At 54.5% G+C, this 115,343-nt stretch carries 94 protein-coding genes, 1 tRNA gene and 7 pseudogenes; 57 read left to right on the forward strand and 45 right to left on the reverse strand.

The genetic code is table 11. The features are described from left to right. The first annotated feature begins 10 nt into the window (after nt 1–10). The 5 genes and pseudogenes from dnaA (at nt 11) to yidA (ending at nt 7,748) form a co-directional block, all read left to right on the forward strand. Complete coding sequence (dnaA, locus tag GTU79_RS00005; protein ID WP_132924063.1) at nt 11–1,402, forward strand: chromosomal replication initiator protein DnaA; 1,392 nt, start codon at nt 11–13, stop codon at nt 1,400–1,402. A 2-nt stretch (nt 1,403–1,404) separates the two neighbouring features. Then, nucleotides 1,405–2,505, forward strand: coding sequence for a DNA polymerase III subunit beta (dnaN, locus tag GTU79_RS00010; RefSeq protein ID WP_203524270.1), 1,101 nt, complete (start codon nt 1,405–1,407; stop codon nt 2,503–2,505). A gap of 25 nt (nt 2,506–2,530) precedes the next feature. Next, nucleotides 2,531–3,625 carry a DNA replication/repair protein RecF gene (gene recF / locus GTU79_RS00015; protein WP_132924061.1) on the forward strand — a complete coding sequence of 365 codons (1,095 nt, stop codon included), beginning with the start codon at nt 2,531–2,533 and terminating at the stop codon, nt 3,623–3,625. A gap of 18 nt (nt 3,626–3,643) precedes the next feature. Then, complete coding sequence (gene gyrB / locus GTU79_RS00020) at nt 3,644–6,058, forward strand: DNA topoisomerase (ATP-hydrolyzing) subunit B (protein WP_203524271.1); 2,415 nt, start codon at nt 3,644–3,646, stop codon at nt 6,056–6,058. A gap of 872 nt (nt 6,059–6,930) precedes the next feature. Next, a pseudogene (yidA, locus tag GTU79_RS00025) lies at nt 6,931–7,748 on the forward strand (sugar-phosphatase). Between the two features lie 1,553 nt (nt 7,749–9,301). Here yidA and GTU79_RS00030 read toward each other — a convergent pair. Beyond that, complete coding sequence (locus GTU79_RS00030) at nt 9,302–9,688, reverse strand: hypothetical protein (protein ID WP_214513615.1); 387 nt, start codon at nt 9,686–9,688, stop codon at nt 9,302–9,304. 277 nt (nt 9,689–9,965) lie between these two features. Here GTU79_RS00030 and GTU79_RS00035 point away from each other — a divergent pair, with 277 nt between their 5' ends. Then, nucleotides 9,966–11,555 (forward strand): FGGY-family carbohydrate kinase, encoded by a 1,590-nt coding sequence (locus tag GTU79_RS00035; protein ID WP_203524274.1) that lies wholly within the window; start codon nt 9,966–9,968, stop codon nt 11,553–11,555. Between the two features lie 56 nt (nt 11,556–11,611). Here GTU79_RS00035 and GTU79_RS00040 read toward each other — a convergent pair whose 3' ends face one another. Next, on the reverse strand, nt 11,612–11,941 hold the full coding sequence (locus GTU79_RS00040) for a YceK/YidQ family lipoprotein (RefSeq protein ID WP_132924056.1): 330 nt from the start codon (nt 11,939–11,941) through the stop codon (nt 11,612–11,614). A gap of 286 nt (nt 11,942–12,227) precedes the next feature. Between GTU79_RS00040 and ibpA the strand changes: the two are divergent. Both ibpA and ibpB read left to right on the forward strand, forming a co-directional pair. Next, a pseudogene (gene ibpA / locus GTU79_RS00045) lies at nt 12,228–12,640 on the forward strand (small heat shock chaperone IbpA). Nucleotides 12,641–12,774: 134 nt separating this feature from the next. Next, a complete protein-coding gene (gene ibpB / locus GTU79_RS00050; protein WP_203524311.1) occupies nt 12,775–13,227 on the forward strand; it encodes a small heat shock chaperone IbpB in 453 nt (150 codons plus the stop codon). Nucleotides 13,228–13,384: 157 nt separating this feature from the next. Here ibpB and GTU79_RS00055 read toward each other — a convergent pair whose 3' ends face one another. From GTU79_RS00055 to GTU79_RS00085, 7 genes are all read right to left on the reverse strand, one after another. Next, nucleotides 13,385–14,644 carry a valine--pyruvate transaminase gene (locus GTU79_RS00055; protein WP_132924054.1) on the reverse strand — a complete coding sequence of 420 codons (1,260 nt, stop codon included), beginning with the start codon at nt 14,642–14,644 and terminating at the stop codon, nt 13,385–13,387. A 92-nt stretch (nt 14,645–14,736) separates the two neighbouring features. Then, the gene (locus tag GTU79_RS00060) at nt 14,737–15,738 is read right to left on the reverse strand and encodes an AI-2E family transporter (RefSeq protein ID WP_132927929.1); all 1,002 of its coding nucleotides are present in this window, start codon (nt 15,736–15,738) and stop codon (nt 14,737–14,739) included. A 367-nt stretch (nt 15,739–16,105) separates the two neighbouring features. Next, a complete protein-coding gene (gene ghrB, locus GTU79_RS00065; protein ID WP_203524275.1) occupies nt 16,106–17,080 on the reverse strand; it encodes a glyoxylate/hydroxypyruvate reductase GhrB in 975 nt (324 codons plus the stop codon). Nucleotides 17,081–17,174: 94 nt separating this feature from the next. Then, nucleotides 17,175–18,440 (reverse strand): MFS transporter, encoded by a 1,266-nt coding sequence (locus GTU79_RS00070; RefSeq protein ID WP_203524276.1) that lies wholly within the window; start codon nt 18,438–18,440, stop codon nt 17,175–17,177. A gap of 150 nt (nt 18,441–18,590) precedes the next feature. Next, nucleotides 18,591–19,334 (reverse strand): sugar phosphate isomerase/epimerase family protein, encoded by a 744-nt coding sequence (locus tag GTU79_RS00075; RefSeq protein WP_203524277.1) that lies wholly within the window; start codon nt 19,332–19,334, stop codon nt 18,591–18,593. 123 nt (nt 19,335–19,457) lie between these two features. After that, entirely contained in the window at nt 19,458–20,492 is a 1,035-nt protein-coding gene (locus GTU79_RS00080) for a LacI family DNA-binding transcriptional regulator (protein WP_203524278.1), read from the reverse strand. Between the two features lie 150 nt (nt 20,493–20,642). Then, entirely contained in the window at nt 20,643–21,074 is a 432-nt protein-coding gene (locus GTU79_RS00085) for an N-acetyltransferase (RefSeq protein WP_203524279.1), read from the reverse strand. A 258-nt stretch (nt 21,075–21,332) separates the two neighbouring features. Here GTU79_RS00085 and glyQ point away from each other — a divergent pair, with 258 nt between their 5' ends. The 6 genes from glyQ to GTU79_RS00115 all read left to right on the forward strand — a co-directional run bounded on the left by glyQ (nt 21,333) and on the right by GTU79_RS00115 (nt 29,913). After that, the gene (gene glyQ, locus GTU79_RS00090) at nt 21,333–22,247 is read left to right on the forward strand and encodes a glycine--tRNA ligase subunit alpha (RefSeq protein WP_132924048.1); all 915 of its coding nucleotides are present in this window, start codon (nt 21,333–21,335) and stop codon (nt 22,245–22,247) included. A gap of 9 nt (nt 22,248–22,256) precedes the next feature. Next, a complete protein-coding gene (glyS, locus tag GTU79_RS00095) occupies nt 22,257–24,326 on the forward strand; it encodes a glycine--tRNA ligase subunit beta (RefSeq protein ID WP_203524280.1) in 2,070 nt (689 codons plus the stop codon). A gap of 568 nt (nt 24,327–24,894) precedes the next feature. After that, the gene (locus tag GTU79_RS00100; RefSeq protein WP_203524312.1) at nt 24,895–25,611 is read left to right on the forward strand and encodes a DUF3053 domain-containing protein; all 717 of its coding nucleotides are present in this window, start codon (nt 24,895–24,897) and stop codon (nt 25,609–25,611) included. 537 nt (nt 25,612–26,148) lie between these two features. Continuing rightward, a complete protein-coding gene (locus tag GTU79_RS00105; RefSeq protein ID WP_203524281.1) occupies nt 26,149–28,083 on the forward strand; it encodes a PTS mannitol transporter subunit IICBA in 1,935 nt (644 codons plus the stop codon). A gap of 74 nt (nt 28,084–28,157) precedes the next feature. After that, the gene (locus GTU79_RS00110) at nt 28,158–29,306 is read left to right on the forward strand and encodes a mannitol-1-phosphate 5-dehydrogenase (RefSeq protein WP_203524282.1); all 1,149 of its coding nucleotides are present in this window, start codon (nt 28,158–28,160) and stop codon (nt 29,304–29,306) included. Nucleotides 29,307–29,364: 58 nt separating this feature from the next. Continuing rightward, the gene (locus GTU79_RS00115) at nt 29,365–29,913 is read left to right on the forward strand and encodes an MltR family transcriptional regulator (RefSeq protein WP_132924044.1); all 549 of its coding nucleotides are present in this window, start codon (nt 29,365–29,367) and stop codon (nt 29,911–29,913) included. A 47-nt stretch (nt 29,914–29,960) separates the two neighbouring features. Here GTU79_RS00115 and sodA read toward each other — a convergent pair whose 3' ends face one another. The 3 genes from sodA to GTU79_RS00130 form a co-directional block, all read right to left on the reverse strand. Further along, nucleotides 29,961–30,581, reverse strand: a complete 621-nt coding sequence (gene sodA, locus GTU79_RS00120; RefSeq protein ID WP_203524283.1) for a superoxide dismutase [Mn] — start codon at nt 30,579–30,581, stop codon at nt 29,961–29,963. A gap of 126 nt (nt 30,582–30,707) precedes the next feature. Further along, on the reverse strand, nt 30,708–31,502 hold the full coding sequence (gene fdhD / locus GTU79_RS00125; RefSeq protein WP_214514116.1) for a formate dehydrogenase accessory sulfurtransferase FdhD: 795 nt from the start codon (nt 31,500–31,502) through the stop codon (nt 30,708–30,710). 125 nt (nt 31,503–31,627) lie between these two features. Beyond that, on the reverse strand, nt 31,628–32,557 hold the full coding sequence (locus GTU79_RS00130; protein ID WP_203524285.1) for a LysR family transcriptional regulator: 930 nt from the start codon (nt 32,555–32,557) through the stop codon (nt 31,628–31,630). Nucleotides 32,558–32,746: 189 nt separating this feature from the next. On the opposite strand from GTU79_RS00130, the gene GTU79_RS00135 reads away from it, so the two are divergent. The 4 genes from GTU79_RS00135 (at nt 32,747) to exaC (ending at nt 36,948) form a co-directional block, all read left to right on the forward strand. Beyond that, the gene (locus GTU79_RS00135; protein WP_203524286.1) at nt 32,747–33,598 is read left to right on the forward strand and encodes an SDR family oxidoreductase; all 852 of its coding nucleotides are present in this window, start codon (nt 32,747–32,749) and stop codon (nt 33,596–33,598) included. A gap of 279 nt (nt 33,599–33,877) precedes the next feature. Then, nucleotides 33,878–34,486 carry a DcrB/PsbP domain-containing protein gene (locus GTU79_RS00140; protein ID WP_132924039.1) on the forward strand — a complete coding sequence of 203 codons (609 nt, stop codon included), beginning with the start codon at nt 33,878–33,880 and terminating at the stop codon, nt 34,484–34,486. A 94-nt stretch (nt 34,487–34,580) separates the two neighbouring features. After that, nucleotides 34,581–35,219 (forward strand): glutathione S-transferase, encoded by a 639-nt coding sequence (locus tag GTU79_RS00145; protein ID WP_203524287.1) that lies wholly within the window; start codon nt 34,581–34,583, stop codon nt 35,217–35,219. A gap of 190 nt (nt 35,220–35,409) precedes the next feature. Continuing rightward, nucleotides 35,410–36,948 carry an acetaldehyde dehydrogenase ExaC gene (gene exaC / locus GTU79_RS00150; protein ID WP_132924037.1) on the forward strand — a complete coding sequence of 513 codons (1,539 nt, stop codon included), beginning with the start codon at nt 35,410–35,412 and terminating at the stop codon, nt 36,946–36,948. 38 nt (nt 36,949–36,986) lie between these two features. Here exaC and GTU79_RS00155 read toward each other — a convergent pair. Beyond that, nucleotides 36,987–38,232 (reverse strand): annotated as a pseudogene (locus GTU79_RS00155) (MdfA family multidrug efflux MFS transporter). Nucleotides 38,233–38,489: 257 nt separating this feature from the next. Between GTU79_RS00155 and GTU79_RS00160 the strand changes: the two are divergent. Beyond that, nucleotides 38,490–39,500 carry an acyltransferase gene (locus tag GTU79_RS00160; RefSeq protein WP_203524288.1) on the forward strand — a complete coding sequence of 337 codons (1,011 nt, stop codon included), beginning with the start codon at nt 38,490–38,492 and terminating at the stop codon, nt 39,498–39,500. 10 nt (nt 39,501–39,510) lie between these two features. Here the strand turns inward: GTU79_RS00160 and GTU79_RS00165 are convergent, their stop codons facing one another. The 3 genes from GTU79_RS00165 to GTU79_RS00175 form a co-directional block, all read right to left on the reverse strand. Continuing rightward, nucleotides 39,511–40,425: a GlxA family transcriptional regulator gene (locus GTU79_RS00165; protein WP_203524289.1), complete on the reverse strand. Its 915-nt coding sequence runs from the start codon at nt 40,423–40,425 to the stop codon at nt 39,511–39,513. 23 nt (nt 40,426–40,448) lie between these two features. Next, the gene (locus GTU79_RS00170; RefSeq protein WP_203524290.1) at nt 40,449–41,000 is read right to left on the reverse strand and encodes an isochorismatase family protein; all 552 of its coding nucleotides are present in this window, start codon (nt 40,998–41,000) and stop codon (nt 40,449–40,451) included. A gap of 270 nt (nt 41,001–41,270) precedes the next feature. Next, complete coding sequence (locus GTU79_RS00175) at nt 41,271–41,627, reverse strand: VOC family protein (protein ID WP_203524291.1); 357 nt, start codon at nt 41,625–41,627, stop codon at nt 41,271–41,273. A 1,197-nt stretch (nt 41,628–42,824) separates the two neighbouring features. Here GTU79_RS00175 and GTU79_RS00180 point away from each other — a divergent pair. Next, nucleotides 42,825–43,199 (forward strand): hypothetical protein, encoded by a 375-nt coding sequence (locus tag GTU79_RS00180; RefSeq protein WP_214513616.1) that lies wholly within the window; start codon nt 42,825–42,827, stop codon nt 43,197–43,199. Between the two features lie 404 nt (nt 43,200–43,603). On the opposite strand, the gene GTU79_RS00185 is transcribed toward GTU79_RS00180, so the two are convergent. The 3 genes from GTU79_RS00185 to GTU79_RS00195 all read right to left on the reverse strand — a co-directional run bounded on the left by GTU79_RS00185 (nt 43,604) and on the right by GTU79_RS00195 (nt 45,285). Further along, on the reverse strand, nt 43,604–43,804 hold the full coding sequence (locus tag GTU79_RS00185) for a hypothetical protein (RefSeq protein ID WP_214513617.1): 201 nt from the start codon (nt 43,802–43,804) through the stop codon (nt 43,604–43,606). 403 nt (nt 43,805–44,207) lie between these two features. Beyond that, nucleotides 44,208–44,603, reverse strand: a complete 396-nt coding sequence (locus tag GTU79_RS00190) for a VOC family protein (RefSeq protein WP_203524293.1) — start codon at nt 44,601–44,603, stop codon at nt 44,208–44,210. A 163-nt stretch (nt 44,604–44,766) separates the two neighbouring features. Next, nucleotides 44,767–45,285: a cupin gene (locus tag GTU79_RS00195; RefSeq protein WP_203524294.1), complete on the reverse strand. Its 519-nt coding sequence runs from the start codon at nt 45,283–45,285 to the stop codon at nt 44,767–44,769. 154 nt (nt 45,286–45,439) lie between these two features. On the opposite strand from GTU79_RS00195, the gene GTU79_RS00200 reads away from it, so the two are divergent. Continuing rightward, entirely contained in the window at nt 45,440–46,039 is a 600-nt protein-coding gene (locus GTU79_RS00200; protein WP_203524295.1) for a nitroreductase family protein, read from the forward strand. A gap of 435 nt (nt 46,040–46,474) precedes the next feature. On the opposite strand, the gene GTU79_RS00205 is transcribed toward GTU79_RS00200, so the two are convergent. Continuing rightward, the gene (locus GTU79_RS00205) at nt 46,475–47,674 is read right to left on the reverse strand and encodes a multidrug efflux MFS transporter (protein ID WP_132924027.1); all 1,200 of its coding nucleotides are present in this window, start codon (nt 47,672–47,674) and stop codon (nt 46,475–46,477) included. A 247-nt stretch (nt 47,675–47,921) separates the two neighbouring features. Here GTU79_RS00205 and GTU79_RS00210 point away from each other — a divergent pair, with 247 nt between their 5' ends. From GTU79_RS00210 to ltrA, 5 genes and pseudogenes are all read left to right on the forward strand, one after another. Next, nucleotides 47,922–48,347, forward strand: coding sequence for a MarR family winged helix-turn-helix transcriptional regulator (locus GTU79_RS00210; RefSeq protein ID WP_243701599.1), 426 nt, complete (start codon nt 47,922–47,924; stop codon nt 48,345–48,347). Between the two features lie 157 nt (nt 48,348–48,504). After that, nucleotides 48,505–48,933, forward strand: coding sequence for an organic hydroperoxide resistance protein (locus GTU79_RS00215; protein WP_132924025.1), 429 nt, complete (start codon nt 48,505–48,507; stop codon nt 48,931–48,933). A 288-nt stretch (nt 48,934–49,221) separates the two neighbouring features. Continuing rightward, nucleotides 49,222–50,906 (forward strand): annotated as a pseudogene (gene eptB / locus GTU79_RS00220) (kdo(2)-lipid A phosphoethanolamine 7''-transferase). A 136-nt stretch (nt 50,907–51,042) separates the two neighbouring features. Continuing rightward, nucleotides 51,043–51,119, forward strand: a tRNA-Pro gene (locus tag GTU79_RS00225). Nucleotides 51,120–51,667: 548 nt separating this feature from the next. After that, a complete protein-coding gene (gene ltrA, locus GTU79_RS00230; protein WP_214513618.1) occupies nt 51,668–53,062 on the forward strand; it encodes a group II intron reverse transcriptase/maturase in 1,395 nt (464 codons plus the stop codon). Nucleotides 53,063–53,174: 112 nt separating this feature from the next. Here ltrA and GTU79_RS00235 read toward each other — a convergent pair whose 3' ends face one another. Continuing rightward, nucleotides 53,175–54,359, reverse strand: coding sequence for a benzoate/H(+) symporter BenE family transporter (locus GTU79_RS00235; protein ID WP_203524843.1), 1,185 nt, complete (start codon nt 54,357–54,359; stop codon nt 53,175–53,177). 125 nt (nt 54,360–54,484) lie between these two features. On the opposite strand from GTU79_RS00235, the gene GTU79_RS00240 reads away from it, so the two are divergent. Next, entirely contained in the window at nt 54,485–55,051 is a 567-nt protein-coding gene (locus GTU79_RS00240; protein WP_203524844.1) for a helix-turn-helix domain-containing protein, read from the forward strand. A 243-nt stretch (nt 55,052–55,294) separates the two neighbouring features. Next, nucleotides 55,295–55,441, forward strand: coding sequence for a hypothetical protein (locus GTU79_RS00245; protein WP_165934190.1), 147 nt, complete (start codon nt 55,295–55,297; stop codon nt 55,439–55,441). A 109-nt stretch (nt 55,442–55,550) separates the two neighbouring features. On the opposite strand, the gene GTU79_RS00250 is transcribed toward GTU79_RS00245, so the two are convergent. The 3 genes from GTU79_RS00250 to GTU79_RS00260 form a co-directional block, all read right to left on the reverse strand. Further along, nucleotides 55,551–56,333: an SDR family NAD(P)-dependent oxidoreductase gene (locus GTU79_RS00250; protein WP_203524845.1), complete on the reverse strand. Its 783-nt coding sequence runs from the start codon at nt 56,331–56,333 to the stop codon at nt 55,551–55,553. After that, on the reverse strand, nt 56,330–57,910 hold the full coding sequence (treF, locus tag GTU79_RS00255; protein ID WP_253073712.1) for an alpha,alpha-trehalase TreF: 1,581 nt from the start codon (nt 57,908–57,910) through the stop codon (nt 56,330–56,332). Before treF ends, GTU79_RS00250 begins: the two co-directional genes overlap by 4 nt. 758 nt (nt 57,911–58,668) lie before the next feature. Beyond that, nucleotides 58,669–59,448, reverse strand: coding sequence for an AraC family transcriptional regulator (locus tag GTU79_RS00260; RefSeq protein WP_203524846.1), 780 nt, complete (start codon nt 59,446–59,448; stop codon nt 58,669–58,671). Nucleotides 59,449–59,706: 258 nt separating this feature from the next. On the opposite strand from GTU79_RS00260, the gene GTU79_RS00265 reads away from it, so the two are divergent. Genes GTU79_RS00265 through GTU79_RS00280 form a run of 4 tightly spaced genes read left to right on the forward strand, consistent with a single transcriptional unit; the run spans nt 59,707 to nt 65,513 of the window. Continuing rightward, a complete protein-coding gene (locus GTU79_RS00265; protein WP_203524847.1) occupies nt 59,707–61,809 on the forward strand; it encodes a TonB-dependent siderophore receptor in 2,103 nt (700 codons plus the stop codon). A gap of 8 nt (nt 61,810–61,817) precedes the next feature. Then, nucleotides 61,818–62,747 (forward strand): ABC transporter substrate-binding protein, encoded by a 930-nt coding sequence (locus GTU79_RS00270; protein WP_203524848.1) that lies wholly within the window; start codon nt 61,818–61,820, stop codon nt 62,745–62,747. Then, entirely contained in the window at nt 62,740–64,716 is a 1,977-nt protein-coding gene (gene fhuB, locus GTU79_RS00275; RefSeq protein ID WP_203524849.1) for a Fe(3+)-hydroxamate ABC transporter permease FhuB, read from the forward strand. The genes GTU79_RS00270 and fhuB overlap by 8 nt, the downstream gene beginning before the upstream one ends. Before the next feature lie 11 nt (nt 64,717–64,727). Then, nucleotides 64,728–65,513 (forward strand): energy transducer TonB, encoded by a 786-nt coding sequence (locus GTU79_RS00280; RefSeq protein ID WP_203524850.1) that lies wholly within the window; start codon nt 64,728–64,730, stop codon nt 65,511–65,513. Between the two features lie 39 nt (nt 65,514–65,552). Here the strand turns inward: GTU79_RS00280 and GTU79_RS00285 are convergent, their stop codons facing one another. Further along, nucleotides 65,553–66,296 (reverse strand): AraC family transcriptional regulator, encoded by a 744-nt coding sequence (locus tag GTU79_RS00285; RefSeq protein ID WP_203524851.1) that lies wholly within the window; start codon nt 66,294–66,296, stop codon nt 65,553–65,555. Between the two features lie 198 nt (nt 66,297–66,494). Here GTU79_RS00285 and GTU79_RS00290 point away from each other — a divergent pair, with 198 nt between their 5' ends. The 4 genes from GTU79_RS00290 to GTU79_RS30000 all read left to right on the forward strand — a co-directional run bounded on the left by GTU79_RS00290 (nt 66,495) and on the right by GTU79_RS30000 (nt 70,838). Next, nucleotides 66,495–68,678 (forward strand): TonB-dependent siderophore receptor, encoded by a 2,184-nt coding sequence (locus GTU79_RS00290; RefSeq protein WP_203524852.1) that lies wholly within the window; start codon nt 66,495–66,497, stop codon nt 68,676–68,678. Between the two features lie 478 nt (nt 68,679–69,156). Then, nucleotides 69,157–70,194, forward strand: coding sequence for an IS630 family transposase (locus tag GTU79_RS00295; protein ID WP_214513619.1), 1,038 nt, complete (start codon nt 69,157–69,159; stop codon nt 70,192–70,194). 1 nt (nt 70,195) lies between these two features. After that, nucleotides 70,196–70,600: a DUF2778 domain-containing protein gene (locus tag GTU79_RS00300; RefSeq protein WP_253073462.1), complete on the forward strand. Its 405-nt coding sequence runs from the start codon at nt 70,196–70,198 to the stop codon at nt 70,598–70,600. Between the two features lie 94 nt (nt 70,601–70,694). Next, a complete protein-coding gene (locus tag GTU79_RS30000) occupies nt 70,695–70,838 on the forward strand; it encodes a hypothetical protein (RefSeq protein WP_243701489.1) in 144 nt (47 codons plus the stop codon). Nucleotides 70,839–70,969: 131 nt separating this feature from the next. Here GTU79_RS30000 and GTU79_RS00310 read toward each other — a convergent pair. Further along, nucleotides 70,970–71,450: pseudogene (locus GTU79_RS00310) on the reverse strand (Hcp family type VI secretion system effector). 552 nt (nt 71,451–72,002) lie between these two features. Between GTU79_RS00310 and GTU79_RS00315 the strand changes: the two are divergent. After that, entirely contained in the window at nt 72,003–73,661 is a 1,659-nt protein-coding gene (locus GTU79_RS00315) for a cyclic peptide export ABC transporter (protein ID WP_203524529.1), read from the forward strand. A gap of 57 nt (nt 73,662–73,718) precedes the next feature. Here the strand turns inward: GTU79_RS00315 and GTU79_RS31245 are convergent, their stop codons facing one another. Then, the gene (locus GTU79_RS31245) at nt 73,719–73,991 is read right to left on the reverse strand and encodes a hypothetical protein (RefSeq protein WP_420854147.1); all 273 of its coding nucleotides are present in this window, start codon (nt 73,989–73,991) and stop codon (nt 73,719–73,721) included. A 355-nt stretch (nt 73,992–74,346) separates the two neighbouring features. Here GTU79_RS31245 and GTU79_RS00325 point away from each other — a divergent pair, with 355 nt between their 5' ends. The 5 genes and pseudogenes from GTU79_RS00325 (at nt 74,347) to kdpD (ending at nt 81,573) form a co-directional block, all read left to right on the forward strand. Further along, complete coding sequence (locus tag GTU79_RS00325; RefSeq protein ID WP_132924009.1) at nt 74,347–74,436, forward strand: potassium-transporting ATPase subunit F; 90 nt, start codon at nt 74,347–74,349, stop codon at nt 74,434–74,436. Then, nucleotides 74,436–76,121, forward strand: a complete 1,686-nt coding sequence (gene kdpA / locus GTU79_RS00330) for a potassium-transporting ATPase subunit KdpA (RefSeq protein ID WP_203524528.1) — start codon at nt 74,436–74,438, stop codon at nt 76,119–76,121. Before GTU79_RS00325 ends, kdpA begins: the two co-directional genes overlap by 1 nt. A gap of 18 nt (nt 76,122–76,139) precedes the next feature. Continuing rightward, a pseudogene (gene kdpB, locus GTU79_RS00335) lies at nt 76,140–78,187 on the forward strand (potassium-transporting ATPase subunit KdpB). Nucleotides 78,188–78,203: 16 nt separating this feature from the next. Further along, on the forward strand, nt 78,204–78,779 hold the full coding sequence (gene kdpC, locus GTU79_RS00340) for a potassium-transporting ATPase subunit KdpC (protein WP_203524552.1): 576 nt from the start codon (nt 78,204–78,206) through the stop codon (nt 78,777–78,779). Nucleotides 78,780–78,882: 103 nt separating this feature from the next. After that, on the forward strand, nt 78,883–81,573 hold the full coding sequence (kdpD, locus tag GTU79_RS00345; protein ID WP_203524526.1) for a two-component system sensor histidine kinase KdpD: 2,691 nt from the start codon (nt 78,883–78,885) through the stop codon (nt 81,571–81,573). A gap of 101 nt (nt 81,574–81,674) precedes the next feature. Here kdpD and malZ read toward each other — a convergent pair whose 3' ends face one another. The 15 genes and pseudogenes from malZ to GTU79_RS00425 all read right to left on the reverse strand — a co-directional run bounded on the left by malZ (nt 81,675) and on the right by GTU79_RS00425 (nt 95,747). After that, nucleotides 81,675–83,711, reverse strand: coding sequence for a maltodextrin glucosidase (gene malZ, locus GTU79_RS00350; protein WP_253073463.1), 2,037 nt, complete (start codon nt 83,709–83,711; stop codon nt 81,675–81,677). A gap of 310 nt (nt 83,712–84,021) precedes the next feature. After that, complete coding sequence (locus tag GTU79_RS00355) at nt 84,022–85,005, reverse strand: Csu type fimbrial protein (protein ID WP_203524550.1); 984 nt, start codon at nt 85,003–85,005, stop codon at nt 84,022–84,024. A gap of 12 nt (nt 85,006–85,017) precedes the next feature. Next, nucleotides 85,018–87,414 carry a fimbria/pilus outer membrane usher protein gene (locus GTU79_RS00360; RefSeq protein WP_214513621.1) on the reverse strand — a complete coding sequence of 799 codons (2,397 nt, stop codon included), beginning with the start codon at nt 87,412–87,414 and terminating at the stop codon, nt 85,018–85,020. Between the two features lie 4 nt (nt 87,415–87,418). Continuing rightward, the gene (locus tag GTU79_RS00365) at nt 87,419–88,147 is read right to left on the reverse strand and encodes a fimbrial biogenesis chaperone (RefSeq protein ID WP_253073464.1); all 729 of its coding nucleotides are present in this window, start codon (nt 88,145–88,147) and stop codon (nt 87,419–87,421) included. Between the two features lie 20 nt (nt 88,148–88,167). Next, entirely contained in the window at nt 88,168–88,692 is a 525-nt protein-coding gene (locus tag GTU79_RS00370; protein WP_203524524.1) for a Csu type fimbrial protein, read from the reverse strand. A 27-nt stretch (nt 88,693–88,719) separates the two neighbouring features. Beyond that, complete coding sequence (locus tag GTU79_RS00375) at nt 88,720–89,286, reverse strand: Csu type fimbrial protein (RefSeq protein WP_203524523.1); 567 nt, start codon at nt 89,284–89,286, stop codon at nt 88,720–88,722. Between the two features lie 377 nt (nt 89,287–89,663). Beyond that, nucleotides 89,664–90,131 (reverse strand): acyl-CoA synthetase family protein, encoded by a 468-nt coding sequence (locus GTU79_RS00380; RefSeq protein WP_214513622.1) that lies wholly within the window; start codon nt 90,129–90,131, stop codon nt 89,664–89,666. Then, nucleotides 90,110–90,349 carry an AMP-binding protein gene (locus GTU79_RS00385; protein WP_253073465.1) on the reverse strand — a complete coding sequence of 80 codons (240 nt, stop codon included), beginning with the start codon at nt 90,347–90,349 and terminating at the stop codon, nt 90,110–90,112. The genes GTU79_RS00380 and GTU79_RS00385 overlap by 22 nt, the downstream gene beginning before the upstream one ends. After that, nucleotides 90,328–90,878, reverse strand: a pseudogene (locus GTU79_RS31250) (AMP-binding protein). Before GTU79_RS31250 ends, GTU79_RS00385 begins: the two are co-directional and overlap by 22 nt. Nucleotides 90,879–91,119: 241 nt before the next feature. Beyond that, a complete protein-coding gene (locus GTU79_RS00400) occupies nt 91,120–91,389 on the reverse strand; it encodes a hypothetical protein (RefSeq protein WP_214513626.1) in 270 nt (89 codons plus the stop codon). Between the two features lie 130 nt (nt 91,390–91,519). After that, nucleotides 91,520–91,945: a hypothetical protein gene (locus tag GTU79_RS00405; RefSeq protein WP_214513627.1), complete on the reverse strand. Its 426-nt coding sequence runs from the start codon at nt 91,943–91,945 to the stop codon at nt 91,520–91,522. A gap of 202 nt (nt 91,946–92,147) precedes the next feature. Continuing rightward, nucleotides 92,148–92,516: a GNAT family N-acetyltransferase gene (locus tag GTU79_RS00410; RefSeq protein ID WP_214513628.1), complete on the reverse strand. Its 369-nt coding sequence runs from the start codon at nt 92,514–92,516 to the stop codon at nt 92,148–92,150. Between the two features lie 24 nt (nt 92,517–92,540). Continuing rightward, on the reverse strand, nt 92,541–93,728 hold the full coding sequence (locus GTU79_RS00415) for an aminotransferase class I/II-fold pyridoxal phosphate-dependent enzyme (protein WP_214513629.1): 1,188 nt from the start codon (nt 93,726–93,728) through the stop codon (nt 92,541–92,543). Between the two features lie 310 nt (nt 93,729–94,038). After that, on the reverse strand, nt 94,039–94,791 hold the full coding sequence (locus GTU79_RS00420) for a molybdate ABC transporter permease subunit (protein ID WP_214513630.1): 753 nt from the start codon (nt 94,789–94,791) through the stop codon (nt 94,039–94,041). A 20-nt stretch (nt 94,792–94,811) separates the two neighbouring features. Continuing rightward, a complete protein-coding gene (locus GTU79_RS00425; protein WP_203524518.1) occupies nt 94,812–95,747 on the reverse strand; it encodes an extracellular solute-binding protein in 936 nt (311 codons plus the stop codon). A gap of 305 nt (nt 95,748–96,052) precedes the next feature. On the opposite strand from GTU79_RS00425, the gene GTU79_RS00430 reads away from it, so the two are divergent. The 10 genes from GTU79_RS00430 to GTU79_RS00475 all read left to right on the forward strand — a co-directional run bounded on the left by GTU79_RS00430 (nt 96,053) and on the right by GTU79_RS00475 (nt 105,959). Continuing rightward, nucleotides 96,053–96,481, forward strand: a complete 429-nt coding sequence (locus GTU79_RS00430; RefSeq protein WP_132923995.1) for a TOBE domain-containing protein — start codon at nt 96,053–96,055, stop codon at nt 96,479–96,481. A 404-nt stretch (nt 96,482–96,885) separates the two neighbouring features. Then, nucleotides 96,886–97,713: a nitrogenase iron protein gene (gene nifH, locus GTU79_RS00435; protein ID WP_132927923.1), complete on the forward strand. Its 828-nt coding sequence runs from the start codon at nt 96,886–96,888 to the stop codon at nt 97,711–97,713. An 81-nt stretch (nt 97,714–97,794) separates the two neighbouring features. Further along, nucleotides 97,795–99,360 (forward strand): nitrogenase iron-iron protein, alpha chain, encoded by a 1,566-nt coding sequence (gene anfD / locus GTU79_RS00440; protein WP_132923994.1) that lies wholly within the window; start codon nt 97,795–97,797, stop codon nt 99,358–99,360. A gap of 10 nt (nt 99,361–99,370) precedes the next feature. After that, nucleotides 99,371–99,721, forward strand: a complete 351-nt coding sequence (gene anfG / locus GTU79_RS00445) for a Fe-only nitrogenase subunit delta (RefSeq protein ID WP_132923993.1) — start codon at nt 99,371–99,373, stop codon at nt 99,719–99,721. Between the two features lie 15 nt (nt 99,722–99,736). Further along, the gene (gene anfK, locus GTU79_RS00450; RefSeq protein WP_203524517.1) at nt 99,737–101,125 is read left to right on the forward strand and encodes a Fe-only nitrogenase subunit beta; all 1,389 of its coding nucleotides are present in this window, start codon (nt 99,737–99,739) and stop codon (nt 101,123–101,125) included. Nucleotides 101,126–101,233: 108 nt separating this feature from the next. Then, nucleotides 101,234–101,650, forward strand: coding sequence for a hypothetical protein (locus tag GTU79_RS00455; protein WP_203524516.1), 417 nt, complete (start codon nt 101,234–101,236; stop codon nt 101,648–101,650). A gap of 15 nt (nt 101,651–101,665) precedes the next feature. Beyond that, the gene (locus tag GTU79_RS00460) at nt 101,666–102,172 is read left to right on the forward strand and encodes a pyridoxamine 5'-phosphate oxidase family protein (protein WP_253073466.1); all 507 of its coding nucleotides are present in this window, start codon (nt 101,666–101,668) and stop codon (nt 102,170–102,172) included. Nucleotides 102,173–102,184: 12 nt separating this feature from the next. Continuing rightward, nucleotides 102,185–102,802: a Fe-only nitrogenase accessory protein AnfO gene (anfO, locus tag GTU79_RS00465; protein WP_203524515.1), complete on the forward strand. Its 618-nt coding sequence runs from the start codon at nt 102,185–102,187 to the stop codon at nt 102,800–102,802. Between the two features lie 363 nt (nt 102,803–103,165). Next, complete coding sequence (locus GTU79_RS00470; RefSeq protein ID WP_203524514.1) at nt 103,166–104,785, forward strand: sigma 54-interacting transcriptional regulator; 1,620 nt, start codon at nt 103,166–103,168, stop codon at nt 104,783–104,785. A 1-nt stretch (nt 104,786) separates the two neighbouring features. Then, nucleotides 104,787–105,959: a sigma 54-interacting transcriptional regulator gene (locus GTU79_RS00475; RefSeq protein ID WP_203524513.1), complete on the forward strand. Its 1,173-nt coding sequence runs from the start codon at nt 104,787–104,789 to the stop codon at nt 105,957–105,959. A 451-nt stretch (nt 105,960–106,410) separates the two neighbouring features. Here the strand turns inward: GTU79_RS00475 and GTU79_RS00480 are convergent, their stop codons facing one another. Continuing rightward, on the reverse strand, nt 106,411–107,175 hold the full coding sequence (locus GTU79_RS00480) for a glutamine amidotransferase (protein WP_214513631.1): 765 nt from the start codon (nt 107,173–107,175) through the stop codon (nt 106,411–106,413). A gap of 838 nt (nt 107,176–108,013) precedes the next feature. Here GTU79_RS00480 and dppA point away from each other — a divergent pair. From dppA to dppF, 5 genes are all read left to right on the forward strand, one after another. Further along, the gene (gene dppA, locus GTU79_RS00485; RefSeq protein ID WP_132927921.1) at nt 108,014–109,621 is read left to right on the forward strand and encodes a dipeptide ABC transporter periplasmic-binding protein DppA; all 1,608 of its coding nucleotides are present in this window, start codon (nt 108,014–108,016) and stop codon (nt 109,619–109,621) included. A gap of 196 nt (nt 109,622–109,817) precedes the next feature. Continuing rightward, on the forward strand, nt 109,818–110,837 hold the full coding sequence (dppB, locus tag GTU79_RS00490; protein WP_132923986.1) for a dipeptide ABC transporter permease DppB: 1,020 nt from the start codon (nt 109,818–109,820) through the stop codon (nt 110,835–110,837). Nucleotides 110,838–110,848: 11 nt separating this feature from the next. Then, entirely contained in the window at nt 110,849–111,751 is a 903-nt protein-coding gene (dppC, locus tag GTU79_RS00495; RefSeq protein ID WP_132923985.1) for a dipeptide ABC transporter permease DppC, read from the forward strand. Between the two features lie 10 nt (nt 111,752–111,761). Further along, a complete protein-coding gene (dppD, locus tag GTU79_RS00500; protein ID WP_132923984.1) occupies nt 111,762–112,742 on the forward strand; it encodes a dipeptide ABC transporter ATP-binding protein in 981 nt (326 codons plus the stop codon). Next, complete coding sequence (gene dppF, locus GTU79_RS00505) at nt 112,739–113,749, forward strand: dipeptide ABC transporter ATP-binding subunit DppF (RefSeq protein WP_203524511.1); 1,011 nt, start codon at nt 112,739–112,741, stop codon at nt 113,747–113,749. The genes dppD and dppF overlap by 4 nt, the downstream gene beginning before the upstream one ends. Here the strand turns inward: dppF and GTU79_RS00510 are convergent. Both GTU79_RS00510 and GTU79_RS00515 read right to left on the reverse strand, forming a co-directional pair. Continuing rightward, entirely contained in the window at nt 113,722–114,252 is a 531-nt protein-coding gene (locus GTU79_RS00510) for a hypothetical protein (RefSeq protein ID WP_214513632.1), read from the reverse strand. The two genes, dppF and GTU79_RS00510, sit on opposite strands and share 28 nt — an antisense overlap. Before the next feature lie 206 nt (nt 114,253–114,458). Further along, nucleotides 114,459–115,154, reverse strand: a complete 696-nt coding sequence (locus tag GTU79_RS00515; RefSeq protein WP_214513633.1) for a hypothetical protein — start codon at nt 115,152–115,154, stop codon at nt 114,459–114,461. Nucleotides 115,155–115,343: the final 189 nt, after the last annotated feature.

Raw genomic sequence — 115,343 nt, forward strand, 5'->3', positions numbered from 1 at the left:
GGAGTCCGCCGTGTCACTTTCGCTTTGGCAGCAATGTCTTGCCCGACTACAGGATGAGTTACCTGCCACAGAATTCAGTATGTGGATACGCCCTCTTCAGGCGGAACTGAGTGACAACACTCTGGCATTGTACGCCCCCAACCGATTTGTCCTGGACTGGGTGCGCGATAAGTATTTGAATAACATCAATGGGTTGTTAAATGATTTTTGCGGTACCGATGCGCCTTTGCTGCGATTTGAAGTAGGAAGCAAGCCGCCGTTATCGGTGGTGGTCAATCCGCAGCCGGTGAACCATGTCAATGAGGCGCCGGTGCAGGCGGCCCGTCCCAGGCCCATGCGGCCAAGCTGGGACAGTTCGCCGGTGCAGCCGGAGCTGTCATATCGTTCGAATGTCAATCCCAAGCACAATTTCGATAACTTTGTCGAAGGGAAATCCAACCAGCTGGCGCGCGCGGCGGCGCGGCAGGTGGCGGACAATCCCGGCGGTGCTTACAACCCGCTGTTTCTGTACGGCGGGACGGGCCTGGGTAAAACGCATCTGCTGCATGCGGTGGGCAACGGCATAATGGCCCGTAAAGCCAATGCCAAGGTGGTCTATATGCATTCCGAGCGCTTTGTGCAGGATATGGTGAAAGCGCTGCAGAATAACGCTATCGAGGAGTTTAAACGCTATTATCGCTCCGTGGACGCCCTTCTTATTGATGATATTCAGTTTTTTGCCAATAAAGAGCGTTCGCAGGAAGAGTTTTTCCACACCTTCAATGCCTTGCTGGAAGGCAACCAGCAGATCATTCTGACGTCCGATCGCTATCCCAAAGAGATTAACGGCGTGGAAGATCGTTTGAAGTCGCGTTTCGGCTGGGGCCTGACGGTGGCCATCGAGCCGCCTGAGCTGGAAACCCGCGTGGCCATTCTGATGAAAAAAGCCGATGAAAACGACATCCGGCTGCCGGGAGAAGTGGCGTTTTTTATCGCCAAGCGCTTACGTTCCAATGTTCGCGAACTGGAAGGAGCGTTGAATCGGGTCATTGCCAACGCCAATTTCACCGGCCGGGCCATTACCATTGATTTTGTGCGCGAAGCGCTGCGGGATTTGCTGGCCCTGCAGGAAAAACTCGTCACCATCGATAATATCCAGAAAACCGTGGCGGAATATTATAAAATCAAAGTGGCCGATCTGCTGTCGAAACGGCGATCCCGTTCGGTGGCGCGGCCCAGGCAAATGGCTATGGCGCTGTCGAAAGAATTGACCAATCATAGCCTGCCGGAGATCGGCGACGCTTTCGGCGGGCGCGATCATACTACCGTGTTGCACGCCTGCCGCAAGATCGAGCAGTTGCGTGAAGAAAGTCACGATATAAAAGAAGATTTCTCCAACTTAATCAGAACATTATCTTCCTAACTATGAAATTTATCGTTGAACGCGAGCATCTGCTTAAACCTCTGCAACAGGTTAGCAGCCCGTTAGGCGGGCGACCCACCCTACCGATCCTGGGCAACTTATTGTTGCAGGTGGCGGAAGATCGGCTATCGCTGACCGGTACCGATCTGGAGATGGAAATGGTGGCGCAAGTCGCCCTGTCCCAATCCCATGAGCCCGGCGCCACCACCGTGCCCGCGCGCAAATTCTTCGATATTTGCCGTGGTCTGCCCGATGGGGCGGAAATTACCGTGACGCAGGAAAACGAACGCATGCTGATCCGGTCAGGACGCAGCCGTTTTTCCCTGTCCACCCTGCCCGCCACCGATTTCCCCAATCTTGATGACTGGCAAAGCGAGGTTGAATTCACCTTGCCCCAGGCCACGCTGAAACGGTTGATTGAATCCACCCAGTTCTCCATGGCGCATCAGGACGTGCGATACTATCTGAACGGCATGCTGTTCGAGACCGAGGGCGAAGAGCTGCGTACCGTCGCCACCGACGGGCATCGCCTGGCGGTATGTTCCATGCCGGTGGGACAGGCGCTGCCGACCCATTCGGTGATCGTGCCTCGTAAAGGGGTGATGGAGCTGGTGAGGATGCTGGATGGCGGCGAAACGCCGTTAACGCTGCAAATCGGCAGCAATAATATCCGCGCCAGCCTCGGTGATTATATCTTTACCTCAAAACTGGTTGACGGCCGTTTTCCCGATTATCGCCGGGTGCTGCCGAAAAACCCGGACAAGACCCTGGAAGCCGGTTGTGATGTGCTTAAGCAGGCTTTTGCCCGCGCGGCCATTCTGTCCAACGAAAAATTCCGCGGCGTGCGCCTGTATCTGAGCAACGATCAGCTGAAAATCACCGCCAATAATCCTGAACAGGAAGAGGCTGAGGAAATTCTGGACGTCTCCTATCAGGGCACTGAAATGGAAATTGGTTTTAACGTCAGTTATGTGCTGGATGTGCTTAACGCGTTGAAAAGTGAACAGGTCCGGTTATTGCTGACCGATGGGGTGTCGAGCGTGCAAATCGAAGACTGCGCCAGCCAGGCGGCGGCCTATGTTGTTATGCCGATGCGTCTCTAGAGATGTGGTAAGGTAGTGTGACTGAATGGCCCTATCGCGTCTTCTCATCCGTGATTTTCGTAATATCGAGTCCGCCGATTTGGCCCCGGCCGCTGATTTCAATTTTTTGGTCGGTGCCAACGGAAGCGGAAAAACCAGCGTCCTGGAAGCCATTTATACCCTCGGACATGGCCGGGCATTCCGCAGCTTGCAGGTGGGGCGCGTTATTCGTCACGAGCAGCCGGAGTTTATGCTGCATGGCCGGATAGACGGGATGGGGTCGGACTCGCGGCAAACGTCGGTGGGTCTGAGTAAAAACCGGCTGGGGGATAACCGGGTACGCATTGATGGCAGCGACGGGCATAAAGTCGCTGAGCTCGCCCAGCTGTTGCCTATGCAGCTCATTACGCCGGAGGGATTCACCCTGCTGAACGGCGGTCCGAAATACCGTCGTGCCTTTATGGACTGGGGGTGTTTTCATAACGAGCCGGGTTTTTTCACCGCCTGGAGTAACCTGAAGCGTTTGCTCAAACAGCGAAATGCGGCTTTACGCCAGGTAAGTCGTTATGCGCAGCTGCGCGCCTGGGATCAGGAATTGATCCCCCTGGCGGCGCTGATAAGCCGCTGGCGGGCCCTGTACAGCGAAGCGATAGCAGTGGATATCACTGCGACCTGCGCCTTGTTTTTACCGGAGTTCCAACTGGACTTCAGTTTTCAGCGCGGCTGGGATCGCGAAAGTGACTACGGCGATCTGCTGGAACGGCAGTTTGAGCGCGATCGGGCATTGACATATACTGCGTCCGGCCCGCACAAGGCGGATTTTCGCATCCGCGCCGAGGGAGTCCCGGTTGAGGATTTGCTGTCCCGCGGCCAATTGAAATTATTGATGTGCGCCTTGCGCTTGGCGCAAGGCGAGTTTCTGACCCGCCAGAGCGGTAGACAGTGCCTCTATTTGATAGATGACTTTGCCTCAGAGCTGGACGCCGGCCGCCGCAGGCTGCTGGCGGAGCGCTTGAAAGCCACCCGGGCCCAGGTTTTCGTCAGCGCGCTGAGCGCTGAACAAATCCGTGATATTACGGATGAAAAGGGCAGGATGTTCCTGGTGGAACAAGGTAAAATACGTATTCAATCCGAAGTTTAAAATGAGCGAGAAACGTTGATGTCGAATTCTTATGACTCCTCAAGTATCAAAGTACTCAAGGGACTGGACGCAGTGCGTAAACGTCCGGGAATGTATATCGGTGATACGGATGACGGCACCGGTCTGCACCATATGGTATTCGAGGTTGTGGACAACGCTATCGACGAAGCCCTCGCCGGCTATTGTAAAGAAATTGTCGTTATCATTCATGAAGATAACTCTGTATCGGTTCAGGATGACGGGCGCGGTATTCCCACCGGCATCCATGAGGAAGAAGGTATCTCCGCCGTTGAAGTCATCATGACCGTGCTTCACGCCGGCGGTAAGTTCGATGACAATTCCTATAAGGTGTCCGGCGGTTTGCACGGCGTGGGCGTATCGGTCGTCAATGCCTTGTCGGAAAAGCTGGAACTGGTGGTTCGCCGCGAAGGCAAAGTCCATGAGCAGACCTATAAAGGCGGCATACCGCAGGCCCCGCTGGCCATCGTCGGCGAAACCGATCAAACCGGGACCACCGTGCGTTTCTGGCCGAGCCTGGAGACGTTCACCAACAATACCGAATTCCAGTATGAAATACTGGCCAAGCGCCTGCGGGAATTGTCTTTCCTCAATTCCGGCGTGGCCATCCGTTTGGTGGATAAACGGACCGATAAAGAAGATCTTTTTCATTATCAAGGCGGTATCAAAGCCTTTGTTGAATACCTGAATAAAAACAAGACGCCGATTCATCCTACGGTATTCTATTTTTCCACGGAAAAAGACGGTATCGGCGTGGAAGTCGCCCTGCAGTGGAATGACGGCTTCCAGGAAAATATTTATTGCTTCACTAACAATATTCCCCAGCGCGATGGCGGTACCCATTTGGTGGGATTCCGTGCCGCAATGACCCGTACCCTGAACTCCTATATGGACAAAGAGGGTTACAGCAAAAAAGCGAAGGTCAGCGCCACCGGCGATGACGCCCGTGAAGGATTGATAGCCGTGGTGTCGGTAAAAGTGCCGGACCCGAAATTCTCCTCCCAGACCAAGGACAAGCTGGTTTCCTCCGAGGTGAAAACCGCGGTGGAGACGCAGATGAATGAGCGGCTGGTGGCCTATCTGCTGGAAAACCCCACCGATGCCAAGATCGTGGTGGGCAAGATTATAGATGCCGCCCGCGCCCGTGAAGCGGCGCGCAAAGCGCGGGAAATGACCCGGCGTAAAGGGGCATTGGATTTGGCGGGGTTGCCGGGCAAGCTGGCGGACTGTCAGGAGCGGGATCCGGCGCTGTCAGAACTTTATCTGGTGGAAGGGGACTCGGCGGGCGGTTCGGCCAAACAGGGCCGGAACCGTAAAAATCAGGCGATTTTGCCGCTGAAAGGGAAAATCCTTAATGTGGAGAAAGCGCGTTTTGACAAGATGCTCTCTTCTCAGGAAGTGGCGACGCTGATTACCGCGCTGGGCTGCGGTATCGGCCGGGATGAATACAATCCCGATAAACTGCGTTATCACAATATCATCATTATGACCGATGCCGATGTGGATGGCTCCCATATCCGCACCCTGCTGCTGACCTTCTTTTATCGTCAAATGCCCGAAATCGTTGAGCGCGGACATGTCTATATCGCCCAGCCTCCGTTATACAAGGTCAAGAAAGGCAAGCAAGAACAGTACATCAAGGATGATGATGCCATGGATCAATATCAGATATCGCTGGCGATGGACGGTGCCGCGGTTCATCCCAACGAGCATGCCCCGGCATTGGCCGGCGAGCCGCTGGAAAAACTGGTTGCCGAGCATTATGCGGTGCAAAAGATGATTGGCCGTATGGAGCGTCGTTATCCGCGCGCCTTGTTGAATCATTTGATCTATCAGCCGACGCTCCATGAGCCGGATCTGGCGAACCAAGAGCATGTGGCAAGTTGGATCGGCGCCTTGGTGAACGATCTCAATCAGAACGAAAAACATGGCAGCAGCTATAGCTATACCGTGCGCGAAAACCGTGAACGCCAGCTGTACGAGGCGGTGCTGAAGATTCGTACCCATGGCGTGGATACCGATTATGTGATGGATTTCGAGTTTGTTCACGGCGGAGAATATCGCAAGCTTTGCTCGTTGGGTGAAAAACTGCGCGGCCTGATAGAATCAGACGCTTTTGTGGAGCGGGGTGAACGGCGCCTGCCGGTTACCACCTTTGAGCAGGCGTTGGACTGGCTGGTAAAAGAGTCACGGCGCGGTCTGGCCATACAACGTTATAAAGGGCTGGGTGAAATGAATCCGGAGCAGCTGTGGGAAACCACCATGGATCCGGAAAGCCGCCGCATGCTGCGGGTGACCGTCAAAGACGCTATTGCCGCCGATCAGCTATTTACCACCCTGATGGGTGATGCGGTGGAACCGCGGCGCGCCTTCATTGAAGAGAATGCGTTGAAAGCGGCTAATATCGATATTTAACGTTTATCGATAGCGGCGGTCAGCTTTTGATTGGCGCTGAAAACAAAAAAGGCGGCCGTTGGCTGCCTTTCTTTTAAATTTATGGTTATGAATCATTTGAATTTATATAATATAAGTATATATAATCTCTATTATGTGTTTACTATTTTATAGTTGTGTTTTGCTAGTTCGGATATTTACACGTCTACTCAACTTCTTATATAATGTCAACGTTGTCGAGTTAGGGCAAGTCACTTTAAATGGAACGACAACGGTAACTGCCGCGCCATTATTTGGCGCGGCGTTTCCTTAGATAATAATATGATTTAATTATAACTAATAAAATATCAAATGAATTAGTATCAATGAACAACTCGCGATCTCGTCATCGTTCGAAAAAGAGTGCCCTCGATGATATAACACGTGATAGCCCTTGGCTCGAATAGCCATACTTCGACGCGCAGCTTTCCATTTTCCGGTTTAATCTTCACCAGTGATTTTGTTTTCATATATTCCCTTCCTTTGGGTTTGCTACTTTTTATGTCACTCAATGACGGCAATCAATAATAAATTATCCGCATAAGAAGTCTAATGAAAGAAGGTTAGAAATATTTCATAATAATGGGTTAAATCAATATTAATTTAATAGTCTGATGTATCTTTAATATTCAAGGATAAAATCATGAGCCCATTGAAATATCTTTCAGTCTAATTACCGGCAACGCAATCTGTGAGCATATTTACCTTCAGGGATGCCTGCAAACCGGAATCAACACGAAACATTCACCGTAAGCGGTGGATTTGCGCTATTATCGGTTGGTTTAGTATGATGATTGAGTGATGACGGAATGGCGACTTATTCTGGCTTTCCGCCACCGCCTAAAGAGGGTGCAATGACGATAAAACTTATAGCAATAGATATGGACGGGACCCTGTTAAATCATAAACATGAGATAACCCCGCGGTTAAACGCGCCATAAGCGCAGCGCGGGATAAGGGTGTCTATGTTGTCTTGGCCACCGGCCGGCCCTTTATCGGCATACAGCGCTACCTGCTTGAGCTGGATTTACAACAGGAAGGGCATTACTGCATTACCAATAACGGCGCGCTGGTCCAGCGGACGGTTAACGGTGATCGCGTATCGGAAATTACCCTCGATTTTGACGATTATCTTTATTTCGAGGCGTTATCACGACAGCTTGGTGTGCATTTTCACGCGCTGACTTTCTCCACACTCTATACGGCAAATCGGGATATCGGCCGCTATACCGTTTTTGAAGCTTTTCTGACCGGTATGCCGTTAAAATTCCGCCGGGTAGATGAAATGGACCGGGGTCTCCGGTTTCCTAAAGTGATGATGGTTGATGAGCCGGCTATCTTGGACCACGCCATCAGCCAGATCCCGCAGGAAGCCTTTGACAGATATACCATTATGAAAAGCGCCGAATATTACCTGGAGTTGTTGCGCAAAGAGGCGAATAAAGGCGAGGGCGTCAAGGCATTGGCGGAGCATCTGCATATCAAGGCTGATGAGGTAATGACGATCGGAGATCAGGCGAATGATTTAGCAATGATTAAGTATGCCGGCATTGGCGTGGCGATGGGGAATGGCATTGATGAAGTTAAAGCCGCCAGCCAGTTCGTGACCAAAAGCAATCTGGAAGACGGCGTTGCGGTGGCAATCGAGAAATTTGTACTGAATTCCCGTTAGCATTGGGGCATGACGCGAAAACGACAATCAGAGCGGCGTCCCCTAGAGAAAGGGGATGAAACATGGCGAAGAGGTGCCTGAATGCTATGCCACAAATCTCAGGATGTGCCGGTTAACGCGTTAATCTCAAATAACCAAGGCTTCCACCGTTATGACATAAAGGTTATGGTCATTTTGGGAAGTCAGACTCAGTCTTATTCTCTGTTCACTTAGCGTTACCTTATATATTATTTGACACCATTTATAGATGATGTAAATAGGTATTTTATACTTCTCTGCGATATTTTTAACATAACCATTGCTTGTACAGACCTCATTGATAACTGGTTTTTAAATTCTATATCGAATTTTTGTTTCGCATTGGTATGACTTGGTTTTCTTTCTAACCTTACCTGTGACGCGACTTCTTATAAGGTTGATTTATTGTGTTTGTCATTATTGATATTTAACTTCAAAAGTTCCTTTATTTTTATAGATATACCATACATTTCCTGGCTCTAATTCGAAAGATATTGACGCCGTATATTATGCTGTTTTGCACCCAATTGCAACTGGTGTCGGGAAAACGTGCCCTTATTATCATTACACATTTGTTGTTAATATCGGCTTTATCAATATTTTATATATTCCCTCACTGGAATCATGGTTATTTTGATGGTTTGGGGCGATAGGAGCAGCGCTATTTAATCTATCTGCAGCGGCGTGCAAGCTTTCTGGTAAATTTTTGGTAAGGTTAAGCTAAGAGAAAAATTATCCACAATTTTATCATTCATATCCTTTTGCCTTGATGGATGAAAGGGAATGCAGGTTTCTATGACTATTCAAGCACGCTGCACTTTTTACTTATTGCCGGGCAACTCACTTTATACGGCGCGGAATTATTATTGGTTGCCCTAATTGAAATGAATTTTCTCCGCACAGTTTTAAGTTAGTTTAAAATTCGAACCTACTTTTGATAGCATTCAGCCGAGGACGATATATCAATATTGTTCATATTGGTTGATCTCCTTCATTATATGCAACTAATTATTAATATGTGTTTGGCCTTGTCCATAAAGGTTCCTAACCACAATTATTCGGTATTTTTTGCTTTGTCAGTCTCGGATTTATAACCTATTTTTCTATAATTTTCTAAAGTCATGTTGTGTATTTCTCTACACCAGCGGTGAATGATAGAACCACCAATATTGTAATGTTTGGCGACCTCATATACAGGATTTTTAATGCCGCAAGCTTCCTGAATAATCTTTTCTTTTCTAATGTAGTAAAATTTTTCTTTTTTCTAACTCAGAAGAATGAATTATGGTATCCAGTGCCAAAAGGGAATTTGATTAGGTGAAGGATTTTGATAAATATATTCCAGAATTTTTTAACTCTGTGATGGACATGGAAAAATGCTTTTACACCATGCAAATATATATTGATGCGGAATGTCGTGTATTTTAGCCACCTTGCTACAGTTAGAATATGGGTGGCAAGCCTCAAGCACGATAGAACACTGTTCATCACGGCTTCTTGCTTTATGGCTGGCATTACGGCGGTGATGCGGCTTATTATTTTTTAAGTTTAAAGCCATGTTGCGTTTGAAGTAATAAATCTTTTGCTTTTTTAATCTGAAATGATGAGGAAGGTTTGTTATCTTCACCATAACAAAGGTCGTTTTTTCTTGCTATGGATAAATCAAGAGGAAGGTTATCCTCTTTTTTTGATAACTCTTGTTCAGAACGGTTTGACTGAACCAAGCTATTAAAAATATATATGTTTTTTGTATGTTTTTCGCTGCTCCCACCTTGATGCTGGTGCGTTTCATGGGATTTCATATCTACATTGTAAGCTTCTTTGAGTCCCATCTTCAGCTCAACATAATTGCCATTAAAACTGACATCGTAACCTTCCCCATGAGTTTTTTCCCAACCGACAAGGGAACCTATAGTGTTCATTTTTATTTATCTCCATAATGTTATTATACTGTTTAATTGTTATAATAAGTCTTAACTTAAATAAGGTAAAATAACTGTTTTTAATGAATTAATTGCCAACAAATTTCTTCCTTTTTATGGTTAAAAAATATAACACAGAATATATAAATTTTTTTTCAATAAAGATTCCATCAATAGCGGGTATGCTAGATCCATCTCACAGTTTTTTGTTAAATATTTTGTTGTTCATCATACTCTTTGGTTAGAATGCTAACTCGTGGTAGTTATGGAGAAATCTATGAAAAACCCATGTTTTATCGGCGTGGATGTGGGATCCGCCAGCGTCCGCGCGGGCATTTTTGACGGGCAGGGTCAGCGGCTGGCTTTTGCTGTCCGCCCGATTCAACAATATCACCCGCGCCCGGGCGTGGTGGAGCAATCATCACGGCAAATCTGGTCTCAGGCCTGTGAGGCCATCAAAGAGGCGGTAAAAGAGGCCGGGGTAGCGTCGGACTCGGTGGTTTCGCTGGGCTTTGACGCCACCTGCTCGCTGGTGATGGTGGATGACAGCGGGCAAGGTATTTCCGTATCTGAAGGCGGGGAAGCCGAGCGCGATATCGTCATGTGGATGGATCATCGGGCGGTAGAGGAAGCTCAGGCAATTAATGCCACCGGCGATGAAGCGCTTGCCTACGTGGGCGGAGCGGTGAGCGTTGAAATGGAGCTGCCGAAAGTATTATGGCTTAAGCGGCATTTCCCCGATCGATACCAGCGCGCCCGGCGCCTGTTTGATTTGGCTGATTTTCTGGTATGGCGCGCCACCGGCGCCGATGTTGCCAGTGTGTGCACCCTGACCTGCAAATGGAACTATCTGGCCCATGAGCACCGCTTTAGCACATCGCTTTTACAGGCCGTCGGATTAACGGATTTATTGGAAAAAGTGCCGTCAACCATCCTTGAACTGGGCCAACCGGCAGGCACCCTGAGCGAAACGGCGGCAAGCCAATGCGGCCTGACAACCGCTGTTATCGTGGCCGGCGGCATTATAGATGCCCATGCCGGCGGCCTGGCGCTGGTGAGCTCACGTCCCGAAGGGACGCTGGCGATTATCAGCGGTACGTCTAACTGCCATATGCTGGTAAATCAAAAAGAGATACATGTTCCCGGTGTCTGGGGACCGTATTGGGGCGCGATGTTGCCGGATTGGTGGCTTAGCGAGGGGGGGCAAAGCGCCGCCGGGGCCCTGGTGGACTGGACGCTGCGGCAACATGCCGCCTGGCCGCTCCTGCAGCAGCAAGCGGCGCTGGAACACTGCAATGAATATACCCTGCTTAATCGATGGGTGGCCGCTCTGGAACAGCGGGAACCCCTGCCCACCCGGCAGCTGCATGTGTTGGCGGATCACTACGGCAACCGTTCCCCCCGCTCCAACCCCCGGGCCCGCGGCGCGGTTATCGGCCTTACCCTTGAAGAGGGACCGGATGCCCTGGCCCGGCTCTATCTCGCCACGCTTCAGTCCATTGCCTATGGTACCCGCCATATTATCGATGCCATGAATCAGGCCGGTCATCACATTACCCGGTTGATGATATGCGGCGGTGCGACAAAGAATCCCCTGTGGCTGCGTGAGTATGCCAATGTCACCGGTTGCGATATAGAGTTGTCGGCGGAAGACGATGTGGTGACGCTGGGGGCCGCGTTATTGGGGGCGGTTGCCGCTCAAGCTTATCCCACCTTGACCGAGGCCGCCAAGGCGCTGGTGCGGCCCGGATCAATATGTGCAGCGGATGCCGGCCAAGCCGCTTTCCACCAGGCGAAATATCAGGTTTATCTGCGCATGTATGAGGATTTGCAGCAGGCGGTGAAGATAATGCGTCCCTGGTGCTGACAGCGAAAGCGATGGCGGCGGATAAAAAAAATTCGCCGTTACCCTGGCTAATCAGGCTAATTGGCGGCGGGGGGATTATCAGCGTTGGCTGAGGAGGCGCCATGCAGCATGCGTTCTCGGGGTGAGTCAAGGCGTTTATCGCTGTTTCGGCGCAGGTAATCATAGGGCAGCAGCATGGTGTCGAGCACCGCGGAAAACGGTAAATCAATTGCCGCAAAGGGGATCATGCTCCAATTAGTATCGTCATCTTCCAATACTGCCATGCTGGCTCGGGTTCCGGGATAATAACCCTGGTTGGGGCCGGTATGGGTCATCACACTTGAACACCCTGTGCTGCCCATTAATGCGCAGCTTGCCGTGAGAAAGAGCAATGTCTGTTTTAACATAGTTTCTCTGCATCCATTTTTGTCATAATAATTTGATGGCTACGCATTAGTCGGAATGAGTAAATATGCTGCTGCTACGGCCTATTCAGTGTAAGTTATAATAAACTCTTCTCAATCTGATTTCCCTCAATCTGCGATATTTTTTTCGTATTCCCCCTTGAAAAAATTACGGCCGGCGCCACTTTATAGTTGTGGCCGGGAAAAATATGCCGTAAGGGTATTTGGTCACCGACCTGTCCATCCGGAAGGTTGTTTACCACCTCGCTGATTGTTGGAGGCTTTAACCATGCGTAATTTTGATTTATCACCTCTCTACCGTTCGGCCATTGGTTTTGATCGGCTGGTCAACCTGCTTGAATCCGGGCAGACCCAAAGTAACGGCGGTTATCCTCCTATAATGTGGAATTGGTAAATGAAAACCAATATCGCATTGCCATTGCTGTAGCAGGTTTTGCCGAACATGAGCTCGATATTACCGCCCATGACAACCTGTTGACGGTAAAAGGAGCCCATGGGGACGAGCCCACGGAACGCAACTATTTGTATCAAGGCATCGCCGAGCGCAATTTCGAACGTAAATTCCAATTAGCTGAACATATCCAAATTAAAGGCGCAAATTTGGAAAATGGATTGCTCTATATCGATTTAGAGCGTGTGGTTCCGGAAACTTTGAAACCGCGCCGTATTGAAATCAAGTAAACCGGCCGCGGTCCGCAGCCACAGTATGTAATAACATCCGCCTGCCGAAAACGGGGGCAAGCTTAACCCTATCTATATACCCTAAAGATAAAGGGTATTACAGATTATCTCGCTTCAAAGAAGGAGTAAATATGATGCGTAACTATGATCTCTCTCCACTATTACGCCAGTGGATCGGTTTTGATAAATTAGCCAGCAGCATGCAGGGCAATCAGGATGACTTTAGCTTCCCGCCCTATAACATCGAAAAAAGCGACGATAACCATTATCGCATTTCGCTGGCATTGGCCGGGTTCCGGCAGGAAGATCTGACTATCGAGGTTGAAGGCCCGCGTTTAAGCATCGCCGGCAAACCCTTGGTGCCGGAGAAGAAGGTGGAATATCTCCATCATGGCCTGGTCAGCAAGCCTTTCTCCCTGAGCTTTACCCTGGCCGAACATATGTCGATAACCCACGCCGAATTTACCAACGGCTTATTGCATATCGATTTGGAACGCCATGTTCCCGAATCCTTGCAGCCCCGCCGTATCGCCATCAGCAGCGGCGAACGGTCCCCGGTGCTGGAACACCAGGCGGACGGGCAATAAAACATACGACCGCGTTGTACGCCCCAGGTGTGCAAGGGCTGAACCGCCCGCGGGCATAACATTACCTACTGCGCCACATCCTATCCGAAGAGCTATTCGATGGGATGCGGCGCGGTTTTTGCGTTAAAGACAATCCTACGACGCTATTACCGACACATTATTCAGCGGCCGCTTCCCTGTGCGCCCGCTCCACTTCTTCCGCCAAAATGGCGATGCCCCTTTCGATTTTATCGGCCTCCGGGACATAATTCATGCGCATGCATTGATGAGCATGGGGCCAGTCCGGCTCAAGACCGGGGAAAAAATAGTGGCCCGGCACCATTAATACACCGCGCATTTTCAGCCGTTGATATAGCATCTCGGTGGTAATGGGCAGGTTTTGGAACCACAGCCATAAAAAAATGGCCCCCTCCGGTTTGTGGATCAGGCAGCGCTCCGGCGGCAGATAGCGCCGCAGCGTGGCGATAGTCTGCGTCACGCGCCGCTGGTAAAAAGGCCGAATGACGTCGGTGGCCAAAGACATCAGATCGCCACGGCGGATCATGGCGGCGGCCAATGCCGGCCCAAGGCCGCCGGGGGCCAGGCTGATGATGCCGTTCATATTGCTGATGGCGGAAATCACCTCTTCATCGGCAATCACAATACCGCAGCGCACGCCGGGTAATCCCAGCTTAGACAGACTCATGCATAGAATGATATTGGAATTCCACAGCGGCGTGGCTTCGCTGAAGATAATACCCGGGAACGGCAGTCCATAGGCATTGTCGATTAATAAAGGAATATTGTGCTGTCGGGCCAGCTCATCCAGGCGCAGCAGCTCCTGGTCTGTAATCACGTTGCCGGTGGGGTTGGTGGGGCGAGAAACGCAAATCAGACCAATATCCTCACCCACCTGCAGATGCTCGAAATCAACATGGTATTTAAACTGGCCGTCCGGCAAGCGGGCAATGTTCGGCTTGGTTGAAACGAACATATCTTCTTCCAACCCGGCATCGGCATATCCCAGATATTCCGGCGCCAGCGGGAACAGCACCTTTTTCAAGCTGCCGTCTTGCGCTCGTCCCGCGAAAAGATTGAATAAATAGAAAAAAGCGCTCTGGCTGCCATTGGCCAGCGCAATATTTTTTTCGCTGACCGCCCAGCCGAGCTCCTGGCGCAGCAAGGCCGCCAACGCGGTCAGCAACACGTTTTTCCCCTGCGGACCGTCGTAATTGCATAATGCTTCGCCTAGGGTGCCTTCATCCAACATGGACCGGCAAAGATCATGAAAATACGTTTCCATCGCCGGAATGGCCGCAGGATTGCCCCCTCCGAGCATAATCGCCCCAGGGGTGCGCAGCCCGTCGTTCATATCGTCCATGAGCTGGGCAATGCCCGAATGGCGGGTGAATTTGGTTCCGAAAAGCGAAAAGGCCATGTTATTTATATGTTAAAGGTTGATGAGGGACGTGGTGATACCATACCGCCCTTGCTGCGTCAGGCAACCACTATTTTAACGGCCGAAAAAAGTTAAATCAGGTCCAGGCTGCGCAGCTCGGTTTTAAGATAGGCGTAATAGATAGGCGCAGCCACCAGTCCCTCCAATCCAAAAGCGGCTTCGAATACCAGCATAGCCAATAGCAGCTCCCAGGATTTAGCCTGGATCCGGTTACCGACGATCTCCGCGTTGAGAAAATACTCCAGCTTGTGGATGAGTATCAGGTACAAAAGCATCACCCCGCCCACCGGCAAGGAGATTGATAGCGCCGAGATGATAAACATGAAATTTGAGATCAGGTTCCCGATTATCGGTAGTAAACCAAAAATAAACGTTGCCACCACCAGCGTCTTGGACAGCGGCAAATGAATCTTGAATAGGGGAAAGATAACAAAGATCAAAATGGACGTGAGGACAGTATTGACTAAAGACACCTTGATTTGCGCAAACACGATATTGCGAAAGGAGCTGGATAAATTCTGGATGCGCTGCAGCAGCTGTTCCCGAAAGTAGGTAGTGCGTCCGGAAGGTTTGTTCAAAGAAATGATGGCGCCGATAATCAAGCCAATCAGAATGGTGATAAAGCCATGCAGAAAGCTGCGCCCCATGTTCCTGATAGTGATGAGGTTTTTTTCCACCAGCGCGAACACTTCGTTTTTAAGCTCTTCGGCGCTTTCCGGCAGGAAAGCGGGGAAACTCGCGGGGATGCGGTTTTTGATGCCGGAAAAAATCCGGTTCGTTTCGGACGTTATATCAATGCCGCGCTGGATGTTCGAGGTCAGGAAGCTCACCAGGCTGACGATGGCGATGGTCAACACGATTACCACGACGGCGGCAATGATACTAACCACCAGCCATCTCGCCCTGGTACCGCCGATAAGGCGTTCAAACCAGGGTGTCATGGCGAAAATGATTTCATAGGCCAGGAAACCGGCGACAAAGCAGGGAAATAAATGCAGCGGGATGATGATGGCAATAAAAAAAATCATCAAAATATAGGTACTGATTTTTATATAGTCGTGACGGCTGGTCATCATAGTTCCTTGCTCAGTAGGTCCTTGCAAAACGCGTTGGTTCCATTCATATCGCTGTTAAAAGTAAAGCACATGCCTGCATAGCGGCAAAGGTCAATTTTCGCCGGCGGTAAAATCTGCGACCGGTCTTGCGCATCCCACGGGCATAGGGATGCCGCGGCAGCGCATATCATACGCTCTCGCGAGAAGTTCGTTAGCCGTTATTGCCTTGTTGCGGCACAAACGTGGGCGGATGCGGCCGGATGGCGCCTCGCAGCGATAAAGCAGACTAAGACTCAAAATACGGCAGGATGGCGCTCCTTCGCGATATAACCCTGTCTGAGTGCGGTCGGATAAGCGTCTTCCTGCGATATCCGACCGTTCAGGGTTACTGGATAACCTGCGGATTGACGCAGTTTCGTTCCACTTTGCCGGTCAGGGCGGTAATAAGATTTTCCACCGCTGTAGCCGCCATGTCATAGCGTGTTTCATGGGTGGCGGAACCCACATGGGGCAATGCCACGACATTGGGCAAGCGCAGCAGCGCGGAATCCGCAGGCAAGGGTTCGTGCTCAAAGACATCCAGGCCGGCGGCATGGATACGATGATTTTTCAGGGCGTCGATGAGGGCTTCCTCGTCCACCACCGGGCCGCGTCCGGCGTTAATCAAAATGGCGCTGGGTTTCATCTTCGCCAACTGGTCGCGGCCGATCAAATGGTGGGTCTGTTCGTTCAGGGGCAAGGTGATGCAAACAAAATCGGACTCTGCCAGCAGGCTGTCTACATCACGATAGCCGGCGTTGAATCGCTGCTCCGCCTGCTCATGCCGATGGCGCGCGTTGTATAAAACCGGCATGGAAAATCCCCCGTGGGCCCGTTGCGCCAGGGCCATGCCAATGCGCCCCATGCCGATGATACCCAGCGTCTTGTGGTGGACATCGATGCCATACCAACTGGGATCCACGCTGTCGCGCCATTTGCCGGCTTTGGTGCGTTCAGCCAAATCAACCACCCGGCGTGCGGTGGACAATACCAGCGCCATCATCAAATCGGCCACCGTTTCAGTCAAGGCGTCCGGGGTATGCATCAGCGCGATACCGCGTGCGCTCATTTCTTCCACGTCGAATTGATCGTAGCCCGCCGATATCGTGGAGGCGACCTTAAGGCTGGGCAGCAGGTTCAATCGCTGCTTATCGAATTTGCCGCCTGAACCGATGATTCCTTGCGCTTTCTGCAGTACCTGAGCATATTTTTTGCAATTTTCTTCGCTTAATCCCTCAAACTCTGTCACCGCAAAATGCGTATCCAAGCGTTGACGCAGATCTTCAGGTAATGTTTTATAGGCAACAACAACAGGTTTCATCCTCTTTCCCCTTTCAGCGATATGTTTTATACCCTTCGGGTATACAGAAAGCAGCATAACAGTTTTGCCGGTGAACGAAATAGCCGCCGTCCCGCTAGGCCGTTTGCGGCTGCGTATTCTGCGCCGGTTTGACTATCAGCGTTAACCATACCGAAACCAGCAGGGCTATGGCCATAAACATATAGGATGCCGATGGCGAACCGGTGGCGCCGTTAAGATATCCCACCACCCAGGAGCCGACAAACGAACCGAGGGCTCCCATGCTGTTGATAAGCGCCATTGCCCCGCCGGAAACGTTGCGCGGCAGCATTTCTGGCACGATGGCGAAAAACGGACCATACGGGGCGTACATAGCGGCGCCCGCAATGACCAATAATGTATATGAGCCCCAGAAATGATGAGCGCCCAGCATATAGGAAGACAAAAATGCCAAGGCGCCGATCAAAAGCAGCGGCCAAACAAAGATTTTTCTTTTCTGCAGCTTATCCGACGCCCATGACACGAGAATCATGGCGATAGTGGCCGCCAGATAAGGCACCGCCGACAGCCAGCCGGCCTGAACCATACCCATCTCCATTCCGTTGCGCAAAATGGACGGCAGCCATAATACGAAGCCGTAAACACCGATGCTCCAGGCGAAATATTGAATACTCAGAATAATGACATTACGGGAGCGAAACGCCTCAGCGTAATTATGAACCGCTTTTATACCCTCTTGTTCTTTTAACAGCTGCTGTTGCAAAGCCCGCTTTTCACTCTCGGACAGCCACTTTGCCTGAGCGGGTTTATCCTGCACCATAAACCACCAGCAGAACGCCCAGATAATGGCGGGAGCGCCTTCGAAAATAAACATTTCGCGCCAGCCGAAGGAGTTAATCAGGTAACCGGATAACACCGACATCCACAGTACCGTTACCGGATTACCGAGGATAAGGAAGGTATTGGCCCGTGAGCGTTCGGATTTGGTGAACCAGTTACTGATATAAATCAGCAGCGCCGGCATGACCGCGGCTTCAACCACCCCCAGCGCGAATCGAATCACCATCAACATCGGGATATTGCTGACGATACCGGTCAGGGAGGCGCAGCCGCCCCAGAGCAGCAGGCACCAGAAAATCAGCTTTTTTACGCTGCGTCGTTCCGCATAGATGGCTCCCGGTATCTGGAAAAAAAAATAACCCAGGAAGAACAACGCCCCCAGAAGGGATGAAATGGTTTTGGTAATGCCCAGATCGTCATTTATGCCTGCCGCGGAGGCGAAACTGAAATTAGCCCGATCGAGATATGCCAGACTGTAACTGATAAAGACAATCGGCATAATATACCACCAGCGCTTTGGTGCTATTTTCGCTATGCTCATCATGTTTCCTTAGTAAAGTAAGGTAGACAATTCCATTCACGGACAATCGTTTACTGGTTTATTGCAAGCGAGGCGGCTGCCCTCATCGAAAAAATGTAAATACGACCGTATGGTATCGGTTCCATTTGGGTCATTGCCAATTCGCCGCGCTTATTGCAACAGGCTGACGAAACGGCGGGTAACGGCGACCAAATCTTCTCCTTGCAACGGGAATTCAATACCGCGCGGGACGCTGTCCGGCAGCGCGGCCAGTAACTGCCGCCAGTTCTGCGCGCCGGCGTCAGGGGGCACGGCGCGCCAGCCGCCGTTCGCTTCAACCGCCGTTTTGACGTGTATATAACCCACATGGGCCGCCAGGTTCCGGGCGGCCTCCAGCGCCCCCTGGCCGACCCAATGCCAGTTGCCCATATCAAAGGTCATATTAATGGGAAGCCCTGTGCCGGCCGACCGTTGGAAAAATGCCGTCAGCGGAGCCAGCGTTCCGCATTCGGTCTGATCGTTTTCCACCGTTAACGCGACTTGTTGCCCCGCCGGGAATGTCGCCAGAGGGGTAAGATCGGCAGCGGCGTAAAAATGGCCTAATGATAATTTTAGCCGCTCGGCGCCAAGTTGATTCGCTTCGGCAAATAAACGCGGCAGCTGGGTATTGAGCGAACCGTCAGGGGTAAACAGGGCTTCCGGCGCGGAATAAAAACAGCGTAATCCATAGCCGGCGATGGCCTGCCGTAATTCCGGCAGGCGCTTCAGGTCGGTTTGGGTCAGAAGTTCCCGGCGTATTTCCACGCCGGCCGCGCCGGATTGGGCGATGATAGGCAATAGCGGGCGCTGGCCGCCCAGGGCCGAGACGGTAGCGTTGCCATATGCGGCGGTGACCACGAAAATATCGTGTTTCATCGTAACTCCTCGGCGGTTGCATTTCCCAGCTATGATTCAACGTTAGATGGGACCGGTTCCATTGAGAAGCTTGATAGGCAAAATTTATGATCATAATCACGAATTAAAGCCCGCTTTTGCCCGCTAGCGAGTGGTTGAGCCGCGCACGATCAGCTTGCCGCTGAACGCCTGTTCGCTTATAGGCTCGTCGGCGCCCTGGATCCGTTTCAACAGCTGTTCGAGGGCGGCATAGCCGATTTGATAAGTAGGCTGTTGGAACGTGGTGATGCCGACCCCCGCTAGTTCCGCCCAGGCCAGCTCATCGAAGCCAAGCAGGCCGATATCGCTGCCCCAGCGCAGATCCAGGCGACGCAAGGTGCGGGCGATTTGCAGCGTCAAGGCGCCATTGGCCGATAATATGGCCTTGCGCATTCCGCGATGGTGATGATTGAACTTCTGCAGGATGGTGTCCAATGCGGCATTGTCGTCCAGTGCGCTTTCCGCCTCCTCGGCCACAAGGTCGGGATGCGCCGCCATGCTATCGCGGAACGCCTGTAAACGTTCAATCCGGGTATTTACCGCGCCCAGCGGTTCGCTGAGAAACAGGATGGCTTCAAATCCCTGCTGAATCATATGCTCAGTGGCAAGGATGGCCGCCTCACGATTGTCCAGCCCCACCACATCGCAGGAGAAACCGGGAATTTTACGGTCAATCAGCACCATCGGCAGCGAAGATTGCTGCAGCATGCCGAGAGCGTCTTCATGCATCCCTACGGCATTCACCACGATGCCTTCTACCTGGTAGCCGTTGAGCAGCTGCAAATAATGGCGTTCCTGATTAACCTCATTATTGGTGTTGCATACCAGCAGGGTGAAGCCGTGCTGGCGACAGGCGGCCTCTATGCCGCGCATCACCTCGACGGAGTAGGGATTGGTGATATCGGCGATAATCAGGCCGACAAGCCCGGTCTGACCGCCTTTAAGACTGCGGGCCATCTGGCTGGGACGATAATCCAATTGGATAATGGCCGCTTCGATACGCTGTTTCATATCGTCGGAAAGCCGGTGATACTCACCGTTCAGGTAACGGGATACGCTGGTTTTGCCGCTGTTCGCGGCCTTGGCAACATCGCTGATGGTGGCGCGTGCCGGCGCGAAGGAGCCCTTCTTGCGGTTCAATGCTCAACTCTCCCGGTATAAAAAAAACGCTTATCCAATGGATCCGTTATAATGCGGGATCGGCGGGATTCGCGCCAGCATACCCGTCATCTTTCAAATTACAGCTGTGTTGGTTTTGTTACTCAGCTCATCCATGAGCGGGACAATCATTCAGTCTTCACGCCATTGCAGCGTCAATATGCGATGACCGGTTTCAACGCTGAAAGCGCTGCCGATTTCCCGAAAGCCCTGCCGGTAATAAAAGGCGCGCGCCGGGCGGTTCAATCGGTATACTTCCAATGACAGCACCGGATAATGCTGTTTGGCCTTTTCCATCAGCGCGCTGCCGATACCCTGGCGATAATAAGCCGGGGATACAAAGATCGCGCCGATGAATTGATCCATCAGCACGCTGATAAAACCGGTAAGTCTGCCGCCGCGTTCATCCACCCAGCTTACGGATTGCGGCAGATACTCATCCCGCACCAAGGGCAGGCTCTCCACCCAATAATCGCTGTGGATAAAGGGATGCGCCCGGGTAGTGCTCTCCAGCCAGAGGTCCAGCAGGGGCGGCATGTCCGCGGATTGAAAGGGCCGGATCATCCTGCCGCCTGCCGGTAAAAGGCCGCGCCGGGGCCGTTAAAAGCCGTTTTGGACGGGCCGGGCCGGCTCTCGATAACCTTTGCCACTTTTCAACCTCCTCCCCGTCGTGGAATAGATTTCGACACAGACAATAATAAGCGGTATCTAATGCGGCCATGAGATTGACACTTGTTACCGCATTCGGGCTGTATATCTTACCGCCAGAGGGTATACTGGCGCATTCTTAATAAATCCACTTTTATCGCGTGCGAATTCAACATGCAAAAGTTTGATCCCAAGACCTTTCAGGGCCTGATCCTGACATTGCAGGATTACTGGGCGCGCCAGGGCTGTACCATTGTCCAACCGCTGGATATGGAAGTCGGCGCGGGTACTTCCCACCCCATGACCTGCCTGCGGGCGCTGGGTCCAGAGCCCATCGCCGCCGCTTACGTCCAGCCCTCCCGCCGTCCCACCGACGGCCGGTACGGTGAAAATCCGAACCGTTTACAGCACTATTACCAATTTCAGGTCATCATCAAGCCCTCGCCGGATAATATCCAGGAGCTGTATCTCGGTTCGCTGAAAGAGGTCGGGCTGGATCCCACCATCAACGATATTCGCTTCGTCGAAGACAACTGGGAGAATCCGACGCTGGGCGCCTGGGGTCTTGGCTGGGAAGTGTGGCTCAACGGCATGGAAGTCACCCAGTTCACCTACTTTCAGCAGGTGGGCGGGCTGGAGTGCCGTCCGGTAACCGGTGAAATCACCTACGGCCTGGAGCGCCTTGCCATGTATCTGCAAGGGGTGGACAGCGTTTACGATCTGACCTGGAGCAATGGCCCGCTGGGCAAGACGACCTATGGCGACGTATTCCATCAAAACGAAGTGGAACAGTCCACCTACAACTTTGAATACGCCGATGTCGATTTTCTGTTCGTCTGCTTTGATCAATACGAAAAAGAAGCGCAGAAGCTGCTGGCCCTGGATCAGCCGCTGCCGCTGCCGGCCTATGAACGCATTTTGAAGGCGGCGCACAGCTTTAACCTGCTGGATGCCCGCAAGGCCATATCGGTTACCGAACGCCAGCGTTATATCCTGCGCATCCGCACGCTGACCAAAGCCGTCGCCGAAGCGTATTACGCTTCCCGTGAAGCGCTGGGTTTCCCGATGTGTAAAAAGAACGAGAAATAAGAGGCAGCCATGACGCAACATACTTTTTTGGCGGAAATCGGCACGGAAGAGCTGCCGCCGAAGGCGCTTCGCCAGCTGGCGCAGTCTTTTGCCACTTTGTTTACCGCCGAGCTTGACGGCGCCAACCTGCCCCACGGCGAGGTTAAATGGTTCGCCTCCCCCCGCCGCCTGGCGCTCAAGGTAAGCGACCTGGGCGCCGCCCAGGCAGACAGCGAAATTGAAAAGCGCGGTCCCGCCGTTTCCCAGGCATTCGACGCCGCGGGCAATGCCACCAAGGCGGCCGAGGGCTGGGCGCGCGGCTGCGGCATTACCGTTGAACAGGCCGAACGCCAGAAAACCGATAAAGGGGAGTGGCTGCTCTACCGGGCGTCCGTTAAAGGCAAACCCGCGCAAGAACTGCTGCTGGGCATGGTGACCGCCGCCCTTGGCAAACTGCCTATTCCCCGCATGATGCGCTGGGGCGACAGCGATACGCAGTTTATCCGTCCGGTGCATACCGTCACGCTATTGCTGGACAGCGAACTGATCGCGGGGCGCGTGCTGGGCATTGAGTCAGGGCGCACCGTGCGTGGACACCGCTTTATGGGTGAAGCCGAATTCACTATCGATAACGCCGATCAATACCCCGCCTTACTGCTGGAACGCGGCAAGGTGATAGCCGACTACGAAGAACGTAAAGCGATTATCAAACGGGACGCACAAGCGGCCGCCGCGCGCATCGGCGGCAAAGCCGATTTGACCGACAGTCTGCTGGAAGAGGTGACTTCTCTGGTGGAATGGCCGGTGGTGCTGACGGCGAAATTTGAAGAAAAATTCCTTGCGGTGCCCCCCGAGGCGCTGGTCTACACCATGAAAGGGGATCAGAAATATTTCCCGGTGTATGACGCGCAGGAAAAGCTGCTGCCGAATTTTATTTTTGTCTCCAATATCGAATCCATCGATCCCCGGCAGGTGATTTCCGGCAATGAGAAAGTGGTGCGGCCGCGTCTGGCTGATGCGGAATTTTTCTACAACACCGACCTGAAAATCCGGCTGCAAGACCGGCTGCCCCGTCTGGATACGGTATTGTTCCAGCAGCAGCTCGGCACCCTGCGCGATAAAAGCGACCGTATCGAATCCCTTTCCGGCTGGGTTGCCGGAAAGATTGGCGCGGATGCGGAACACGCCGCCCGCGCCGGCCTGCTGTCCAAATGCGACCTGGTAACCAATATGGTGGTTGAGTTCACCGATACCCAGGGCGTGATGGGCATGCACTATGCCCGCCACGACGGCGAGCCGGAAGACGTGGCGCTGGCGCTGAAAGAGCAGTACCAGCCGCGTTTTTCCGGCGATGCCCTGCCCTCCACGCCGGTCTCCTGCGCGGTGGCCATCGCGGAGAAGATGGATACCCTGGCCGGTATTTTCGGCATCGGCCAGCATCCCAAAGGCGATAAGGACCCCTTCGCCCTGCGCCGCGCGGCGCTGGGAGTATTGCGTATCATTGTCGAAAAGCGCCTGCCCCTGGACTTGACGGCCCTGGCGGAGGAAGCGGCTCGCCAGTATGGTGAAAAGCTCACTAATCCCCGCGTAGTAGACGATGTGGTGGACTTTATGCTCGGCCGCTTCCGCGCCTGGTATCAGGAAGAGGGCCATAGCGTCGATACCATCCTGGCGGTGCTGGCCCGCCGGCCCACCCGCCCGGCGGATTTCGACGCCCGCGTACGTGGGGTAAGCTATTTCCGCACCCTGGACGCGGCGGCATCCCTGGCGGCCGCCAATAAACGCGTGTCTAACATCCTGGCCAAAGCCACCGACACTCTGAACGACGACGTGCGGGCCGCGGTGCTGAAAGACGCGGCGGAAATCCAGCTGGCAGCGCACCTCCAGGTGCTGCGCGATAAGCTTGAGCCGCTGTTTGCCGAGGGCCGTTACCAGGAAGCGCTGGTGGAGCTGGCCGCCCTGCGGGAGCCGGTAGACGCCTTTTTCGATAAGGTGATGGTCATGGATGAAAATGCCGAGGTGCGGGTCAATCGTCTTACGCTGCTCGACCAGCTGCAAAAGCTGTTTTTGCGGGTGGCGGATATCTCGCTGCTGCAATAGTGCCTGGACGCGCCCGGCGGTTTGCCGGGCGCGTACCTGACCATCATGCCTCATGACAAGATAGGCCTAAAAATAATCTATTTAGTTAAGGGTGACTATTTTGCCAAGATTAAAGCATTGGCTATAAATAATGATGTTGATTCTTTATCTATTCGAATAGTCAAACTGAAAATAATGAATTAATTGACGATTAATCATTGTAAGTCATTGTTTTATTGAGTATTAGTTGTCAACGGTATAACTTATTTACTGCAATATTATGAAAATTAAGGCTTGATGCTGATGAGGGAAATCATTGAGAGATAATACCTCCCTGAATATGCTGAACGGCCTTGAGTCTATCAATCAAGTCTGCATAGTCAATCAACAAAAAGTATGAAATATCACTCTTCATTATCCTAATAGCCGGTGCTATCCAATAGATGTTTTGCCTAATAGGTAATACTAAAGGACAGTTTTAGCGTATTTATTCCGCTAAAAGTGGGCTATCCTTATGCTGCTATGAGGATGCGGCGATTCGCAAACCAGAGTAAACCAGTGAAATATTTTACAGGAGTATTCGGTCATGATGTTAAGGGATAGACTGGCGCAGCTGCGCTATGCGCTGATGATTCCAGTATTGATGCTGCTGGCGGTGCAGATCACCGCCTGCGGCGATAAAGAGCCCGATCAACGTAAGGCATTCATTCAGTTTCTACAGACCACCGTGCTGCCGGGCGGTGAGCGCCTGCCCACCCTTAGCGACGATCAAAAAAAGCAGTTCGGGCCTTATACCAATGATTATCAGGTGCTATTGACCTTTACCCAGCAATATACCCAGTCGGTGAATACCAGCCTGCTGCCGGTATTGGATCTTATTAGCCAGATCAGGGTTCCGCAGGATTATCTCACCCGCCGCCAGGATGTGCAGCAATCCGCCGCCGCCCTCAACGCATTGGCGCCGCAAATCGCGCAGCTGAAAAAACAGGCCGATGATGCTCGCGCGGGCCTTAAGCAGCCGGCTGATTTGAAAACGGTTTATGATCAGGCCTACGCCAAATTGGTGACGCAGCCGGTGCAAAAAGTGGCGCCGGTGATTGCCGCGGCGTCCACACTGTCGTCCACGCTGGTGCAGGTAGGTGATTTCCTCAATACGCAGGGTAATCAGGTGACCTTTGGCGCCAATGCGGTGTCATTTCCCAACCGGTTGCCGGCGACGCAGTATAATGAACTGATGAAGGGCCTGGAAAGTCAGTACCAACAGCTGGTGCAGGCCCAAAACAATGGCGGCGCCACCTTGCCCTGAGGCATAAGCGCCGGCTGGGTTTTGGCCGGCACGGCCGCAGGTCCATAATATTGCTTTCCCTATCGGCATTACTTGCCCGGCAGATATTCTCGTCGCCGGGCGAGACGTTTACCGGTAAGTTTCTTACAAAACCTTGTTTTCTTTTGCCAAGGCTGTCGCAAATTTACGCATATCAACGCCGCTATACCTGTTAACAAAATTTTTACTCACAAATAAATTGTGACTCAACTCACATTTATCAAACAAACTCTCCCCATAAAATAGTGATATGTATCACATTACTGTCCTTGTTAGCTTACTAAAAGTTAAATTGTGATTTATTTACAATGCTTATTTGTGATGTAAATCACTAATATAGGGTGCTTTAGGGGGGGTATCCAGTGATATTCCTCACACTTTAGTCCCGGTAGTACGCTTAACTAACTGAGCGTGGTAGAGTCGCGCTGCTTATAGAACTACTGACAGTTTGTGCAACACTGTCGCAACAATATTCACGCGCCCTTATTGTCTGGCGCGTATCAATAGGGGTGAGTTTTTATGTCTTCATCGGATATCAAGGTCAAAGTACAAAATTTTGGCCGTTTCCTCAGCAATATGGTCATGCCGAATATCGCAGCCTTTATTGCCTGGGGGATTATTACCGCACTGTTTATACCCACCGGGTGGACTCCAAACGCCACATTGGCCAAGCTGGTAGGCCCGATGATCACCTATCTGCTGCCGCTGTTAATCGGTTATACCGGTGGACGGCTGGCGGGCGGCGAACGTGGCGGCGTAGTGGGTGCCATTACCACCATGGGTGTGATTGCCGGCGCCGATATGCCCATGTTCCTGGGCTCCATGATTGCCGGTCCTTTGGGCGGCTGGGCCATCAAGCGCTTTGACCGCGCGGTGGACGGCAAAATCAAGAGCGGCTTCGAGATGTTGGTTAACAACTTCTCAGCCGGTATCATCGGCATGATATTGGCCATCCTGGCATTCCTGCTGATCGGGCCGTTCGTTGAAATCATTTCCCATTTTCTGTCCGCCGGCGTAAACCTGATGGTTCGCCACGATTTGCTGCCGTTGGCATCCATCTTTGTGGAACCGGGCAAGATCCTGTTTTTGAATAACGCCATCAATCACGGTATCTTCTCACCGTTGGGTATTCAGCAGGCTACCGCTACCGGCAAATCCATATTCTTCCTGATTGAAGCCAATCCCGGTCCGGGCATGGGCGTTTTGACCGCCTATATGATATTCGGGCGCGGAACCGCTAAGCAATCAGCCGGCGGTGCAGCCATCATCCATTTCCTGGGTGGTATCCACGAAATCTACTTCCCTTACGTACTGATGAACCCGCGCCTGCTGCTGGCGGTAATCCTTGGCGGTATGACCGGCGTATTCACCCTGGGCCTGCTGCACGGCGGCCTGGTGTCTCCGGCATCCCCGGGTTCCATCCTGGCGGTACTGGCCATGACGCCGAGAGGGTCGTACTTTGCCAACATCTCCGCGGTAGTCGCCGCCTTTGCCGTCTCCTTTGTTATTTCGTGTATTCTGCTCAAGAGCACCAAAGCGAAAGAAGGGGATGACCTGGATGAAGCGACCCGTCGCGTGAAAGACATGAAAGCCCAGTCCAAAGGCATGGCCGCTCCGGTTACCGCCGGCGCCACCGGCGACCTGAGCTCGGTACGTAAAATCATCGTTGCCTGCGATGCCGGTATGGGTTCCAGCGCCATGGGCGCCGGTGTTCTACGTAAGAAGGTGAATGAGGCCGGGCTGAAAAATATCAGCGTGACCAATGCCGCCATCAACGACCTGCCAGAAGATGTGGATCTGGTGATTACCCACCGTGACCTGACCGAGCGCGCTATGCGTCATGCTCCGCAGGCCCAGCATATTTCGCTGACCAACTTCCTCGACAGCGGCCTGTATACCGATCTGACGGCCCGTTTGGTGGCAGTGCAAAAGACCGATGCGAAGCAGCAAAAAGTCCTGTCGACCCTGGATGACAGCTTTGAGGGCAGCGAACAGAATCTGTTCCGTCTTACCGAAGCCAATATCTTCCTGGGACAGCATGCCGATCAGAAAGAGCAGGCCATCCGCTTCGCCGGTGAACAACTGGTGAAAGGCGGCTATGTCCAACCCGAGTATGTGGATGCCATGCTGGAACGTGAAAAGCTGACCTCTACCTACCTGGGTGAATCCATTGCCGTTCCCCATGGTACTATCGAAGCCAAAGATAAGGTGTTACGCACCGGCGTCGTATTCTGCCAATATCCGGACGGTGTCCGGTTCGGTGACGAAGAAGACGATATCGCCCGCCTGGTCATCGGTATCGCGGCCAGAAACAATGAACATATCCAGGTCATCACCAGCCTGACCAACGCCCTGGATGATGAAACCGTGATTGCGCGGTTAAGCACCACCACCAGCGTCGCTGAAGTGCTGGAGTTGCTGAAAGGCCAGAATCCGGTCAGAAGCGCGTCGTAACGGATGGAACCGGTTGTATTTGAGAGGGGGCCGTCACGGCCCCTTTTTAGCTAAGAGAATCCAAGGTTAATTCTATGAAAGCATTACATTTCGGAGCAGGTAATATCGGTCGTGGATTCATCGGCAAGCTATTGGCCGATGCCGGGATTGAAGTGGTATTTGCGGACGTTAATCAGGTTGTGCTGGATGCGTTGAACGCGCGTCACGAATATGAAGTCCATGTCGTGGGTGAACAGTCTCGGGTCGAGATAGTGCGTAATGTCAGCGCCGTCCACAGCGGCAGCCCCGATGTAACGGCGTTAATCGCTACCGTGGATTTGGTGACCACTGCCATCGGCCCGCAGATTCTTGAGCGTATTGCCGCAGGCGTCGCCAAAGGGCTGATACAGCGCCATGACGCGGGTAACGCCCGTCCGCTGAATATCATCGCCTGTGAAAACATGGTGCGCGGCACCAGCCAATTGAAGCAGCATGTGCTGAACGCCCTGCCGGAGCAGTACCATGACTGGGTCGGTCAGAACGTGGGTTTCGTTGATTCGGCGGTGGATCGCATCGTCCCGCCGGCCCAGGCCGGCAGCCAGGATCCGCTGGCGGTCACGGTTGAAACCTTCAGTGAATGGATTGTGGATAAGACCCAGTTCAAGGGCGAGCCGCCGGCCATTGCCGGTATGGAACTGACCGATAATCTGATGGCGTTTGTGGAACGCAAACTCTTCACATTAAATACCGGCCATGCCATTACCGCGTATCTGGGACAGCTGGCGGGACATAAAACCATTCGCGACGCCATTCTCGATCCGGCGATCCGCCAGGTGGTGAAGGGGGCGATGGAAGAAAGCGGCGCGGTGCTGATTAACCGCTACGGTTTCGATCCGGAAAAACATGCCGCTTACATCAATAAAATCCTGCAGCGTTTTGAAAATCCCTATCTGCACGACGATGTGGAACGCGTCGGCCGCCAGCCGCTGCGTAAGCTCAGTGCCGGCGATCGGTTAATCAAACCGTTGCGCGGCACGCTGGAGTACGGCCTACGTCACGACAACCTGATGAAAGGTATCGCCGCTGCGATGCATTACCATAGCGAGCAGGATCCCCAGGCGCAGGAATGGGCGGCATTACTGGAAAAATCTGGGCCGGAGGCTGCTTTGGCGCAGGTTTCCGGTCTTGAAAAAGACAGTGAGGTGGTTGAGCAGGTGGTGACTATTTATAACGCCATGCAATGATGATCGAGACCCGGGGGTAAGGCCTGCCTCGTCCCCGGATTTTACATGGTGTTAGGTGATGACGGAAAATACGCAACTGCATGAAAATCAGGTTCTGGAACAGCTGAACGCCGGTACGACGGTGAGGGATCTGATGGAAGCGGCGGTGACTTTATTGGCTGAAGCGGTCAATATTCTGGTGCTTCAAATATTTCGCAAGGATGATTACGCGGTGAAGTATGCCGTGGAACCGCTATTGGTTGGAGCCGGGCCGCTGGGAGAACTGCCGGTGCGTTTGAAATTGGTTTATGCCCTGGGGGTTATCAGCCGGCAGGAATATGAAGATGCTGAGCTGCTGCTGGCTTTGCATGAGGCCTTGCAGGACGATCCCAAAGAGTACCGTTTTACCGATGATGAAATTCTCGGTCCGTTCAGCGAACTGCATTGCGTTACGGCGTTTCCGCCATTGCCGGATTTTTCCCGTGTGCCGGGGGACGATGCGCTGGTAAGAATGCAGCAGCAGCGCTATCAGCAGATTGTGCGCTCCACCATGGTGTTGTCCACCACCGAATATCTCGTGCGCATCAGCGCGAAAAAGGCCTTCACGGATAAACTGCTGTTAAAATAAAAACCATCCCGCGGGATGGTTTTCATTAATCAGCCGATAAAGCGGCGTTATTTGGCTTCAGAGAAGCGCTTGGCCGCTTCGTCCCAGTTCACCACGTTCCAGAACGCTTTGATATAATCAGGACGGCGGTTCTGGTATTTCAGGTAATAAGCGTGTTCCCATACATCCAGGCCGATAATCGGATAGCCTGATGCGCCGGAAATCGCTTCGCCCATCAGCGGGCTGTCCTGATTGGCGGTTGAGACCACCGCCAGCTTATCGCCTTTTTTCACCAGCCAGGCCCAGCCGGAGCCGAAGCGGGTGGCGGCGGCTTTCTCAAAGGTTTCCTTGAAAGCGTCCACGGAACCGAAATCGCGTTCGATGGCGGTTTTCAATTCACCCTGAAGCTGGGTGCCCAATTTCAGGCCTTTCCAGAACAGGCTGTGATTGTAATGGCCGCCGCCGTTGTTGCGCAGCGGGGTTTTTTTGTCCGCCGGCAGCTGATCCAGTTTTGTGATCAGTTCGTCTACGGGCAGGTTGGCAAATTCGGGCAGGCTTTCGAGCGCGGCATTGGCATTATTGACATAGGTCTGATGATGCTTGGTATGGTGGATTTCCATCGTTTGTTTGTCAAAATGCGGTTCTAAGGCGTCGTAAGCGTACGGCAAGGATGGCAGTGTATAGCTCATAGTTATCTTCTCCATTTTTTGTGGTGCGGCACCCGGAATAAATGTTAGTGCCGCGTAAGCAATCCGATCATTATAGTTAATTAAACGTTTATGAAAACGTTTATCAGTCCCTTTTAAAGAACATGTTTAGCTTTTGCTATCCAGGATTCGCTCGGGATGGGTATAAATCGTCGCCCGGCCCGGCTTGCTGAAGCCCACCAGAGTAAGTCGGCACCGCTGCGCCACGTCAACCGCCAGCGCGGTGGCGGCCGAGACGGCGAACAGGATTTCCACGCCGCACATGGCGGATTTCTGCACCATTTCATAGCTGGCCCGGCTGGACACCAGCACCGCACCGGGCATGGCCCCGGCCCGCGCGCGATAGCCCAGCAGTTTATCCAGCGCCACGTGACGGCCCACATCCTCGCAGCCTAAGGTCAGTTCTCCCGCCGGCGTAATCCAGGCCGCCGCGTGGGTACAACCGGTCAGCCGCCCGATGGGCTGCACGCTTTTCAACTGGGCCAGCGCCTGGTCCAGTCTTTCCAGCGGCCAGGTCTGGGTGAACGGCAGCGGACTGATGGGCTTGGCGATTTCGTCCAGCTGTTCGACGCCGCACACGCCGCATCCGGTGCGGCCGGCCATGGCGCGGCGATGTTCCTTCAACGCCATGAATCGGCGGCTGGACAGCTCAATATGCACTTCCATACCGTTGCAGGCCGGCATCACATCCATGCCGTAGATTTCAGCGGGGTGATCGATAATGCCTTCCGAGAGGGAAAAGCCCAGGGCGAACTGCTCAAGCTCTTTCGGCGTCGCCATCATAACCACATGGGATATGCCGTTATACACCAGCGCCACCGGCACCTCTTCCGCCAGCCAGTCCGGTTCGGACTGGCTGAGCTGCCCGCGCTGGCGGACCGGACATTGCCTGAGGCCCGCCATGGCGGCGGGGTCGGTATCCTGTGGCGAAGAGATTTTATTCACGGCGGTTTACCCAGGTAGCGGACGAAAAAGCATGCCACATTATTGTATCCTAAGGGCGCGGATGAAAAATATCCCCTAGTGCGTTATTCACGAAAGCGGTCCAGGAAGCCGGGCTGGGACGCAACCTCCTTTGCCATATCAATAAACGCCCGCAGTTTCGGCTGCGTTTGCGAACGCTGGGGAAAATAGAGGAACACCCCGCTGTCGCTGGGAATATATTCCCGCAATACGCTTTCCAGCCGTCCGGCGGCGTAATGGTGGCGCACTTCGTAATCGCTGACAAAGGCCAGCCCCAGGCCCTGCAGGGCAAACTCGATCAGCAGATTGCGGTCGTTTACGATAATACCGCCTTTCACATCCACCACAAAATCCCGCCGGCCGCTGCGAAATTCCCATCGGTGAACGATTCGGGACGTGACGAACCGATAACGAATGGCCTCATGGCGCAACAGGTCTTCCGGGATAACCGGACGACCCGCCCGGATGAAATACTCCGGCGTCGCCGCGACCGACCAGGAGATTTCAGGGGTCAGGCGAACCGCCACCATATCGCCCTCAACCGATTCTCCCAAACGAATGCCGGCGTCAAATCCTTCGGCAACGATATCCACCAATCCGTCGTCCAGGGAGATATCCAGCATGACCTCCGGATAGGCTTGCCTGAAGCGGGGAACGATGGCGTTGAACAGATAATCCGCGGTGTTATTGCGGGGGGCGGTCACCCGCAGGGTTCCCTGCGGCCGGTGGCGATAATGTTCAAGGGTCTCTATGGCCGACAACATATCGGCCACCGCGGGACGCATTTGCCGGTACAGACTGTCGCCGGCTTCGGTCAGGGCGACCCGCCGGGTGGTTCGCTGGAATAACACCACGCCGTAACGGTGCTCGAGAACCCTGATGGCCTTGCTGACCGCGGTAGGAGTAACTCCCAGGCGCGCCGCCGCCTCGGTAAAGCTTTTCAGCTCGGCTACCGCCATAAAAGGGGTGATTCCATCCAGTTGATCGTTAAGCATAGATGCCGATTATAAACCTCAGGTTCAAAGCAGATGTAGCTTACTCGTCTATATCTCATTAATCCAGAGGACTAGCATAAGTCCCGACGGTTGATAACACCCCCATCGTACGTGGGCCGGCGGCGTTATTAATGGTTTTCGTCAAGAAGGGTGGTTTACGCCTGTTCCCCACATTTGCGGAGAAGAAATATGTCGACTTTAAGCTGGTTCATCACCGGAACCTCCAGTGGTTTCGGCCGTGCTTTGACCGAACAATTATTGGCCCGCGGCGATCGGGTGTTTGCCACCCTGCGCAAAACCGCCGCGCTGGATGATTTGAAAAGCCGCTATGAGAACACCCTGGCGGTGGCGCAGTTGGACGTAACCGATACCGCCGCCATACGGCGGGTGGTGAAAGAAGCCTTCGAGCGGTTCGGTAAAATTGATGTCGTGATAAACAACGCCGGTTTCGGCGTGGCCGGCGCCGCCGAAGAGGCCACCGACGAGCAAATCCGCCGGCAAATCGATACCAATGTTATCGGATCGGTTCAGGTCACCCGGGCCGCCTTACCCTATTTGCGCGCCCAGGGCGGGGGGCGGATTTTGCAGCTGTCCTCCATGGGAGGACAGCTCTCTTTCCCGGGCCTGAGTTTTTACCATTTGAGCAAGTGGGCGATTGAAGGTTTTTATGAGGCGGTGATTCCGGAAATCGCGCCCTTCAATATCCAGGTTACGCTTATTGAACCGGGTGTGGCCCCCACCGGCTTTGGCGGCGAAAACCTGTCCCGTACGCCGGAAATGGCGGTGTATGAACCGACGCCGGTGGGCGATTTCCGCCGCAGCGTTGCTGCGGGCGCCTTTTCCACTACCGGCGATGCCGGCAAAATGGTGGCGGCCATGATAAATTCCGTGTCGATCAATCCCGCGCCCAAACGTCTGGCCCTTGGCAGTGATGCCTTCGACATGATTGGCGCGGCGTTGGTAGGCCGGCTGGCGGACCTGTACAATCAGAAAGCGGTGGCATTATCAACGGACCGGGTTCCCCGGACGGATCCTTTTTAACCCGTGACGTTCTTCCCTGCCGGGTCGGCGAACATCCGCCGGGCCGGATTTTTGCCATGGTTTTTAATCTGATATGATGTTAAAAATGCCGCTGCGCTTGAAAAGTGGCTATCCTTTTAATATGACAATGCTTTTAAAGTCGGCTTTTTTGCACTGTGCATTGTATATCCTAAATAATTCGAGTTGCAGGAAAGCCAACGCACCTGCAACTTGGAGTATGACGGGTATACCGTCCGGTGGGCCGGAGCGGATCATTAAAAAACAGATAAGGCCATGCCCATGCGCTATACCATAATCACGTCGTTGCTCATTCTGGCGGCATCAGCGCTGCCGATTGCCGGTGGGGCGACCCAAACCCCGGCCTCGCCAACCCCTGATGCGGCCGCAAACGCGCCGGCCGTCGCGGCGAAGCAGGATATCAGCGTCTCCGTGCTCGACGGCAAAATCACTCTGCGGTTGCCGGGGGATTTTGTTGATCAAAGCCGGAAAGACGCCGCCGGACAAAATTCAGGCGTCGTGGTCAGCCTGTACGTTAACAAATCCCGTTCCCAGGTGGTGGGCATCAGTGAGGTTCCCACTGCCGCCGGGGATGCCAACGACACCAGCGACGATGCCTTTAATAAAATGGCCCAGGGTGCGTTTTCCGGCCTCAAGACCCAATTCAACCATGTGACAAAAACCGGCCAGACCACGCCCGTGGCGGGGGGGCACAAGTTTCTGCGTATTGACAGCAAACAGGAGATGAAAGGCGAAGCCATGATGGGCACCATACTGGTCACGCCTTACAGCGCGCGCGTCGTGACCCTGCAGATATTGACCCCGGAATCAGGTGCTTCAGGCCATGATCTGTTGGTTAAGCATATTCTGGACAGTATCGCGTTCCACTAAGTCGGCCGCGAGGCGTCAACAGTCGCGGCGAATTCCACTGTTTCTCCTTGCGTGCGCCATACTAAAGTCAGGATGACGGTAACCGGAGGCGAAGATGAAACTCATTGGCAGTTACACCAGCCCGTTTGTGCGGAAAATTTCGGTAATCCTGCTGGAAAAGAGTCTCCCCTTTCAGCTCATAAACGCATCGCCCTGGGAAGAAGACCCCCAGGTCATTGCCGTTAACCCTTTAGGTAAAGTACCGGTACTGATAACCGGGCAAGGGGAGCCCATCTTCGATTCACCGATTATCGCGGAATATCTTGAGCTTTTATGCGCTGAACCGGCGCTGCTGCCGGCGGACTGTCTGCAGGCCCTGCGGGTGCGCCAACTGGAAGCCCTGGCGGATGGCGTGACGGATGCCGCGATGGCCATTGTCAGGGAGTGCCGGCGACAGGCTGACCGGCAAAACGAAAGTTTTATCCTCTATCATCGGGAGAAGATCCGCCGGGGCTTGAATGCTCTGGAACTCGCGGCTGGTGAGGGTAAATGGCTTAATACTTCCGCTCTGTCCCTGGCGGATATCGCCGTGGCCTGTTCGCTGGGATTTATCAATTTTCGCCGGGTGATGCCGAACTGGTGTGTGGAAAGGCCGGCGCTGGTAGCAATGGCCGGACGTATATTGGCCAGAACCAGTTTTGCCCGAACGGCGCCGCCGGCGGCGGCCGATGTGTATACGAGTGAAATGTTATAAACGGAAATGTGAGACCTATCGTAAAGTGCAAATTCCTTCTTCTCCCGCCTATCTCCCCCGCTTTCCTGAAGCTAACGTTAACGGATAGCGTACAGACCGGCTTATCGCCGCGTGTCGAAGTTGTTCGCTGATAACGGCCCTCCAAGGCCGGTAAGGCATCGATCAGGCTATTGAGTGTAAAGGAGAAACCATGGCTCACAATCCCCCCTCAAGCCGGCTGATACCCGGCGAATATGGTTACCCGCTTGAACTGAAACCACGCTACAACAATTTTATCGGCGGCGAATGGGTCGCGCCGGTGAACGGTGAATATTTTGTCAATCTGACGCCGGTAACCGGCCAGCCGCTGTGCGAAATCGCCAGCTCCGGTCCCGGCGATATCGATCTGGCCCTGGATGCGGCCCATAAGGCCAAAGCGGAATGGGGCGGCATGTCCATACAGAACCGCGCCGCCATTCTTTTTCGCATCGCCGATCGCCTGGAGCAGAATGTTGAACTGCTGGCGGCGGTTGAAACCTGGGATAACGGCAAGCCCATCCGCGAAACCAGCGGCGCCGATGTGCCGCTGGCTATCGATCATTTCCGTTATTTCGCTTCCTGTATCCGCGCGCAGGAAGGGGGGATCAGCGAAATCGACGGCGATACCGTGGCTTATCATTTTCATGAGCCCCTGGGCGTCGTCGCCCAGATTATTCCGTGGAATTTCCCGTTGCTCATGGCCTGTTGGAAAATGGCGCCGGCCCTGGCGGCGGGCAACTGCATCGTGTTGAAACCGGCTAAGCTGACCCCTCTGTCGGTCCTGGTGATGATGGAGCTGATTCAGGATCTGCTGCCGGCCGGGGTCATCAATGTGGTGAACGGCGCCGGCGGTGAAATCGGCGAATACCTGGCCACCTCCAAACGCATCGCCAAGGTGGCGTTTACCGGCTCCACCGAAGTGGGGCAGCAAATCATGAGTTATGCCTCGCAGAATGTGATCCCGGTGACCTTGGAGCTGGGCGGCAAATCGCCGAACATCTTTTTTGCCGACGTAATGGCAAAAGAGGACGCTTTCTTCGATAAAGCCCTGGAAGGTTTCGCCCTGTTCGCCTTCAACCAGGGCGAAGTCTGTACCTGCCCCAGCAGGGCGCTGGTGCAGGAGTCCATTTACGAGCGTTTTATGGAGCGGGCGGTGAAACGGGTCGAGGCAATCCGCAGCGGCAATCCGCTTGATAGCGGTACCATGATGGGGGCGCAGGTCTCCTTGGGACAAATGGATACCATCCTGAATTATATCGCCATCGGTAAAAAAGAGGGGGCCGAAGTCTTGACCGGCGGACGGCGTAAAGCCATGGAAGGGGAACTGGCCGAAGGGTATTACCTGGAACCCACCATCTTGTTCGGTAAAAACAGCATGCGGGTGTTCCAGGAGGAAATCTTCGGGCCGGTGCTGTCGGTCACCACGTTCAAGGATATGGACGAGGCGCTGGCGCTGGCCAATGATAGCGATTACGGGCTGGGGGCCGGCGTATGGAGCCGCGACGGCAATATTGCCTATAAGATGGGCCGGGGCATCCAGGCCGGCCGGGTATGGACCAATTGCTACCACGCCTATCCCGCCCACGCCGCCTTCGGCGGTTATAAGCAATCCGGCATCGGACGCGAGACCCATAAGATGATGCTGGAGCATTATCAGCAGACCAAATGCCTGCTGGTGAGCTACTCCGAGCAGCCGATGGGACTGTTCTAGATGAGAATATGGCCGGCACTCGCCGGCCATCACTAATACTAATGTGCCGCGGTGGGCAATGACGTCAGCGTCGAGGCGCGGCGGCGGATAAACACCCGCACCAGCGCATACCAGCCCAGCACGCTCAGCAGGTTAAACAGATTGAACAATCCGCTGCCGCCCTGTTCATACAGCACTTTGGCCAGCTCAATGCCCAAGGTATACACCACCATATTCAGCATGCCCACCGCCGCCGAAACGGTGCCTTTGCTCATGGAGCTGGAGAACAGCGTCAGGCGATACAGGCCGGCGTTGGCGATGCCGATACCGAATGCATACAGGCTCAGGCCGGCAGTCATCCAAAGATAGGCATGGGGAGACCAGAGCGTTGCCGCGGCGGCAACCGTTAGCCCGCCGATAATGGGCGCGACGCCGAGCTTGATAAGCCTGTCCACGGTACGCCCGCCGCTTAAACGGGCCAGGGTGAGATTACCGATAATCAGCGCGCCGAATATCGGCATTTGCAGCATGCCGTATTCAACCGGCGTCAGACCCTCCTCCCCCATCAAAATGACCGGCGACTGCGCCAGCCACGAGAGCAGCGGCAGACAGGCCAGGGCCGATGGCCATGGCGCCATAAATGAATTGGCGGTTGGTCAGCACTTTTTTATAGTCCTGCCACAGGCCGGCGGGGGACAACGGTTCGCCGATGCGTGAAGCGGTTTCCGGCATTGCGCGCCACAACCCCGCCAGGGCAATGGCCGCCACCGCGGCAAACAAAATGAACATTACCTGCCAGGAGGCGAATCGGACAATGAGGGATCCGCCCAGCGGGCCCAGCAGCGGCGCGATAAGCGCGACATTGGCCATTAGGGCGGTGATTTTGATGCACACCGACTCCTCGTAAGACTCCTGTATCGTGGCATAGCCTACCGCGCCGATGAAACACAGGCCAAACCCCTGCAAAAAACGCAGCGCGATAAATTGTTCAATGGTATTCACCAGCAGGATGCCCAGACAGGCGGCGATAAAAAACAGCACGCCCGCCAGCATGACCGGACGGCGCCCGCGGCGATCCGACAGCGGACCCAATAACCACTGCAGCACCATGCCGCCGGCCAGATAGGCTGTCATTGAAGTGGGAACCCATTCACGCCCGGCATTAAAGGTTTCGATGACCGCCATCATACCGGGCTGGATCATGTCATTGGCGATATAAACCGCAAATTCGAACAAAACCAGGCACAACGGAAACAGCAACGCCCGCCGTCCGGAGCGGGTAGCGGGGGAAAAAGCATTTTGCATAAACTAACCAATTGAATTTAGGGTGAAAAATAGTTCAACCCAGTAGTACAACCACTTCTGGCTGGCTATTTTGCAGACAAATATTGCCAGAAGCAACCCCCAAGATGGCCTGTCAGCACATTCTGGCCGTGGTTCTAAAGACTTGCCTGGCCGCAACGAGAATTCTATTGGGTAGATATTGTTTAATGCCGCTGAGTTATATAGCCTATTTTTAATATAGCCAGATCTACGTCAATGAGTACCGAGCGGGGAAAAGGATGATAACCGAGAACAACGACAATAGATTGTACTGGATAGATAACCTCCGCGCCACGGCCTGTCTTATGGTGATAATGATTCATACCACCTCTTTTTATGTCACTCATGGCCTGGGGGTGGGCGAATATAATTGGTTAATGGCTAATGTACTCAATTCCGCTTCGCGGGTGTCGGTTCCGCTTTTTTTCATGATTTCCGGTTTTCTTTTTTTTGGCGAGAGGCAAGCCGGTAAAAAACATTTTTGCCGCATAGCATGCTGTATACTATTTTATAGTATAATCTCTTTGATTTATATGAATTATTTAACCTCCATCAATACCGTGGAGGCGTTGAAGGATGTGTTTCAAAAGCCGATATTTTTTCATCTCTGGTTTTTTTATGCCTTGATCATCATCTATCTGCTATCGCCCCTTGTTCGGATAAAGCCCGTATCGGCGAAAGGTTTGATCTGCATTGTCCTACTGTTGGGCGTCCTGGCTAATCCCAATACCAATGTGGTAAATATAGGCAAAGTATCCGTTCTACCCCTCAATTTCTATATCAGCGGCGATGCGTTTTATTATGTGTTATATGCCATGCTCGGGCGCGCTATAGGCGTAATGGACATACAGGAAAAATTCATCCCCTACGCCATGGGGGGGATTTTTTTGCTGGCGGTAGCCTTAATAGCGCTGGGTACGAAAAGGCAATTGATCATAAACGGAGAGTACGCTGAAACCTATTATATCTATTGCGGGCCCCTGGTGTTTATTGCCGCCATCAGCCTGTTTATCGTGTTCAAGCAGGCGTTAACCCATCCGCCGGCCTTGCCGTTACGGTTGATTTCACACTACTCGCTGGGCATTTATGGTTTCCATGCTTTTTTCATTAACTTTGCCCGCACCCATAATTGGGATAACAAAGCCTATCCGATGCTCGACATTCCGGTGCTGTTTGCGGTTACCCTAGTATGCAGTTTATTACTGGCGGTGGGGCTGGGAAAAATCGACAGACGCCATTGGGTAAGCTGAGGCCGGCTGTTCAGCTATTCCAGCGCAATTGCGCCCGCCGCAGCTGGCGGCTGGATGAGAACCCGGCCGCCAGAGCCGATTTCTCTATTCCCATGCCCTGTTGCAATCGCTGCTGCGCCACCGCGAGTTTCAACTGCTCATGATATTCCCGGACGCTAAGCCCCAAATGCTCGCGGAATAAGCGGGTCAGGTGGCGGCTGCTCATAAACACCTGCCGGGCCAGATCTTCCAACTGCCATTCGGCTTCCGGCTCATGGGCCAGAATATCCTGCGCCCGATGCACCGCCGGATGAAGATGATTGCGATAGCTCAGCCAGGGCGACAGCTGCGGATCGTCCCCGCCGCGGCGGAAAAAAACCACCATTTCGCGGGCAACGGCCATCGCCTGCCGGGCATCGACATACTTGCTCACCAGATAAAGGGCCAAATCAATGCCGGCGGTAATGCCGGCGCTGGTAAAGATGCCGCGATCCTCCACATAAATCCGGTTGTCTTTCACCAGCGCGGCGGGCGCCTGCTGGCGCAGCCGCTCCAGCACATCATGGTGGGTGGTGCAGCGATAGCCGTCCAACAGTCCGGCCCGTCCGGCCAGCAATGCGCCGGAGCAGACGCAAACCAGCGACCAGCGGCGGGACAGAACATGCTGCCGGTTTGCCTGCAGCCAAAGCTGTGCTTCCCTGGCGGGAGCGCTGTCCAACTGGTGCCGGGAATCCGCCACGCCGGGTATCAGCAACAGGCTGTCGTCGGGCAAATCCGCCGGTAGAGGGGCGATGTGCCCCACCGTCAGGCCCACCGACGTCATCGCCTCTTCCCGTGGGCCGATATAATGCAAGCGGAAGGCGCCGGATAAGGCCAATACCTCCGCCGGCCCGGTCAGATCCAGCGCCATCGTTTGCGGCAATACCAGAAAATAGACGTCGCGCATATGTGTGCCCTCGGTGGCCGGCGTCAATCTGCCGCGGTTAATTCAGCCAGGCATCCGGATACATCCCTGATAGCGGCGAAGCGATCTATCAGTACGGTTTCGGTATGAAATTTCAGCTCGGCGGTACTGACGGCCCGGCCGGCGTGGGTCATGGGAAACGTCAGCGTCGCCTCGGTAACAAAGGTCACCCGGTACCCCAGATCGGAAGCGACCCGCGCGGTGGTCTCACAGCACTGCTCGGTACGCAGCCCGGCGATAATGAGATGTTTTATCCGCCGCTCCTGCAGCCAGGCATGTAATCCGGACTCGGTAAGGGCATTATGCACGTGTTTATAGACTGTGACATCGGCGGTATGGGTCAAAAAAGGGAGCCGGGTCACTAATCCTGAATCCAGATCAAAAGGCCATTCGCCGTCGTCGTGGAAAATATCCACCAACAACGCTCCCCGTTGACGGCAACCCTCTATCAGCGCCGTCAGCGCCTGTTTAAACGGGGGCAAATCCGCCTCGGACCAGTAGGGACGGTGCAGAAAAGATGTCTGGACATCGATGATCAATAACGCGCTCTGTGCCATTTTCGGACTCCTCAGGTTGACTGTGGAATCATAGTGCCCCAGGGACTGGTGAATAGACAGGTCAAAACCGGACATCATTAGGGTGATACGGGACAGCTTCAGCAAAGTCGTCCAGGGCAAGATGAGAACGGTAGGGGAAAGCCGGTAGGGGGTTATGAAAAAGGCCGGGGCAAGTCTGGCGGCGGGGTAGCGGTCAGACAGATTAAAATCCGGCCTGGGTATGACGGCCGGACGGTGCCGGCCGTCGGGGACGAAATCTTCAGGGCCGGGTTAGGTTTCGGTCCAGACACCCAGAATATATCCCTCGGGATCTTTGAAATGCAACCGCTCTCCGCCCGGAAAGGCGAAGATGGGTTTCACGATCTCAGCTCCCGCGGCCTGCAGCTTTTTCTGGGTTTCAACGAGATCCTTGGCATAGAAAATCACCAGAGGGCCTCCTGCCGTGGTTATGGCCTCGGTGGTGGTAAATCCGCCGGTAATGCGGCCGTCGGAAAATTCGGTATAGGTTGGGCCGTAATCGGTAAAGAGCCAGTCAAACACCTCGCCATAGAATTTTTTAGCGCGGGGTATGTCGCTGACATTGAATTCGACATAGTCTACCTGCCCATTGGCGCCGATCTCTTTCATGGTCATATCCTCTGTTGCGTTGACATACCATAAGTATGGCCTATCGGTTGACGGTTAGCCGATCATCAAAACAAAAAACGTTCCCGGCCTTGCCGGCCGGGCGCTTAAATCCGATGCATTTAAATGATCATGATGTGGCAAATTGTTATTAAACTAATAATTTAATTATTTAAAATAAAAGTCATTCGCAATGGGTTAGTCGATTAAAAATATAAATACTTAATGCCAATTGCTAATTAATTTTATAATACATTATTATAAAGTGTTATCCGGCTGTCGCGGATGGCCTATACTCTTAGCCGACGGCGTTTCTTTAAGCCGCTTTTCGCCTAGTGAAAAAAATGTTCATGGCATTCACTGGAAAATTTGATAGGAGTTATTATGCTGGGAATCACTGAGGTCGTGGATCGTTTGTCCGCTTGTTTCAAATGTCCGTCGGATAACAATCCGGCTACGGATGAGGGACAAAGGGCCAAACCGGGTAATGTTAATAAGATTGTGAATATCACTTATACGCCCTCTTCTCCCTCCTTATCCGCACCCACCTTGCCTTCCCAGCATGATGCCGCGGCAGATTCCGATTGTACCGAAATCACATCCCAATGCCACCAAGGGGCGCGACAACTTTCTGTTCGTTTTTCCGACGAGGTGGTAGTCGATCGGCCTCTACGACTTACACGGCCACAGCTAAAAAAAATTACTCATGTCGTTAATCGAGAAGTAGCAAGACCCCAAACGCCCTTGCCGGAAAGGCAGAATACATTGTCGCTTAGTGAATAATCGATAATATAAGTAAAATGATGGCGACAGCACAGAGAGCTGCTGTCCGAAACAATATATAAATTTTTATATGCATAAAAATTTTATTTATAACTATATATATAATCTCCCGGTCGGCGACAGCTATTGCTAACCCCATTTTCCGATGTTAGTATGTCTCCGGCTGGTAACATTTCATTAACAAAAGCCATGGCTAATTTTATCGTCCTGTTTTCAGAACGCGAAAGGCAACGATGAATGCCTAAAATGATTGAATATGCCTAATGCCAAGGCTGTTGCAATACTCTAAAAATTACAAGGATAATAAATACATTAAAAATAAATGCCACTATCAGAAACAAAAGCTAATCATTGCTTTTGAAAATATAAAATTAATTCTAAATTTTACTAATATCTATAATAATAGGAGATTGAGGTATGCTAACATTTTTGGATCATGCCATTTATAATAATCGGCTTTCGTTGATTATGCCGCCGGTAGCCAGCAAGAATAATAATTATCTCCCAAATTTACGCCAGGTCTCTAACCGTGATGATAAACCCTATACGAACAAGGCCGAAAAGAATTGTGATCACCTGGTTGATTTGTATCCATCAGCATTGATGTTCGCAACAGGAGAATCGCTGCCGGTAACATTCAAGCAGCTGTTTGTAGATCATTGCTTAAGGATTTCTTTTCCTTGTGCCAAGGAAATGCTGATAAAACTTATGATAATTTTATCAATACCGATGCCGAAGAAATTTGGGTGCGAGAAAGCATCACTCTCTATGCATGCTCAAATTATATTGTAAAATACTATATTGAAACTTGTTCAATGCAAAAGCAATCCAATGTTAAAAATTTCATAAGCATATAAGGGCATTGAGCAATCTTATGGTAGGTGACAGTTTCGATAGATCATCAAAATTTATAGTAGACATTGACGGGAGCCACAAAATCATCCGCCATTGAGCACGCTTTTAAATAAAATAGGAGGCGATATTGTCAAAATATTTAATGGTTGTCATGGCCCAAGTGATGATATCATTAATCTCATATTGCTTAACCACAGTATTCTGAATGTCAAAGGCAAGGACAAGGTAATAGTGGTAAATTATTCGTGGATAGCGATATAAAGCATTTACAGCGCATAGACAATGAAAGAGGTAAAACCCGGCAGCGAAGTTCATCCAGCATGTCATATACTGAAGAACAATTAATTCGCGTAATCGGTACCCGGACCAAGTATCAATGTTTGAATATAAAAGGAAATAATTGTCAATGATTTCATCCATGCAAAGGTATAACGCTTGAATCCAACAAACGCTTGAATCCAACAAGAGTGTCCTTCGTTATCCTCTTTAAGCAGATTATCAGGAGATGCCATAATGGACGGAGCCGCAGCATGTTTAGACATCGTGTTCCCTTGCTGTTATTTATCACCACAGACCGGGGCAAACAAAAGCGGGAATTTTTCAGCAGAGGAATCGAGAATCGCGGCAGCCTCTGCGGCTGCTAATAGACCCGTTCTTCCCGGTTTCAAGGATAGGCGGGCGCTCATCTCAACCGATTCGCGCTATCCGGTGTCTGGTCTATATATATACCCTTTCCCGAGCTTTGTCGGGCCCCTGGAAGGCTTCACTCCCCCTCCAAGCGTATTCGTGATATGCAATAATGGGGGGCCGTCGCAGATTTGCGGCACCCTCAGCCCGGCACCCACCATAACGCGGCAGCCGACATCAACGCTAAACCCGCTTATCACGGCCCCCGAAATGGATACCGTGCCGATTTCGCTGAATCATCTATAGAACAGCATGCCTTTATTTGCCGTAATGCATGCCTTCCAGCTTCATGCCGTCAGGGTCAAGGAAGAATACCGCATAATAATCATCATAATATTCACCGGCGGGGTCGGCGATTTCGGCGCCGCTTCGTTCCAGCCAGGCCTGAAGCTCATCCACATCCTTACGGCTGTTAAGAGACCAGGCGTAATGATGGAAGCCTATATCGCCCTTACGATAGGGATGCTTCTTGCCCTCCTGGTCTGCCTGATATATCCAGAAGCGGGTATTGCCGTTGCTCCAGCCCATGGCCTCGGGCATTTCGTCCATAATGTCAAAACCCAGGAAATCGAACAAGCCGCTGTAGAACTTCCTGGAAACCGCAAAGTCACTCACGCTGACCACTAAATGATCCACTGCCTGTACACGGGACATAGCCTTTCCTCCAGCTTGAAAGCCGGGCGGCATTGAGTGGGCGCTGCCTCACATGCCGTGCCGGCTGGGCAAAAAAACAGATTGGCGCTTAGGGTTAATGCGCGCTTGCTGACAAAGTGCAAGCCGGGAAAGTTTCCCATCACCCTGTGGCCTAAGTATAGCTTCAGGCTTGTTCGGGGTTATGCCACAGAGTGGTAATGCCTCCCCGATCGCCGGTAATCGGGTCGGTGGCGGGCAGGGGGACCTTGGCGATACGCTGACGGACCGCCGCCAGTTTGGCGGGATCATCGCGGCATAAGTCGGCGCTCATTCCGGGCGGATAAGCCCCCACCACCATAAAACCTTCCTCGGACTTGACGGCCTTATGGCCGACTCCGGCCGGAATAAGCACCACATCCCCTACGGTCAATGGCAATACCGGCCCGGTTTCCCCGCCGAACTGAACCTGGGCCTGTCCGGCATACACTCCCAGCAGCTCATGGGTCTCGGCGTGGAAATGGGTAAAGGGGTAAATAATATAACGCCATTGGGGCGGCCATTGATGTGCGGTGAAACACTGTTCAAGCCATGACGCCGGATCTTTTGTTTCAACCGGAATGATATTGCGGTAAATGACCAGCGGCAGCGGACTGTTGGGCACCCCGCCCACCGCCTCGTTCAGGTCCAGGGTTTCTATCGTCATCTGGAATTCCTCTGAAAACATGTTTTATCAGCATAGTTAATCATTAGAATGTCGCGAGAGATTTACAGACCCTACCCCAAGGCATAAGCTATCTGACGAATTGTAAGGTACGGATATCATTGTTCTCTAATTCGTTTTTAACGGGAGTCATCTCATGAGCAACGCTTTTTTAGACGCGATTACGGCTCGGCGTTCAATCTATGCCATCGGCAAAAATGTCAGCCTGTCGGAGGACCAAATCACTTCGCTGATCAAACAAGCGGTGAAACACAGTCCCTCGTCCTTTAATTCTCAAAGCTCGCGCGTGGTGGTGCTTTTTGGCGCCCAGCATGAAAAATTATGGAATATCATTAAAGAGACCTTGCGAAAAATCGTTCCCGCCGAGGCTTTCTCCACTACTGAAACCAAACTCGCCTCCTTTGCCGCGGGCAAGGGTACGGTGCTGTTTTTTGAAGATACCCAGGTCATCGATACGCTGCAAAAACAATTCGCTGCGTATGCCGACAGCTTTCCCATTTGGTCGGAACATTCTACCGGTATTGCTCAGTTCGCCGTTTGGTCGACCTTGGCCCAGGAGCATATCGGCGCTACTGTTCAGCATTATAATCCGCTGATAGACGACGAGGTGAAAAGCACCTGGCATTTGCCGGACAGCTGGAAGCTGCGGGCGCAAATGCCGTTTGGCTCCATCGAGCAGCCGGCGGGAGAGAAAACGTTCATCTCCGACGAAGAGCGCTTTCGTATTTTTAAATAAGCAAAGAGTGTGAACCGCTCTTTACGTCCGGACCGATACGCTGCCGCGGGTATCGGTCTTTCAATATTGACGGCCTGACAGATAAAAGAGGCCGCCTTTCTCAAAAAAATCAGAAGCGGCTATAGTTAATGAGCTGAGCGGTCAAAAAATAAGCAGCGGGGTCGGCATCGGCTAACGCAATGGTCGGGGCCGGAAGATAAACGTGGTGAGTCACAGGAGAATGGCGATGACCAGGATTTTGATAGTATTTCTGTTTTTTGTAGCGATTTGCGCCGGAATCATGGTGGTACAAATGGGCGGCCGCTACCCTTGGATTTGATCTGCCCGCGGTAAGTCTTGCCTCCCTTGTGCCTGGTTGATTGATACGGCCGTTTCCTGTGAGTTTGGCCGGGAAAGGCTGCTGCCCGTTTGGTCCGGCTGAGGGCAGTGTTTTAGTTATGATTTGTCCGGCGGGCTGACTTTATGCAAGCCCGACCAAAGCTGCATGGTGTTGATAAAGACCATTAGCGCGGTGAAGACAAAAACCCAGCGAAACCCCAGTACCGCCGATACGCTGGAGCCAATGAGGGGGCCCACCACGTTGCCCATATACATAAAGGATTGATTATAACCAAAAATCCTTCCCGTCACCCGCTCGCTGGAATATTTGACCAGCAGGGTCTGGACGGCGGGCATAAGGGCACCGTCGGCGAAACCCAGCAGAAAACGCAATATCCCCAACTGCAGGGGAGTCTGCACAAACGCCATAATGCAAAACAGCAGAATGCTGCCAATCATGGCGGTCATCAGGATACGGCCGGTGCCGATGCGATCCCCCAACTGGCCCAGTCGCGGGGCGGCAATAAGCGCCGATACCCCGGGCACGGCGGCGATGGCGCCGCTGATAAAGGCCAGGTTACCGTTGTTGCCGGCAAGATCCTTGATAAACAAGGTCAGGATAGGGCTGATGGAGCTGTTGGTCAGCTGGATCATCATCGTGGTGATGAACAGGCTGAAAATCAGGGTGGGATAGGGCAGGGTTTCGAAAACCGCTCGCCCTTTGAGCATATTCGCCTTGGTGACCGTGACAACTTTTTCTTTAATCAAAAACAGCGTAATCAGGAAACTGACAAACATCAGCAGCGCGGTAACCAGAAACACCGTCCGCAGCCCCAGATGGTCCGCCATAAATCCCCCCAGCAGCGGGCCGACGATAACGCCGGCCACCTGCCCGGTGGAAAGAGTACCCAGCGCCCAGCCGCTTTTATCGCGCGGCACCTGTGAGGCCACCAGCGCCATGGCATTGGGAATATAGCCGGAGGTTAGCCCCATCAGGGCGCGCAGCAGGAAGAGCTGGTAGACATTCTGGGCGAACCCTTGTAACGCGATGACCACCGCCATACCCAATGATGCCCGCAGCAGCATCAATTTACGTCCTTTACGATCCGCCAGGCTGCCCCAGAGAGGGGATACTACCGAGGAGATAAGAAACGTGGCGCTGAAGACCAGACCTGACCAGATACTGAGGGCCTCATGGGAATGCACGCCCAACTGTTCAACATACAGCGGTAAAAACGGGAGTATTTGGCTCATGGCCAGTCCGGTAAAGAAGCAACCTAACCAGACGGAGATAATATTGACCTTCCAGGCTTCCATGTTTACACGCTTACGTTAAAGAAATAATGAGTTGCTTGTCGGGCAATATTAACAGCTTGGCGCGGCAAGACTCTATGTCGTTTATAATATGTAGCAAAATTATGGAGTATTGACATCATTATCCGGCCCTGGGGAAAGCCCGGTTAGCGGGCATCAAGGGAAAATCAAAAAATAATTTGCTATTCTATAGTGCGCTATATAAAATAAAACCATGAAGTCACCACTTAACGGCAACACACCGATGGCTATGTCAATGTCGCTAGACCAACAGTTCTGCTTTGCCCTGTACTCCGCCAACCTGGCGCTGAATAAGGTGTATCGCAAATTACTGGCGAAGCTGAATCTCACCTATCCCCAATACCTGGTCATGCTGGTGTTATGGGAACGGGATGAAATCATGGTATCGGAAATCGGCGAGCAACTGTTTTTGGATTCCGCCACCCTCACCCCGCTGCTTAAGCGTCTGGAAGCTGCCGGTTTATTGCTGCGGTCCCGTTCCGCCGAGGATGAGCGCCAGGTGATCATCCGTTTGACCGATCAGGGCCGGGCATTGAAAGATGTTGCCAAATCGGTTCCGGACGATGTGCTGTGCGCCACCGCCTGTAGCGAAGAAAAATTAACCGGCTTGAAAAAACAGCTTGAATCCTTGCGCGCCCAGTTGGCGCAATGGTAAAACCGCCCAAGGCGACCCTTTAGCGGAACGCATTATGATCAGAACGGATCGGCTATAATTAATTGATGTGGTTCATTTATATTGTAAGCGATTTAATCGTGAATGAATACGCTCCGGCAAGCGGAGATAACATCCCATAACGTAAGAGGAAAAAACGATGTCTATTGAAAAAGTTCTTTATCGTGCCAAAGCCAAGGCTACCGGCGGACGTGACGGACGGGCAACCTCATCCGACGGCGTACTGGATGTGAAATTAGGCATACCCAAAGAAATGGGCGGACCCGGTGGGGCTTTCACCAACCCTGAACAATTATTTGCCGCCGGCTACTCGGCCTGTTTCCTTGGCGCGCTCAAGCATGTTGCCTCCCAGGAAAAAGTTAAATTACCGGCGGATGCGTATATCGAAGGCACCGTGGGCATTGGTCCCGTTCCCACCGGCTTTGCCATTGAAGCCCAATTGGATATCCATTTGGCGGGCATGGATCGTAACGTGGCGGAAGAACTGGTCAAGAAGGCCCATGTGGTCTGTCCCTATTCCAACGCGACTCGCAATAACATTGATGTTAAGCTCAACGTCATTAACTAGTTTTGCATAAGACCGGACAGGCGCAAGACGAGGCCGCCGGCGACAGACAAAAAAAACCGCTCCGGGCTGCACGCCTCGGGCGGTTATTTTTTTATCTGTTTAAAACTGGCCTAGCTAAGCTGTGCATAAAACTTTTTAATGTTATGCGTGTCAAAAAGTATCTATTGTTGTTTTTTTTTAAGATTTTGTTAGCGCTGGTTAGACCTTAATCGTTGCATGTCCTGCAAAAAACACTGTAATAACAGCGACTAAAAAAATTATCACAAAAGTGCCAGGACTTTTTCATTGATGCCTTTTGCAAAACTGTTTTCACAGCATAAATTCTCGATATTTCTTGCTGTTTATATTTGGTTTTTCTTAATCTGTCGGTTTTCATACGCCGTTTTGATTTGCTGCACCCAAGCGCTACGCCTGCCAACATGCTGGTGGCCTTAACGGAGATCACCGCCGCGGTACTGTCCACCTTTTTCCTCATGCGGCTTATCTCATTGGGCGGCCGCTATTTTTACCGGACCGTGGCTTCATTATTGCTGCTGATCTCGGTTGCCGCCAGTTATTACATGACTTATTTCAATGTGGTCATCGGTTATGGCATTATCGCGTCGGTAATGACCACCGACATTGATTTATCCAAAGAAATGGTTGGCTTCCACTTTATCATCTGGATGGTGTCGGTCAGCGCCATCCCGCTGTTTATTATCTGGAAAAACTCTGTTAGCGGTACGCTTATCCAACAGTTGAATATGCCGGGACAACGTATCAAAGCCTTGGCGGGCCTGCTGGTGGTTTTTGCCTTGATCTGGCTGCCGGTCCGCTACCAGGAAAATTTGCAGAATCTGCATGAAAAATTGACCAACACCGATTTGCCCAGCTACGGCGGAGTAATTGCGCACTCCTACCTGCCCATCAACTGGATGGCGGCGCTGGGGCTGTTCACTTATACCCAGCTGGACGAGCGCCAGGATAACGCCTCGCTTTTCGATCCCGCCAAACACTTTACCTATATCCCCCCGGCCGGTATCGATGACACCTACGTGGTATTCATCATTGGTGAAACCACCCGCTGGGATCATATGGGCATACTCGGTTACGCCCGGGACACGACCCCCATGCTGTCCAATGAAAAAAACCTGGTGGCCTTTCGCGGCCTTTCCTGTGATACCTCCACTAAACTCTCGCTGCGCTGCATGTTTGTTCGGGAGGGGGGGACGTCGGATAATCAGCAGCGTACCCTGAAAGAACAAAATATTTTTGCCGTTTTGCATTCACTGGGGTTTACTTCCGAGCTGTTCGCCATGCAAAGCGAGGTTTGGTTTTATAATAATACCGATGCCAATAACTTCTCTTTCCGCGAAATGATTGGCGCGGAAAAACGCAATGACGGCAAAAATGTGGATGATATGCTGCTGGTGAACGAGATGCGGGAGTCAATGAACCGGTATCCCAAGGGCAAGCATCTGATCATTTTGCACACCAAAGGCTCCCATTACCTCTACTCACAACGCTACCCCCGCAGCTATGCCCGTTATCAGCCGGAGTGCATCGGCGTAGATCAGGCCTGCAGTAAAGCGCAGCTGGTTAATGCCTATGATAATAGCGTGCTATATACCGACAGCTTTATCGATAAGGTTATCGACCAGGTGCGGGGCAAGAAAGCCCTGGTATTTTATGCCTCCGATCACGGCGAATCCATTGATGAAAACTATCATTTTCACGGTACTCCGCGGGATATGGCTCCGCCGGAGCAATTCCGCGTGCCGATGATGGTGTGGGCCTCGGACTCGTTCTTGGCGGATCCCGCCCATCGCGATGGGTTTGAACGGTTACAGGCGCAGCAGCGCATCGGTGTCACCCATCGCCATGTGGAGCTTTTCGACACGATCCTCGGTTGTCTGGGCTACACATCCCCTGACGGCGGTATCAAGGCGCAAAATAACTGGTGCCAGAAACCCCAGCATGAATCGGCGCTATAAGGACCCTGACTTGTTGATGAGATTTCAGCCGGGCTTAGCCTTGGTCAGCTGACTGAATGCTTTGTAGACAGTTGTCGTTGATTGATAAAAAAGGGATTGACGCAAAAAGGCGGCCGCAGTAAGATGCGCCCGCATTCGGTGAGTGGCGCAGCCTGGTAGCGCAATACGTTCGGGACGTATGGGTCGGAGGTTCAAATCCTCTCTCACCGACCAATTTTCTCCAAGGCCATGCCGATTGTTTCCCGGGCACGGCCGGTAAGATAAAAGAAAACAGCGCGTTATCATGACGCGCTGTTTTTTTTTGTGTGCGCCGGGCATGGCGCGTAGCGCCTTGACGGGCGCTGTCCCTGGACCGTGGTGGTCAAGGGGCGACTTGGAGGTGAAAGTCCTTTGCACACCCGGCAAGGGGAAGTGCTAGCCGAACGGCAAGGGTGCCCACCGCGAGGCGGGATCTGAAGGAAGCCGAAGGCAAAATGCTGGCCTGACGAACAGGAAGCGACTTAGGCGTGACAGCGGGGTAAGGCGGCACATATCGTCAAAGCCCGATACTTGCACGGAACGCTGTTACGTAGAGTCGACAGGTATAAGCATGAAGGTCGCGCGAATTACCCCGGGAGGTCTGTACGTCTGCCTTGGTGCTACCGGGCGTCGAGAGGCGACGGGATGAACGTGCAGAAGTCAGCCGAGGCCATAGTAGCGGTGCAAAACCGGTATCGTGAAGGGCCGAACATTTACAACCGTGATTAGGACAGGTTATCTCGATGGGTATTGATGAGGCACAAGCGCAGGACACTGCGGCCCGGACAGGAGGAAGCGAACAGTATTCGCAAGGGCCTGACACGGGTGCTGAAATACCCACGGCGAAAGCTGAGCAAACGAAAGCGGAACACCCGTTGTCAATCGAGGCGGTGATAACACGCGGCAACCTGATGCTGGCCTATCAGCGGGTTCTTGAGAATAAAGGCGCAGCAGGGGTCGATAATCTGGGCGTCGGCGAACTTAAAGACTGGCTGAAATGGCACTGGCCGACGGTGAAAGCGGCCCTGCTGGACGGAAGCTACCTGCCGCAGGCGATACGCCGGGTCGAACTGCCCAAGCCTAACGGCGGAGTCAGGGTCCTGGGTATCCCCACGGTGGTGGACCGGCTTATCCAGCAGGCCATCCAGCAACACCTTACCCCCTATTATGAACCTGAGTTCTCCGAATCCAGCTACGGCTTCAGACCGGGCCGCAATGCGTGGCAGGCGGTGCGACAAGCACAAGCCTACGTGCAAGGCGGCCGGCGCTGGGTGGTGGACATGGATCTGGAGAAGTTCTTTGACCGGGTTAACCACGACATCATGATGTCGAGGCTAAGCCGCAAAATCAAAGACGTCAGACTGCTCAGGCTCATCAGGAGTTATCTGGAAGCGGACATGGTCAGCGGCAAAGTGGTGACAAAACGGCGGGAAGGGATGCCGCAAGGCAGCCCGTTATCGCCGTTGCTCTCCAACCTGCTGCTGACCGACCTTGACCGTGAACTGGAGCGCAGGGGCCACCGGTTCTGCCGTTATGCGGATGACTGTAATATCTACGTGAGCAGCCGCAAGGCGGGAGAACAGGCGATGAACTCGATAAGCCGGTATCTGGAAAAGCACCTGCGGTTGACGGTGAACCGAGATAAAAGCGCGGTGGCCAGGCCCTGGGAGCGCAAGTTCCTGGGATATAGCCTGACGTGGCACAAGCAGGCAAAACTGAAGATAGCGGCGAGCAGCGTGTCCAGGCTGAAGGAGAAAATCCGCAGCCTGACGACGGGAAACAGTTCAAAAGCGCTGAAAGCGGTTATCGACGGGCTTGCTCCGGTGCTGCGAGGTTGGATAAGTTACTTCCGGCTGACCGAAGTCAAAGGGATACTGGAAGAACTGGACGGCTGGGTCCGCCGTAAGCTGCGTTGTCTGCTGTGGCGGCATTGGAAAAGGCCATACAAACGGGCAAGGATGCTGATGAAAGGCGGCCTGAGCGAAGAAAGGGCGTGGATATCGGCGACGAACCAGCGCGGACCCTGGTGGAACGCGGGGGCAAGTCATATGAACCAAGCGCTGCCGAAGAAACTCTTCGATCGTGCAGGTCAGTTATCGCTGCTGGAGTTGCACAGGCAGTTCCAGTGTTGTAAATGAACCGCCGTATACGGAACCGTACGTACGGTGGTGTGAGAGGACGGCGGGAGTAATCCCGCCTCCTACTCGATCGGTTGGGTTCTCCTTTGATATAGATTTCACCGCCCGGGAGTCATGTCCTGTTCCACGCCTGCCGGCTGAGGATGAGATGTGTGGCGCCGCCGCCGATTAGCCCCCAAAACGCCGAACCTACGCCCAACAATGTGACACCGGAAGCCGTGATCAGAAACGTGATGATCGCCGAGTCGCGCTGGCGCTCATTTTCCAGCGCACGATACAAACTCCCGGCAATCGCGCCGAGCAACGCCAGCCCGGCGATGGTATGGATCAGCGCGGCAGGCAGCGCGGTAAGGACCATGCCGATAGAACCGCCAAACACACCGGCAATCAGATAAAAAGCGCCGGCTGCGACGGCAGCCATATAGCGTTTTTGCGGATCGGGATGAACGTCCTCCCCCATACAAATTGCGGCGGTAATGGCAGCGATACAGACGGTAAATCCGCCGAACGGGGCAAGAATCAGCGCCGTCAGCGCCGTCCATGTGATCAAGGGAGAAACCGGCAGCTGATAGCCGTGCGCTTTCAGCACGGCGATACCCGGCGCATTTTGCGATGCCATCGTTACCACGAAGAAAGGAATACCGATACCAAGAATCGAGGACAGAGTGAAATGCGGCATCTCAAACGCCGGAATGGCGAACGTTAGCGTCTGGCCGTGCGGTGCGATACCACCCTGCAGTCCAGCCACAATCAGCCCGGCGGCCAGCGCGAGAACAATCGCATAGCGAGGCAGGACGCGTTTCGCCAGCAGATACACCAGGCACATCGAACCCGCCAGTGCGAAATTACTTTGCAGTGAGGTAAAGGCGTCCAACCCGAAACGCAGCAAAATCCCGCCCAGCATGGCTGCCGAAAGTGCCTGCGGTATGTAATGCATTAGTTTGGCGAATAAGCCGGTGACTCCGCACAGCAGAATCAGCCCGGTGGCAAACACAAAGACGCCAATGGCTTCGTTGATCGACGTGCCGGGAAGGCTGGTAACCAGTAGCGCCGCGCCGGGCGTTGACCATGCCGTGACCACCGGTGCGCGGTAATACAGCGATAAGCCGATGCTGGTGACGCCCATTCCCAGGCCAAGCATACTCAGCCAGCCGCCAATCTGCGCCATGCTGGCACCAGCCGCTTGAGCCGCTTGAAAGATGATCGCCGCAGAGCTGGTATAACCGACTAAAACGGCGACAAATCCGGCGATCAACGCCGAAAATGTCAAATCCTGAAAATTGAAACGCGGTGACATGCGTGAAAATCCTTCTGGTTAGCGGACGCTAGCGGTATGCTGTAGTGCGTTATAGCGCACAGAGGATGCGCCAAATATAGCACCGTGCGTTATAGCGCACAATCGCGATCGTCAAAGGAGCCAGGATGCAGGAAATCACCCGCCACATTGGCAGCCAGTTAAAGGCCGTACGCAGCGAACGCGGCTGGAGCCTCAGCCAGACGGCAGAAAAAACCGGTGTCAGCAAAGCGATGCTGGGGCAAATTGAGCGCGGCGAATCCAGCCCGACGGTAGCGACACTGTGGAAAATCGCCAGCGGCCTGAATGTTTCTTTCTCGGAATTTCTTGAAACGCCACCCGCACAATCCGCGGCGCTGCATCGCTACGGTGTATTGACCACGTTCAACAGCGAGACGTCCGGGATGCGCGTCGTGCCGCTGTTTCCTTACGACGCCACGCTTCGCATGGATATGTTTGTTATCGATCTAAAACCGGGCGGACACAGTGAATCTTCGCCGCATGAAGCGGGCGTCATCGAGCATGTGATCGTGATTGAGGGCGAGCTGACGCTGACGGTAGACGGAGTGACCCGCACGCTGATAGCCGGTGAGGCACTGCGCTTCGTGGCGGATTGCCCGCATGCTTACCGCAACGAAAGCGGTTATTCCGTGCGTTTCCACGACCTCATACATTATCCCCACGGTCGCCCGTAACGGCCTCATTTCCCGAGCCAAGAATAATCCTAATGTTGCCTCATTGTTACCGTCGCTCTCTCGTCTCCTGCCAGCTTTTTTGTTGATATTGCTGGGGAAAAGTACCCCGGATCTCATCATTCAGTTATTTTGAATATATTAAACAAAAATATTTTCTGGACTATTTTATTAATGAGCGTTAATATTACTTCATCGAAAGCGAAGAGCTTTCACACTCATAACGATTAACACAGGACTTACATCATGAAAAAGACAATCGCAGCACTTGCACTCATCGCAGCTATGGTCGCACCGGCAGTTTCTATGGCCGCACAGAGTGACTACCAGGACTATGCCCATACTTATCCGGTAAGTCAGGGTAACGCAAATCACGTTAATACCGCTGAGTAAAAACGTGTCAAAGTGATACAAATAATTTCACCATATTCTCAATCCCGTGGCGTCGAACGCCGCGGGATTGTTGTTTTTGGCCTCATTTATTCCTACAAATGATTTTTTATCATTGCTCCGAATAGTTCCACAGCAGTCCGCCGTCGATTACCATGGTTGCGCCGGTGACATAGGCGGAATCGGGCCCGGCAAGGTAGGCCACCATACCGGCCACATCTGCCGGTTTGCCTAGACGGCCCAGCGGGATATTGCCGATAAGCGCGGCGAGCAGTTCGGGGCTGTTGAGCAGCTTGGTATTGATAGGGGTTTCAACGGCGCCGGGGGCGATATTGTTTACCGTAATGCCGTGGGGCGCCAATTCAATGGCCAGGTTGCGCATCAGCATTTTGAGTCCCCCTTTGCTGGCGCAGTAGGTGCTGAAGTGGGGAAACGGCAGTTCCTCATGCACGGAGCTGATATTGATGATTCTCCCCGGACGATTGGTGTCCCGCAGGTGCTGTACCAACGCCTGGGTAATAAAAAAGGTTCCCTTGAGATCGACGTTGAGCACCGCGTTGTAATCCTCTTCGGTGATGTCCAAAAACGGCGCCCTGCGCTCTATGCCCGCATTGTTCACCAGAATATCGATCCGTCCCATTTGCGCGACGCTATCGCTGATGATGCGTTTATTGTCCGCCACGTCGGCGATATTTCCCGCGTCGATAATCACCCGGCGGCCCAATGCCTTGATTTCGGACAGAACCTCTTCGGCGCGATTATCGTCGGCGCGGTCGACAATAATGATATCGGCGCCTTCTTGCGCCAGCCGCACGGCAATGGCTTTACCGATGCCCTGGGCGCTGCCGGTCACCAGGGCGACTTTTCCTTGAAGACTCGATTCTTGAAGACTCATAGTAATCTCCCGCGTTGATTGGATGGGGCGGCGTTTGCCCGCGCCTGGTTGGTTTCATGATCTCCATAAAGCGTCAATAGCATGCGTACGACGCCGTTGGTCCAGCCGAAGCCGTCCTGGAGCGGATATTCACCACCGCCGCCGCCCCGCGAGCCCGCCGCGCCGGAAATATCGTATTTTTCCACCAGCTTGCAGTGCTGCCGGTAATGATCGCCTACGGCGTTGAGCCAGCGGGTGGCTATTTGGTCCGCCAGGATGTTTTCGCCATATCGGCGCAGCCCTTGAATGGCCATCCATTGCAACGGCGCCCAGCCGTTGGGCTTGTCCCACTGCTGGCCGTTTGCCGACAGGGTGGTCATGATGCCGCCGGCGAACAGCAGCCGATCCGCCAGCGCCTTGGCCACCGCCTTGGCCTGCCGCGGGCTGGCCATACTGGCGAATAAGGGGACGGCACAGGCGGCGCAAAGGGCGCAAGGCCGTGATAAAACCCAGTCGTAATCGCGATAGGTCCCGCTTTCGCTATCCCATAGCAGCCTGTCGACGGCATCGCGGCGGCGCGCTGCCCGGTCGCTGAACAGCCGCGCCGTGGCCGGGTCGCCGGTGTTTTTCGCCAGATCGGCGATGGTCGTTTCAAGCTTGAACATAAAGGCATTGAGGTCGATGGGCAGAATCGACGTCGTGCGAATGCTGCTGATATCATCGGCATTGCCGAACCAGCGTGATGAGTAGTCCCAGCCGGAGGCGGCGCCGGCGCGCAGCTCCCGGTAGATTTCATTGGCCGGACGCGAAGATTTGCGTGCGGTTTCCACATCTTCGAGATAGGATTCGTCCCGCGGCGTATCGCGATCGTCCCAGTAGCGGTTCAGCACGGCGCCGTCGGGCAATTTCACCACGTGCCGTTTGGCTTCGCCGGGGGAAAGCGCGTCGGCTTCCCCCATCCAATAGTGATACTCCTTCAGCAACTGCGGCAGATAATGTTCGGCGAAGTGTAATTCCTCTTTTTCGAACAGCTCCACCATCAAGGCGAATACCGGCGGCTGGGATCGACTGAGATAATAGGTACGGTTTCCGTTGGGAATATGGCCGTAATGATCGATGAGGTACGCGAAATTATTCGCCATATTGCGCAGCAAATCCGCCCGTCCGCTGGCGCACAGACCGAGCATGGTAAAATAGGAGTCCCAATAATACATTTCGCCGAAACGTCCTCCCGGCACCACATAGGGTTCCGGCAGCGGCAGTAGCGAAGATTGGGCAGGGTGGTCTTCCGGCCGGCGTATTAACACTTCCCATAAGCCGTCGATATGCTCGAGAATATTTTGTTTCGGGTCGGCAATATAATGACTGACCGGAGCTTCAGGCGGAGCAAAATACTCATTGATAAAATCGGCGAGGCTGAAATCGGGACCGGAAGAGCGCTGTTGATAGCGCGCCAGTATTTCCTCGGGGTCGATTTTAGGCGCACAGTCAACGAACGTCTTGCTGTCCGGGAAAATGCGTGACAGTTGCACCGCCTCAAACAGTGCTCCGTAGCGATCCGCCGGGCTTAATTCATCGGATTTCGGCAATCCGTCGATATGAACCGGCTTCGGCTCCCTATGGACGGGCCGGGCTGAAACGGCATGGGCCGGCGCGGCGTGGGCCGCGGCGTCTTGGACTCCGGCTTGATAGGCTGATTTATTGATAATGAATCCCCTCTCTGGCAACTGAGACTTGACATATACCCGTCATATTTCAAGTTGCAGGTTCGTTGGCAATACTCGGCTCATCCATGAGCCTCGCCCCTTCGGGGCCGCTGCGTCGCCGCCTCCCTGCACCTCGAATTATTTAGGGTATAGTGCGTATTATCGTAAGGCGGTGCCGAGGTTAATATCGCTGGTCAATGTCGAATAATTTAAATTAGCTCAGCTTTATAAAAATATCTCTTAAGAATAGTCTGGTAAACTCAATCTCATTATCTGAATTGGGCAAATAAATCTTTCCTCAAGAATATATTATTTCCAGAATGATCTGGACTTTATCAGTATAGTAAAAGCCGCGATTTTATCCGCTTCTTGGGTGAATTATTAGCAGGTGGAGTAAAACCCTAGCTCTTTTACCTTTGGTAAAATTCGCCGGTAATTCCCATGTTATTTTTATTCATAACGTATCTGAGTGTTACTGAAAGGCATTAATCACTTGTAGATTTCATGGTTATTTGAATTATCGAAATTAAAAGAATAAATGTAAAAGGGCATCGGATAAGGGCGATATCTCTTAAACGATTAAGCCTCACGCCCAGGGGCCGCCGGCGCAATGCTAACGGCTGGGCCCCCGGTTAAGGCCGGTGGATGTTTCAACAGGACAAATAACGCCGGGGAGTTTCTCCCAGGGTCTTTTTGAACATGGCGATAAACGCGCTGGGACTCTGATAACCCAGCGAATTGGCCAGCAGGTTAATCGGACGGCCCTGGGCCAGATGAGTCACGGCTTCCGCCAGGCGCAGCTGCTGGCGCCATTGGGAAAAGCCCATACCGGTTTCGTCGCGGAACAGCCGGGCCAGGGTGCGGGCGCTGGCGCCGACGCGGTTGCCCCAGTTTTCCAGCGTGTCGTTGTTTTCCGGTTCCCCCAGCAGAGTATCGCACACGCTGAGCACCCGCCGATCCCTAGGCAGCGGCACCATGCAGACGGTAGCGCGCGGGCAGCGGTGCAGCTCATCCAGCAGCAGGGTGGTGCTCATCTCCACGCGATTGAGCTCCGCCGCCTGCTGGGCCTGATGCCAGGATTTAATCAGTTCATACAGCAGCGGCGTGACCTGCAGGGCAACGTCGTCATACCAGAAATCACGCGTCAGCGGCGGAAACAGATAGATATTGTGCGTGGTGACGTCGTTGATGGCGTGCAGTTCATGGGGCATACCCCCCGGCAGCCAGAGCGCGCGCCTGGGAGCCAGCGTCCAGATATGGCGCTCGGTAAGTACGCGCACCACCCCCTTCAGGGTAAATATCAGTTGCCCCTGTTCGTGTGCGTGCCAGTGTTGGCGTTCACCCTGGCGATAGGCGAGTTCAACATACCGCATTTTCTCTAACCGTTCGGGCTGCGCCGTGTCATACTTCTTTCGCCAGGTGGGTTCCATCGGGTCCTCTCGTTTATCTCTACTGTCTTTTTCAGCAATCGCCGCCAATAACGGAAATAACCGTCAACTACTGTCTGATTTGCGCTATTTCTCCGCTTTATATCTTTCCTATACTGGCAGCATTGCTGCTTTTTGAAAAGCAAATGATTATCATTTTTATCCGCGTTGATGGCTGAAACGTTATCTATTGGACCTTTGCGGTTGAAACATTTTTGTGGAAACGGCGTTTAGTGCGATTTTTGATTCCGGGGATAAGGTATGAACAAGAGAAAAACGGCCGCGAAGGGTGCGCTGCTGCTGTGGGCCGGGATGGCAGGCCACGCCATGGGCGCCCAGGAAACGCCCCAAACGCTGCCGGCGGTGACGGTATCCGGGGCTGACAGCGGCGGCGATGAGGATAACGTGGTTGCCCATAAGGCCGTCGGCGCGACGAAAACCAACACGCCTCTGATTGAAACCACCCAGAGCGTTTCGGTAATTACCCAGGCGCAAATGGCCTCGCAGGGAGTGAGAAACGTTCCGCAGGCGCTGCGCTACCTGGCGGGGGCCGAGTCGGAGGTCAGCGGGGCGGATTACCGTTTCGATACCATTATGCTGCGGGGGTTCGCGGCGGACGAGTACCTGGACGGTTTGCGCCTGCCCCAGGTGTCCTATTGGTCGCGGCCCCAATGGGACCCCTACCTGTTGGAACGCATTGAGGTAGTGAAAGGCCCTTCGTCGGTGCTTTACGGCCAGGTAAATCCGGGCGGTTTGATTGACCTCACCAGTAAAAAACCCACGGAAGAACCGTTGCACGAGGTCTATCTTACCGGCGGCAATCATAACCAGTTCGGCACCGGTTTTGATCTGTCCGGTCCCCTGGACGACCAAAAACAGTGGCTGGGACGGGTCGCCGGTACGCTGTTCCAGACCGATACCCAGGTGGATCACACCCGCTATAAGCACTACGACATTGCGCCGTCCCTGACCTGGCAACCGAACGACCGTACCAGCCTGACGCTGCTGGCGCAGCTGCGGCGCGATCCCGATTCCGGCTTTTTCAACATGCTGCCGGTTAACGGCACACTGGTGAGCAACCCCAACGGTAAAATCTCCGACCATTTCTACGGCGGCCAGCCGGGGACCGACAGCTACGAACGCAAGCAGGCCAGCGTGGGGTATCAGTTTTCCCACGAGTTCAACGATGTCTGGACGTTCCGTCAGAACCTGCGCTATGTGAGCAGTACCAGCGATTATCAGATGGTGTATCCCTTCGGTACGGCCACCGATACGCCGGCGGTGCACCGCTCCACCATGAATATCAACGAGACGCTGAACAGCTTTACCGTGGATAACCAGGCAGAGGCGAATGTCTCCACAGGCGCGGTGGGACACAAGATATTGATGGGGGTTGATTATCTGCACGACTCCCTGCATCAGAACTCCGGCTTTGGCAGCACCTCGGACCTCAATTATCTCAATCCGGATTATAACGCGCCGGTAGACCTGCCGGATGTGACCAACCGTAACCAGCAAACACAGTCCCAGACCGGTTTTTATCTGCAGGATCAGGCGAAATGGCAGCGGTGGGTGCTGAATCTGGGCGGACGTTATGATAAAGCAAACACCGTAACGCATAATCTGGTGGCCGCGAGCCGCAGCGAGGAGAATGACTACGCCACCACCGGCAGGGCCGGTCTGCTGTATCGCTTCGACAGCGGATTTGCCCCCTATGTCAGCTACTCCACCTCGTTTGTGCCCACCAGCGGCACCGATTACAACGGCAACGCGTTTAAGCCCACCAAGGGCAAACAGGCGGAAGCCGGCCTGAAATACCAGCCGAACGGTTTGGACGCATTGTTTACCGCCGCGGTATATAACCTGCGCCAGACCAATGTCGCCACGGCGGACCCCGATCATGCCAATTTTAGCGTACAGACCGGTGAAATCCGCTCTAAAGGTATTGAGCTGGAGGGTAAGGTTAACGTGACGCCGTCCTGGCTGGTTACCGCGTCCTATGCGCTGACCGATCCGGAAGTCACCAAATCCAACAACGGCGTTGAGGGCAATTCGCCGGTGGGCATCGCCCGTCAAAGCGCCACGCTCTGGAGCGAGTACAACCTGCCCGGTAAATTCGATGGCTTTACCGTGGGGGGCGGCGTGCGTTATGTCGGCACCAGCTACGCCAACACCGACAATACCATGAAGGTGCCCGCCGCCACGGTGTATGACGCCATGGCGCGCTATCGCCTTCAGCAGTGGCAGCTGGCGCTCAACGTGCAGAATCTGACCAATAAAACCTATCTGGCCAGCTGTCAGGATAATGGCTGCTATTACGGTTTGAAGCGTCAATATGTAGCCACCCTCAGCTATCAGTGGTAGGCCAAAGCATGCTGTCCCGCCGCGCTTTTCTGCAACTGGCCATGCTGGCCCCTCTCAGCGCCCGCGCGCTGGCGGAGGGGCCGCGGCCGGATGCGGACATGGATAAGATGGCTCTGCCAAATTCGTCGCCCGGGGTTTCGCCGCCGCGGGTGGCGATACTGGATTGGGGACTGACTGAAATGGCGCTGTCGCTGGGGATTGTCCCGGTAGGCGTGTCGGCGCCGGACTGGTATCGCCGGCTGTTCGCCTTACCGGTGCTGCCGCCGCAGGTGCAGGATGTCGGGCTGCTGTTTCAGCCCAACTTCGAGACTCTCAAGGCGCTGAACCTCGATGCCATCATTATCACGCCCGCGCACGCACTGCTGCGGGACGGGCTCACCGGTATCGCGCCGCTGCTGACCTTAGGCAATTGGGGCAGCCGGCCGATGGCGAATATTGAACGGGACACCCGACTTATGGCCGGGGCATTCGGCCGGGACGGGGTGGCGGACCGGTTGCTGGAGCAGGCGGCGCAGCGGCTGGCCCGGGCGCAAACGCAGCTGGAGCCATTGCGGGGAACGGCGGTATTTATCGCCACGGTGGTGGACGTATTGCATTTGAAGCTCCAGACCACCGGCGGCCTGTTCGACGAGGTTGCGCGCCGTTTGGGACTTCGGAACGCCTGGCGCGGCGGCGGCAACGGCCAGGGGGAGGCGCTGGTGGAACTCCAGCAGATTGCCGCAACGGCGGATGCGCGGCTGGTTTCGCTGGGAAACAGCGCCGGCGTACCCCCGGCGGCGGATACGCCGTTATGGCGCAGTCTGCCCCTGACGCAGGCCGGCAATATCGTGCCGTTGCCACCCGGCCTTTCTTCGACGGGGGCGATGTTAAGCGCCGTTCGCTTCGCCGAAGCGCTGGCGGCGGGATTGTTGCAGGCGGAGGGCGCGCGCCATGCATGATTTCTTCTGGCGGCGCTCGCCCAGCTGGCTGGGCGGGGCGCTGTTTCTGGCCGCCATCATCCTGGCCTGCCGGCAGTGTCCCTTCCCTTGGCCGTCTTTTGCGGCATTGCTGCGGGGCAGCGATTCCCACGCCATTATCCTGCGGGATATGTGGCTGCCGCGCCAGGCCATGGCGCTGCTGTGCGGCGCCACGCTGGCGCTTTGCGGGCTGGTGATGCAGCGGGCGCTACGCAACCCGCTGGCGGAACCCCTGACGCTGGGCGTGGCGTCCGGGGCGTCGCTGGCCCTGACCCTTACCACGCTGCTGGCGCCGGGCTGGCTGCTTTATGGCCGGGAGTGGCCGGCGCTGGGGGGATCCCTGCTGGCGCTGGCGGCGGTATTCATGCTGTCGGCGCGACAATGGCTGTCGCCGATGGCGCTGATTCTGGCGGGGCTGATTGTGAATTTATATGGCGGAGCCGTGACGCTGCTGTTCACCATCATTAACGATCGTTCGCTGCTGTCGGTAATGATTTGGGGCGGCGGAACGCTTGCCCAGCAGGATTGGTCAACCTTTGACTGGCTGCTGCCGCGCCTGCTCCTGTGTCTGCTGCCGCTGCTGATGCTGTTGCGTCCGCTGATGCTGCTCAGCCTGCGCGAGGATATCGGCAGGGGGCTCGGCAGCTCTCCCGGCCTGGTGCGCGGGCTGGCTCTGCTGTGTGCGCTGATGATGTCCAGCCTGGTGATAAGCGCCGTGGGCGTGTTCGGCTTTATCGGGCTGGCGGCGCCCCATCTGGCGGCGGCCTGCGGCGCGCGTACGCTGTACCGGCAATTTTTCTGGTCGCCGCTTATGGGCGCCGGCCTGTTGTGGCTGGCGGACCTGGCGGTGGGCAATATGACGGCGCTCAACGGCATGCTGCTGCCCACCGGCATGATGGTGGCATTGGCCGGCGGTCCCTTGCTGCTGCTGTTTTTACCCCGCGTCAGCCAGGTCCGCTCCGGATTGGTTTCTTCCTCGCCGCCCGCGACGGCCGCCCCGGCCGGATCCTGGCGGCCGATAGTCATTGCCGGCGCGCTGCTGTTGCCGGGCATCGCGCTTTCTTTATCCTTCGGCCACGCCCTGCACGGCTGGCATCTCAGCGGCTGGCCGGAGTTCACCGCCCTGTGGCGCTGGCGAGTGCCGCGCCTGGCGGCGGCGATGAGCGCCGGCGTGCTGCTGGCGGGAGCGGGAGTGCTGATTCAACGCCTTAGCGGCAATCCGCTGGCCAGCCCGGAAATCCTGGGTATCGGCGCCGGCGCGTCGTTAGGTATCACGCTGTTTTTACTGCTGTCGGGGGGCGGCAGTTTGCCTTTGTTGATACTGAGCAGCGCGCTGGGGGCCTTTGTTACGCTGCTGGTGACGCTGCTGCAAAATCGCCGCAGCGCGTTCAATCCGGAGCGGGTACTGCTTACCGGACTGGCCATCAGCGCGTTTTTCCAGTCCGTCGCCACGGTGGTGATGGTCAATAACAGCCGCGCCGCCAATATGCTGATGCAGCTGATGAGCGGCAGTACCTACTATGTATCGCCGTTGATGGCCGCTATCGCGGCGGCGAGCGCGGTGCTGCTGCTTCTGCTTGCGCCTCTGTTCTATCGCTGGCTTATCCTGCTGCCGCTGCGGGAAACGGCGCCGTCCCTAGGCGTTAACGTGCCGGCGGCGCGGATGTCGGTGCTGGGGATGGCGGCGCTGATGACCGGTATCGCCACGCTTATCGTTGGACCGCTTTCCTTCGTCGGCCTGCTGGGGCCCCATATCGCCCGCCGGCTCGGCGCGAGGGGGCCGGTGGCGCAGTTGCTGACGGCGGCGATGATTGCCGGGCTTATCATGGCGACGGCGGACTGGATGGGGCGCAATCTGCTTTATCCGCGCCAGCTGCCCGCCGGGCTTATGGCCACCCTGTTGGGCGGTCCGTGGCTGGCATGGCTACTGTTTCGCCGCGGGCGGGGTTAGGAGGAAAGAGGATGGCGAGTTTTCCTTGTAAACCCCGGTACGTCCTGCTGGCGATATTGGCCCACGGCCTGTTGTTATGGGCGGTGGCGGGACAGCGAAGCTCGCCGCCACGGCTGCTGACGCCGGCTTTGCAGCCGGTGATGGAGATAAGCCTGGCGCCGGAACCGGCTGCGCCCGCCCCGCCGATACCCGCCCCGCCGATAAAAGTACCGCCGCCTGTCCTTGCCCGGGATATACCGGAGGCGCCGCCGCCGGTGAAAGAGCCCGCGCCGTTGCCTGCGGAACCGAAGGCGCCGCCGGTGACTGAACCGGAGCCGCCGTCGCCCGTGCAACAGGTTGCGCAGCCTAAGCCGGTGGAGGTGGGTAAAACTGCCGCCAAACCCGTAAAACGGCTTCACAAACCGGCGCCGCAAAAAACCGCTCCGGCACCCCCGGCGCCCCCTGCGCCGGTAAAAGAGTCTGCAACCGCGGCGGCAAGCCGTGTGCCGGATCAAACCCCAAGGGTGCCGGCGGTCACTCAGCCGGTATTCGACGCGGCTTATCTCAATAATCCGCCGCCGGACTATCCGCGCCTGGCGCGGCGGGCGCATCAGCAGGGCACGGTAATGCTTAACGTGCTGGTGACCGTAGGCGGCGGCGCCGGCGAGGTGAACATCGCGCAAAGCAGCGGCAGCGATGCATTGGACGACGCGGCGCGGCAGGCGGTGAAGCGCTGGCGCTTTATCCCGGCGAAACGCGGCGGTGAGCCGGTTGCCGGCTGGGTGCGCGTACCGGTGGTGTTCCGGCTTGACGGTTAGCCCCGTTGAGAAAGCAAAAAGAGGCTTTCCCGTTGCCGGTTAGTCCCGGCGGGAGAGAAACCGGGCGGGAGTAATACCCAGGTTTTTTTTGAACATGGTATTAAAACTGCGGGCGTTCATATAGCCCGTCTCGGCGGCCGCCTGTTTAACCGGCAGGCCTTGCGCCAATCGCAGTATGGCCTGCTGTAGACGATTCTGCCGCCGCCAGTCGCCGAAGGTCAGGCCGGTTTGGCGCACAAAACGACGGGCCAGCGTGCGCGGCTCGATACCGGTATGTTCACTCCACCAGGCCAACGGACGGTCATCGTCGGGACGCTCGTCCAGATACCGGCAAACAGCCGCCAGCCGGTGGTCGGCGGGCTGCGCCAGCCAGACGGCGGCACCGGTCCGGCTGCGGTCCAGTTCGCTGCGTATCAGCGGCAGCGTCGCAGGCGGGACATCACCATTATCCTCATCAATGACCCGCATCAGCAACGCATGCAGCAATGGCGAAATGTGCCGCGCGGCCGCGTGTTTTTCCCACGCCGGATTGTCTCCCGACATGTACAGGCTTACCACCGGCGCATCGGTGAGGGATAACCAGCTATGAGGCTGCCCGCCCGGCAGCCAGACGGCCGTCAGGGCCGGAGATATCCAGCACTCCCCCCGCGTAAAGACCTGCAGGCCCCCCCGGCAGGCGTAGATCAGCTGGCCCTCTTCATGAGAGTGCCAGCCCTGGCCTTGTCCGGCGGCATAGGCATGTATCCAGCCGCTGACCTTGGGGGAAATAATGCTGAGCGACATGACCGGTCCTCCAGGGGCGGGTGATTGCGGTAAAAAGCGACAATGATTGTCACTCTTGCTGACTTCCGGCGGGATATGTCCCGAAGCGATCACTATGACCGCTGTTTTTTTAAAAGTAAATGATTATCATTTCGTTCATTAGACAATCTAATAAAAAACCATAATCATTTAACTTATTGATTCCGAGGGGATTCATCAATGAATTTGCTCCTGCCCGTTCGCCGCTGGGCGCCGGTTTTGGCTCTTACCTTTACCCATGCCATGACTGCCAGCGCCGCCGTCGCCAGCGCGGACACTGCCGACACAGCCCCCGCCGCTACCCTATCGGCGAAGGGCGTTCCAGAGGCGCCGGCCGATTCAGTCACGTTGCCGGCGGTGCGGGTGACCGCCGGCAATGAGCTGGATGCCGTCAGCGAAGGCACGCAAAGCTATGCCGCCGGGGCGGTTACGCTGTTCGGCAAACAGCCCGTGGCGACTAAGGATATCCCCAGCTCGGTATCGGTGGTGACCCGCCAGCGCATGGACGACCAGAATATGACCTCGGTAAGCGATGCACTGAATTACAGTACCGGTATTACCGCCGTGAACTATGGCGACGGCACCACGTATTTCAAGTCGCGGGGATATGACGTCGGCATCGAGTTTGACGGCGTACCCCTGGCCAGCGGCATTCAGTATGAGCCGCAGTTTGACCTGGCGATGTACGATCGCGTGGAAGTGTTCCGTGGTCCGTCCGGACTGATGGATGGTGCCGGCGAGCCCGGCGGCACCGTTAACCTGGTGCGTAAAATGCCTGCCGACACCTTTCATTTTGGCTCTCAAACCAGCATCGGCAGCTATGGCGACTATCGCCAGCAGCTGGATGTCACCGGGCCGATGAACGACGAAGGGACGCTGCGCGGACGGGCGGTGGTGGTAGGCCAGGATCAGCATACTTTCCTGGAAAATGAAGTGAACAAGCACGTCATGGCTTACGGCGCATTGGAATATGACGTCTCCCCCGCGACGATGCTGTCTTTTTCCGGTGGAATACAAAGCAATCCCCTGCAAGGCTTTGACTACGGACCGTCCCTGTATACCGATGGCAGCCCGGTTCGTGGCCGCACCACCAGAAACTATAGTCCGGACTGGAACTACAGCGATATCAACATGCAGGAAGCGAACGCCGTTCTGTCGCATACTTTCAGCAATGACTGGAAATCCCGGACTACGCTCTTTTACCGGCATATCCTGTCCAAATCCGACTACGCCTATTCCGGCGGCGGGGTGGACCCGCAGACCAATGAATCGGATTATACCGGACAGCGGCAACGCATCGTCAACGACTGGTTCGGCCTCGACAGCAATCTCTCCGGGCCGGTGTCGGCCTTCGGGCGCCGGCACACGCTGATGCTGGGGGCCAATTACCAGCTTAACAAGCAGAGCAGCCGCAGCGGATTTGCCGATCTCGGTAATTACGATATTTTCTCTCACAATGATATTCCCCGGCCGGACATTGATTTCACCAGCGGCACCCGCCAGCGTATTCAGCAGGTAGGGGTCTACGGGCAGGGCAACATCGAGCTGGCCGACCCGCTGCACCTGATCCTCGGCGGTCGTCTGGCGGCGTTCAGCCAAAAGAGCCAGCCTTTCCTGCCGGACAGCGGCGATTGGACCACCAGCTATAACGAGCGCCACAAATTTGTCCCCTACACCGGACTGGTGCTGGATTTGACGCCGCAGATTGCCACCTATGTGAGTTATACCAAGATCTTCTCGCCGCAGTCCGCCACCACGTGGGACGGACAAGGATTGCCGCCCCGTGCCGGCGAACAGTACGAAACCGGCATCAAAGGTGACTTCATGGATCACCGTTTGCAAAGTTCGCTGGCGTTGTTCCGCATCAATGACGAACACCGCGCCATTGACGATCCGGATCATCCCACGGGCTCCGTGGCCGGCGGCCGGGCCCGCAGCGATGGCCTGGAGCTGGAACTTAACGGCAATATCCTGCCGCAGTGGGATATCTACGCCAGCTATACGCTGCTGACCGCCAATTATGTCAACGACCCCACCTACGGAAATGCGCGTTTTGATGATGAAGAGCCGCGCCAGCAGGCCAAGCTCTGGACCCTTTGGCATTTCCGCGGAGGCGCCCTGGATGGTTTTCGCGTCGGCGGCGGCGTACGGGCGCAAAGCGAGACCGATCGCGATGCATGGCAGCAAGGGGGATATGCTTTGGTTGATCTTCAGGCCGGGTACCGCTTCAACAAACATTTAGATGCCAGCCTGACGTTGAATAATGTATTTGATCGCGACTATTACGCCCGCGTACCGTCCAGCTATTTCAGCGAACGTGGCGAGCCGCGCAATGTCATGCTGACAGTGAGCGTCGATTATTGAGGGTTTCGCCTTGACGGCCAGTTCCGTTGATAAAGCAAAACTTGGCTTTCCCCTGAGCATTCGATGACCCATTGAGACGAACACCTGTTTGAGCTCCGTTGGGTAAACGGTAAATATACTATGTAAGGCTGTTTGAAGGGTGACATGCCTAAATAACGTTGTCACCGCGAAAATCCCAATAGAAAAATTATTAGTAATATATTGATATTTAATATTTTTATGGAGATGAGCCGCTAAATTATGCCTTTGCACGGGAAATTCATAATAAACGATGCATATTTTTGCCCATTCATTATCCCTGGCATAGGTACCTTTCTGGCCTACTCCGGGAAAGATCAGTAACGCAACCGTGCAGGTTGCGTCGGGATTCCTGGCCTAAATAGCTTTGCAAAATAGTAGATCACTTTGATGGAACTCAGCCCGAATTGAGCGATCTGATCAATCGCCAAATTCAACAAATCACCCACCGGACTGAGCGATGCCGATCATAGCATTTATCCCTGATGAAGAACGATATCTCATGAGAAAAGAGGCCCAACAAACTCGTGATAAAAATCATGCTCGCCGACTGATGGCGATGCTCATGTTGCACCAGGGAATGACCGTTACCGAGGTCGCCAAAATACTGTGTGCGGCTCGTTCTTCAATAGGAAGGTGGATAAATTTGTTTACTTTATATGGAGTTAATGGGCTGAAAAGTCTCAAGCCAGGGCGTGAGCCTCGGTGGCCTGTCGCTGATATCTTGCCCATCCTGCCGCTTCTTGTGCAACGTTCACCGCAGGATTTTGGCTGGCTGCGTTCACGCTGGAGTACGGAGCTTCTGGCTTTGGCCGTTAATCGGCTTTTTAACATCTCGCTTCATCCCGCTACTTTATACCGCTACCTGAAACAGGCAGACCTTGTCTGGCGCAGGGCCGCGCCGACACTGAAAATAAAAGACCCTCACTATGAGGAAAAATGGACGATTATCGAGCAAGCTCTGGCGCAAAACTCCTTTGATAATCCAGTGTTTTATCAAGACGAAGTCGATATCGATTTAAACCCGAAAATCGGCTCGGACTGGTGTCTGAAAGGGCAGCAAAAACGCATCGCCACGCCGGGAATGAATCAGAAGCATTACCTGGCGGGCGCGTTGCATGCCGCGACAGGCCAAGTCCATTATGTTAGCGGCAGTAGTAAGAACTCTGAGTTATTTATCCATCTATTAAGGGTATTGAAACGGACTTATCGGCGGGCCAAAACGATAACGTTAGTTGTTGATAAATATGTTATTCATAAGAGCCGGAAGGTAGAAAATTGGCTGGCTAATAATAAGAAGTTCAGAGTACTGTTTTTGCCAACCTATTCTCCATGGCTGAACCCAATAGAGCGGCTCTGGTTATCGTTACATGAAACGGTAACGCGTAATCATCAATGCCGATATATGTGGCAACTCCTGAACCGGGTTGCTCAGTTTATGAAAGCCGCATCACCGTTTCCGGGTAACCAGCATGGACTGGCACAAGTGGAGCGGTAATATGAAAAGCTATTTAGGTCCAATACCACAGGGACGCTATCATATTGTTGACCGTCCCACCGGCGGCTGGAAAGGTGTACTCCGTACTGACCTGCATGATGCCTATTCATGGGTTACGCCAACACCCGTTATCAAAGCAGAGTGGTTTGCTCTATATCGGGATGAAGGAAGCATAAATGATCATACATGGATAAATGGCGTTAAACGCGGAAACTTCCGGTTACATCCCCCGGGTCCGATGGGAATATCGCTGGGCTGCATTACCTTGCTGCATCGCTCAGATTTCCTCGCGATTCGCCAGGCTTTGCTTTCGACTCAGCAGGTTAAGTTATCTAACGGTTTAAGGTCTTATGGGATGATTGAGGTAATACTGAATGGAAGCGCGACGTGTTCCAACGGGCTTTAGAATAATGATATTTATATTCATTTTTTTGCTGACTTTCCTATTGCTGCGGCCCTCCACGCCAGTGACCGACGCAGAGTACTCTTTTTGGAATAAGATGGCCGATTACTTTGGTGAACTGGATGTAGAAGGCTTTGTGGGACTGGCATTACTGATTACCTGCCCCATCTTTACCATTATTGTCTACCAGATGGTCATCCGGCTGGCAGAAAAACTTATTAAGATGTCGGTTATCGATTAGAAGGCGAAATTAATTCCTCCTTCCTCCACGTCGCTTCTTGACCCTTAAAATCAAAGGGCAGTCCCCCATAAGGAGCTAACACGCAGTGTCAGACATACTAAAAAGATCCAGAGGTTGCCCGGTCTACTTTATTAACGGTCTTCCCAGCTATCAGTAAACTGGATGTTGCCTTCACAGTATTTCCAAGTAATCTTTTCATACATCAGAGCCACAGACTCCATGTGGTTTACTGCTGACAATCCGGCCATCTTTGCATTCGGCATTCCCGGATTCACAGAGACGATCTTCACCCCCTCAAGTTTCATATTAAAATATTCTTCTTCCTGGCCGGCATCGTTTATGCGGTACCACCGGAATTCAGCAGATTTGAGCGTCTGCCCTTCGATACGGCTTTATAAAGATAAGGACTCGATGAATCGAACTCTTTTCAAAGGCAATCGGAGCATGGTAGCGTTTGCCGGTGATTTTACCCGTGGCGGGGTCAACAGGGAGATTAACTCCGTGTGCAAAGCCGATAACCTCAATACTTCCTTGCCGTCCATCGACGTCTACGGTTCCTTTAATATCGGCGCCGCCATCATCTTTAAGCCATAAATACGCAGGAATTGGCATGTTCGTTCCTTTTACTGTTCCATGTTTAATCACGGTTAAGGTAAGAGATTGACTTGGAGATAGGAGATTATCTTACGCCAGTCCTTTTTTAAGCAGCTCAAACTGCTCCATTACGATGTACTCAGGGTCTACGGCCCAACCGTTTGGAAACTTTTCGGGTTTACCGTCATATTCTGCCGACGTCCGGCTAAGACATGCCCACGGAGGGTAAATCCAATGGCTTATGCCTCGTATTATACAGACGCGCTGGCAACCTATCGTCAATGACGGATTCGGCTTGCATAGCCATCTTTCAGAGAACGTGGCGAGCCGCGCAATGTCATGCTGACAGTGAGCGTCGATTATTGATGGTTTTGTCGGTTGGGGCATTGCTGGCCGGAACATCGCCGGACGGACAGTTGCTGTCTTTCCGGCGTATTTTTTGGGGGAATCCCGCCGAGCGGACAGGGGAATGGGTGACGCGGCCATCAAGGCAATTACAATGGCCGACATGGATTATAAGCTAATATTCAGCCGCTGTTATGCAAGCCGGCAGCTGTCTGGAGTGTGGTTATGCGTACCTTGATACAGTTGGCCCGTGATGCCGGAGGATTATTATTGCTGGCATTGATTGCCAGCGTGGTGAGCGGATTCAGCAATGCGTCGCTCATAGCCCTGATCAACAAAACCCTCACCGTCGAGGCGGATGGATTGGCGTTGCTGGGACGGACCTTTATCGCGCTGACCCTGCTGATGCTTATCACCCGCGTGCTGTCCGAAACGGTATTTATGTATCTTGGCCAGCGCGCCAAAGCCCGGCTGCGCAACGAGGTGGTGGCCTGCATCGGCGACGCCGGCCTGCAAAGCGTCGAGAGCCTGGGCATGTCGCGGGCGATGGCGGTGCTGACGCAGGATCTGGATACGATCGTGGTGTTTTTTGTAGGCCTGCCCAACCTGGTGATGTATGGGGCGGTGATCGCCGGCTGCCTGTGCTACCTCGGTCTGCTCTCCTGGCCGGTATTGCTGTGCGCCCTGGTGACCATCACGTTGGGTTCGCTGGGCTTCTGGCTGATTCATGGCCGGGCGCTGACGCTGCTACGCAGTTCCCGGCGGCGCGAGGATACGCTGCTGCATCTGTTTCGCGCGCTGTTTGATGGCGTGAAAGAGCTCAAGCTCAACCCCGTCCGCCGCCGGCGGTTTATCAATAACGAAGTGGCGACAAATATCGAAGCGGTGCGCGCAGAACGCACCCGCGGTTATGTGCTGTATGGCATGGCCACCAGCTGGGGCAGCTTCCTGTTTTTTGCCTTTATCGGCGGCGTGCTGTTCTTGCTCGGACGCTGGCTCCCCCTTAGCCATCCGGTGATAACCGGCTATGCGATGGTTTTTCTGTATATGATTATCCCCATCGAAGGGCTGCTGTCCTCCCTGCCGAACATCGCCACCGCGCGAGTGGCGCTGGCGCGTATCCAGGACGTGCGGCGGCAATTGCCGGCAGAGCCCCTCCAGCGCGCCGCGCCGATGCCGGCGTTGAAAAGCCTTTCCCTTTGCGGCGTTACCCACCATTACCGGCGTGAACTGGATAACGCCTCTTTCCTGCTCGGCCCTATAACCCTGGCCTTACGGCCCGGCGAACTGACGTTTGTCATCGGCGGCAACGGCAGCGGCAAAACCACCTTGGCCAAACTGCTGGTGGGACTTTATCCCCCGGAGGAGGGCGTTATCCTGCTTAACGGCGAGCCTGTGGGCGAAGCGGACTGGGAACGCTACCGCCAGTGTTTCTCGGTGGTGTTCAGCGATTTTTATCTTTTCGATGATGTCAGCAGCGAACGTCCCGCCGATGACGGGCAAATATCAACGCTGCTGGCGGCGCTGCAGCTGGAGCACAAGGTCAGCATCCGGCAGGGGCGGTTTTCAACCACCGCCCTGTCCCAAGGCCAGCGCAAGCGTTTGGCGCTGTTGCTGGCCTGGACCGAAGATCGCCCTTTCTACCTGTTCGATGAATGGGCAGCCGATCAGGACCCCGCCTTTAAGGCGGTGTTTTACCGGCAAATTTTGCCCGATCTGAAAGCCCGGGGGAAAACCGTACTGGTGATAACCCATGACGATGCCTATTTCCCCTCGGCGGACCGGCTTATCAAGCTGGACGCCGGTCAGATAGTCTCGGATATCAGACAGGAGGGGCCGGTATGGGATAACAACCGGCTCCACGCCGGGCAATCGGGAGGCTAGGCGGCGCATGCCGGGTTCTTTGCCGGCGCCGCGAGCGGTTGGCCGTGCCGGTTTATTTTATCGGGTGCCGGTGTTTTTTACCGGCGCGCAATGGGGCGGTTGACTCAAGGCTTTACCGGCCTGCAATTTGCTGTTTATCTGCAGCAGGATTTCCGGATGCGCCAATAGATATTCGGCGGCGATTTTGCCTATTTGCGCCTGTTGTTCCGGTGAAAGTTCAGACGTGTCATCGGGAAATTCCGGTGCCGGCACCGGCGATATAGCCAGTGCGGCCTCGGCTGCCATTAAGCACGGTATTAATATAAGAATATTAATCAGCAGAGTTTTCATTGTCGTCGTCCTCAAGGACCTGACGTCGTCATAGACCGGGAGCGGGTCCGTCGCTTTCATTCCACTGATATTCAATGGCGATGAAATAGATATTTCCGGTAAAGAAATATCCCCTAATAACGCATCATACTTAACTTAATCGGTGTGAAATAAAAAAGCCGTAAAAATCGCTCTTGAGAGTATAAAATTTTTGTATAAATCGGTGCGGCTGAATTAAAAGATATATTAATTGAGAGTGTTGGGAAGAGGGACCATTTTTATATTATTTTTACACGCCGCGCCATTATTTTTACGCGGCCTTTTCATTCATAACATTACACTCAATCCTACCTCAATTCCCCTGTGGAGACGCATTGTGAATTTTTCACTGCTCGCCGGCATTGTGCTGGTGTTTTTATTGCTGGGCTATTTGATTTACGCCCTGGTTAAGGCGGAGGAGTTCTGATGGCTGCCAGCGCATTTTTATTGCTCGCCGGTTATATGGTGGTGTTGATGATTTTGGCCCGTCCTTTGGGCCGGGGACTAACGGGACTGATTAATGACCGGCCGGCGCCGGGTTTCGCCGGGGTCGAGCGGCTGATATGGCGCGTATGCGGCATCGGCACCGACAGTATGCGGTGGAGCGGTTATTTATGGGCCGTCCTGTTATTTAATGCCTTGGGTATCCTGATTCTGTTCGTTCTATTGCTGTTACAGGGGGTACTGCCGCTGAATCCGCAGCACCTGCCCGGCCTGTCCTGGCATTTGGCGCTTAATACCGCCATCAGTTTTGCCAGTAATACCGACTGGCAATCCTATGGCGGCGAAAGCACCATGAGTTATTTCAGCCAGATGGCCGGACTGACGGTACAGAACTTTTTGTCGGCGGCCACCGGTATCGCCGTGGCCTTCGCGCTGATCCGGGGGTTCGCCAATCGTTCGGTGGCGACGCTGGGCAACGCCTGGCGGGATATCTACCGTATCACCCTCTATGTACTGTTGCCGATTTCGCTGATAATCGCCCTGATTTTCATCAGCCAGGGCACACCGCAGAATTGGGCGGATTACCTGCCGATACACACCCTTGAAGGCGCGAAGCAAATCCTGCCCATGGGGCCGGTGGCTTCGCAGGAAGCCATCAAAATGCTGGGCACCAACGGCGGCGGCTTTTTTAACGTGAACTCCGCTCACCCGTTCGAAAATCCCGATGCCTTGACCAATTTTATTCAAATGCTCGCCATTTTCCTGATTCCCGCCGCGCTCTGTTTCGCTTTTGGCGATGCCGTTCGCGACCGGCGCCAGGGAAACGCCTTGCTGTGGGCCATGTCGGTGATGTTTATCGCGGCGGCGGTGGCGGTGATGTGGGCCGAACTGAACGGTAATCCGCATTTGCTGGCCCTCGGCGCCGACAGCGCCATCAATATGGAGGGCAAAGAAACCCGCTTCGGTATCCTCAATTCCAGCCTGTTTGCCACCATTACCACGGCCGCGTCCTGCGGGGCGGTGAATGCCATGCACGATTCGTTCACCGCGCTGGGCGGCATGGTGCCGATGTGGCTGATTCAGCTAGGGGAAGTGATTTTCGGCGGCGTGGGCTCCGGCCTGTACGGCATGCTGCTGTTCGTGCTGCTGGCGGTATTCATCGCCGGGCTGATGATTGGCCGTACGCCGGAATATCTGGGTAAAAAAATCGATGTATGGGAAATGAAAATGACCGCCCTGGCTATCCTTATCACCCCGTCGCTGGTCCTGTTGGGCACGGCCTTGGCCATGATGACCGCCGCCGGCCGCGGCGGAATGTCGAACCCAGGTACCCATGGTTTCAGCGAGGTGCTCTATGCCGTCTCTTCCGCCGCCAATAATAACGGCAGCGCCTTCGCCGGCCTAAGCACCAATACGCCGTTCTGGAACATGTTGCTGGCGGTGTGCATGCTGCTGGGCCGCTATGGGCCCATTGTGCCGGTGATGGCCATTGCCGGTTCGCTGGCGGTAAAAAAAGTGCAGCCGGTGGGCAACGGAACCTTGCCGACGCACGGTGTGCTGTTTATTTCGCTGCTGGTAGGCACAGTGATGCTGGTGGGCGCGCTGACATTTATCCCCGCCCTGGCGCTCGGCCCGATCGCGGAACATCTGCAATTGTTAGGTCATTAATCGCCGGAGAAATTTTCCATGAGTCGTAATCAAAAGTCATTGTTTGACGCGGCGTTAGTGCGTGTCGCCATGGTGGATGCCGTTAAAAAGCTGGACCCGCGGGTACAGTTCCGCAATCCGGTGATGTTTGTCGTTTATTTAGGCAGTATTTTAACCGCGCTGCTGTCCGTGGGGATGGTGGCGAGGCTGGTGGCCGGGTCCGCCGGTTTTTCGGCAGCTATCTCCGTTTGGCTGTGGTTTACCGTGCTGTTCGCCAACTTTGCCGAAGCGCTGGCGGAAGGCCGCAGCAAGGCCCAGGCGGAAAGCCTGCGCGGGGTGCGAAAAAGCAATTGGGCCAAGAAGCTCTCCCAGCCTCATCATGACGCCGAACAACACAAAGTCGCGGCGGATTCATTGCGCAAAGGGGACGTGGTGCTGGCGGAAGCGGGGGACATTATCCCCTGCGACGGCGAGGTGCTGGAAGGGGGGGCCTCGGTGGACGAAAGCGCCATCACCGGTGAATCCGCGCCGGTCATCCGCGAGGCGGGAGGTGATTTTGCCTCCGTCACCGGCGGGACGAGGATTTTATCCGACTGGCTGGTGATTCGCTGCAGCGTCAACCCCGGCGAAACTTTCCTCGACCGCATGATTGCCATGGTGGAGGGGGCCAAGCGCCGCAAGACCCCTAATGAGATCGCCCTCACCATCCTGCTGGTATCGCTGACCATTGTTTTATATTTAGCCACCGTCACGCTGTGGCCATTTTCCGCCTGGGGCGGCGAGCCGGTGAGCGTCACGGTGCTGGTGGCCTTATTGGTGTGCCTTATCCCCACTACCATCGGCGGTTTGCTGTCCGCCATCGGCGTGGCAGGCATGAGCCGGATGCTGGGGCCAATGTGATCGCCACCAGCGGCCGCGCCGTCGAAGCGGCGGGGGATATTGACGTTTTGCTGCTGGATAAAACCGGCACCATTACGCTTGGGAACCGGCAGGCCACCCGGTTCGTCCCGGCGGCGGGCGTCAGCGAGCAGCAAATGGCCGCCGCCGCGCAGCTGGCCTCCCTGGCGGATGAAACGCCGGAAGGCCGCAGCATCGTGGTGCTGGCGAAGCAGAAATACAATCTTCGGGAGCTCGATATACAGAGTCTGGATGCCACCTTTATTCCTTTCTCGGCCCAGACCCGCATGAGCGGGGTGAATTTACAGCAGCGCATGATTCGCAAGGGGGCGGTGGATTCCATTCGCCGGCATATCGAATCCAACGGGGGCCGTTTTCCCGTTGAAGTGACCCGGATGGTGGAAGAGGTGGCGCGCGGCGGCGGCACGCCCCTGGTGGTATCGGAAGATGCCAGGGTGATGGGGGTGGTGGCGCTGAAGGATATCGTTAAGGGCGGCATCAAAGAGCGTTTCGCCGAACTGCGCCGCATGGGTATCAAGACCGTGATGATTACCGGCGACAATCCGCTGACCGCGGCGGCAATCGCCGCCGAGGCGGGAGTGGATGATTTTCTGTCGGAAGCCACGCCGGAAGCCAAGCTGGCGCTCATCCGTCAATACCAGGCCGAAGGGCGGCTGGTGGCAATGACCGGCGACGGCACCAACGACGCCCCGGCCCTGGCCCAGGCGGATGTGGCGGTGGCCATGAACTCCGGCACCCAGGCGGCCAAGGAGGCGGGCAATATGGTGGATCTGGATTCCAATCCCACCAAACTGCTGGAAGTGGTGCATATCGGCAAACAGATGCTGATGACCCGCGGCTCCCTGACCACCTTTAGTATCGCCAACGACGTTGCCAAGTATTTCGCCATTATTCCGGCGGCCTTTGCCGTGACCTATCCGGAGCTGAACCGGCTGAATGTGATGCATTTGCACTCCCCCGGTTCGGCAATATTGTCGGCGGTGATCTTTAACGCGCTGGTGATTGTGTTCCTGATCCCCCTGGCGCTGAAGGGAATCAGTTACCACCCCATGAGCGCCGCCGCGCTGCTGCGCCGTAATCTGCTGATTTACGGTCTGGGCGGCCTGCTGGTGCCTTTCGTCGGCATCAAGCTTATCGATATTGTGCTGACCGTCGCGGGCCTGGCCTAAAAAAAGAGGAATTATGATGAGTCAATTACGTCCGGCCGTGCTGTTAATGATATTGCTGACGCTGATGACCGGCGCCGTGTATCCGCTGCTCACCGGCGCGCTGGGGCAGTGGTGGTTCCCCGGCCAAGCCCAGGGTTCGCTGTTGGATATCGGCGGTGAAATACGCGGTTCCACCCTGATCGGACAGTCCTTTGTCCGTCCGGAATATTTTCAGGGCCGTCCGTCCGCCACGTCGGATTCCCCCTATAATGCATTGGCGTCCTCCGGCAGTAATCTGGCGGCGGGCAATCCGGATCTGGATAAGGCGTTTAAACAGCGTATAGCCGATCTGCGCGCCGCCAACCCTCTGGCCGCCCCGGCGGTACCGGTGGATCTGGTTGCCGCTTCCGGCAGCGGGCTGGACCCGGAAATTTCCCCCGCCGCCGCCCAATGGCAGGCGCAGCGGGTCGCGGCGGCGCGGCGGCTGCCCCTGGAGACGGTGCAGCGGCTGATTGAGGAAAACACCTCTCGTCCGCCGCTTTATTTTCTCGGCGACCCGGCGGTGAATGTGCTGGAGCTGAATATCGCCTTGGATTCCGTGCCGCGGCCATAATAAGGCGGAGCGAGAGAAAAGCCGACCGTCCGCGCGGGTGCGTGGGCGGTCTTGTTGGTAAACGCTGCGCCGTCCTGTTTCCACCAGCCGGCAAGGAGCCTGTATGAACGAGGAGCAACAGCGTCCCGATCCCGATGCGCTGTTAGTGCAAGCCGGGAATCCGCGCCGCGGTAAGCTCAAAGTCTATTTCGGCGCCTGCGCCGGGGTGGGCAAAACCTGGGCGATGCTGCAAGAGGCGCGCCGTCTGCGCGCTCAGGGGCTGGATGTGCTGGTGGGGGTGGTGGAAACCCACGGCCGGGCGGAAACCGCGGCGCAGCTGGAAGGACTGGCGGTCCTGCCCAGGCGGGCCGCAGGCCGGCACCGGCATCAGGAGTTCGATCTGGATGCGGCGCTGGCCCGCAGGCCGGCGGTCATCCTGATGGATGAGCTGGCGCACACCAATGCCCGCGGCTCCCGCCATCCGAAGCGCTGGCAGGACGTTGACGAACTGCTTAATGCCGGTATCGATGTCATCACCACGGTGAATGTCCAGCATCTGGAGAGCCTGAACGATATCGTCAGCGGCGTGACCGGCATCCGGGTGCGCGAAACCGTGCCGGATCCCTTTTTCGACTCCGCCGATGAAGTGGTGCTGGTGGATCTGCCCCCCGACGATCTGCTGCAACGGCTGAAAGAGGGCAAAGTGTATATCGGCGATCGCGCCGAACGGGCCATTGAGAACTTTTTCCGTAAAGGCAATCTGTTCGCTTTGCGGGAACTGGCGTTGCGCCGCACCGCCGATCGGGTGGACTTACAAATGCGCGCCTGGCGGGACGTCCAGGGCCGGGAAAAAGTCTGGCATACCCGGGATGCCATTCTGCTGTGCATCGGCAATAACGCCGGCAGCGAGAAACTGGTGCGCACCGCCGCCCGGCTGGCGGCCAAGCTCGGCAGCGTCTGGCATGCCGTGTATGTGGAAACGCCGGTATCGCACCGCCTGGCCGAACCGCGCCGCCGCGCTATTTTGCGTACCCTGCGGCTGGCCCAGGACCTGGGGGCGGAAACGTCCACCCTGTCGGACCCTGATGAAGTCAGGGCGGTGCTGCGCTACGCCCGGGAGCACAATCTCGGTAAAATCATCATCGGCCGGCGTCCGGCGCGGCGCTGGCGGCGGGACAGTTTTGCCGATCGGCTGGGGCGGCTCGGCCTGGACCTTGATCTGGTGATCGTGGCCCTGGATGAGCGGGTGGAAGCCGCTCCCGGCCCGCTGCAGGACAACCGGTCGTTTATCGATAAATGGCGGGTGCAGCTGCGGGGCTGCGTCGCGGCGATGCTGCTCTGCGCGCTGATTACCCTCGGCGGCAAATGGCTGTTGCCCGGCGTGGATGCCGTTAACCTGGTAATGATTTATCTGCTGGGGGTGGTGATCGTCGCCCTGCGTTACGGCCGCTGGCCTTCGGTGGTGGCGACGGTGCTGAACATCGTGGTTTTCGACATGGTGTTTGTCGCGCCTACCGGCACCATGGCGGTGTCGAACGTGCAGTATCTGGTGACGTTCGGCGTGATGCTGGCGGTGGGCATCATCATCGGCAATCTGACGGCAGGGGTCCGTTATCAGGCACGGGTGGCGCGCTACCGGGAACAGCGGGCCCGGCATCTTTATGAAATGTCCCGCGCGTTGAGCAGCGCCCGGGACGTGAACGATATCGTCGCCACCTGCCAGCGCATTATCAATATCACCCTACAGGCGCACAGCGAGCTGTTATTGCCTCGGGAAAACGGCGATCTCGGCCGGGTGGGTGAAACCAACCTTACCTCGATTCCCGACCGCGCCATCGCCCGCTGGAGTTTTGACCGGGGCCTGCCCGCCGGCGCCGGTACGGATACGCTGCCGGGGGTTCCCTGGCAGATGTTGCCGCTCAAGACCACCGGCAACGTTCTCGGCCTGTTGGTGATTGAGCCGGCGAATCTGCGCCAGCTGATGATCCCCGAGCAGCAGCGCATGCTGGAAACCTTCACCGTACTGCTGGCCGGGGCGCTGGAGCGCATGGAACTCACCCGGCGCGAAGAGCGCGCCCGGCTGTCCGCCGAACGGGAAGAGCTGCGCAATTCCCTGCTGGCGGCCTTGTCCCATGATTTGCGCACGCCGCTGACGGTGCTGTTCGGCCAGTCGGAAATCCTGACGCTGGATTTGGCGGCGGAAGGCTCGAAGTACGCGCCGCAGGCCAGCCAGATTCGCCAGCAGACCCTGAGCACCATTCGTCTGGTGAATAATCTGCTGGATATGGCGCGAATTCAGTCGGGGGGTATCAATCTGCGGGCGGAGTGGGTGGCGCTGGAAGAGGTGGTGGGCGGCACGCTGAAAATCATGGAGCCGTTGCTGAACGGCCGCCAGGTCCAGCTCGATCTGCCGGACCAACTGCTGTTGATTAACGCCGACGGCCCATTGCTGGAACGGGTATTCAACAACCTGCTGGAGAATGCCCTAAAATACGCCGGCGAGCACGCCCAACTGGGTATCCGGGCCGAACAGCGCCAGGATCGGCTGGAAATCGAAGTCTGGGACAGCGGCCCCGGTATTCCGGAAGGGCAGGAAACCGCCATTTTCGAAAAATTCGCCCGCGGCACCAAGGAATCTGCGGTGCCCGGCGTGGGATTGGGCCTGGCCATCTGCAAAGCCATCGTTGAAATGCACGGCGGACATATTCGCGCCGGCAACCGGCCGGAAGGGGGCGCCTGCTTTTATATTCAACTGCCCATGGGGCAGCCGCCCGCGCTGCCGGAAGAGCAGGAGGAAACGCTTTCGCCGGAGTGATGTGTCCGCCGGCAGGCCGCCGTTATCCTTTCCGCGACGCCTGCCTTCATTGTGCGAGTAACGCGCAGCGGGAGCGCCACTGCCATACGGCTTACGTGCGGCTAAGCAGGGTCTGCGGCCAGGCGGAGCCTTTGCCCCGCCTTGCCCCGCCACAGGGTGACGCTGTCTTCCGGCAGCACCAGCCCGTCGCTGGTCTGGCTCCCCTCCCCCTCAAGCCGTTGCCACGCCACGCCGGACAGCAGCGGAGACCAGGGCAGCGTCGCCTGCCCCCCCTCGCCGCGCTGCAATGCCACCAGGATCCGTTCCTGCTGATAGACCCGCACGAACACCAGCAGGCCTTCCCGGGCAATCACTACCTGGCAGCCGCCGTAACGCAGCGCCGGGCTGTCGTGCCGTAACCAGGCCAGGCGGCGGTACAGTCCCAGCAGCGCCTGGTCCTGATCCGCCTCATGCCAGGGGAAGGGTTTACGGCAAAACGGGTCGTTACCGCCGTCCAATCCCACCTCATCGCCGTAATAGATACAGGGCGCCCCCGGCCAGCAGAACAGCCAGACCACTCCAAGCGCCAGACGGCGGCCATGGCTGCCGAGCACCGTGATAAAGCGCGGGGTATCGTGACTGTCCAACTGATTGAACATGCGCAGCTGCTGCTGATGGGACAATCCGGCGCGGTACTCCTCCAGCCACCGGGCGCACTCCTGCGCCGTCAGCGAGATATGATGGCCGGCGATATCTTTCCCGGCCAGAAAGGCCCATACCGGCAGGGTGAATCCGCGATAGTTCATCGCCGCGTCTTCCGCATCCGCCTGAAGCCAGGGGCGGGCGTCGCCAAAATGCTCTCCCACTATAAAGGACTGAGGGTTCACCGATTTTGCCGCCCGGGTGATGCCATTGATGTGATGCAAATTGTTTTTCGCGCCGCCGGATTCTCCCAACATATGCGCCACGTCCAGCCGCCAGCCGTCTATTTGCCACGGAGGGCGCAGCCAGTGGCGCACCACGCTGTCCTTGCCGCTGTAGATTTCATGCACCAGCGCGGAAGAGGCATAATCGAGCTTCGGCAGGCTGGCATGGCCTTTCCAGTCCAGCGCCTCGCCTTCAGGAGTGAAGCTGTACCATTGCCGGTGGAGTGAGTCGGGGTGATGACAGGCGCCGCTACCTCCCTCGTCGTCACGATCGAACCACGGATGGGTCTCGCCGGTATGGTTGAATACGCCGTCCAGGATCAGGCGCATCCTAAGCCGTTGAGTGGCCTTGCGCAGCCGCAGCAGCGCCTGATCGCCGCCAAACCGTTCATCCACATGGCGGTAATCCTTGGTATCGTACTTATGCACGCTAGGGGCGGAAAATATCGGGTTAAAATACAGGGCGGTCACGCCCAGCCGGGTCAGCCAAGGCAGCTTTGCCACCACGCCGTGCAGATCGCCGCCGAAAAAGGTGCCGGCGCTGCCATCTTCTTCAAAGTTTTGCCCCCAGCCCTGAGCGCACCCCGCCGACGGTTCACCCGGCAGAAGATCGTTATCCATCTCCGCTGTTGCCTGGCCGGGGCCGCGATTACCTGCTGCCGCTGCGGCCTGGTGGGGATCGCGATTTGACGCTGCCGTTACCGGCAGGATGTGGCCATGGTTATCGGCTGCCGCCGCGGCTTGGCGGGCCGCCCCCGGCTCGGCCGGCAGAGGATGGCGGCTGTCGGACGATATACCCCGCCCATAGGCGCCATTGAGATCGGCGCCGGCGGCGAAGCGGTCGGTGAAAATCTGGTAGAATACCTGATCCGCCACCCATTGCGGACCGTTATCGGGCAGATCAACGGCAAATTGCGACATCTGTCCGGGCGGCGCGGCGCTCCAGCCCAACGGCGTGAACCAGCGCTGGCTCTCTTGCCAGAGCAATTTAAAACAGTAACGCCGGCGCGGCTGCCCGGTGTCCAGAGGAATCTCGGTACGGTACCGCCGGCACCCCAGGCCGGACTGCTCCGGCAGAAGCTGCATAGGGAGCAGCCACTCTTCATTGTCCTGCTCATAACGCAGCAGCGCGGCATCCGGCAGTTCATCTCCCGCCAGCCACAAAGAGAGGATGAGATGCCGGTTACGCTTTTGCATAAAGGGCGCCACCGGAAGATGCCAGGCCTGCAACATACATAACCCTCTTTCTGATGCCTAAAACAACCCACTTTGCCATATATCCACCGGCCCGCCCTCCTCTCCCCCGAACGCAAACAGGGGGGAGCCGGGGGGAGGAGGCGGCAGGCCAGGCCCGCGATCACCGATGCTGAAGTGGGCGTGTTAAAGGGAGAACGTGCTGATGGGGTCGAAGCGGGCATGGTTTTCCTGCCCGCCAGAGCGCCCCACAGCGCGCTAGGCCCGCCAACACCGGAGCCTGTACCGGCGTGTTAAACGGAGGTCCGCCGGCAGACTTCCGGCACAGGGCAACGCGGCGGATGCCGGTTTAAAAAGAGAGATCCACCACCAGATTATCGCTATAGGTGCCGGCGGGCGGCGTGGCCTGGCCTGATAAAATTTGGGCCACATAGTTATAGGAACGCAGAGTACCGTCGGTGCTGACGCCGCTGGCCAGGCTGCTGGACCAGCGATCGCCGCCGGTGTCGCCCCAGCGGCCGCCGCCGCTCCCTTTAAAAATATCATAGCTGATAAAGGAACCGCCATTGGCCATGTTCCGGACCTTGTTCACCGCATTGTTGCCGTAATTCACTCCCACCGTATAGGTGCTGCCTTTGGTACAAATCACCGTAATGGACTGGGACACGGGACTGAACGCGGTGAGCAGCGGCGCATTGCCGAAGCTGATATTAGGAGCGGTAATCGTGGTGCAGTCGTTGGTAATGGCAAGGCTGACGGTCATGGGCACCACCGCGGAACCCGACTGGAGGCCGCCGGGAATGCACTGGCCCACGGCGCCGATGCCGGTACAAATCGCATAGCTGGTAAGCACATTCAGGGTGCCGCTATAGCTGCCGGCGGCCACGTTCTGGCCGGTAAGAGTGCGGATAAAAAGCGGAATGGAAAAATTCAATCCCCCCATCAGCCCGATCAGGTTAACCAACTGGCCGGAGTCATAGCTGGCCGGCGGACCGTTTACCGTCAGTTCCGTCGAGCAGTTGGCGGTGGAGCACAGCTGAATCGGGATCTGGTCGCCGCCGTTGTCATGTTTCAATACCGCACGGCCGCCGCTGATATGGGTTGCGCCGGTGAGCTGCAAACGGATGTAGTTGTTACCCAGCAGCGACAGGGTACTGCCCGAACCGCAGTTGAGATTGATATTGCCGCTGGCGGAGGAAACGCTGCTGTTAACGGTAAAGGATGTCACCGTACCCAGGCCGGCGGATGACGGAGGCAACTGGCAGGCGCCCTTGGCATGCCAGCACAGGGCGATGGATAACATCATCAGGGCGGATAGCATTAAGCGGGTCATCACGGGGATTCCTCAGGGCAAAGGGGAAAGGGAGCAGGTCAGCGGCCCGTAGGTTTGCAATGGCCGGGGTTTGCCGCCGGGCAAGGCCAGAAACGCGGTACAACGGCGACCGTCCGGCGTGACGGCCCGCAGGCTATTCTCAGCGCCGAGATTATCCACCCAGGCGGTTCCGTCCCAGCCCACGTACTCTATGGACTGACCATCGCGCAATATTCGGCTGCCGGCCGGCAGCGGCTGGCCCTGTTGGTCGTGGAGAACGATCGCGGCGGCGCGCAGCGGTTCAATGGGAAAATGCAGCAAATAGCCGCTTCTGCGGCGCACCGCCACCCGCTGCTCAACGTTTTCCACCGACAGGTCGAGGGGCAGCGCCCGTGTATCGATATCGTATTTCGCCGGATAATAGGCGCTGATTCCCGGCACCAGCAGATAACCCTGTTCGTTGGTGCTTCCCACCAATTGATTTTCATAACGCACCGGAATATCGGGATAATCGGTTTTCACCAGGGCAAAGGCATTGCTTAATTGATCCGCCGCCAGCAAATGGCCGTCCATCAATACCAATGCGCCGTTCATATCGCCCCAAAGGGTGCCGCTGCCACCATAGCCGTACAATCCCGCCGAGGTTTTGAGGTGAGCATTGCGCCAGTTAAGAGTGGCCTGACGATAATCGCTCTCACGCTGCCGGCGGGCATAGGACAGATCCCAGCTAAAACCGCCGTCGCTGGGCATGGCGTGGGTTACCGATACGCGCTGGGCCGTGCCGCCGGGGCGATCGCGCTCCAGGCCGGCGCTGGCGCTGGCCCGCCCGCCGAAGGGGATCACCAGTGAGACGGCGCCGGAGCAGTCACGCTGCCGGGGGTCGTATGTGGCGGTGATAAACAGGCTGGATTCACGCCACAGGGATCTGCTCCAGGAAGCATTCCACAGGCGGATAGTATCTCCCGCCGCGGTGCGGATATCGATATAGGTCGCGCCGACGCTGCCGTAGGGCTCCAGCGACAGGCTGGCATAATATTGCCCGCTGCGGCGATTGAGGGTCCAAAGGGCATCGGACATATGGTGCGCTCCGCTGTCCAGTGTCGTCAGATTGCCGAAACGGCCGCTGCGCACCGTATGCCGCATACCCAAACTGAAGTAGCGATTGTTATAGTCATAACCCCAGTCATATTGGCCGCCATGATCGCCGTACGTTCTACTGTGGGTGACCGCGCCGTTCGCCACTCCCCACCGACCCAGCTTATACAGACTGCCCGCGCCCGCCAACGCCAGGGATTGCGCCCCTTCCGCATGGCTTTCCAGCGTCCATCCATCGTTAATACCCTGCCGGTAGGATCCGCTGGCCACCGGGATAGCGTAGTCGGCGTTGCGCAATCCGTAAGCCCGGCGCAGCGCGCCGGCGGCAAGGGAATAGTCCGGCAGGCCCGGCTTTAATAGACTGCTGGAAATATAAAAGGGCTGCGTGGTGGTGACCCGGCGGCCCAAGGCGTCGGTGGCCACCACCACCGCTTCCCCCGCCCCGTTAATGAAAGGCAGGTTATTGAAGGCGTACGGACCGGGCCGAACCTCGTTGCTGCCGGCCCGATAGCCGTCGACGAACAGATCAACCGTGGCGGGAACCGCCGCCCGTCCGGCAAACGAGGGCAACGGGTAAGTCACGAGGTCCGGGCGCAGCGCAAAGTCCCTGGCGATTTGTATCCCGCCGATACGCACGCTGCCGCTCCATGACAGGGCATTGGTGATGACATCCCCGGCTTTCCAGCTTAAGGCGCTATCCTCATCCTGATCGGCCCAGTAGGTGTCATAACGGATATAATCCTTGGCGGCGCTGCCCGTACCGGATAACGGCTGTTCAATTACGCCATCGGTGGAAAAATGCCCGAACCGGCCGAAAGCGCGCCATTCATTCCAGACGGCAACGCGCGTGGCGCCGCGATTGATGCGGCTGCCGTAGATATCATAATTGAGCAGGGCGCCGGTGCTGGTCAGCCCTTCATGTCGCGGGCTTCCCGGCGCGCCGGTAAAGGTTTGCTGCGGCAGCCATTCCGGCGGCACGGTTAATTTCAATAGCTGCCGTTGCCGGTCATAAATGACGTTCACCTGCGCCATGGCGGTGACGTCGGTTTCCACCGCCGCCAGCTGATCGGTGGGCAGCCCGGCCTGGGCCAAATCCGCCGAACGCAGCAGATAATGTCCGTTGTCGAACGCCACCGGCACAATCCTTCCGCTGTTGAAATCGTTGACCACCAGTTCCAGCATATGGCGCTGGCGCGTCTGCCCCGGAGCCAACGCCGGCGGCGGCGGGAGGGTATCGAAGGTTTCCGCGCCGCCGGCCAGGGGCGCGAGCAAGCCGCAATAGCCGGTAAGGGCCAAAGAGAAACGGCGCAGCGCAGGGCGAGGGGGCCGGTCCATAAAATCAATGGACGTCGGCCATACTGCGCCAGACGGTATTGCGGTTATCCAGGCTGGTTTCCAGCCACGCCTGCGGGGAGACCTTGTTTTTCAGCGGCCAGCGAAGGCTGGAGCCAGCCAGCACATAGCCCAGCAGCCCGTCGGTAAGGGTGTCATTACCCAGGCGTGTTTTGCTAAGCCGGGCATGTACGGGGCCGCCGTTGGTAATTTCCAGGTAGGGACTGCCTGACTCCATGACCATCCGCCAGCTCAGTATCGGCATCCCGCTATCAGGAGAACTTTGCCGGCCATAGGCAAACAGGGGAATGGAGTAACGCATCTGGAAATTAAGCGCATGGGATTTTTCATCCGGATGGCCGTAAGGGGTCGGAATCTCATCCAGCAGCACCCGGTAGGCCCGTTCCCGGTTCGCGGGGGGCGGCAGGCGCTTTATCAGCCGTATCAGCCGTTTTTGCCCTGATTCGAGCCGGATCATGGTGGGCAGGGGCTGGATATCTTGCTGGGTGGCATACTGTTCCCGGCCCGCCGTCTGGCGCCAGGCGTAGACCCTTACCTGCAGCAGGGTCGTGGCGTCGCCGCGGTTCTGCACCCAAAGTTCGGCGCCTTGGCTATTTTCGGTGATGACCGGATCCACCGGCCAGATAAGTACTGAATGGCCGGCCCCGGCCCGGACCGCCCACAAGAGGCATAACGCAAAAGCCGGCATCCATCCGCCGGCTGGCAAGATTTTCATCCGCAGTTCCCTTTGAAAAATCACCAGGACAGTACGACCGACAAGATATCGGTATAAGTCCCCCCCTGATGGGTGCCGTCCAGTTGCAGTTGGCCGTAAATCGGTAACGTGATATTAGCGGCATTGGCAAAATCGACAGTCATAGACTGATTAACCGGGATTTCGCTGCCGGGAGTAAAGCCGGCGCTGGAGTAGAGCCGGTAAGACACCCGGTCATTGCCGTTTAGCCGCATGAGGTTGCGGGTGGCGGTATAATGGCGGCCGCCGTCGATGCTGATGCTCAATGTCGTACCCGGCGTACAGGCGATGGTTAAGGCGGAGTTTTGCAGAAAACCTGTACCCACCGGCCGGATATCGAGGGCCGAGTACGTGCCGAAATCCAAGGTACCCCATACCCCGCCGCCGCCCTCGATCCGGCAACCGGCCACCACGGAAGCCGATACCTGGAAGGATTGGCTGGGCAATGCCCGCGCCGGCCCGGCATACAGCGCAAGCAGGGCGGCGCACAGGGGAAGAAGCAAGGCGGGATGAAACCGCTTTTCCATGACCGGCATCTGGTGTGCTGACCGCGATTAATAAACTACTTGTACGTTAATGACATCGGTATAGGTGCCCGCCGGGATGGCGGTATTATTGCCGCCCTGGGTAATTCTTCCATACACCGGGAATATGGTGCCGTTAATGGGATCGGACGTGCCGGAGGGGATGAGGTTGGCATTGTTGGTGATGGGATTGTTGTACGCAGCGTCGTTATACAGGGTATAGGCAATGCCCTGGGTGGTGTCGTTGTTCAATATCATATAGCGCGGGCTGGTGCTTTGGGCGCCGTAAACCGTGCCGGGGGCGGAATTGCTGCCGGTAATTTGTACCGTATAGGTGGCGCCGTTACTGCAGCGGATACGAATACCGTTGCCGGTGGCGCCGGTCAGGGTGGCATTCAGGGTATCAAATGTCGCGGGAGAAACGCCGAAATCCAGCGTGCCGAAATTGGCATTGCTGGAGACGGGATTACCGTTTATCAAACACCCGTTGGTGAGGGTCAGGGTTGCGTTTATCGTACCGTTGGTGGTGACCGCCCGGACCGGAATGACAAGCCAGATTCCCAGGGCGCAACCTATGGCTAAAAGCTTTATATTCATCTTGTTTCCTTTTCAAAATAATGAACGCGCTCTTCGCCTGATGCTGAAAATAGGTTAATGGGTTAATGAGACTTAGCTAATTATATGACAGTAAAGAATCTTCGTATTATGGATTTATAGAATATAGACGATTAAATTATTAGTATAAAATTTCAATAAATAAAAATCCGGGCAGGTTTCCGTCAGCACGGGGGATCGGCATGTCTCACCATAGGATATCGGCGCCGGGAAGATTTCTTTCCGTTGGGCGGTAAAGCGGCAGGCAAGGCCGCATGATGCGGCCTTGCGCCAGGACAGATTCTGAACACAGCCGGCACTTTGGCAAGGCAAGATTCAATTTTCCCGTTTAGCCCCGCAATGGCGTATTTATAGGATGTCTATGTACTAAATTGATTCAGCAACGTCCGATCAACTTTGCCGGATGAGGTTTTAGGCAATTCTTTGTATTCGAGGAAGAGATTCGGCAGCATATAGGAAGGAATCAGGTCTCGCAGACGAATCAGGGCACTACTCTCTTCTAAACGGGCATTTTCCACTAAAGAATAATGACATATTATATTGCTTTTATCGCTTGATTTGGAAATTGTAATGCATAATTCATGAATTTCCTCCAAGCTGGCAACCGCAGCCTCTATACCGCCAATTTCAATTCGGTAGCCATTGATTTTATACATATGGTCTCTTCTGCCTTTATAATGCAGTTTGCCATCATCATCCAGATAACCATAATCGCCTGTCCTCCAATATCTAACAGGATAGGGATGGAAGGGGCTGAGAATATGATGCCGCGCCGTTAACTCGGGCTGATTGATATAACCATGGGTTACGGTTCCTCCCTGCACCATAATTCGCCGATTTCGTTAACATCACAAATTTTGTTTGCGTCATCATTGACCACGATAATCTCTGTATCATCAACGACTTTTCCCAACGGAATGCTATCACGCAGCAGATCTTCATCCTGTACCCAGTGATAGGTGATAATGTTGGTTTCAGTCGGACCATAGATATTGGCGATGGCAATATGAGGCGCGAGTCCTTTCAGCTTTTCAAGCTTAGCCACCGGGAAGGGCTCGCCGGCATACATGATGGTATGTAGATGGTTTTGTTTTTTAAAAACTGCCCTTTTTCCATTAATGTCAATAGGGTTGACGGCGTGGTATAAAGCATGGTGGCGTTTTCATTTTCCAGAAGGGCGACATAATCCCGGTGTTTAATGCTAATGTCACGCCGTTTATTCCAATCGTAACAAATCAATGTCGCACCCACACTCAATGTATTGAAAATATCAAATACCGATAAATCGAATTTAAGCGGTGCCCGTGAGATAATCCGGTCATTATGGGTGAGCCTGAATTCTTTTGCATCCAATCCACAAAGGTCATCGCATTCCTATGGCTTAACATAATGCCTTTTGGTATGCCGGTTGACCCTGATGTATGAAGGATATACGCCAGATCATCCGAAACTTGACTTAAGGCGTCTGTTGTATCAAGCGATTCCATCAGCTCTCCTGGCTTCATCGTCTGCGTAAGCCCGATAGATTTAAAACAGGCATAAGCTGTCATTGCTTCCACCGGCAAATCAACCATTACTCCATCTTTGAAGGTAAAGAGGCAGGGAAGGCATCGGTTTCGATAACTATCGCATATTTTAAATTGCAATGGAGGAATTGTTGTTGAAATTGATCAAACAAGGGACGGTCGATGAGCAGGATATCAAGGTTCAAATTCGCTATGACGCTGATGAGTAATTGTGTAGGGTAATAGGGTCTATCGGCACATAGGTTTTTAGCTTTGAGAATACCGAGAATACTGGCGATCCCATTAACATTTACATGAGATAGTATGCCGACAAAATTATTATTTTAACACAAGAATTACTAATTTCATTTATTATTAAACTAATTAAATTGGCTTTCCTATTTAGCTGCCGATAGGTCGTACGGTTTTGATATTCATCAACAATGGCCGTTGCGTTAGCGTATTGATCAACGGATCGGTGAAATCCATCATGTAACAGAGTCGTCATACTGATTCCTTTTGCTATACCCGTCATACATAAAGCTCCGTGCGCGTTGGCTTCGTTGCTATGTTCATTCATGAGCCTCGCCGTCTTCCTGCAGCTTATATTATTTAGGGTCAGTTTTGATAATTTACCGCTAACGCGGCATACAGCCGAGGCTGAATAATATCTGAATATCAGCTAAATTATTGCCACTTCGAATAAATTATTATTTTTGTTTGAGTGCTAAAGCCGCTATCTGATCGTAACATTCCTTTGATCGACCTTTTCCTTGATAATATAACATCGGCGTTGAAAATATTTTTTGATGATGTGGTAAAATGCTTGAGTAATATTGTTCGAGCAAATTCCTCGATGTATTTTTTGTACGCCATGTTGAATTAATTATCAGATCGCCTTTTCGGATTCCTTGGGATTTCTCTATTAAATCCATATTTAAATGGCTTATGACATTAAACCAAAATATAAATATTTTATTTTCATCGCCGTCCCTTTGGGTGAGGTACTCCTCAAAGGTGGTTTTGATCAGTTGGGGACATTCACCTCTGGTGGCTAAAGGGTCTATGCCTAAGTAACTTAGGTTTGTAGCCTTTATTAATTCATAGTAGTTGTAATCGCCGCAGCCGACTACCACCGCCTGTTTGTAGTGCTTGAAGAGATTGAGCTTGCAACTTAGAAATTCTTTTCAGTATCCAAAAATCCCTTGCTATGTTCAAACTGTCTTCATCCAGCATTTTTTATAGGTATTATGAATAAATTTCATTTTATCATCTAATCAATATTTCAGTAATTCGGCGTAGGGCATAACCATACCGGCCCCAATGAATCTGTGGGCCTTATGACAAAACCCATTTTTCATATAAGCGCTCGCGTCCTAATGCGGCCATACCCAATATATCAGCCTCAGGGCAGGCATGTACTTTTAGATAATGGAATATATTGTGCAGAATACGTACACCTATACCGTAACGATGCTGGAAATCAGGATGGACCATGAGATCCATTATGCAAAAGATCAGGGAACCATCCCCCACCACACGCCCGCTACCTAGAATTTGTTGGCCCTGATAGGCGGAACAGATATATAACGAATGGGCAAGAGCTTTTTCAGCGCACCGGTTAGTTGGCACAGACCAGCCAACGCTATTTCTTAATTCATTGTATTCTGTGGCCGTGATAATTTCATCAGTATATATTATTGCCATTATGTATTTTAAGCCTGATGTGTATTAGAGAAGTATTTCTTCTTTGTAATCCGAAAATGCCTGAATAATTTTTTTCAATTGCCAAGGCTCATTCATGGCGGTGATGGTCATACGGATACATTCACTGCCTTTCGGCATGGTGGGGTAAGGGCATGAAGTCACAAAGAGACCATAGTCCGAATAAAGTATTTTTGAAAAGGTAGTCAGCATTTCGGTGTTGGGTATTTTGACCGATACAATGGGGAAACCATTTTGGCAAAAAGTCTCAAACCCAAGCTGGGCCAATCCGGCTAATAATTCTTGCACCATGCGGTGTATTTTTATTTTCAGAACGTCGCCTTCCTGCGCCAGCAAATCCAGACCGGCATTAAGCAAACCGAAGGCAAAGGGAATGGGTTGCTGAGAATAGTCCAATGGCTTTGAAAACGCGAGCAGGGTGTTTTTCAATTTTTTCGATACGCCGGCAAACGCCATGGCGCAACCCATATTTTTGGCGGTGCCGGCGATGTAAAGTATATTATCATAGGAAAGATCGAGGTAATTAACGATACCCGAGCCATCGCCATAAGGATTCTGGCTTTTATCGGTATTACCCAGCATACCGAAGCCATGGGCGTCATCAACGAATAATATTGCATTATATTTATGGGCAATTGCCTGTATTTCCGCCAAGCGAACATAATTACCGGTGATGCTGTAGACGCCATCCAGGCAAATCAACTTATGCCGGGCATGCTGATGGGATTTCAACAGCGTTTCGAGTTGGTCCAGGTCGTCGTGGGGATAGCTTTTTAATATTGCGCCTTTATCCCTTGCCAGCTGGGCACCGTGGAACATGATGGCATGGGCGGCTTTGTCCATGATCACCAGATCATTTTCCTCCAGAAGCGCCGGAATAATGCCTATGCTACCGAGAAAAGTGTTGGTGACTATCAATGCATCTTCGGCCTGGATAAAGCGGGCTAAACGCGCTTCAAGCTCCAGGCATAGTCCGTAATGCCCCGTCAGTCTTGCTCTGCCGGTGTGCAGGCCATAGTCTTTTACCGCCTGTATGGCCGATGGCAGCAGTTCTTCTTGCCTTTTGTCGAACCCGAGATAGTTGCCTGAAGCAAAATCAATGATTTCCTTGCCGTTTTTGTCAATAAAAACCCGGTTTCGAGATTTTGAAATAGTCACATCATACTGGGAGCTTTCATTCAATAATTTGAACAAATCTTTTCTGCTGCCTGATTTGATGTTATCACTCATCTTATTTAATAGTTCATACATATATTAACGCCCTAACCACGATTCAACGATATTTCAGTTAACGATTCCCCTGATTGATTGATTATTTTTATCGGATGAGGGGATAAAAATCAATTTTTTTTATATTTTAATAACAGGATGTTTCCGTTTAATAAAAGTTTATAGTTATGGGGGTATGATTTTCTATTTTTCTTCAAATGAAAATATAAAATTCAATTGTTAATGTTTCACTAATGATATAGACATCATCGATGGTATTATAAATGGTAAGGTTTTAATGTAGCTGTTTGAGCCTGCGGCGGGAACTGGCCAGGCAACAGAGCGGGAACGGCAGCGTCACGACCAGCAGCAGCCACAGTAATGAATATACCGCATCGATACCGTCGTTTTGCAAATTGATATAGAGCTTTACCGGAATGCCCTGCGGGAAATAAGAGAACACCAGCACAATACCGAATTCACCCACCACCCTGACCCAGGCGATGGCCAGGCCGGTGGCCAATCCCTGGCGGGCCAGGGGCAACGTTAAGCGTATCAGGATCTGCCACGGCGGCGCGCCGAGGACTTTCGCCGCTTCTTCCACCGTCGGCGGCACGCCTTCAAAAGCCACTCGGGCCGACATGACATAATAGGGCAGCGCGCCGTAGATCTGCGCCAGCACAAAAGCGCCGGCATTGTTGGTCAGCGAGAGGCCCAGACGGGCGATAATCCCCCCCACTGCGCCGTAGGGGCCGTAAACCGATATCAGCAATATTCCCAATGCCAGGGGCGGCGTCAGCAGAGGTATCAACACCATGATTTCCACCCAGTGACGCATAAATGATGTGGTGCGCGCCAGCCAAAGCGCCAGCGGCGTGCCCAACAGGACAATACAGGGAATGGAAATGCAGCTTAATCCCAGCGACGTGGCGACGGAATTCCAATCGCCATAGGCGAGATGGAACCCGTGCCAGGGCGTGACGCCGATGAGCGTGATAAAGGGCAGCGCCAGCAACAGCAATGCCGGCGCCGCCAGCCAGCGGGACACTCGCTTAGGCCGTTGCGCGCTTATTGATAAAGCACCCCGCCCTTAGGCTGGCCGTAACCGTTTTTCTTAAGCTCCGCCTGGCCGGCCGGGCTTTGCAGAAAAGCGATAAATTTACGGCCCAGGGCGGCATCGGGGGCGTTTTTCAACACCGCGGCATAAAACACCAGCGGCTGGGTTTGCAGGGTTTTTTCCTGCCCCTTGGAATCAGTCACCTTGAAGCTTACTTTGCTATACCAGTCCTTGGTCATGGCGGGGTTGCTGAGATTGATTTCATCGGGCAAGGTGATGTAGGGCAGCTTTGACGAGATGGTCGCGCTTTCATAACCTGAAGCCGCGTCCACCTGCCCGGCTTCCATTCGGGTCAGTAAACCGCCTTCGGCGAACACCTGTTGCGGATTTTGCACATCGCCCAATACCTTGTGGGTTAAACCGGGCTGTTGATAATATTTTTCCGCCAGCAGCATGGTGAAAATAATATTTTGTCCCTGCGGGTCATTGATGGGATCCGTGCGGCCGAACTTCAACCCCGGGGATTCCAGGACTTTCCACCAGGGCGCGGCGCCCGGTTTGGCGTTTTTAATGGCTTCAAAGGCGGGGGCGAAGGTGCTTTTGGGATTATAGGTAATCACCATGCTGGTACTGGCAACCGGCACGGCTTCATCAACCAGACCAGCCTGCTTGAGGATATCCATGGGTCCGGGGGTGATGGAAACAAAGACGTCCGCCACGACTTTCTTCGATTCCAGCAGGTGCGCCATGCCATAGGCGCCCTGCCCCTGGCCTTGATAAGCGGCATGCTCATTTTGGGCAAAGGTCGGGCCGAGATATTTATCCATCACCACGCCCATTGAACCGGCATAAGTCACTCGTATATCTTGCGCCGCCTGGACCGACAGGCTGGATATAGCCCCCAGCGCGCACAGTATCATGGCCGGCAAATATTTTTTCTTTATCATTTTGGGTTACCGTTATATAAAAAATTACATAACAATATCGGCTGCTTAAGTCAAAATGCAAGCTAAAAAAACTGTCAAATTATTAATGACGCTTTAGGATTATATGAGAGGATATGATTTACGCTGCCTGCCGCTGTAAAAGGGACTCTTACCTTTATATTGCCTGTTTTTTCCTAAAGAGGGGAATATAAGAGCCGCCAGGAAGAGCCGCGCGCATTGAAGCGAAGTTTATTTAATTGCCGTCCCAGGATGAACCGACCACAGCGAAGTGCCGTGAACTTTCTTTAATCTGATAGGGGTACCAAATGATTACATCAGCCAGAAATCAGCTTACGGGAACCGTATCCGCCATCACAGCCGGCGCGGTTAATGATGAAATTGAGATTACCCTGCCTAACGGCAAGGCGTTGATTGCCACCATTACCCATAGCAGCGTGCAATACCTCGATCTCAAGCGGGGCGGAGAAGCCATCGCTTTTATCAAAGCGCCCTGGGTGATCCTGACCGCCGCCGATACCGGTCTGCGTTTTTCGGCGCGCAATCAATTCGCCGGTAACGTGAAGGCGGTGGTCAAAGGCGCGGTCAACAGCGAAGTGACGGTGGAGATCGATGCCACCATGTCACTGGTCTCGGTGATCACCAACGAAAGCGTCAACGGGTTGAAGCTTAAGGAAGGGGATGCGGTAACCGCGTTGGTTAAGGCTTCCAGTATCGTTATCGCCACCCGCGCCTGAGGGCGGCCATAAGTGGAGAGGGTATAGTGGCCCTCTTCGCTGCATCTGTACATAAATGTACATTGTGGGGAATATATATACCCGAATGTATTTTGTCCGGAAATGAGGTTTTTAATTAAATAAACATCAGAGAACTTTTCTTTGAAAAAAAGTACTTGAATGTACTAATTAGCGAAAATCCCCTATCGAGTTCACAGTTTTGCGTTTAGCAGCCGTCATCCTGGCAAGAATAACAATAAGGAATAAACCCTGTTAATACAGGCGCTAAAGTCCCTCAGATAAAATTAAACGGCAATTTAACCCTGATTTAAAACCCCATGGCGGGTTATTGGCATGGGGTTTGCTCTATGTCTATGGCAAGCAATATTATCAGCAGTTTTTATTCATCAGAGGAGTTATTCATTGTGACTCGCAAACTGGCAATTTATGGTAAGGGTGGCATCGGTAAATCAACCACCACGCAAAATACCGCGGCCGCATTAGCCCACTTCCATCACCAAAAGATTTTTATTCATGGTTGTGATCCGAAAGCTGACTCAACCCGGCTTATTCTCGGCGGCATGCATCAGGAAACATTGATGGATGTATTGCGGGATCAAGGGGCGGAAAAAATCACTAATGATATGGTGGTGAAAACCGGTGTATTCGGCATCAGCTGCGTTGAGTCAGGCGGCCCGGAACCGGGTGTAGGCTGCGCGGGACGCGGCGTCATCACCGCTATCGACCTGATGGAAAACAACAAAGCCTATTCCGAAGATCTTGATTTCATTTTCTTCGATGTATTGGGCGACGTGGTTTGCGGCGGTTTCGCCATGCCCATCCGCGAAGGTAAAGCCCAAGAAGTCTATATCGTCGCTTCCGGCGAAATGATGGCAATTTACGCCGCGAATAATATCTGTAAAGGTTTGGTTAAATATGCCAAGCAGAGCGGCGTTCGCCTCGGCGGGATTATTTGTAACAGCCGTAAGGTAGATGGTGAAAAAGAATTCGTTGAAGAGTTCACCGCGGCCATTGGTACGCAAATGATCCATTTTGTGCCCCGTGACAATATCGTGCAAAAAGCCGAGTTCAATAAAAAGACCGTGACTGAATATGATCCTGAATCTAACCAGGCCCATGAATACAGTGAACTTGGTCGTAAGATTATTGAAAATAAAAACCTGGTTATTCCTAAGCCCTTGTCGATGGATGCCTTGGAAGCCATGGTGGTTAAATACGGTTTGGCGGATTGATTCCGGCCTTGCCCTAAAAAGTTAAGGGCCGGAGTCATGCTGGCCGCTTAGTGTATTACCGATGAAGTCGGGGATTGAATTATGCCACATCATGAGTTTGACGTTAGCAAATGTATTCCTGAGCGGAAGCTGCATGCTGTCGTTAAAGGAGCTGAAGAAGATTTATCGTCGGTGCTCCCGTTGGGCTATCTGAATACCATTCCGGGAACACTGTCGGAACGCGGCTGCGCCTATTGCGGTGCCAAGCATGTGATTGGCACCCCGATGAAGGATGTTATCCATATCAGTCACGGGCCGGTGGGTTGTACTTACGATACCTGGCAGACCAAACGCTACATCAGCGATAACGATAATTTCCAGCTTAAATATACCTTTGCCACCGATATGAAAGAAAAACATATCGTGTTCGGCGCTGAAAAAGTGCTGAAGCAGAATATCCTGGAAGCGTTCAAGGCCCAGCCCACGATTAAGCGCATGACCATTTACCAAACCTGCGCCTCGGCGCTGATCGGCGACGACATCGCCGCGGTGGCCCAGGAAGTGATGGATGAAATGCCGGATGTGGATATCTTTGTCTGCAACTCGCCGGGTTTCGCCGGTCCAAGCCAGTCCGGCGGGCATCACAAAATCAATATCGCCTGGATCAACCAGAAAGTCGGCACGGTCGAACCGAAGATTACCAGCGATCATGTGATCAACTATGTGGGTGAATACAACATCCAGGGCGATCAGGAAGTGATGGTGGACTATTTCAAGCGCATGGGTATCCAGGTGCTGTCCACCTTTACCGGCAACGGTTCCTATGACGATTTGCGCTCCATGCAGGGCGCGCATCTGAATGTGCTGGAGTGCGCCCGCTCGGCGGAATATATCTGCAACGAATTACGGGTACGTTACGGCATCCCGCGTTTGGATATCGACGGTTTCGGTTTTGGACCGCTGTCGGATTCCCTGCGTAAGATCGGGCTGTTTTTCGGCATCGAAGATCGCGCCCAGGCCATTATCGATGAAGAAACCGCACGCTGGAAACCGGAACTTGATTGGTATCTGGCCCGCTTGAAAGGCAAAAAAGTCTGCTTATGGCCCGGCGGCTCCAAGCTGTGGCACTGGGCGCACGTTATCCATGAAGAGATGGGCGTGGAAGTGGTGTCGGTGTATACCAAATTCGGCCACCAAGGGGATATGGAAAAGGGTATCGCCCGCTGTGAATCCGGCGCGATGGCCATTGACGATCCCAACGAACTGGAAACCCTGGAAGCCATGTACCAGCTCAAGCCGGATGTGATTTTTACCGGCAAGCGGCCTGGTGAAGTGGCCAAGAAAATCCGGGTGCCTTACCTCAACGCCCATGCGTACCACAACGGGCCTTATAAAGGTTATGAAGGCTGGGTGCGGTTTGCCCGGGATATCTACAACGCCATTTATTCGCCGATCCATCAGCTCGCCCTGCTGGATATCAGCAAAGACGAGATCCCCACCGACAATGGCTTTGTGACCCAGAAGATGCTCTCCAGCTCCATGGTGAGTGAAGAGGTCAGTTCATCCACCACTTTGCGTCAATATACCGGCGGGTTCGACAGCGTGACGAAATTACGTGAACGTGTTTATCCCGCTTTCGCCAGACAGACTGTGAATACCGAGGAATAAGGAGGACACCATGGCAAGTCCGCTCGACAACCAGATTGAACAGCTGGTGGATTACATCATGAAAAATTGCCTGTGGCAGTTCCATTCCCGCGCCTGGGATCGGGAAAAGCAGAACGAGGGCATTTTATCCATCGCCGAACAGTTGCTGTGCGACGAACCGGTGGATTTGAGTACCCCGGCCGCACGGTGTTACTGGGCGGATGCCGTGGTGCTGGTGGATGCCTATAAGAGCCATTTTTCCTGGCTGGCCGCCATGTCAACGGCGGAGATCAAACAGCTCATCGCGGCACTGCATGAGCGTTTGAACTACCTGACGATTACCGGATCGTTGAATAAAGAACTCACCGATCAGCGCTATTAGATAGAGGGCAATATCATGTCGTGTGAATTAAAAGCCAAAGACCGTGCCGGTGTGATCAACCCGATATTCACCTGTCAACCGGCGGGAGCGCAGTATGTCAGCATCGGTATCAAGGATTGTATCGGTATCGTCCACGGCGGCCAGGGGTGCGTGATGTTTGTGCGCCTGCTGATTTCCCAGCATTTGAAGGAGAGTTTCGAAATCGCCTCCTCTTCGGTGCATGAGGACGGCGCGGTATTCGGCGCCCTGGATCGCGTTGAGCAGGCCGTAGATGTCCTGCTGATGCGTTATCCCCATGTGAAGGTCATCCCCATCATCACCACCTGCTCCACCGAAGTGATCGGCGATGATGTGGACGGGGTGGTGAGAAAGCTGAACGAGGAATTATTGCAGGAAAAATTCCCCGGACGTGAGGTTTACCTGATTCCGATCCATACGCCGAGCTTCGTCGGCAGCATGGTGAGCGGCTACGATGTGGCGGTGCGGGATTTTGTGAAATACTTCGCCAAGAAAACCGAACCCAACGGCAAGCTGAACGTGGTGACCGGCTGGGTAAACCCAGGGGATGTCACGGCGCTGAAACATCTGCTGGCGGAAATGCAGATCGACGCCACCGTGCTGTTTGAAATCGAAGATTTCGATTCACCGGTCATGCCCAGCGGAAATACCGTTTCCCACGGCAATACCACCATTGAGGATTTACGTGGAACCGCCAACGCGCTGGGAACCATCGCCCTCAATCGTTACGAAGGACGCAAGGCCGCCGATTGGCTGGCGGAAAAATTCGATATCCCGACCATTATCGGGCCCACGCCCATCGGCATCCGCAATACGGATACCTTTTTGCAGAACCTGAAAAAGCTTACCGGCAAACCGATTCCGGAATCGCTGGTACGGGAACGCGGCATCGCCATCGACGCACTGACGGATCTGGTGCATATGTTCCTGGCGGATAAGCGTGTCGCGATTTACGGTAATCCGGATTTGGTGATAGGTCTGGCGGAGTTCTGCCTGGATCTGGAAATGAAGCCGGTATTGGTCCTGCTTGGGGACGATAACGCCCATTACGACACCGATCCCCGCGTCACGGCACTGCAGGAAAAGGTCGATTTCGATATGGAAATAGTGACCAATGCGGATCTCTGGGATCTGGAAAAGCGCATCACGCAAGACGGCCTGAAACTGGATCTTATCCTCGGACATTCCAAAGGACGTTTCACCGCCATCGACAACCAGATCCCCATGGTGCGGGTGGGTTTCCCTACCTACGATCGGGCCGGATCCTACCGTCATCCGGTGGTGGGCTATGCCGGCGCCATCTGGCTGGCGGAGCAAATCGCCAACGCGCTGTTTACCGATATGGAATACAAGAAAAACAAGGAATGGCTGCTGAACGTTTGGTAAGGCGCCCCCCGTGATGCCGCTGTCCGGCGGCACCCGGGGCGCTGCGTCCATTGGCTTCTTACCGGATGGCGAATCGCGGTCCGGTCACGCCTCCCGAGGATAAACCCGATGTCCAAATTGATTTTCGAAACCGAACAGAAAAAGTTTACCCGCCTTTCCGCCGATGCCCGTGGCTATCACCGCCGCGCGGTACTGTTTGCCGAACAGGCGCAATCGCCGGGGCTGATTTTCAACGTGGGGTCCATTGCCGTTGAATGCTATCTCATCGCCTTATGCGCCTATTACGGCAGCATGGCGTTTAATCATAACTATTCCAGCCTGATGGATACCGCGGAAGAGGTCATCAACTTCCCGCCGGAGTTAAGCCTGAAAATCCGGGCGCTGGATGAAATATTCGGTATCTGTTCCCTGGATAACTATCACCACGGCACTCCCACCGAGGCGGACGCCGCCGGGATCGTCGAAATTTGCCTGGCGCTGTCGGCGATGCTGGACGCCCTAGCGGTGAATAAGCTTCCTTATTAATTAAACGAGGACATTATGCAGTCGATGACAGGCGTTGCGCCCCATGGGCACCCTCATGGCGAAATGCGTCGGGATGATAGGGAGATAACCGATGCGGCGGAGATCAATGAAATCCTAAATGCCGCCAAAGTGATGTATATCTCCCTGGCGGATAACAACATTCCTTTTATGGTGCCGGTGTTTTACGCCTGGGACGGGATGTCCTTATATTTCCACTCGGCCCGCTCCGGCAGCAAGATAGATATCCTGAAAAGAAACAACGCCATCTGTTTTGCCGTTTCCATCGAGCAAGGGGTGGTGGAAGACGAGGTTATTTGTAATTTCGAGGCCAAACATCGCACGGTGATTGGCTTGGGTAACGCGGTATTTATTGAGGATGAACAGGAAAAAATCGCCGCCCTGAACCGCATCGTCGCCCGGTTCAGCGATAAAGCCTGGAGCTTTCCCCAGGCCAATCTGCGTTCCACCCTGGTATTGCGCATTGATGTGGTGTCCATAAAAGGTAAAAAACACGGTTTTTAACCGGAGGACAAAATGAAAATAGCGGTATTTGTCGATACCGAAGGCAAAACGGCGTCTTTGTATCAGCAGGGTACGATTCGGGTGTACGAATCCTTGCCGTCAGGCTGGCAACCGGTGCGGGAAATCCCCTTTGGCCTGAGGGAAGATATGGGACTGGCGGAAATCCGTGCCCACATCCTGGCAATGCTCGCCGACCTGGACGGCTGCCGTCATTTTGTCGCCCGCGCCATTAACGGCGCGATGCTGTCCTATTTTGACGGTATGGGCATTGTAATGTGGAAGCTGACAGGGGACCCGGTGGGTTTTTTACCGCGGATACAGCATATCGCCCTGGACAAAACCCGTCAGGAGCAGACCGCGCAGGGGGCGACAGCCGCCACGTTTATCAAACCCGGCGACGCGGCGGGGGAATATCGGCTCAACCTTATCGACGCCTTGAAGAGCGATAGCGCATTAACCTCCAAACAGGTTTTGCAGCCTTTTTTGCGCCGGTCGGATTTTACCCGGCTTGAGATCGTTTGCGATCATTTGCCCAAATGGTTCGACAGGGAATTACCGGCGCTGGAATTGACCCTGGCGGCGGAGAAAAAGCCGGACGGCCGTTGTTATGCCGTGATCAGCCGTCCCTGAGGGCAACGCTTCGCCACGCTGCTTTTAGTTCAGGCCAAACGGTATTCCCTCCGTCGCGCTGCTTGATGACCGGGTCCCGGTCGGCATGTATCAGGCAATGATCCGCGCTTGAAGGAAGTCGGCGGCCCTGACCGGCTGCTTTCAATCAAGGAAGGTCTACCCACCGTGCTAAAACGTACAATGCCGCCGAAGGATTGTCGTTTATGGTACAAAATACAGCCAACGGCGTAATGGCCCCGGCGGCAATATGATGCCAAATCATATCGTTATATATTTTATTACATAGCGACTTTTGGCGTCCGTCTTGCAATATCCTCTGCTCAAGCCAGCTATTTTCCGGCAGACACCGCTGAGGAGAGGGTCATGAATCAAGTCGTTAACCCACTGACAAATCACGTCGCCACCCACTCTTTATTGACGGAGTCATTGTCCTTTTCCTGCCACTTGGGTGAGTGCCGTTCCGAACTGCTGCCCTTGCTGTCGGAAGTGAGCAAAGTGGTCAGCCGCGAGGGATCGTTATCCAAGACATTAAAGCTGGTGCTGGAATTGATGCAAAAACACCTCCAGGTCACCCGCGCGATGATTTCCCTATACGACGCCAGCTGCGATCAGATTTTTATCCATGAAAGCTTCGGACTGTCCCGAGAAGAGAGCGAAAAAGGGGTCTATTACCCCGGCGAAGGCATTACCGGCAAAGTGGTGGAAACCAGACAGCCGATTATCGTGCCGGTTATCGCCGACGAGCCGTTATTTCTCAATCGTACCGGCAGTTGGGATAGAAACCTGGATAGCCGTCTTTCCTTTATCTGCGTGCCCATCATGCGCGGCATGAAAGTCATGGGCACCATCGGGGTAGAGCGCTTATACAATAACCGGCAACTGCTGCACCTCGATCTCGAAGTGCTGGGGATTATCGCCACCACCATCGCCCAGGCGGTGGAGCTTCATCTGCTGGAGCGGGCCCACAAACAAGTGTTGCAGGCGCAAAGCGCCCGGCTGAACAGCGAATTAAAGGAAAAGTTCAAGCCCTCGAATATTATCGGCAATTCCAAAGCCATGCAGTCTGTTTACATGATGATTGATAAGGTCAGCCATGCCCGCACCACGGTGCTGATTCTGGGTGAAAGCGGCGTGGGTAAAGAGCGGGTGGCCAGCGCCATTCACTACAACAGCAGCTGCGCCCACGGGCCCTTTATCAAATTCAACTGCGCCTCGCTGCCGGAAAGCGTGATTGAAAGCGAGCTGTTCGGCCATGAAAAAGGCGCCTTCACCGGTGCGGTGGCGCGCCGGGCCGGCCGCTTCGAAGAGGCCCATGGCGGCACCCTGTTCCTGGACGAAGTGGGTGAGCTCTCTCCGGCGGTACAGGCGAAACTGTTGCGGGTCATTCAGGAACGCTGTTTCGAACGGCTCGGCAGTAATGAATCCATCAAGGTGAATGTACGTATTCTGGCGGCCACCCATTGCGATTTGACCGAAATGGTGGAAAAAGGCACCTTCCGCGAAGATCTGTTTTATCGGCTGAACGTGTTTCCGATTACCATCCCGCCGCTGCGGGAACGGGGTAACGATATTCTGCTGCTCGCCGAGCATTTCAATGCCTATTTCGCCAAGGAGCAGCAGGTGGACGTCCCCACCATCGCCACGCCGGCGCTGAATTTGCTGCTGAGCTACGATTGGCCGGGCAATGTGCGGGAATTGGAAAACCTGATGGAGCGGGCGGTACTGCTGGCGGAGGGCGGCGTGATCCACAGCTACAACCTGCCTAACGGCCTGCAGCCCGCCGTGCTGGGTGAACTCGGCGGCCAGTCCGGCCTGGAAGCGCGGTTATCCCTGATGGAATACGAAATAATCGTCGAGTCCCTGTCGCGCCATCAAGGGAACATGTCCAAGGCAGCGGCGCAATTGGGCCTGACCCGGCGCATGCTCGGTTTGCGCATGGCAAAGTACCGGCTCAATTATAAAGATTACCGGTGCGGAGGTTAAAATGAGTACACAGACCGATCTCGTTAAAACCGGCGAGCAGGACCGGATATCCGTCCCGCGATTCAATCCCGCCCCGGGCCGGCCGGTCCACGGCCGGTCCCGCAAGCCCCACTCCAGGCACGAGGTGGACCACATCATCGCACGCTCCCCCGCCATGAAAAATATCATGGCGATCCTCGCGCGCATAGCGCCGACCCGCACGGCGGTGCTGCTGCGCGGCGAGCCCGGCACCGGCAAGGACGTCATTGCCCGGGCGATACATAATCTGTCGCCGAACCGCGAAGGGCCTTTTATCAAAGTCTGCTGCGACTACCTTAATAATGAACAGACCCTGCTGGAGCTGTTCGGCTGCGATTCCGGCTATTCTCCCGGCGCCGCCCGCTACCCCGGCGATATCTCCCTGGCGGCGGGCGGCACGCTGTTTATCAGCGAAATCGGCCATTTTTCCCTGGCGTTGCAAAAAAGGCTGCTGCGAATGTTGCAGGACCAGCTCTATCGGCCCTTGGGGAGCACCGAAACCTTGCCAAGCGACGTGCGGATTATCTGCGCCACGGAAAAAAACCTGGAAGCAATGATGGTGCGGGGGGAATTTTTGCCGGAGCTCTATTACCGGATCCATATCGCCACCGTTAACCTGCCGCCGCTGCGGGACAGAAAAGAAGACATCCCCGCCCTGGCGGCCTATTTTTTTGAACGCTACAACCGGGTTAACGGCCTGCGGCTCTCCATCACCGAGGCGGCGTTGGCGCCGCTGTATGTATGCCACTGGCCCGGTAATGTCCGGGATCTGGAGAATTGCCTGGAACATGCCGCCCTGTTGGCCGCAGACGATGTAATCCGCCAACTGCCCTGCCTGGCGGGACGGTGCTTTCGCCAGCGGCTGAACCAGAAAATCAGCCGGCAGGAAGAGGTACCGCCGGCCCATGAAAGCAACGACGGCGTTCTTGCACCGGCGGCCGCCTGGCGGCCCGTAACCCCCGCAGGCCAAGGCACCCTATCCCCCCCGGCCCACGACGCCGCCTTAGTGGACGAGGACGACCCCCGTAACCGGTTAATCAGCGCGCTGGAAAAAAGCGGCGGCGTCAAAGCCAAAGCGGCCCGGTTGCTTAACATCACACCCCGCCAGCTCTATTACGCCCTCAAAAAACTGCAAATAGAAGTCAAGAAATTCTAGCGACTGCATCGGGCTAAAACCCTGTCCGCGAGTACCGCACTTTAAACCGTGCCCGGTCGGAGCAGGATGCTAGATCGTAAACACGCCGTAAATCCATCCCTGGAGGCTCGATCCGCGCCGTCCTGGCGCGGACGGTTTACTCTCCTAGCATCCTGCCCCGCCTCATAAACTCTGAGAACGTTTGCAAGTTCCCCACGGCCCGCGAGGCCCGCTGTCACCGAACGTGCAACGGGCATGTTAAAGGGAGAGCGCGCCAATGGGGCCGACGCGGGCGTGGTTTTACCGCCCGCCGAAGCGCCCCATGGCACGCTAGGCCCGCTGTCACCGAACGTGCAACGGGCATGTTAAAGGGAGAGCGCGCCAATGGGGCCGACGCGGGCGTGGTTTTACCGCCCGCCGAAGCGCCCCATGGCACGCTAGGCCCGCCATCACCGATCCTGAACCGGACGTGTTAAAGGGCACCCATGCCGATACCGGGGTTCAAGCGCGCCCCGCGCGCAATCATCAAGCAAAGACCCCAGCCAGCCAGGACCGCCAAAAATCCCCCGCAGCCTGCGCCAGCAACGGCGCATAGCGGCGGCTCTGTCTCCCGCAATTGCGGCACGCTCACCCCCGCCCCGGCCAGCTCGGCGGCATGGCCCACATCCCACGACTCCAAACCCGCCGCGGTCACCTCCAAATGACACTGGAATCCCAACGCATAGTCACCCAATGCAAAGGCCTGATTGGCATACCTGTCTGAGCCCGCCAAATGCCATGCCCCGGCCGGCAGATCAAAGGTATCCCCATGCCAATGCAACACCTTCACCTGCCGGTTCAACAGCCCGGACAGCGCCGGCAGCCGCGAGATGTCCCCACCGGCATGCAGCGCCCCCCAGCCGATTTCCTTACCCGCCGTACCGGGATAAACCCTGGCGCCCGCCGCCGCCGCCATAAGCTGCCCTCCCAGGCATATCCCAAGCGTCGGCCGCTGCCGCGCCAGCCTGGCGCGTATCAGTTCGATTTCAGGCACCAGGAAAGGATAGGCCTCCTGTTCATACACCCCGATAGGGCCGCCCAAGACAATCACCAGATCGTAGGCCAGCGGGTCCACCTCGGACCAGTCCAGCGCGCAGGCGTCGGCCATGGTGATGTTAAACCCGCTCCGGGTTAATATCCCCCCAAGGGATCCCAAGTCCTCAAAAGCGACGTGGTAAATGGCCAATGCATTACGCATTATATTCTTCCAGTAAAAGAGTTATTAATGAAAACGGGAATAGATATTTTTATCAGGTTAAATCTTTCGCGAAATAAAAATCTTTTATTTAATTGATCTCGGCATTGCCAATTGCTTAAAAATGTCTACCCCGCTGTTTAAGAGCGGTAAAAGACGGCAGGAACCACAACCAAAATATCAGACAACACCCCCTTGGCGCCGCGAATTATTCAGGGGAATATAGCGTGTCGAGGACGCGCCGACGCTGGTGATCCTCTGTTATTCTTATGGCTAGTCATATTGTTTTAATATAGTAGGCGGATAGTATGGCGATGTGAGCGGCAGAGTTGTCGAATCGCCAAATAACCTAATTAATGACAGCATTTTAACCTGCTTTTAACCCACATTCTTGAAACAACCGTTCATATATTAGCCATTCGGAAAGAAAGTTTTTTAGTTTTTAATTAGAATCTATGACCAGTAATCTTTGATAATAGAGTGCAATACTTTGGTTTATTAACTATAAGCCTAATGTTCGTGCTGGTTTTATGATCAAATACCTGGTGTTTATGTTCGTTTGGCCCACCCCTTAAAATGTGTAAATCCCTATTGGTTATATTGACGTCATGGCAAACTGTTGCCAAATTGGGAGCCTCGGAAGTCAGGGGGGCAAAGGATTGTTTGAATGTGTCCTGCATTCAGCATGTCGGTCGACGCTTTTCATCGGGCAGTCCGCACTCTTCTTTCCCCTCTTTCGTTCGGTTGCCGCAAGGCGCACAGCACAGACCGCAGCCTAAAAAAAACAGCGTCTGGCCGTATACACAACACACAACATCACATCACGTAATGGAGCATAATGATGACAATTTCCTTGACCAAATCAGGGATACTGAAGGTCGGCATTAGCCTGGCTGCTTTAGCTGTGGCTGCCAGCGTTCAGGCCAAAACCCTGGTGTATTGCTCAGAGGGTTCGCCTGAAGGGTTCAATCCGCAGCTGTTCACCTCCGGCACCACCTTTGACGCCAGTTCCGTTCCTATCTATAACCGCCTGGTGGATTTTAAACTCGGCACTACGGAAGTGATTCCGAGTCTGGCGGAAAAATGGGACATCAGCGCCGACGGTAAAACCTATACCTTCCATTTGCGTCACGGCGTCAAGTGGCAGGAAAGCAAGGATTTCAAACCGACGCGCGAACTTAACGCCGACGACGTCGTCTTCTCCTTTACGCGCATGAAAGATGCCAATGCCCCCTACCATAAAGTTTCCGGCGGCAGCTATGAATACTTTGACGGCATGGGCATGGGCGATTTGATAAGCAGCGTGGAAAAGGTCGACGATTATACCGTCCGCTTTAACCTGACCCGTGCAGAGGCGCCTTTCCTGGCCGATTTAGGCATGGACTTCGCTTCCATTATGTCCGCCGAATATGGGGATGTGATGATGAAAGCCGGCACGCCGGAAAAAATCGACCTGAACCCAATCGGCACCGGTCCGTTCCAACTGCTGCAGTACCAGAAGGATTCACGCATTCTGTATAAAGCGTTTGAAAACTACTGGGGCACCAAACCGAAAATCGATCGCCTGGTATTCTCCATTACCCCCGACGCGTCGGTACGTTACGCCAAACTGCAGAAAAACGAATGCCAGGTTATGCCGTACCCGAATCCGGCCGATATCGCCCGCATGAAGCAGGACAAAGATATCACCATGCTGTCCCAGCCGGGTCTGAACGTCGGTTATCTGTCGTTCAACGTACAAAAGAAACCGTTGGACAACCTGAAGGTCCGCCAGGCGCTGACCATGGCGGTGAATAAATCCGCCATCATCGACGCCGTTTACCAGGGCGCCGGCCAAGCGGCCAAGAACCTGATCCCGCCGACCATGTGGAGCTATAACGACGCGGTGCAGGATTATCCTTACGATCCGGTCAAGGCTAAAGCGCTGCTGAAAGATGCCGGTTTCCCCGATGGCTTCTCCATCGATTTATGGGCGATGCCGGTACAGCGTCCCTACAACCCGAATGCCCGTCGCATGGCGGAGCTGATTCAGTCCGACTGGGCGAAAATCGGCGTGAAAGCCAAGATTGTCAGCTATGAATGGGGCGAGTATCTTAAACGCGCCAAAGCCGGCGAGCATCAGACCGTTATGATGGGCTGGACCGGCGACAATGGGGATCCGGACAACTTCTTCGCCACCCTGTTCAGCTGCGATGCGGCTAAAGACGGCTCCAACTATTCAAGATGGTGCTACAAACCGTTTGAGGACGTGATCCAGCCGGCCCGCAGCACTTCCGATCAGGCAAAACGTATCGAGCTGTACAAGCAGGCTCAGGTGGTGATGCACGATCAGGCCCCTGCGTTAATCATTGCCCATTCAACGGTGTACGAACCGGTGCGTAAAGAAGTCAAAGGGTACGTGGTTGATCCGTTAGGTAAACATCATTTCGAGAACGTATCTTTAGAGTAAAGGTCAATAAACCCTCCTTAACCCTATAGGGAGCCCCCTCCGTTCATGCGAGGGGGCGGGAACATCCCCTGTGCCGCACAGGGGAAGGTATCGCGCCAGCGAGGCCACGGGGGGGAATCCTGAAGATGTGAGCTTTGATAACCCGGTCGCCGCAAGCGACCGGGTAAACTATATACAGAAACAGAGAGTTCGGAATATGTTGCAGTTCATACTCCGACGTTTGGGACTTGTGATCCCGACGTTTATTGGTATTACCTTGCTGACGTTTGCGTTTGTCCATCTGATCCCGGGCGATCCGGTGTTGATCATGGCCGGCGAACGGGGCATGTCGCCGGCGCAGCACGCCCAGGCGATGGCGCAATTGGGCCTGGACAAACCGCTCTATGAGCAATATATCCGTTATGTCGTCGGCATTCTGCACGGTGATCTGGGTATATCCCTTAAAAGCCGCATACCCGTCTGGCAAGAGTTTGTGCCGCGTTTCAAGGCAACCCTCGAACTGGGTGTTTGCGCAATGATTTTCGCCGTGGCGCTGGGTATTCCGGCCGGCGTGCTGGCTGCGGTAAAACGCGGCTCGCTGTTTGATCATACCGCGGTCAGTATCTCCCTGGCCGGCTATTCGATGCCCATCTTCTGGTGGGGCATGATGCTTATCATGCTGGTGTCGGTGCACTGGAATCTCACGCCGGTCTCCGGGCGGGTCGGGGATACGGTGTTCCTGGACGATTCGCTGCCCCTCACCGGATTTATGCTGATTGATACTCTGATCTGGGGGCAGCCCGGTGATTTTATCGACGCCCTTAAGCATATGATTCTGCCGGCCATCGTGCTCGGCACCATTCCACTGGCGGTGATCGTGCGCATGACCCGCTCGGCGATGCTGGAAGTGCTGAGCGAAGATTATATCCGTACCGCCCGGGCCAAGGGCCTAAGCCGTATGCGGGTCATTATCGTCCATGCGCTGCGCAATGCCCTGCTGCCGGTGGTCACGGTCATCGGTTTGCAGGTGGGTACCCTGCTGGCGGGGGCAATTCTCACCGAGACCATTTTTTCCTGGCCGGGATTGGGGCGGTGGTTGATTGAAGCCTTGCAGCGCCGGGATTATCCGGTGGTGCAGGGCGGTGTGTTATTGGTAGCGATCCTGATTATTGTGGTGAACCTGCTGGTGGACGTGCTGTACGGCGTGGTTAACCCGCGTATTCGCCACAAGAAATAGGGGAATGGAAAATGACTGAAATTTCTGAGCCGGTGGTAGCCGGCGCACCTAAGCCCATGACCCCGTTGCAGGAGTTCTGGCACTATTTTCACCGCAATAAAGGCGCGGTAATCGGGCTGGGTTACATCGTACTGATGTTCGTGATTGCCATCGGCGCCGGGGTAATAGCGCCACACGGCCCGGCCGAGCAGTTCCGCGAAGCCCTGCTGCGGCCGCCGGTCTGGATGGAGGGCGGCAGCTGGCAGTTCATCCTGGGTACTGATGACGTCGGCCGCGATATCATGACCCGGTTGATGTACGGCGCCCGGCTGTCGCTGCTGGTGGGCTGCCTGGTGGTGGTGCTGTCACTGATTTTCGGGGTGATATTCGGCCTGTTGTCCGGTTATATCGGCGGACTGGTGGACGTTATCATCATGCGTGTCGTGGATATCATGCTGGCGCTGCCCAGCCTGCTGCTGGCTCTGGTGCTGGTGGCGATATTCGGCCCCTCCATTGTGAATGCCTCCCTGGCGCTGACGTTCGTGGCATTGCCACACTATATCCGTTTAACGCGCGCGGCGGTGCTGGGGGAAGTGAACCGCGACTACGTGACCGCCTCCGGCGTTGCCGGCGCCGGCGCCATGCGGCAGATGTTTATCAATATTCTTCCCAACTGCCTGGCGCCGTTAATCGTGCAGGCGTCGCTGGGTTTCTCCAACGCCATCCTTGATATGGCGGCGCTGGGCTTTCTGGGCATGGGCGCGCAGCCGCCGACACCGGAGTGGGGCACCATGCTCGCCGACGTGTTGCAGTTTGCGCAAACTGCCTGGTGGGTAGTGACCTTCCCCGGGGTCATTATCCTGCTCACCGTTTTAGCCTTTAATTTGATGGGCGACGGGCTGCGTGATGCGCTCGACCCCAAACTCAAGCAGTAACGAGGAAGCAATGGCGTTATTAACCATAGATAAACTGTCGGTGCATTTCGGTGATGAAGGGACACCGTTTCGCGCCGTCGATCGTATCAGCTACCAGGTGGAGCAAGGCCAGGTGGTGGGTATCGTGGGCGAATCCGGCTCCGGTAAGTCGGTAAGTTCGCTGGCCATTATGGGCCTGATAGATTTTCCCGGCCGGGTGATGGCGGAAAACCTGGTATTCAACGGGCGGGATTTGCAAAAGATCTCCAATAGCGAGCGCCGCCAGCTGATCGGCGCCGATATTGCGATGATTTTCCAGGATCCGATGACCAGCCTGAATCCTTGCTACACCGTGGGTTACCAGATTATGGAAGCCATCAAGGTGCACCAGGGAGGCAACCGCAGAACCCGGCGCCAGCGGGCTATTGATCTGCTGACCCTGGTGGGGATTCCCGCCCCGGCTTCCCGTCTGGATGTCTATCCCCATCAGCTGTCCGGCGGCATGAGCCAGCGGGTGATGATAGCCATGGCCATTGCCTGCCGGCCGAAGTTATTGATTGCCGACGAGCCCACCACCGCGCTGGATGTGACTATCCAGGCGCAGATTATCGAACTGCTGCTGGATTTGCAGCAGCGGGAAAATATGGCCCTGGTGCTTATTACCCACGATCTGGCCCTGGTGGCGGAATCGGCTCATTATATTATCGTGATGTACGCCGGGCAGGTGGTGGAAACCGGCAAGGCGACGGAAATCTTCCGCGCGCCGCGCCATCCCTATACCCAGGCGCTGCTGCGCGCCCTGCCGGAGTTTGCCGCCGATAAATCGCGGCTGGCCTCGTTGCCGGGCATGGTGCCGGGTAAATACGACCGCCCGCTGGGATGCTTGCTTAATCCCCGCTGCCCCTATGCCGACGAGAAATGCCGCCAGGTGGAACCGGAGCTGATGACGCTGCCGGATCGGCAGTCGAAATGCCACTATCCGCTGGATGACGAGGGGAGACCCACCCGATGAGCGAACCTATTTACGATCCCGCGTCAACGGCGCTGCTGCATGCGGTTGATTTAAAGAAATACTATCCGGTGAAAAAGGGCATTTTCGCCAAGGAAACCCTGGTTAAGGCCCTGGATGGCGTCTCGTTTACCCTGGAGCGGGGTAAGACACTGGCGGTGGTGGGCGAATCCGGCTGCGGCAAATCCACCCTGGGCCGGCTGCTGACCATGATTGAAATGCCCACCGGCGGCGAACTCCATTATCTGGGCCAGGATTTGCTGAAACCGGACCAGACCGCGGAGCACTTGCGCCGGCAGAAAATCCAGATTGTGTTCCAAAACCCTTACGGCTCGCTGAATCCCCGTAAGAAAGTGGGGCAGATACTGGAGGAGCCTTTGATTATCAATACCTCCCTGAACCGGGAGCAGCGCCGTGAAAAAGCGTTGGCGATGATGGCAAAGGTGGGGTTGCGCACGGAGTACTACGAGCGCTATCCGCATATGTTTTCCGGCGGCCAGCGCCAGCGTATCGCCATTGCCCGCGGTTTGATGCTGGACCCGGATGTGGTGATTGCCGATGAGCCGGTTTCCGCCCTGGATGTGTCGGTTCGCGCCCAGGTCTTGAACCTGATGATGGACCTGCAACAGGAAATGGGGCTGTCCTATGTATTCATCTCCCACGATCTGTCGGTGGTGGAGCATATCGCCGATGAAGTGATGGTGATGTACCTGGGACGCTGCGTGGAGAAGGGCAGCAAGGCGGCGATATTCGACAATCCGCGCCATCCCTATACCCAGGCGCTGCTGTCCGCCACGCCGCGGCTGAACCCCGATTTGCGCCGCGAACGCATCAAGCTGACCGGCGAGCTGCCCAGTCCGTTGGATCCGCCGCCGGGATGCGCCTTCAGCGCCCGCTGCCGCCGCCGCTTCGGTACCTGTACCGAGTTGCAGCCGCAGCTGAAAAAATACGGCGAACAGCTGGTGGCCTGTTTCGCCGTTGATCAGGATGAGGCGCAGGGCATTCGCTGAGGCGTGCGCCATAACCTTGCTAGCGGGCATGATGAGATTTTCCTGGTCCATCGTGCCCAATGGCTACCCCCCAACATCATCCCGCCATTAGCGCCGATAAACGCTCCCGGAAGTGTGCATGGCAGCAGTGAAATCATTGGCATTTCAATTAAGTCAATCAGTCGCGACCCCACGGCAATTAGCCCAAAAGTAGCAAACATTACATATTCACCTATGGACGGCATGAAATTCAAAGCACTGTTTCCGACAGACCTCAGCGCCCGAATAAAACCTCCAGGTGAATTGAGTATGCTTGCGGAATCATCAATGCCTGTGGAGGGTTGATGGTTATTAATTTCTAAATTATTTTTTATCTCAATTTTATTTTCATCAAAAGAAGCGAATAATGCTGGATTAGGCTTGCCGCCAAAGCCATCTTTTAAATTCAGCAAGCTGGCTTCATAATCCGACGTAAGATATTTCTTTCCAAATATGCCGTCGGACGTTAAATCTTTAAAATTCATCTAATCTTTTGTCAATACTCTCAAGAACGTTTTAGATTCTGTTGACGGATTGATATTGCCGGGAGGGTTTAAGCGATTTGAAACGGCTTTATAAAGTTCACGACCCTTATCGTTTGAGTTGTATTGGAGTGTATGCACTCCATTGTTATCTATATAGCATTTCAGCCCCTGATCCCAACATAATGTTTTACCCTCGGATAACCCATTTATGCTAACATCCAGTAAGGCTTTATTTTTACCAAGCAGTAAAAAATTGCATTTGCCTTGTTGTAATCCGATTGGGGCATTCCAATGAATTGCAACCCTTCAGCACTCTCTCTGAGCTTCCCGGCGGTATCCTGGAAAGTAGTAGGAGGATTTATGGATAAAATAATGATTTCACCTCGGGCTTTATCGTCTTCAACTAAGGATCCATGGCCGACAATCTTCTTAAAATAGGCCTGCTCAGTAGTAAATGCCCGGCAATTTTCCCCGGCTTCCGCTTTGAACCGTTTCAAAAACTGCTGAAAGTCTTTATCGCCATATAATACATCTATAATGCGCCAGGCTATATTTTTATAATTTGCCTGCTGAAGTCGTTGATGGATATAAGCTTCAGTCAATAACCCCCCCGAGCCCAATGATATTAAGGTAATAGAGGTGTCCTTGCTAGGCGTAATATGAAAAATTTCATCGGTCACGTTGTTTATGAACGTTATCCGGCCATTGAGCGAAGCAATTTCTTTGCTCTCAAACCAGTAAAGACCGTTTCTAACTCGCAGAGCATGTTGATCATCTCCATCTAAAAACGTTTCATTTTGTACTTGATGGGCGGTTAAAGGGGCGGGTAATGGGGCGCTTACTAAATCAGACGGCGATATAATAGCCGTACCCTTGTTATTTATGGTTACTGATGAATGCATCTTTAACGATCTCCTTTTATTCTTTGTGGATAATATAATTTGATTGATCACAGTTATATGATTATTATCCATCCATAGCAACCAAAGTATATTAATAAATTACTGGAGCGCTCCCGCCGGAATAACTTTATAGGCTCTGTCACAACTAAACAAGTTTTATTCTTCGATAATCAAGAAGAGTGGCTAATA

It is taken from the genome of Sodalis ligni, assembly GCF_016865525.2.
In the GTDB taxonomy this organism is placed as follows: Bacteria; Pseudomonadota; Gammaproteobacteria; order Enterobacterales; family Enterobacteriaceae; genus Acerihabitans; species Acerihabitans ligni.

Excerpts from the sequence above, each read along its gene's own strand:
- fdhD (WP_214514116.1), bottom strand. The coding sequence starts at position 31,502 with ATGGCGGGCCTCAGGCAATGTCCGGTCCGCCAGCGCGGGCAGCTCAGC.
- GTU79_RS30000 (WP_243701489.1), top strand. The coding sequence starts at position 70,695 with ATGGCCGATTACTTTGGTGAACTGGATGTAGAAGGCTTTGTGGGACTG.
- ibpB (WP_203524311.1), top strand. The coding sequence starts at position 12,775 with ATGCGTAACTATGATCTCTCTCCACTATTACGCCAGTGGATCGGTTTT.
- GTU79_RS00030 (WP_214513615.1), bottom strand. The coding sequence starts at position 9,688 with ATGAACACTATAGGTTCCCTTGTCGGTTGGGAAAAAACTCATGGGGAA.
- GTU79_RS00410 (WP_214513628.1), bottom strand. The coding sequence starts at position 92,516 with ATGGCAATAATATATACTGATGAAATTATCACGGCCACAGAATACAAT.
- GTU79_RS00355 (WP_203524550.1), bottom strand. The coding sequence starts at position 85,005 with ATGACCCGCTTAATGCTATCCGCCCTGATGATGTTATCCATCGCCCTG.
- dppB (WP_132923986.1), top strand. The coding sequence starts at position 109,818 with ATGTTGCAGTTCATACTCCGACGTTTGGGACTTGTGATCCCGACGTTT.
- ltrA (WP_214513618.1), top strand. The coding sequence starts at position 51,668 with ATGGGTATTGATGAGGCACAAGCGCAGGACACTGCGGCCCGGACAGGA.
- GTU79_RS00160 (WP_203524288.1), top strand. The coding sequence starts at position 38,490 with ATGATAACCGAGAACAACGACAATAGATTGTACTGGATAGATAACCTC.
- kdpC (WP_203524552.1), top strand. The coding sequence starts at position 78,204 with ATGAGTCAATTACGTCCGGCCGTGCTGTTAATGATATTGCTGACGCTG.
- GTU79_RS31245 (WP_420854147.1), bottom strand. The coding sequence starts at position 73,991 with ATGAAAACTCTGCTGATTAATATTCTTATATTAATACCGTGCTTAATG.
- GTU79_RS00480 (WP_214513631.1), bottom strand. The coding sequence starts at position 107,175 with ATGCGTAATGCATTGGCCATTTACCACGTCGCTTTTGAGGACTTGGGA.
- GTU79_RS00285 (WP_203524851.1), bottom strand. The coding sequence starts at position 66,296 with ATGTCGCTCAGCATTATTTCCCCCAAGGTCAGCGGCTGGATACATGCC.
- dppD (WP_132923984.1), top strand. The coding sequence starts at position 111,762 with ATGGCGTTATTAACCATAGATAAACTGTCGGTGCATTTCGGTGATGAA.
- GTU79_RS00510 (WP_214513632.1), bottom strand. The coding sequence starts at position 114,252 with ATGAATTTTAAAGATTTAACGTCCGACGGCATATTTGGAAAGAAATAT.
- GTU79_RS00295 (WP_214513619.1), top strand. The coding sequence starts at position 69,157 with ATGCCGATCATAGCATTTATCCCTGATGAAGAACGATATCTCATGAGA.
- GTU79_RS00400 (WP_214513626.1), bottom strand. The coding sequence starts at position 91,389 with ATGAATGAACATAGCAACGAAGCCAACGCGCACGGAGCTTTATGTATG.
- anfG (WP_132923993.1), top strand. The coding sequence starts at position 99,371 with ATGGCAAGTCCGCTCGACAACCAGATTGAACAGCTGGTGGATTACATC.
- GTU79_RS00270 (WP_203524848.1), top strand. The coding sequence starts at position 61,818 with ATGCTGTCCCGCCGCGCTTTTCTGCAACTGGCCATGCTGGCCCCTCTC.
- recF (WP_132924061.1), top strand. The coding sequence starts at position 2,531 with ATGGCCCTATCGCGTCTTCTCATCCGTGATTTTCGTAATATCGAGTCC.
- GTU79_RS00215 (WP_132924025.1), top strand. The coding sequence starts at position 48,505 with ATGTCTATTGAAAAAGTTCTTTATCGTGCCAAAGCCAAGGCTACCGGC.
- GTU79_RS00360 (WP_214513621.1), bottom strand. The coding sequence starts at position 87,414 with ATGGACCGGCCCCCTCGCCCTGCGCTGCGCCGTTTCTCTTTGGCCCTT.
- GTU79_RS00515 (WP_214513633.1), bottom strand. The coding sequence starts at position 115,154 with ATGCATTCATCAGTAACCATAAATAACAAGGGTACGGCTATTATATCG.
- GTU79_RS00210 (WP_243701599.1), top strand. The coding sequence starts at position 47,922 with ATGTCAATGTCGCTAGACCAACAGTTCTGCTTTGCCCTGTACTCCGCC.
- GTU79_RS00185 (WP_214513617.1), bottom strand. The coding sequence starts at position 43,804 with ATGTCTAAACATGCTGCGGCTCCGTCCATTATGGCATCTCCTGATAAT.
- GTU79_RS00195 (WP_203524294.1), bottom strand. The coding sequence starts at position 45,285 with ATGACGATAGAAACCCTGGACCTGAACGAGGCGGTGGGCGGGGTGCCC.
- malZ (WP_253073463.1), bottom strand. The coding sequence starts at position 83,711 with ATGTTGCAGGCCTGGCATCTTCCGGTGGCGCCCTTTATGCAAAAGCGT.
- kdpD (WP_203524526.1), top strand. The coding sequence starts at position 78,883 with ATGAACGAGGAGCAACAGCGTCCCGATCCCGATGCGCTGTTAGTGCAA.
- GTU79_RS00135 (WP_203524286.1), top strand. The coding sequence starts at position 32,747 with ATGTCGACTTTAAGCTGGTTCATCACCGGAACCTCCAGTGGTTTCGGC.
- GTU79_RS00170 (WP_203524290.1), bottom strand. The coding sequence starts at position 41,000 with ATGGCACAGAGCGCGTTATTGATCATCGATGTCCAGACATCTTTTCTG.
- GTU79_RS00165 (WP_203524289.1), bottom strand. The coding sequence starts at position 40,425 with ATGCGCGACGTCTATTTTCTGGTATTGCCGCAAACGATGGCGCTGGAT.
- GTU79_RS00035 (WP_203524274.1), top strand. The coding sequence starts at position 9,966 with ATGAAAAACCCATGTTTTATCGGCGTGGATGTGGGATCCGCCAGCGTC.
- dppC (WP_132923985.1), top strand. The coding sequence starts at position 110,849 with ATGACTGAAATTTCTGAGCCGGTGGTAGCCGGCGCACCTAAGCCCATG.
- GTU79_RS00370 (WP_203524524.1), bottom strand. The coding sequence starts at position 88,692 with ATGGAAAAGCGGTTTCATCCCGCCTTGCTTCTTCCCCTGTGCGCCGCC.
- GTU79_RS00060 (WP_132927929.1), bottom strand. The coding sequence starts at position 15,738 with ATGACCAGCCGTCACGACTATATAAAAATCAGTACCTATATTTTGATG.
- GTU79_RS00190 (WP_203524293.1), bottom strand. The coding sequence starts at position 44,603 with ATGTCCCGTGTACAGGCAGTGGATCATTTAGTGGTCAGCGTGAGTGAC.
- GTU79_RS00140 (WP_132924039.1), top strand. The coding sequence starts at position 33,878 with ATGCGCTATACCATAATCACGTCGTTGCTCATTCTGGCGGCATCAGCG.
- GTU79_RS00085 (WP_203524279.1), bottom strand. The coding sequence starts at position 21,074 with ATGATCCGGCCCTTTCAATCCGCGGACATGCCGCCCCTGCTGGACCTC.
- dnaN (WP_203524270.1), top strand. The coding sequence starts at position 1,405 with ATGAAATTTATCGTTGAACGCGAGCATCTGCTTAAACCTCTGCAACAG.
- GTU79_RS00040 (WP_132924056.1), bottom strand. The coding sequence starts at position 11,941 with ATGTTAAAACAGACATTGCTCTTTCTCACGGCAAGCTGCGCATTAATG.
- GTU79_RS00265 (WP_203524847.1), top strand. The coding sequence starts at position 59,707 with ATGAACAAGAGAAAAACGGCCGCGAAGGGTGCGCTGCTGCTGTGGGCC.
- GTU79_RS00470 (WP_203524514.1), top strand. The coding sequence starts at position 103,166 with ATGAATCAAGTCGTTAACCCACTGACAAATCACGTCGCCACCCACTCT.
- GTU79_RS00375 (WP_203524523.1), bottom strand. The coding sequence starts at position 89,286 with ATGAATATAAAGCTTTTAGCCATAGGTTGCGCCCTGGGAATCTGGCTT.
- GTU79_RS00430 (WP_132923995.1), top strand. The coding sequence starts at position 96,053 with ATGATTACATCAGCCAGAAATCAGCTTACGGGAACCGTATCCGCCATC.
- GTU79_RS00250 (WP_203524845.1), bottom strand. The coding sequence starts at position 56,333 with ATGAGTCTTCAAGAATCGAGTCTTCAAGGAAAAGTCGCCCTGGTGACC.
- gyrB (WP_203524271.1), top strand. The coding sequence starts at position 3,644 with ATGTCGAATTCTTATGACTCCTCAAGTATCAAAGTACTCAAGGGACTG.
- GTU79_RS00055 (WP_132924054.1), bottom strand. The coding sequence starts at position 14,644 with ATGGCCTTTTCGCTTTTCGGAACCAAATTCACCCGCCATTCGGGCATT.
- GTU79_RS00145 (WP_203524287.1), top strand. The coding sequence starts at position 34,581 with ATGAAACTCATTGGCAGTTACACCAGCCCGTTTGTGCGGAAAATTTCG.
- kdpA (WP_203524528.1), top strand. The coding sequence starts at position 74,436 with ATGGCTGCCAGCGCATTTTTATTGCTCGCCGGTTATATGGTGGTGTTG.
- GTU79_RS00245 (WP_165934190.1), top strand. The coding sequence starts at position 55,295 with ATGAAAAAGACAATCGCAGCACTTGCACTCATCGCAGCTATGGTCGCA.
- GTU79_RS00260 (WP_203524846.1), bottom strand. The coding sequence starts at position 59,448 with ATGGAACCCACCTGGCGAAAGAAGTATGACACGGCGCAGCCCGAACGG.
- GTU79_RS00380 (WP_214513622.1), bottom strand. The coding sequence starts at position 90,131 with ATGGTGCAGGGAGGAACCGTAACCCATGGTTATATCAATCAGCCCGAG.
- anfO (WP_203524515.1), top strand. The coding sequence starts at position 102,185 with ATGAAAATAGCGGTATTTGTCGATACCGAAGGCAAAACGGCGTCTTTG.
- GTU79_RS00100 (WP_203524312.1), top strand. The coding sequence starts at position 24,895 with ATGTTAAGGGATAGACTGGCGCAGCTGCGCTATGCGCTGATGATTCCA.
- GTU79_RS00365 (WP_253073464.1), bottom strand. The coding sequence starts at position 88,147 with ATGAAAATCTTGCCAGCCGGCGGATGGATGCCGGCTTTTGCGTTATGC.
- dppF (WP_203524511.1), top strand. The coding sequence starts at position 112,739 with ATGAGCGAACCTATTTACGATCCCGCGTCAACGGCGCTGCTGCATGCG.
- GTU79_RS00315 (WP_203524529.1), top strand. The coding sequence starts at position 72,003 with ATGCGTACCTTGATACAGTTGGCCCGTGATGCCGGAGGATTATTATTG.
- GTU79_RS00110 (WP_203524282.1), top strand. The coding sequence starts at position 28,158 with ATGAAAGCATTACATTTCGGAGCAGGTAATATCGGTCGTGGATTCATC.
- GTU79_RS00205 (WP_132924027.1), bottom strand. The coding sequence starts at position 47,674 with ATGGAAGCCTGGAAGGTCAATATTATCTCCGTCTGGTTAGGTTGCTTC.
- glyQ (WP_132924048.1), top strand. The coding sequence starts at position 21,333 with ATGCAAAAGTTTGATCCCAAGACCTTTCAGGGCCTGATCCTGACATTG.
- GTU79_RS00240 (WP_203524844.1), top strand. The coding sequence starts at position 54,485 with ATGCAGGAAATCACCCGCCACATTGGCAGCCAGTTAAAGGCCGTACGC.
- GTU79_RS00075 (WP_203524277.1), bottom strand. The coding sequence starts at position 19,334 with ATGAAACACGATATTTTCGTGGTCACCGCCGCATATGGCAACGCTACC.
- glyS (WP_203524280.1), top strand. The coding sequence starts at position 22,257 with ATGACGCAACATACTTTTTTGGCGGAAATCGGCACGGAAGAGCTGCCG.
- GTU79_RS00280 (WP_203524850.1), top strand. The coding sequence starts at position 64,728 with ATGGCGAGTTTTCCTTGTAAACCCCGGTACGTCCTGCTGGCGATATTG.
- GTU79_RS00300 (WP_253073462.1), top strand. The coding sequence starts at position 70,196 with ATGAAAAGCTATTTAGGTCCAATACCACAGGGACGCTATCATATTGTT.
- GTU79_RS00130 (WP_203524285.1), bottom strand. The coding sequence starts at position 32,557 with ATGCTTAACGATCAACTGGATGGAATCACCCCTTTTATGGCGGTAGCC.
- GTU79_RS00175 (WP_203524291.1), bottom strand. The coding sequence starts at position 41,627 with ATGAAAGAGATCGGCGCCAATGGGCAGGTAGACTATGTCGAATTCAAT.
- GTU79_RS00475 (WP_203524513.1), top strand. The coding sequence starts at position 104,787 with ATGAGTACACAGACCGATCTCGTTAAAACCGGCGAGCAGGACCGGATA.
- GTU79_RS00105 (WP_203524281.1), top strand. The coding sequence starts at position 26,149 with ATGTCTTCATCGGATATCAAGGTCAAAGTACAAAATTTTGGCCGTTTC.
- GTU79_RS00180 (WP_214513616.1), top strand. The coding sequence starts at position 42,825 with ATGCTAACATTTTTGGATCATGCCATTTATAATAATCGGCTTTCGTTG.
- GTU79_RS00425 (WP_203524518.1), bottom strand. The coding sequence starts at position 95,747 with ATGATAAAGAAAAAATATTTGCCGGCCATGATACTGTGCGCGCTGGGG.
- GTU79_RS00200 (WP_203524295.1), top strand. The coding sequence starts at position 45,440 with ATGAGCAACGCTTTTTTAGACGCGATTACGGCTCGGCGTTCAATCTAT.
- GTU79_RS00290 (WP_203524852.1), top strand. The coding sequence starts at position 66,495 with ATGAATTTGCTCCTGCCCGTTCGCCGCTGGGCGCCGGTTTTGGCTCTT.
- dppA (WP_132927921.1), top strand. The coding sequence starts at position 108,014 with ATGACAATTTCCTTGACCAAATCAGGGATACTGAAGGTCGGCATTAGC.
- anfD (WP_132923994.1), top strand. The coding sequence starts at position 97,795 with ATGCCACATCATGAGTTTGACGTTAGCAAATGTATTCCTGAGCGGAAG.
- fhuB (WP_203524849.1), top strand. The coding sequence starts at position 62,740 with ATGCATGATTTCTTCTGGCGGCGCTCGCCCAGCTGGCTGGGCGGGGCG.
- exaC (WP_132924037.1), top strand. The coding sequence starts at position 35,410 with ATGGCTCACAATCCCCCCTCAAGCCGGCTGATACCCGGCGAATATGGT.
- ghrB (WP_203524275.1), bottom strand. The coding sequence starts at position 17,080 with ATGAAACCTGTTGTTGTTGCCTATAAAACATTACCTGAAGATCTGCGT.
- sodA (WP_203524283.1), bottom strand. The coding sequence starts at position 30,581 with ATGAGCTATACACTGCCATCCTTGCCGTACGCTTACGACGCCTTAGAA.
- GTU79_RS00115 (WP_132924044.1), top strand. The coding sequence starts at position 29,365 with ATGACGGAAAATACGCAACTGCATGAAAATCAGGTTCTGGAACAGCTG.
- GTU79_RS00070 (WP_203524276.1), bottom strand. The coding sequence starts at position 18,440 with ATGAGCATAGCGAAAATAGCACCAAAGCGCTGGTGGTATATTATGCCG.
- GTU79_RS00455 (WP_203524516.1), top strand. The coding sequence starts at position 101,234 with ATGTCCAAATTGATTTTCGAAACCGAACAGAAAAAGTTTACCCGCCTT.
- anfK (WP_203524517.1), top strand. The coding sequence starts at position 99,737 with ATGTCGTGTGAATTAAAAGCCAAAGACCGTGCCGGTGTGATCAACCCG.
- GTU79_RS00460 (WP_253073466.1), top strand. The coding sequence starts at position 101,666 with ATGCAGTCGATGACAGGCGTTGCGCCCCATGGGCACCCTCATGGCGAA.
- GTU79_RS00235 (WP_203524843.1), bottom strand. The coding sequence starts at position 54,359 with ATGTCACCGCGTTTCAATTTTCAGGATTTGACATTTTCGGCGTTGATC.